The organism is Janthinobacterium sp. EB271-G4-3-2 (genome assembly GCF_020858035.1).
Lineage (GTDB): Bacteria > Pseudomonadota > Gammaproteobacteria > Burkholderiales > Burkholderiaceae_D > Janthinobacterium > Janthinobacterium aestuarii.
Window position 1 is genome coordinate 226,044 of record NZ_JACYMG010000004.1, and the last position, 114,770, is coordinate 340,813.

Here is a 114,770-nt window from a genome sequence, read left to right on the forward strand (position 1 = left end):
TATGCGGCCTTGCGCCACGCCGACGTCACCATGCTGGCCGTCTCGGACGACCAGATCGGCCCGGCCTGCGCGGCGCTGGTGGCCGAGGGACGCCAGGCGGGCGCCATCGTGTTTCACTGCAGCGGCGCGCTGGCCTCGAACGTGCTGCTGGCGGCCACGCAGGCCGGCGCGTTTGTCGCCAGCGCCCACCCGATCCGCAGCTTTGCCGACCCGGCACAGGTGGCCGCCACCTTCGATGGCACGTTTTGCGGCGTGGAAGGTGACCCGCTGGCGCTGGCCTTCCTCACGCCCGCCTTGAATGCCATCGGCGCGCGCCCCGTGCCCATCGATCCGGCCGCCAAGACCCTGTATCACGCCGCCGCCGTCTTCGCCAGCAATTACCTGGTGACGGTGCTCGACGCGGCCTTGCGCGCGTATCAGGCGGCCGGCATTCCCGAGCCGGTGGCGCGCGAACTGGCGCTGCCGCTGGTGACGGAAGCGGTGGCCAATGTATTCCGTCTGGGCGCCGCGCCGGCGCTGTCCGGCCCCATCGCACGCGGCGATTCGGCCACCGTGCAACGCCAGCAGCTGGCCGTGCAAAGCTGGGATGCCGCCACGGGCGAGCTGTACCGCGCGCTGGTGGCGCCCACGCAGGAGCTGGCCAGGCGCAAGCGCGGCGGATGACTCAGGCCGCGTGCACGCCGTTGCGGCCGTGATGCTTGGCCTGGTACAGCGCGCTGTCGGCACGTGAAAAGAAGGCCGATTCGCTTTCCTCTGGCCGGTACTCGGCCACGCCCAGGCTGATCGTCACGGGTAGCTGCGGCGCGGGCAGGCCGAAATCGTGGCCTTCGATGGCGGCGCGCAGGTTTTCCGCCACTTCCGCCGCTTGCGCCAGGCTGCAGTTATTCAGCAGTACCAGGTATTCCTCGCCGCCCCAGCGCGTGATGACGTCGCTTTCACGCACGGTGGCGCGCGCCACGTCGGCCACGCCACGGATGACCTTGTCGCCCCACAGGTGGCCGTGGGTATCGTTGACGCGCTTGAAGAAATCGATGTCGAAGAGGATGGCCGACATCGGCTGCTCGTTACGCTTGGACAATAATATCGCGCGCTGGAACAGCAATTCCAGCGATTGGCGGTTCAATAATCCGGTCAGCGCGTCCGTCGAGGCGATACGCTCGATGCGGCGCTGGTAGCGGTTCACCGTCAGCAAGGTCAGCAGCAGGACCAGCACGGTCACGCCAAAGCTGATGGCCAGGTTGAAGATGAACACGCGCTGCAGCGACTGGACTTCGTCGCTGACATTCTGCTCGACCACCAGGTACCAGCCCAGTTCGGGAATGAAGCGCGAATTGACGAGGATTTCCGCACGGCCCAGCTGGTACGACAGATGCGTCGGTTCGCTCCGGTGGTTGATGATCTGCTCGGCAATGGCGTTCACGCCGGGCAGGCTGCGGATGTTGCCGCGCCCGTTGCGCATGGTCTTGCCCGCCAATACCAGGGTGCCGGCGGCATCGACAAAATAAATGTTGCGGTGGAAGCGCGCCTGGTAGCGGTCGATGATGTGGCTCATGGTGTCCAGGGTCAGGCCGATGCCGGTGGCGCCGATGAACTGGCCGTCGTAGTCAACCACGCGGTGGTTGATGAAGATGGTCATGCTGTCGCGGTTGGCCATGTCGATGTCGACATTCGTTTCATACTCGGTCTTGTCCATGGCGCGCACGCGGTAGTACCAGATGTCGCGCGTCGCCTGCGGGCTGACGGATTTCAAGATGCCTTCCGCATAGTAATATTTGCTGCTCTTGTCCGTGACGAGAAAGCTGGTGATGGCGCCGTACTTCTTCTTGACCTCGGCCAGGTAGCGCACGATCTGCTCCGGCTTGTTTTCGCCCGCCAGTATCCAGTCGCGCACGAAGGTGTCGTGCGCCATCAGCGAGGAAATGAAGACAGGGCGCAGCATGTCCTTCTGGATTTCCGAGTAAATGTTGTCGCCCGTCAGCGGCAAGGTCTGGTCGGCGATGCCGTGTTCGATGGCCTGGCGCGAGGCCAGGTAGCTGGCCAGGCTGGTCGCCATGAAGCCCGCCCCCAGGATCAGGGTCAGGAGGATGAGCAGGCGGTACTTGATCGACAGAAGACGCATGGAGACGGGGAGTGGCCGGCGGGAAGGCTATCGTGACGCAAGCCAAAAGTATGCAGCAGGGCGGGTATTGGCGCAATGATAACTGGTTTTATTGATAATTTACCCTGGCGAACGCGACAAGATAACCACGACTTACCAAATAAAAGTGCCGATTTGTCGACAAAGATGCCAATTAGCAATAAGATTTGACGAGGGGAATCATTGCGCACCGCCCCTGTCTTGCCGCCCGTTTCAGGCGCAGGATATTACGCGCAGGGAGTGTTGCATGTTATTTTTAAAGAGTACGTCCGTCAGCAAGGCCCCTGGTATCTACGAGGTCGACATCGCCGCCAAGCCGCCTGGCAAGACCTTCGGTATTTTTCTCGCCACCGATCCCGACCATCCACCATCAGCCTTGCTGGGGCAATTGAAGGCGCTCGGTTTCGAGAACACCTATAGTTCGCCCTACCTGCACAAGGATGGCGGCAAAGTGCTGGACCTGCATTTCCAGAAGGATGGCACGGACATCTTCAAGGGCTGGAAGACCGAGGAGTGCACGCAGAACCTGGCGGCCATCACGGCCCTGTTCGAGGAGCATGGCATCGTTATTACGCCACGCGTGATGTCGATGGCCGAAGCCTACGCTTAATCTGCCGCAACCGCTTCAACCCGCCTCCACGCCGATGTGATACAGCGCCCACGGGCAGCTGGCAAAACGTTCGGCCAGGGGCAGGGCCGCCACGGCCGCGATGCGGTCCGCGTCATGGATCGCCCATAGCGGCCCCAGTCCGCCCAGCGCCATCGCTTGCCCGTCCAGGTGGGTGGCGACAATAAAACGCTGGGCGCGCGCCTGCGCCATGGTCAGCGCCGCCGCATAGCCATCGACGGCGCGCAGCAGCAAGCGGATCTCACCCTCCTCGGGCGCGCCCGCCGCCTTCAATAGATCGACCAGCAACGGCCCGCGCAAGGCATGCGCCTTGCCGTCGTATTCCAGGGTGGGGTGGATCGTGCGCGCCGGCAAGTTCGCCAGCGCCGCAAAGTCGAATGCCCGCGCCCGCTCAAAACTGATCTTTTGCTTGTGCATCATCTGGTCGCGCACGGCGTCGAACGGACCCCGGTTCGGCTTGTCGATGCTGCCCGTGACGGTCAGCAAGGCCGGACCGCGCAGGCCGGCGGGTGCCGCCCTGGCGACGGTGGGCAGGGCCGCGCCCGCCATGGCGGCGGCGAGAAACTGGCGTTTATGCATGCACCTCTCCTGTTGACTGAAAATCGATAATGTTCTTAAGTCTATCTTAAGTTCGCTCAACAGTGCGCATTTTACGGTTATTGTCAGTTTGGAATCTCGACTTACATCTTGTCACAGTTCTTACGGAATGGTGAAAGACGTAGCTTTTTTCGGCTGTTATTGTGTCCTCATCGCACTTCGCTGAACTGCGAATCCAAGCATGAATCTAGGAACATTCACCAATTGAGAGAGAGAACATGATGAAGAAGAAAATCCTGTTTGCAATGATCGCTTCCGTTACCGCACTGACCGGCATGAGCGCCGCACACGCCGAGGGCGCCTATGTGGGTGCCGGCGTCACGGGCAACCGCTATAACTTCGATATTCCTGGCGCCACCAGCGCCGATAATCACAGCGGCTACAAGGCCGGCGCCAAGATCTTCGCCGGTTACGATTTCGATAAAACCTGGGCGGTCGAGGGCGGTTATGCCGATTTCGGCAGCAAGGATTACAGCTATGTCACCGGCGCCGGCAACGGTTCCGTGAAAAGCGATTCGCACGGTTACTACCTGGCAGGCAAGGCCACCATGCCCGTGAGCGACAAGGTCGGCGTGTTCGGCAAGCTGGGCGTGGCCAAGGTCAAGAATAGCCTGAGCGGCACGGGCCTGTCGACCGGCATTAGCGGCAACGACAAGACGGGCGTGTACGCGTCCGTCGGCGCCCAGTACGCGATCAACGAGAAAGTCTCGCTGACGGCGGAAGTGGAACACTTCGGCAAGAGCGCCGACCAGGGCCGCAAGGCTACGGGGCTCGCTTTAGGCGCACGCTACAACTTCTAATCACCTGGAAGTTTGCTGAAAAAAAAGGCAGTTACCGAGGTAACTGCCTTTTTGCATGGCCAGACCGAAATTACGTGGTCAAAGGCTTGTAGCGGATACGTTTTGGTTTCGCGCCTTCTTCGCCCAGGCGTTTCTTCTTGTCGGCTTCGTACTCTTGATAGTTGCCGTCGAAGAAGGTGACTTGCGAGTTGCCTTCGAACGCCAGGATGTGCGTGGCGATACGGTCGAGGAACCAGCGGTCATGGGAAATGACCATGACGCTGCCGGCAAATTCCAGCAGGGCGTCTTCCAGCGCGCGCAAGGTTTCCACGTCCAGATCGTTCGACGGTTCATCGAGCAGCAGGACGTTGCCGCCCATTAAGAGGGTTTTCGCCAGGTGCAGACGGCCGCGTTCACCGCCGGACAGGTTGCCCACTTGCTTTTGCTGGTCCGAGCCCTTGAAGTTGAAGCGGCCCAGGTAGGCGCGCGACGGCATTTCGAAGCGGCCCACCGTCAGCATGTCGGCGCCGCCGGATACGTCCTCGAACACGGATTTGTTGTCAGCGAGACTATCGCGGTTCTGGTCGACGATGGATACGCGCGCCGTCTGGCCGATGGCCACTTCGCCGCTGTCCGGCGTTTCCTTGCCGGTGATCATCTTGAACAGGGTCGACTTGCCGGCGCCGTTGGGGCCGATGATGCCGACGATGGCGCCTGGCGGCACGGTAAAACTCAGGTTATCGATCAGCAGGCGGTCGCCAAACGCTTTCGATACGTTCTTGAACTCGATGACTTCATTGCCCAGGCGTTCTGCCACGGGAATGAAGATCTCCTGCGTTTCGTTGCGCTTCTGGTATTCGTGCTCGGACAGCTCGTTGAAGCGGGCCAGACGGGCTTTCGACTTGGCCTGGCGCGCTTTCGGGTTCTGGCGCGACCATTCCAATTCCTTCTGCAGCGCTTTCTGGCGCGCCGATTCCGTCGCCTCTTCCTGCTTCAGGCGGGCTTGCTTCTGGTCCAGCCAGGTCGAGTAGTTACCCTTCCATGGAATGCCGTGGCCGCGGTCCAGCTCCAGAATCCACTCTGCCGCGTTGTCGAGGAAGTAGCGGTCATGGGTGATGGCCACCACGGTGCCGGGGAAGCGCAGCAGGAATTGTTCCAGCCAGTCGACCGATTCCGCATCCAGATGGTTGGTCGGCTCGTCGAGCAGCAGCATGTCGGGCTTGGACAGCAGCAGCTTGCACAGCGCCACGCGGCGCTTTTCACCACCGGACAGCACGCCGATGGTGGCGTCCCATGGCGGCAGGCGCAGCGCGTCGGCGGCCATTTCCAGCTGCAGATTCAAATTGCCGCCGTCGGAAGTCGAGATGATCGCTTCCAGGCGTGCCTGTTCCGTGGCCAGGGCGTCGAAATCGGCGTCTTCCTCGGCATACGCGGCGTACACGGCTTCCAGCTTGGCTTGCGCTTCAAATACTTCGCCCAGGCCCGATTCCACTTCCTGGCGCACGGTTTTTGCCGGGTCCAGCTGCGGTTCCTGCGGCAGGTAGCCGATGTTCAGGCCCGGCATCGGCACGGCTTCGCCCTGGATGTCGGTGTCGATGCCTGCCATGATTTTCAGCAGGGTCGATTTGCCGGAGCCGTTCAGGCCCAGCACGCCGATCTTCGCGCCTGGGAAGAAGGAGAGGGAAATATCTTTCAGAATCTGGCGCTTGGGCGGGACGATTTTGCCCACGCGATTCATGGTGTAGACGTAATTTGCCATTAGAAATCTCGGGTGATATACAAAGACGGACAGGATACGGTAAACGCCCGCTTCCGGCCAGCGCTGTGCGCTGCCGGAACGGGCCGGTCAGGCAGCCACGCGCGCGCGGCGGCTGCTCCACAGGCCTTCGGCCGCATACAGGCCCAGCGCCGTCCAGATGACGAGGAAGCCCAGCATGCGCTCGGGCGTGAACGACTCATGGAAGACCCATACGCCGATCAGGAGCTGGCCCGTGGGCGCGATGTATTGCAATAGCCCCAGCACGGCCAGCGGCAGGCGGCGCGCGCCGGCGGCAAACAGCAGCAGGGGAATGGCCGTGATGGGGCCGGACGCCAGCAGCAGCGCGCGCGTGGCGGTGGAATCTGTATTGACGAAGCCGCTCTGGCCATGCCAGGCCAGCCACAGCATGTAGGCCAGCGCCAGGGGGAACAGAATCAATGTTTCGAACGACAGGCCTTCCAGCGCGCCCAGCGCGGCCGTTTTGCGCAGCAAGCCATAGCCGCCGAAGGTGGCCGCCAGCAGCAGGGCGATCCAGGGCACTTGCCCCGCCTGCCAGGTGAGCCAGGCCACGCCGCAGGCGGCCAGGCCGATGGCCAGCCACTGCAGGCGGCGCAGGCGTTCGTGCAGCAGCAAAAAGCCCAGCATGACATTGATCAGGGGCGTAATGAAATAGCCGAGGCTGGCGTCGACCACGTGGCCGTTGTTGACGGCCCAGATATAGATGAACCAGTTGGCCGAGAGCAAAAACGCACTGGCCACGAAGCTGGCCACGACCCTGGGCTGCGCTTTCAGGCTGCCCAGCCAGCTCCACTGCCGGCGCACGGTCAGCACGATACCGAGGAACAATAGCGACCAGACCATGCGGTGCGCGAGGATTTCCTGCGGCGCGATCTCGCCGATGGCATGAAAGTACAGGGGGAACAGGCCCCAGCACAGGAAGGCGAGGGAGGCGTACAACATGCCTGGATTCATGATGGGCTTCGCAGGAGAGTAGACAGTCTGTCATTATGGCTGAAAACATCGGGGGCTGCCCGGCGCCGCTGGCGAGGCGTAGAATGGCAACAAATCAATGGCCGCAAGCCCGCGCAGCAAGGCGGAGCGGCACAAAACCACGACTTTGGGGCAGCTGCGGAACCATGCAAAAATACTCTTGCTATTTGCTAATACCTATCATATTGTGCGATGCAACAAAACAAAAACGGGTGCAATCTTGACGTCGGAACATAAAAAAAGCGGCCTGGCTGGCCTGACCTTGGCGGCCGTCGGCATCGTTTACGGCGATATCGGCACCAGTCCGCTGTACACCTTGAAGACCGTCTTCGACCCGGCCCACGGCCTGATGCTGTCGCCCGAGAACTTGCTGGGCATCGTCTCGCTGATCTTCTGGGGCCTGACCCTGATCGTCTCGCTCAAGTACGTGACCCTGGTGTTGCGCGCCGATAACCGCGGCGAGGGCGGCATCATGGCCCTGATGGCACTGGTGCTGTCGTCCGTCAGCCGCCTGTCGCGCTGGCATTTCCCGCTGATGGTGATCGGCGTCTTCGGCGCCACCCTGTTCTATGGCGACAGCGTGATCACGCCGGCCATTTCCGTGCTGTCGGCCATCGAAGGCCTGGAAGTGGCCACGCCCGCCTTCAGTCCGTATGTCGTACCGCTGACGATCGTCGTGCTGGTGGCGCTGTATTCGGTGCAATCGCACGGCACGGCCGGCATCGGCCGCTATTTTGCCCCCGTCATGGTGCTGTGGTTTGCCGCGCTGGCCGGCATGGGCGTGGTCAACATCATCAAGTCGCCAGCCATCCTGGCCGCGCTCAATCCCCTGCACGCGGCGACCTTCCTGATGAATAACGGCTTCGTTGCCTTCGTTGCCCTGGGCGCCGTGGTGCTGGCGCTGACGGGCGCCGAGGCGCTGTACGCCGACATGGGCCACTTCGGCAAGAAGCCGATCCGCCTGGCCTGGTTCCTGATCGCCTTTCCCGCGCTGGCGCTGAACTACCTGGGGCAGGGCGGCTTGCTGCTCGCGCATCCGGAAGCCGTCACGAATCCGTTTTACCAGCAGCTGGGCGCGTGGAGCGTGTACCCGCTGGTGATCCTGTCGACCATGGCCACCGTGATCGCCTCGCAGGCGACCATTTCCGGCACCTTCTCGATGACCAAGCAGGCGATCGCGCTGGGCTTCTTGCCGCGCATGCGCGTGCGCCATACATCGGAAAGCGAAATCGGGCAGATCTACATCCCCGCCGTGAACTGGCTGCAGCTGGCCGTGGTGCTGCTGGCCGTCGTCGGCTTCGGCTCGTCGGAAAACCTGGCCGCCGCCTACGGTATCGCCGTGACGGCCACCATGCTGTCGACCACGATCCTGACGTTCTTCGTCATCCGCTACCGCTGGAAGATGAACCTGGCCCTGTGCTGGGCCGCCACGGGCTTTTTCCTGATTATCGACGTCAACCTGGTGTCGGCGACTGCCCTGAAACTGTTCCATGGCGGCTGGTTCCCGCTGCTGCTGGGCTCGATTTTGTTCATCGTCATGCTGACCTGGAAGCGGGGCCGCCAGCTGGTGTTCCAGAACCTGGAAAAGCATGCGATCCCGCTCGACGATTTCCTTTCGTCGCTGTTCATCGCGCCGCCGCTGCGCGTGCCGGGCACGGCCATCTTCCTGCGCGGCGAAACGGATGGCGTGCCGCATGCGCTGCTGCATAACTTGCTCCACAACAAGGTGTTGCATGAGCGCGTCATTTTCCTCACCGTCTTCATGCATGAAGAACCGTGGGTGGCGCCATCGGAGCGCGTGCGCGTGGTGGACCTGGGCCACCAGTGTTACCAGGTCAATGTGCATTACGGCTTCAAGGATGAACCGGACATTCCGTCCGCGCTGGCGCAGTGCGCGCAGCAGGGGCTGGATTTCGAGATGATGGAAACGTCGTTCTTCATTGCGCGCCAGACCATCATTTCGACGCCGGGCGCCGGCATGATGCCGTGGCGCGAGCATCTGTTCGTCACCATGTCGCGCAATGCGCGCACGGCGGCCGACTACTATCAGATCCCGAGCAACCGGGTGATCGAACTGGGCACGCAGGTGGAAATCTAGACGTGACAATGCGGCGGAGTGGTTATTTTGGCAATGTTGTATTGTTGCGTAATCTTCCGCCGCGCTTACGTCTGCTTACAAATTGGCTGCGCGACTCCTGTTAAACTGCTGCTCGCACCGGTCCGCACCGTACGGGCCTCAGCTCAGCCACACACCAATATTTAAAGGGAAACCATGAAATCGGTATTTCAAATGATCGCCACCCTCGCTTGTGCCGTGGCCCTGACCGCTTGCGGTGCTGCTGCCAACACCGAGAAGCCGGTCGTGCTCGACCCGAATACGCAAGTGAAAGAACTGACCATTACCGATCCGGTGGTCGGCACCGGTACGGCAGCGGCAGCGGGCGATACCCTGCTGGTGACTTACACGGGCTGGCTGTACGACGCAAGCAAGCCGGGCAACAAGGGCGTGCAATTCGATGCGAACCAGACTGGCGCCGGTTTGAGTTTCCCTCTCGGTATCGGCCAGGTCATCCTGGGTTGGGACCGCGGCCTGGTCGGCATGAAGGTTGGCGGCACGCGCGTGCTGGCCATTCCGTATGACCTCGGTTATGGCAAGGCGGGCAGCCCGCCGAAGATTCCTGGCTATGCCGGCTTGCTGTTCGAGATCAAGCTGGTGAGCGTGACGAAAAAGTAAGCACGCGCAGGGCAGCAAATACAAGGGCGATTCCACGGAATCGCCCTTTTTGCTTTGGCGGCCCTTTACGCCTCGGGCGGAGCCAGTTCTTGGAAGTAATACGTGGCGCCTCCCAGCTTGGCCGGCGCGTCATATTGCAGCACTTGCGTGCGGCGCAGCGCCACCGGTGCGCTGAAGGCGGGCCCGTCGTAGACGAAGGTGTGGAATTCGCCGTTTTCGCCGCAGGCATCGACGCCGGGCGGCAGGTCGGCCAGGAAGGAGGCATCGAACTCGCGCCCGCAAAATGCGCGCGGCAGGTGCTGGCCATTGATGCACACGACGATGGCCTTGAAGCCGGCGGCGAGAAATTCGTCGACCAGCGCGCGGCGATCCCCGCCCCACAGGGGCAGGTGCGCCGTCAGGCCGGCGACCGCGCAGACTTTTTCTTCCCAGTCGCGGTGCGGCTGCAGGTCGATGTCGCCAAACAGGGCGTGATCGATGCCCTCGGCCTTTGCCGCGCGCAGCATGGCGATGAATTGCTCTTCGTAGCTGGCCCAGCTGGCGTGATAGCGCTGCAGGCGCGCGCCCAGGCTGGCCGCCTGCGCGGCGAGCAGCTCGGGCGGCACGCCGTGCGAGCGCGACTTGCGGCCATCTTCATCCATGGCCGTGATCAGCAGCGGCACGTCCATGCCGGCGTTGCGCGCGCGCCACAGGGCCAGGCAGGAATCCTTGCCGCCGCTCCAGGAAATCAGGGCCGTCGTCATGCCGCTTGCTCCACCGCGCGCAGCATGTCGACGTGCTGTATGCCGTCTTCGTCGTACGGCGCGCTGACGGTGACAAAGCCGAAGGATTGATAGAAGCGCTCCAGGTACTGCTGTGCGCCGATGCGGATGGCGTGGCCGGGGTGTTGGCGTTCGGCGCGGGCGATGCCTTCCGTTAATAGCTGTTTGCCGGCGCCCGTGGTGCGCGCCTCGGGCGCCGTCAGCACGCGGCCCAGCGACATTTCCACGTACTTGGCGCCCGGTGCCAGCACGCGCAGGTAGGCGGCCAGCCGGCGCTGGCCATCGACCGTTTGCCAGCCCAGCAAATGCATGGCTTGCTGGTCATGGCCGTCCAGGTCCGGGTAAATGCACTGCTGTTCGATGACGAACACGCGCTGGCGCAAGGCCAGCACCTGGTACAAATCGTGGGGGCCGAGTTCGTCGAACGTGTTCCATTGCCAGCTGATCATGGGTCATCCTTGATTGAGAGTGGCGTGATTTTACCGGCTTCACGCCCCCGGCGTGGGATAGCGCTGCGCATACCACCGCTTCAGGTGCTCGATGCAGCGCGTCACGCGGGGCGCGACCAGCTGGCGCGACGGATAGATGGCGAACAGCGCCAGGCTGGGCCGCTCGATGTCCGGAAACAGCTCGACCAGGGCGCCGCTGGCCAGTTCCTCGCGGCAGACAAAGGTGGGCAGGATGCCGATGCCCAGGCCGCGCAGGATCAGGCTGCGCATGAACAGCGTGTTGTTCGTGCGGACCCAGTTCGGCACTTCGATGTCGCTGTGCGGTCCCGCATGGCGCAGCGGCCAGCGGCTGCCGAACAGGGCGTGGCTGTAGATGAAGCAGCGCTGGCGCGTCAGGTCCGTGGCTTCCCGCAAGGGGCCGTGGCGTGCCAGGTAGGCGGGCGCGCAGCAGATGTGCAGGCGGTAGTCGTGGATATGGCGCGCCACGTAGCTCGAATCGGTGAGCGCGGTGGTGACGCGAAAGCCCAGGTCGTAGTTGGCGGCCGCCAGGTCGACGTATTCATCCTTCAGGTCGACGTCCAGGCGCAGCGCGGGCCAGTCGGCCATGAAATCGGCCAGGCCCTCGGCCAGCTCGCCCACGCCCAAGGTCAGCGGCGCGTTGATGCGCAGGCGGCCCGTCACGTGCGCCGTCGAGTGTGCCACCATGTCTTCCGCCTGCGCCAGCTCGTCGAGCAGCTTGCGGCAGTGCTCGAGGTAGGCGGCGCCCGTTTCCGTCAGGGCCAGCTGGCGCGTGGTGCGCGTCATCAGGCGCCCGCCCAGTTCCTGCTCCAGCTGGCCGATGCGCCGGCTCACATATGACGCCGACAGGTCCAGTTCATCGGCGGCGCGGCGAAAGCTGCCCAGCTCGGCCACGCGGCGAAACAGCTGCATCGCCTGCAATTTATCCATGTGTTGCCTTATTCAGTCGTATTGCGCATCAGTGCCGTGCATTATTCATCATTTTTCCGTATTTTGATTCGGAATATGCTGGTGACCTCTCTACAGAAAGGCCACACCATGAAAAAATTACTGATCAGCAGCCTGTTGCTCGCCGCCTTTTCCACCGCCCAGGCGGCCGAGGTCCTCGTCGTGCTGTCGGACGCCAATCACCTCGAGCTGCGCGATGGCAAGGTCTTTTCGACGGGTTTTTATCTGAATGAATTGATGCAGCCCGTGAAAAAGCTGCTCGACGCGGGCCACACGGTGACGTTCGCCACGCCGCAGGGCCAGGCGCCCACCCTGGACGCCAGCTCGGATACGGTCGATTACTTTGGCGGCGACGCCGCCGCGCACGCGGCGCACAAGGCGCTGCTGGACCAGCTGGCGCTGACGGTACCGGGCCGCTCGCCCGTGATCAGCCTGAAGCGCGTGGAACAGATCGGTTATGGCCACTACGCGGCCGTGCTGGTGCCGGGCGGCCACGCGCCGATGCAGGATCTGTTGAAGGATGCCAGCCTGGGCGCCTTGCTGCGCCAGTTCCACGCGGATGGCAAGCCGACGGCGCTGCTGTGCCATGGCCCCATCGCCCTGCTGTCGGCCTTGCCGCAGGCGGCAGCGTTTGCGGCCGCGCTGGAAGCGGGACGCACGCCTGCCAAGCCGGCGGACTGGATCTACAGCGGCTACCGCATGACGGTGATCAGCAATCAGGAAGAACTGGCGGCGCAAGGCGCGCTGAAGGGCGGGACGATGAAGTTCTATCCGCAGTCGGGCTTGCAGGCGGCCGGCGCGCAATATGTGCAGAACCAGGCGCCGTGGACCAGCAACGTCGTGGTCGACCGCGAACTGATCACGGGACAGAATCCCGCCTCGGCGCCGGCCCTGGCGGACAAGCTGCTGCAGGCGCTGCGCTAAAGCAAAAATCCCCGGCGGCGCCAAGCGGCGTGTCCGGGGAGGTAGAGTGCATGCGGCGGGGATTACACGATCGTCAGGGTGACGTCGATGTTGCCGCGCGTGGCGTTCGAGTACGGGCAGACAATGTGGGCGGCGGCGACCAGTGCTTCGGCGGCGGCGCGTTCCATGCCTGGCAGCGAGATTTTCAGTTCCACTTCGATGCCGAAGCCCGTTTCGATGGCGCCGATGCCGACGTTGCCTTCGATGGACAGATCCGCTGGCACGGCGATCTTGTCGCGGCCGCCGACGAATTTCATGGCGCCGATGAAGCAGGCCGAGTAGCCGGCGGCGAACAGTTGCTCCGGGTTGGTGCCGACGGCGCCATTGCCGCCCAGTTCTTTTGGCGTGGTCAGCTTGACGTCCAACACGTTGTCGGACGACACGGCGCGGCCTTCGCGGCCTCCGGTGGCGGTGGCTTGAGCGCGGTACAGGACTTGTTTGATCGACATGATGGTTTCCTTTAGGTAGATAAATAGGTGACTACTAAATAGTGTGCTACTTGTTTCGTGGGCTCTCGCCCCAGGATCTCCGTCTGCAGAAGCACTTGCCGGCATCCATGTACACAATATATATCGTGTACTATTTAATTGCAAGCGATTTTATTTTGAAGTGACGCGGATTGATGCTTTATTTTGCAGCCTTTGTCGCCACTACCTGGCTTCCATCGCATAATGGCCACCGCCGCCGGGGCCGATGGTTATGCTTGGCCCACTTCACACCCCAAGGAAAAATCATGACTAGCCTCTTCTTTATCCTGCGCATCACCGTGGCCACGATGCTCACTTACATCATCGCCACGGCGATCTTGGTCGAGAACTTCCTGCGCTATATCTTCGGGAATACGGAAGGCTTCTTTGTCATCGTCGGCGCGCTGCTGGCCAGCGCCGTCATCACGAATGCGTTTTCGCACGTGCGGCGCGTGCGCCTGATCGCCGGCGCCGTCAATGCCGGCACCCTGTCGAGCCGCCAGCGGCGCCAGATCGAGATTCCGTTCGAAGCGGGCGAAACGTTCGACATGATCGACGCGGCCATCCGCGAATTGCCGGGCAGCGAAGTGGTCGAAAGCGCGCGCGACAGCCTGCAGGTGCAAGCTAGAGTGCGCCGTGCCGCGCCGTACACGCACACGGGCTTGCCCCGCATGCGCGTGCTCGGTTTCCTCGAGCCGCGGCCGAACCAGATCCTCGCCACCGTCACGCCGAATGGCGAGGCGGGCAGCGTGACCCTGATCTGCGAGCCGGCGCGCAACGCCTGGACCGACTGGTTCCTCGTCGACCATGGCAGCAACCTGGAAAACGCGGAAGCGGTGACGCGGGCGTTGACGCGCCGCGTGGCGCAGCGCCGGCGCGGCGAGCAGGCCGAGGCGCGTCAGACGGTGACGGAAAAGGAACTCACGGTGGCCAAGCTGAGCCTGCTGCATGCGCAGGTCGAGCCGCACTTCCTGTACAACACCCTGGCCAGCGCGCAGCTGCTCACGCGCAGCGACCCCGTGCGCGCCGACGAAATGCTGGGCAATCTGATCCTGTACCTGCGCCACTCGCTGCCGCGCACGGAGCAAGCCATGTCGACCCTGGGCACGGAGCTGGAACGGGCGCGCGCCTACCTCGATATTTTGAAAATCCGCATGGGCGGGCGTTTGAACCTGCAGATCGAAGTGCCGCAATACCTGCGCCAGGTGGAACTGCCGCCGATGATGCTGCAAACCCTGGTGGAAAACGCCATCAAGCATGGGCTGGAGCCGAAAAGCGGCGGCGGCACCATCTGGATCATGGCGCGCAGCGGCAATGGCACGGTGATCGTCACGGTGGCCGACGACGGCAAGGGTTTCAGCGACGACGGCGCCGGCACGGGCATCGGCCTGCGCAATGTGCGCGAACGCCTGCGCCTGACCTACGGCAATGCCGCCGCGTTTGCCATCGTCGCCAATTTCCCCGATGGCGTGACAGCCACCATCACGGTGCCGGACAGTACGGCGCAAGGAGTGTCGTATGCATCCGCCTGAGATGACCTGCGTCATTGCCGAGGACGAAACCCTGCTGCGCGACGCGCTCGTGGCGCTGCTGGCCGAAGAGTGGCCGGCACTGCGCATCGTCGCCGCCTGCGACGACGGCGGCACGGCGCTCGAGGCCATCGCCACGCGCAAGCCCGACGTCGCCTTCCTCGATATCCGCATGCCGGGCCTGACGGGGCTGGAAGTGGCGGCCGGCGCGCTCGAAGCGAGTCCCGCCACGCAGGTGGTGTTCGTCACGGCCTACGACCAGTACGCGATCGATGCCTTCGACAAGGGCGCCGTCGATTATGTATTGAAACCGATCGCCCGCGAGCGCCTGCAAGCGACCCTGCAGCGCGTGCGGGCGCGGGCCGGCAAGGCCCGGGCGGGCGACGGCGCGCTGGCCGGCCTGCTGCAGCAATTGAGCAGCGCCTTGCCGGCGGCGGCCAAGTCGCCGCCGCTGGTGTGGCTGACGGCCAGCAGCGGCAAGGATACGCGGCTGATCATGGTGGAAGACATCGCCTATTTTCAGTCCGACACCAAGTACACGGCCGTCATGACGGCGGACGGCGAGGCGCTGCTGCGCAAGCCGATCCGCGAACTGCTCGACGTGCTCGACCCAGCCATCTTCAAGCAGATCCACCGTTCCACCATCGTCAACATGAAGATGGTGGCCTCCGTCACGCGTGACGAGGTGGGCCGTGGCGCCTTGCGCCTGAAGACGCGGCCGGAAACGCTGGCCGTGAGCCAGCCGTTCATGGCCTTGTTCCGAAATATGTAGCTTAGTTAAAGCCGGGGTCAGACCCTCAACACCGCTAACGCCAAGTTCAGCGTCAACATGGACGGGGGTCTGACCCCAGCACTCACTCGGGTCTGACCCCACTAGCTCCGCTAGTTACTCCGCCGTCTCGAAACCTTCCAGCACGTTCACCACATTGATGCCGATTTCCTTGACCGCATAGCCGCCTTCGAGGATGAAGGCGGTGGGCAGGTTCAAATGCGCGAGGCGTTCGCCCACGCGCAGGTAGTCGCCGCTTTGCAGGGCGAACTGCGACAGCGGGTCGCCGGCGAAGGTGTCGACACCGAGCGACACCACCAGCGCGTCGGGCGCGTACATATTGATGCGCAGGCAGGCCGTTTCCAGCGCCGCGAACCAGCTGGCCGTGGTGCTGTCGGCCGGCAGCGGCAGGTTGACGTTGTAGCCGGTGCCTACGCCGCTGCCCGTTTCGTCGGCGTGGCCCAGGTAAAACGGGTATTCGCTGCGCGGGTCGGCGTGGATGGAGGCGAACAGTACGTCGTCGCGCGCATAAAAGATGCTCTGGGTGCCGTTGCCGTGGTGGTAGTCGATATCGAGGATGGCGACCTTGCGGGCGCCATCGTCGAGCAGATGTTGCGCGGCCAGGGCCGCGTTATTGAGAAAACAGTAGCCGCCAAAAAAGTCGCTGCCCGCGTGGTGTCCCGGCGGGCGCGTGAGGGCGAACGTGGCCCGTTCGCCCAGGCGCAGCGCGTGGGCCGCGTTGACGGCGCAGTCGGCACCCGTCTTGGCCGCCGTCCATGTGCCGGCCGTCAGCGGCGTGCCGTTGTCCATCGAGTACAGGCCCAGCTTGGCCGTGAAGTCGTCCGGTTCGATATCGCTGCGCAAGGTGCGCACGGGCCACACGGAAGGCAGCGCATCCTTGCCCGCGTTGTCGGGGTCGAGCGCCAGCCAGTCGTGCCAGGCGTGGCGCAAAAAATGCAGGTAACGGGGCGTGTGGATGCGCTCGAGCGACGTCAGCGGCACGCCATGCGGCGTGACGATGCGGCCCAGGTTGCGCCGCCCCAGCTCGGCCACCACCATGTCGGCCCGTTCGGGCGTCTCGAAGCAGGGCACCATGGCGCCGCGAAACATCTCGAAGCGGCCCCGGTGCTGGCCGTGCAATTCATTGTAGAAAGTCAGCATGGGGCGCCAGGCAGCAAGTCAGGCAGGATCAGGTGTGCGAGCACAGGGTGCTGGCGCGGTAGGCGGCGACGAAATCGTCGAAGCTGCCGGCGGGCGCCGCTTCCATGGCGCGCTGCTCGGCGAGCGAACTGGCGGCCATCGCGTCGAAATACGCACTTTGCTCGGGTGTGGGCGGATGCGCGCGGAAAAACGCCGCATGGCGTTCGCTTTGCCGCAGGCCGAAGGCGGCAAACGAGCCGCCGTTGGCGCGCAGCTCGGCCAAGACCTTCGCCGACGGCGTCGCATCGGGGTTGGCCAGTTTGACGGCTTGCGCCGCAAGGCTGTCCGCGTGCTGCGTGCCGCCATGGCGCGCGTCGAGCAAGGCTGCCACGGGTGCGATACGCGCCAGCAATTCCTCGCCCCACGCCTGCAAGCCGATGTCCTCGCCATCGCGGCGCAGGGTCAGGCCCGGCTTGCGGCCTTCCTTGACGGTGCGCGCGAAATTGTTCGTGTAGCAGGCGCTTTGCTCGGCCGAAATGGGACCGCTGTCGTCGAGCGCGCAGAACAGCAGGAAGGCGTCGAGGAAGCGGCCCGTTTCCAGGCTGATGCCGACCGGTTCGAACGGGTCGACGTCCATGCAGCGCACTTCGATGTATTGCACGCCGCGCAGGCACAGGGCCTGGATCGGGCGCTCGCCCGTGCGGATCACGCGTTTCGGACGGATGGTCGAATAGTATTCATTTTCGATCTGCAGCACGTTGGTGGACAACTGAATCCACTCGCCATCTTTTTTTGTTCCCAGCGCTTCGTACGGCGGATACGGGTCGTTGACGGCGTGCGTGAGCGCGTTGACGTAGTCTTCCAGGCTGTTTTCGTGCGGGCGCAGGCCCGACTGGGCGTCGTTCTGGTAGCCGAGGTCGCTCATGCGCAGGCTGGTGGCGTACGGCAGGAACAGGGTGTCGTCGGACAAGGTGTCGAGCTTGTGCGCGCGGCCGCGCAGGAAACCGGCGGACAGGGCCGGCGAGGCGCCGAACAGGTACATCAGCAGCCAGCTGTAGCGGCGGAAATTGCGGATCGTCGCCAGATAGCTTTCCGACTGCACGTCTTTCGGCGTGGCTGCCGCCTGCGTGGCGCTGGCGCTGGTGTCCGGATTGCTGGCCAGCACTTGCCACAGCTGCTCGTCGAGCGAATAGTTGTAATGGATGCCGGCGATGCATTGCATGGCTTTGCCGTAACGCAAGGCCAGGCCGCGCCGGTAGACGTGCTTGAGCATGCCCATGTTCGAGCTGCCATAGTTGGCGATCTCGATCTCCGCTTCGGGCGGCAGCTGGCACGGCATCGACTGGCTCCACAGCAACTCGTCGCCGAGGCGGCTGTAGGCGTGGCGGTGCACGGTGTCGAGCTTGTCGAGCGTGATGCCGATGTCGGCTTCGGCCGGGGTGATGAATTCGAGCAGCGCTTCGGCGTAGTCGGTGGTGATTTCAGGGTGCGTCAGCGCCGAGCCCAGAGCGGCGGGATGGGGCGTGGAAGCCAGATGGCCGGCGTGGTCGACGCGCAGGGTTTCACGCTCGATGCCGCGCAAGCCGCCCAGCAGCGCGCGGTTGGCATCTTCGGTCAGCAATGCCAGGCGGCGAGTCAACAGGTTGGGCAATTTGAGCTTCCTTTCTTGTGCAGCATATAAATAATTTGTGCTGAGATTAACCGAATTTTGGCAAATGCGTCGGCGCCGGCCCAAAAAACGCCGCGTCGCCAGCGTCCGTCCCGGAGAACGGGGACGGCGCTTCGGTCAGGAATTCGCTTGATAGTTTAACAAACTGCGGGGGGATCTGGCGCGCTGCCGGGTCAAGCTTTGCGCAGGTGGCAGCCGTCAGCCCAGGCGGGCGCCGCTGACCCGTTCGATGCCGGCCAGGTCGCGCCAGCTTTGCACTTTGTTGTAGCCGGCGTCGGCCAGCAAGCCGCGCACGGAAGCCGCCTGGTCGTAGCCGTGCTCCATCAGCAGCCAGGCGCCCGTCGCCAGGTGGCGCGCGGCGCCGGCGACGATGGTGCGCAGGGCCGACAGGCCATCGGCATGGTCGGTCAGCGCGCCCGCCGGCTCGAAGCGCAGATCGCCTTCGGCAAGGTGGCGGTCGCCGCTGGCGATGTAGGGGGGATTGGAGACGATCAGGTCAAACTTTTCCGTACCCAGCGCTTCGAACCAGTCGCTGGCCATGAAAGTGATGTTGACGCCGTTGGCGCTGGCGTTGCGGCGCGCCACGGCCAGCGCCGCGCTGCTCACGTCCAGGGCCGTGACGACGGCATCGGGCCGCGTGTGCGCGAGCGCGACGGCGATGGCGCCGCTGCCCGTGCCCATGTCGAGCACCCGTCCGCCCGGTGGCAGGCGCTCGAGCGCCAGTTCCACCAGCACTTCCGTGTCGGGTCGGGGAATCAGCACGGCGTCGCTGACGGCAAACGGCAAGCCGAAGAATTCGCGCTGGCCGACGATGTAGGCGATCGGCTCGCCCTGCAGGCGGCGCGCCAGCAAGCTGGACAGCCGTTCCGTTTCGTTGGGAGTGAGTACGCGCTCCGATTGCGTGATCAGGCTCACGCGCGACAGGCCCAGCGCGTGGCCGAGCAAAATGCGGTTGTCGAGCGGATCGAGCAGCGGACGGATTTGCAGGGCGCCGACAGTGCTGCCGGCGGGAATCAAGGTTTCTGACATGGTGCTTTCAATTATTTCTGACGGCGCAGCAAGGTCCACAGCATGGCGATGGCGAAGATGGCGAACCAGGCGAAGGCCCATTGCGGGATCGACAGGCCGAAAAACGGCTCGCCGGCGCTTTCGCAGGCGCCGTACGATTCAAACATGAAGGGCATGAGTTCGGCCGTGAAGACCTTGTTCAGCGCCGTTTCCACCGGATCGATGCCGCACGAGAAGCCGGGGTTGGCCAGCACGTACAAATGCTTGGCGCCCACGCCCAGGCCGCCCAGGGCCGCCAACAGGCCGACGCTGGCGCCGATTTTCGGCCGGTTGGCCACCGCGCCGGCCAGGCAGGCGATGCCGATGGCGAGGAACAGGTAGCGCTGGATCACGCACAGCGGACACGGCGCCATGTTCATGGCATGCTGCAAATACATGGCCACGCCCAGCATCAGGAAACACAGGGCGGCGGTCAACAGGAGGACGGTGCGTGAATTTTTCATGGGCGACACGGTGAGGTGGATGGAATCGAGCTGGTCATTTTCGCACAAGGGCCGATTTTTATTGCTTAGCCGCTACTTAAAGCTGTCGGCTTAGCGCAGCGTAAGCCGACACAACGGCGCCAGCGTTTAGTCGCCTAAAGCAGCCAGCAGCTCCGCCTGATGCTCTGCCGCCAGCGCATTCGTCAGCTCCGTCAAATCCCCGTCCATGATGAAGTCGAGCTTGTACAAGGTCAGATTGATGCGGTGGTCCGTCAGGCGGCCTTGCGGGAAATTATAGGTGCGGATGCGCTCGCTGCGGTCGCCCGAGCCGATCAGGCTCTTGCGCGTGGCCGCTTCCTTCGACTGCTGTTCGCGCAGCTGCACGTCCTTGATGCGCGCGGCCAGCACTTTCATCGCTTGCGCCTTGTTCTTGTGCTGGCTGCGGTCATCCTGGCATTCGACCACGATGCCGGTCGGCAAGTGAGTGATGCGCACGGCGGAATCCGTCTTGTTGATGTGCTGTCCGCCCGCGCCCGAGGCGCGGTAGGTGTCGATGCGCAAGTCGGCCGGGTTGATGTTGACGTCTTCGACTTCATCGGCTTCCGGCATCACGGCCACCGTGCAGGCCGAGGTGTGGATGCGGCCCTGCGTTTCCGTGGCCGGCACGCGCTGCACGCGGTGGCCGCCCGATTCGAATTTCAGCTTCGAATACGCGCCGTTGCCCACCACGCGCACGATCACTTCGCGGTAGCCGCCCAGGTCGGAATCGGACGAGGACACGAGTTCCACCTGCCAGCGGTTGCGCTCGGCAAAGCGCGTGTACATGCGCAGCAGGTCGCCCGCGAACAGGGCCGATTCGTCGCCGCCCGTGCCCGCGCGAATTTCCAGGAAGATGTTGCGCTCGTCATTGACGTCCTTCGGCAGCAGCATGGTCTGCAGTTCGCGCTCGAGCCGCGCCATGGTGGTTTTCGCCGCCTCGATTTCTTCCTGGGCGAATTCCTTCATGTCCGGATCGCCGAGCATTTCTTGCGCCGTCGTAATATCGTTGCCCGCTTCCTGGTAGGAACGGTACAGGGCCACCAGCGGGCCCAGTTCGGCGTGCTCGCGCGTCATCTTGCGGTAGCTGTCCATGTTCGACGTGGCGTCCGGATGCATCAGCAGTTCGTCGAGTTCGACCAGGCGGTTCGCCAGTTGATCGAGTTTGGCCAGCATGGATGGTTTCATAGCGATTCGCGGTAAAAGAGTGTAGGGATGGTGCGGGCCCGGCAGGCAGGCAGGGGGGCCGCGCGCGGGCGGCCAGCGGGGCTGCGCTAACGGCGGGGGCGGAACAGTTTCGGCAGCAGGGTGACCAGCTGCTTGCGCTCGTCGCCTTGCGCGTGGTGCAGCGCCTGCTGCGGGCCGTGCAGGAACTTGGCCGTCAAGCCTTTCGACAGCGCTTCGAGGACGGCATCGATGTCGGCGCCCTTGGCCAGCATCTTGCGCGCCCGTTCCACTTCCATCAGGCGCAACGATTCGCTGTTTTCATGCAAATGCTGGATGACGGGCACCATGGCGCGGTCGTCGACCCAGCTCATGAACGATTGCACGCGCGTCTCGATGATGGCTTCGGCTTGCGCCACGGCCGCTTGCCGGCTTTCCAGGCCCGTCTGCACGACCTTGCCCAGGTCGTCGACCGTGTACAGGAAAACGTCGTTCAAACGGCCCACTTCCGCTTCGATGTCGCGCGGCACGGCCAGGTCGACCATGAACATGGGCTTGTGGCGGCGTGCCTTGATGGCGCGCTCGACCAGGCCCAGGCCCAGCAGCGGCAACGATGACGCCGTGCACGAGATGACGATGTCGAACTGGTGCAGCTGCTCCGGCAAATCGGCCAGGCGGATGGCCTTGCCGTTGAAGCGGTGCGCCAGCTCCTCGCCCCGTTCCATGGTGCGGTTGGCAATGGTGATGCTTTTCGGGTTTTGCGCCGCAAAGTGCGTGGCGCACAGTTCGATCATTTCGCCGGCGCCGATGAACAGCACGTTCTGCTCGGCGATCTTGTCGAAGATGCGCTGCGACAGGCGCACGGCGGCGGCGGCCATGGACACGCTGTGGGCGCCGATTTCCGTGCTGCTGCGCACTTCCTTGGCCACGGAAAAGCTGCGCTGAAACAACTGGTGCAGATACGTGCCCAGGCCGCCCGCCTCGTCGGCCGTGCGGATCGCATCCTTGATCTGCCCGAGGATCTGGGTTTCGCCCAGCACCATCGAATCGAGCCCGGAGGCGACGCGGAAGGTGTGGCGCACGGCATCGTGCTGCGGCAGCATATACAAGTGGGGGCGCAGCTCGCTGTAGTTGAGCTGGTGGTAGTCGGCCAGGAAATGCGCGCCCGCGTCGAGCGGATTGGGCACGTGGCTGGCCGCATACAGCTCGGTGCGGTTGCACGTCGACAGGATGGCCGCTTCGTCGTTGTCGCGCAGGTCGATGCGCTGGAACCAGGTGCGCGCCGCCATCACCGCCGAACCCAAGTGCTCAGGCGCAAACGCCAGCTGTTCGCGAAGCGACACTGGGGCGGTGGTATGGTTGAGGCCGACGGCGAGCAGTTGCATTTCAGGGCTGTTGGGGTGACTTATGCCGACATTATAGCGCTTTGTGCCCGCGCTTTGAGCAGGTCAGCCGTTTGCCGCCGTTCAGCCACCCAGTTTTTCCAGGCGATAACCGTAGCTGTAGACGGGCACGAGCCTGTAGCCATGTTCGGGTTTCAGCTGCAGCTTGTTGCGCACGCGCGAGACGTGGGTATCCATGGTGCGCGAGGGCAGGGCCGTGTCGCGCTGCCACACGGCTTCGTGGATGTAGGCGCGCGACAGGGGACGGCCCAGGTTGCGGAAAAACAGCAGCGCCAGGGCGAATTCCTTGTGCGTCACGTCCAGCACTTCGCCATCGCGCAGCAGGCGGCCGGGGCGGGTTTCAAACGTGTAATGACCGAACTGCAAGTATTCGGCGCCATTCTGGGCCGGGTACGCCACGCGCAGCAGCGCCTGGGTGCGCAAGGTCAGTTCGCTGCGCCGCAGGGGCTTGATCATGTAGTCGTCGGCACCGGCCGTCATGCCCGCCACTACATCATCTTCGCCGGAACTGTTGGTCATAAACAACACGGGCGCCTTCGGCGCCAGTTTTTCGCGGGCACGGCGCAAGACTTCCGCACCGTCCAGATCGCTCACATGCCAGTCGAGGATGAGCATGTCGCAACTGTCCTTGCGCAGTTGCCCCAGCATTTCCTTACCACTCTGAAACTCGTGGCAAGCGTGGCCGGCGGCGGTGAGCACCTGGCAGATCAGCTCTGCCTGGCTATGGTCGCTATCGAGTACGGCAATTCGCATAATTGGCTGGAGTGTGTAGCAACAAACAGACGGTCTGCTCTGCTTATCGTAATGTTAAGGAATGCTCAAGTGAAATATAACAGAGATTGCAACTGTGTCCAGTGAAATCGGCGGGCAGAGCCTTTACGTTACACTTGTTCATCTACCCCCTACTGTGGAGAAGCGGCCATGTCAGACAAGAGCACTACCGATTGGACACTGATACCGGCCAGTCGTGCGGAAATCGAGCAAGTGCGCGAGCGTTGCCGGCGTCTGGTGCAGCGGCGCGCCATGATGTCGGCGGGCGCCTCGGCCATTCCCATTCCCGGCGTCGACCTGATGTCCGACGTGGGCCTGTTTTCCATGCTGATCAACGATATCAACCACGAATTCGGCCTCACGCCCGAGCAGATCGAGCGCCTGAACCCGCAATTCAAGATGATGGCCTACCGCGCGGCGGTGGGCATGGGGGGCATGCTGGTGGGAAAGTTGGTGTCGCGCGAACTGATCCTCCACCTGCTCAAGCGCAGTGGCGTCAAGATTGCCACCAAGCAGGTGGCGCGCTTCGTGCCGTTCGCCGGCCAGGCGGTGGCGGCAGCCATCGGCTACGCCGTGTTCCGCCAGATCGGCAACCAGCACGTGAACGCCTGCGCCGCGGTGGCGCAGGAATTGCTCACGGTCAGGCCGGAGTAAACCTTACGCGTCCGGCAGCACCACGTTGACGTCGAGCACCTCCAGGTTACCCTGGCGGTCCAGCGAAATCTTGATGTCGTCGGCGTTGACCTTGGTGTACTTGGAAATGACGGCGATCAATTCCTTGTGCAGGGCGGGCAGGAAGTCGGGACCATCGCGTCCGCTGCGTTCGCGGGCGATGATGATCTGCAGGCGTTCCTTGGCCGCGGTGGCCGTCTTCGGCTTGGGGGGGAAGAGGAAAGAAAGCAAGGCCATATCACTTCGCCCCAAAAATGCGCTGGAGTAATCCAGGCTTTTCATAGTTGGTAAAGCGCAACTCGACTTCTTCGCCGAGGAAACGCGAGACCACGTCTTCATAGGCTTGCGCCACGTCCGTGCCTGTGAAATGGATGGCCGGATTGCCCTGGTTCGAGGCGGCCAGCACTTGCTCCGATTCCGGAATGATGCCCACCAGCGGAATGCGCAGGATTTCCTGCACGTCCTGGTAGGACAGCATTTCATCCGATTCCACGCGTTTCGGCGAGTAGCGGGTGATCAGCAAATGTTCCTTGACCGGCTCGCCGCCCGTCTGCGCGCGGCGCGACTTGGCTTGCAGGATGCCGAGGATGCGGTCCGAATCGCGCACCGACGACACTTCCGGATTGGTGACGATGATGGCTTCGTCGGCGAACGTCAGCGCCATCAGCGCGCCATGCTCGATGCCGGCCGGCGAATCGCAGATGATGAACTCGAAACCCATGTTGATCAGGTCGTTCAACACGCGTTCCACGCCTTCTTCCGACAAGGCATCCTTGTCGCGCGTTTGCGACGCGGGCAGGATGAACAGGTTGTCGCAGTGCTTGTCCTTGATCAGGGCCTGGTTCAGGGTGGCCTCTTTATTGATCACATTGATCAGGTCGTAGACGACGCGGCGCTCGCAACCCATGATCAGGTCGAGGTTACGCAGGCCCACGTCGAAGTCGAGCACGGCTGTCTTGTGGCCGCGCATGGCCAGGCCAGTGGAAAAACTGGCGCTAGAGGTCGTCTTGCCGACACCGCCCTTGCCGGACGTCACAACAATAATTCTTGCCACAAATAATCCTTTTCAGATATCTCTTGAATTGTGCAGCTTAAGAGCGGTTCACGGGAGTGACCGGATTGACAGAGTGTATATCGATTCTGTCTCCAGCCAAACGAATTTGCGCGGGTCCGCGCGCCATTTCCGCAGGGAAACCATCCTCGAACGTGCGGTACACGCCGGCGATCGAGACCAGTTCCGGTTCCATCGCCAGCGCGAAGATGCGCGCCTGGGGATTGCCCGAGGCGCCGGCCAGCGCGCGGCCGTACAGCGAGGAATATACGTGGATGCTGCCGTCGGCGATGATTTCGGCGCCATTGTTGACGACGGCGGTGATGATCAGGTCGCAGCCGCGCGCATAAATGCGCTGGCCGGCCCGCACGGGCGTATCGATCACCATCACTTGGGCATCGGCGCCCGACTGGGCCGCCGCCGTGGGCGTATCCTTGGGGCCATCCTTGGGCGGCGCATCGTCGCGCGTCTTGCCGCTGTCGAGGCTCAAGCCTTGCGCCAGGATGGCGTCATGCATGTCGGCCGGCGCATTGCGCACGGCCACGGCATTCAAACGGTATTTTTTCAGCAGGGCCACCAGGGCGGCCCAGTCGATGGGCACGCTGCCGGGCGGCAATGCGGCCACGTCCAGCACGGCCAGGTCGTCCTCGAAAAAGTCGGCCACGCCTCCCGTCATGTCGCGCAAGGCGGCATCGAGGGCCTGCGTATCGGCGCTATGCATGATGGCGGAGACAGCAACGACGGTGGAAATCTTGATTTCGATAGGCTTCTGCGACGGGCTTTTGGACATAAACATTTATCAAAGTGAAACTGCGGCAGGCCAGATGTTTCGTACGGCAACAATGGGAGCAGTAAATTTCTTGCATTCTACTGCAAAAAAATCGGCGTCAGGGGCCTGGCGCATGCTATTCCGCAGGGCAACACCTACTTCATGTCAAAAAAAACGGACGGCGCCCCGGAAAACCGGTGCGCCGCCCTGAAAGCAGCCCTGCATGCGGCCTGGGTCGGCTTATGTCATGCCGCCGCGCGCATCTGCCGCGCCGCCGCGACCATATTCTTTAAAGCCGCCTCCGTTTCCCCCCAGCCCCGCGTTTTGAGGCCGCAGTCCGGGTTGACCCATAAATGGGCCGGTGGAATCACGGCGCTGGCTTTTTGCAGCAATGCCACCATGTCGGGTGTCGAGGGGATGCGCGGCGAGTGGATGTCGTACACGCCGGGGCCGATTTCGTTCGGATATTGAAATTGGCCAAAGCCCGTCAGCAACTCCATGTCCGAGCGGCTCGTCTCTATCGTGATGACGTCGGCATCCATGGCGGCGATCTGCGGCAGGATGTCGTTGAACTCGGCATAACACATGTGCGTGTGGATCTGCGTCGCGTCGCTGACGACGGAGGCGGCGATGCGGAAGGCGCGCGTGGCCCAGGCCAGGTAAGTATCCCACTGGCCGCGGCGCAGCGGCAAGCCTTCGCGGATGGCCGGCTCGTCGATCTGGATGATGCCGATGCCGGCCGTTTCCAGGTCGGCCACCTCGTCGCGGATGGCCAGGGCGAGTTGCAGCGCCGTGGTGGCGCGCGGCTGGTCGTCGCGCACGAACGACCATTGCAAGATCGTCACCGGACCCGTCAGCATACCCTTCACCGGTTTATGCGTCAGGCTTTGCGCGTGCACCGTCCAGGCCACCGTCATGGCGGCCGGGCGCTGCACGTCGCCGTAGATGACGGGTGGCTTGACGCAGCGCGAACCGTACGATTGCACCCAGCCGTGGCGCGTGAAGACAAAACCGTCCAGCTGCTCGCCGAAGTATTCGACCATGTCGTTGCGTTCCGCTTCGCCATGCACGAGCACGTCCAGGCCCAGCGCTTCCTGGCGGCCCACGGCGTGGGCGATTTCGGCGCGCATCTGCTGTTCGTAATCGGCGATGGCCAGTTCTCCCCGCTTGAAACTCGCGCGGGCGGCGCGGATGGCCGTCGTTTGCGGGAAGGAGCCGATGGTCGTCGTCGGGAAGTCGGGCAGCTGGAAACGCGCACGCTGCACTGCCTGGCGCAGCGGGAAGCTGGAATCGCGGCGGTCCACGGTGGGCGTCAGCGCTTGCAGGCGCTGCGTCACCGATGAACGGTGCACGCGGGCGCTGGCGCGGCGGCTGGCAATGGCCAGGCGCGACACGGCCAGTGCGGCCTCATCGGAATGGCCCGTCAGCGCGTCCTTCAGCAGCGCAATTTCCGCCAGTTTTTCCGTGGCAAACGCCAGCCAGGTCCGGATTTCACCGTCGAGCTCTGTTTCCGCTTCCAGACTGAACGGCACGTGCAGCAAGGAGCACGACGGCGCCAGCCACAGCTGGTCATTGCGCTTGGCCATCAGCGGCTGCAGCACGGCCAGGGCCGCGTCAAGGTCGGTGCGCCAGATGTTGCGCCCGTCGACGATGCCTATCGACAAGACTTTATGCGCGGGCAGCCAATCTGTCACGCTGATCAGTTCATGCGGCGCGCGGATGCCGTCCACGTGCAGGCCGGCCACGGGCAGGCGGCAGGCGAGGCTGAGGTTTTCTTCCAGCGGCGAGAAATACGTGGCCAGCAGGATATTGATACCTACCTGGTTCAGCTGCCAGTAGGCGCTCTCGAAGGCGCTGCGCCACGCGGTGGGCAAGTCCAGGCCCAGGATCGGTTCGTCGACCTGCACCCACGCCACGCCTTGCTGTTTCAGGCGGTCGAGCAGGGCGCCGTAGACGGGCAGCAATTGTTCCAGCAGGGAGAGGCGGTCGAAGCCGTGTGTCTTTTCCTTGCCCAACCACAGGAAGGTGAGGGGGCCGATCAGGGCCGCCTTGACCTGGTGGCCCAGCGCCTGCGCCTCGGCCACTTCCGCCAGCAGGCGCTCGCAAGCGAGAGAAAACCGGGTCTGCGGCGACAATTCGGGCACCAGATAATGGTAATTGGTGTCAAACCACTTGGTCATTTCCAGCGCGGCGGTGCCTGCGGCGTGTGCATGGCCGCAGTCCGCGTGCTCCGCATGCGTGCCGGTCTCTGCACCGCGCGCCATCGTGAAATAGCGCGACAGCGGCGACTGCTCTGGCGCAAAGCTGAAACGGGGCGGTTCGCAGCCCAGCAGCTCGATATGGTTCGCCACCTGGTCGTAAAAGGCGAAGTCGCCCACGGTGACGTAGTCGAGCCCTGCATCGCGTTGCAGCGCCCAGTGGCGCGCGCGCAATTGCCGGCCCGTCGCTTCCAGCGCTGTTTCGGACAGCTCGCCGCGCCAGTGGCTTTCCAGCGCCAGTTTCAGTTCGCGCGCGGCGCCGATACGGGGAAAGCCAAGGATGTGAGTATGAATGCGCATGATGTCATCGAGATTTAATGTGAATGCGCTAGAGTGTGCGGCAACTTGGTCTATAATCAAAACGAAACATTTTGACGAATAACATGAAAATAATTCACGTACAGCCACCAATTTCCCGATGCTAGAAATTCGCCACCTGCGCACCCTGAGTGCCCTGCGTTCGTCCGGCAGCCTGGTGCGCGCCGCGCAGCTGCTCAACCTGACCCAGTCGGCCCTGTCGCACCAGATCCGTTTGCTCGAAGAGCGCTACAAGGCGCCCCTGTTCGAGCGCAAGTCGATGCCGATCGCGTTTACGGCCACCGGCAGCCGGCTGCTGGAGCTGGCCGACAAGCTGCTGCCCGAGATCGAGCTGGCCGAGCGCGACGTGGCGCGCCTGTCGCAGGGCGACCAGGGACAGTTACGCGTGGCGCTCGAATGCCATACCTGTTTCGACTGGCTCATGCCCGTGATGGATGCGTTCCGCCAGCGCTGGCCGGAAGTGGAGATCGATCTTGTCTCCGGCTTTCACAGCGAACCGGCCGACTTGCTGCGCTCGGGCGAGGCGGACCTGGTGATTGGCTCGCCGTACGGCCCCGATTTCACCGTGTTTCCCCTGTTCCGCTTTGAAATGCTGGTGGTGATGGCGCAGAAGCACCGGCTGCAGGCGCAGCGCCGGCTGGCGGCGGCCGACTTTACGGGCGAGACCTTGATTACCTATCCCGTGCCGGAAGAACGCATCGATCTGATCCGCGAAGTGCTCAAGCCGGCCGGCATCCAGTTTGAGCGCCGCACGGCCGAATTGACGGTCGCCGTGCTGCAGCTGGTGGCGAGCCGGCGCGGCATTGCCGCCTTGCCGAACTGGGCCATCAAGAATTACGTCGATTACGATTATGTGGTGGCGCGCCCGGTGGGCGAGCATGGCCTGTGGAGCGATTTGTACGTGTCCGTGCCCGAGCAGTTGCAGGACAAGGCATACGTGCGCGATTTCGTCAGCGTGATACGCGAGCAGTGCGCGGCCTCGCTCGATGGTATCAAGTTGTTGTCCTGATCAACGTTGAGTTGGAAACAAACCAACAGGAATGTTTGATAAATATCAAGGTTTAGCAATGAACCACCGCTTACAGTTGAGCACTGTGCGGCGCAACATGGCGCTGCCTACTCTTTGGGGAGGAACGACATGTTTTCATTTTCCGAACAATGGGCACTGGCCGGCAAGGCCGTGGTGGAAGCACAATTGGTCAGCGCGCAAGCGTATGCCCAGGCCGCCGTCGACAGCGGCGCCAGCGTGCTGGACTTGCAGCTCGATGCGGCCCGCACGGCGTTGGCGGCCGCTACGGTGGCGGGCAATCAGCTGCTGTCCGTGAAGGACCCGCAAGCGCTGCTGCAACTGTCGCGCACGCAGTCGCAACTGGCCATCGAGCGCATCGGTGCATATGGCCGCCAGGCAAAGGATGTTGCTCAAGAAACCCAGGAGAAATTCGACACTGTGACAAAGGGTGAGTTTGCTGCATCGCGTCAAAAATTTGGCGAGCTGTTGCAAGTGGTAAAGCAAACCCCCGTGCCCCTGATTATTCCCTTCAATAATTTTCTAAAAACCGCTTTCGGCGGCGCCGATGAAGGGTATGATAAAAATAAAAACACGCGTCCTGCGCGCCAGGCGTAAGCGTTTTGCGGCCCGGCAGCGGCTATCCGCCGCGCCAGGCTGCCCGCCAGTACCGCAAGCAGGCTGTCATCGCCGCCGCCTGCGGTGCGGCGCTGGAACTGCGGCGCATGCCGCGCTAGAATGAAACGCAGCTTGCTGCGTCTTCCCGGATTCTCATTGGATTCTATTAACACCTTGACCTTGGCCTTCGTGGCCTGCATATCGGAGAAATAAATGGATGATGTCGTAATCGTGGCCGCCGGCCGTACCGCAGTCGGCAAATTCGGTGGCAGCCTGGCCAAGATTCCTGCGTCCGAACTGGGCGCGCATGTAATCAAGGGCTTGCTGGCACAAACCGGCATCGACCCGAACCTGATCGGCGAAGCGATCCTGGGCCAGGTGCTGACGGCCGCCGTCGGCCAGAACGCCGCGCGCCAGGCCGTCATCAAGGCTGGCCTGCCCAGCGCCATCCCGGCATTTACCATCAACAAGGTGTGCGGCAGCGGCCTGAAGGCCACGCACCTGGCGGCGCAAGCGATCAAGTGCGGCGACGCCAACATCATCATCGCCGGCGGCCAGGAAAACATGAGCGCGTCGCCGCATGCGATGAACGGCTCGCGCGACGGTTTCCGCATGGGCGACTTCAAGATGATCGACACCATGATCGTCGACGGCCTGTGGGACGTGTACAACCAGTACCACATGGGCATCACGGCGGAAAACGTCGCCAAGAAATACGAAGTGACGCGCGCCGAGCAGGATGAATTCGCGCTGCAGTCGCAACTGAAGGCGGAAGCGGCGCAAAAAGCGGGCAAGTTCAAGGATGAAATCCTGCCGCTGGAAATCGCCAACAAAAAAGGCACCGTCGTCTTCGACAGCGATGAATACATCAAGCCCGGTTCGACCCTGGAATCGCTGTCCGGCCTGCGCCCCGCGTTCGCCAAGGACGGTACTGTTACCGCCGGCAATGCGTCGGGCCTGAACGACGGCGCCGCCGCCGTGATCATGATGTCCGCTTCGCAAGCGAAAGAACTGGGCTTGAAGCCGCTGGCGCGCATCAAGGCTTACGCCTCCTCGGGCCTGGACCCGGCCGTCATGGGCATGGGCCCCGTCTCCGCCTCGCGCTTGTGCCTGAAAAAAGCCGGCTGGACGCATGAAGAGCTGGACCTGATGGAAATCAACGAAGCGTTTGCCGCGCAAGCGATTGCCGTCAACAAGGAAATGGGCTGGGATACCAGCAAGATCAACGTGAACGGCGGCGCGATCGCCATCGGCCACCCGATCGGCGCGTCCGGCGCGCGCATCCTGGTCACCCTGATCCACGAAATGATCCGCCGCGACGCCAAGAAAGGCTTGGCGGCACTGTGCATCGGCGGCGGCATGGGCGTGGCTCTCGCGATCGAACGGGATTAAGTAGCTGGCACCGCACCCAAGCTACTGCGCGGCGCGCTTTGCGGCCTGCGATGCTCACCGTGCTAGAGCACGGTTGCGCTTCTTCGCCACAAATCATCGCCGCTCGCTACGCTTGGATACGGTGCGGTACGCCGCAATCATGCGGTGTTTTTGGATCGCCTTATTTAAATAATTAACTTTTTAGCAACAGAACGACACTGAGGGGATGAAAATGGCAAGAGTTGCATTGGTAACTGGTGGCATGGGCGGTCTGGGCGAAGCGGTGTGTTTCAAGCTGGCGGCGCTCGGCTATCGCGTGGTGACCACATATTCCCCAGGCAATCCGAAGGTCGCGGAATGGCTGGCGACGACGAAGGACATGGGCTATGACTTCAAGGCGTATCCATGCGACGTGGCCGACTACGATTCGGCGGCTGCCTGCGTGGCGGCCGTGGAAGCGGAAATCGGTCCTGTCGACGTGCTGGTGAATAACGCCGGCATCACGCGCGACATGACGTTCAAGAAGATGGACAAGCCGAACTGGGATGCCGTGATGAGCACCAACCTCGATTCCGTCTTCAACATGACCAAGCCCGTCTGCGACGGCATGGTGGAACGCGGCTGGGGCCGTATCATCAATATCTCGTCCGTCAACGGCCAGAAGGGCGCCTTCGGCCAGACCAACTATTCGGCCGCGAAAGCCGGCATGCATGGTTTCACCAAGTCGCTGGCGCTGGAAGTGGCGCGCAAGAACGTCACCGTCAACACCATCTCGCCAGGCTACATCGGCACCAAGATGGTCATGGCGATTCCGCAGGAAGTGCTCGACAGCAAAATCATCCCGCAAATTCCGATGGCGCGCCTGGGCAAGCCGGAAGAAGTGGCCGGCCTGGTGGCCTACCTGGCTTCCGATGAAGCGGCGTTCGTCACGGGCGCCAACATCTCGATCAACGGCGGCCAGCACATGTCGTAATCGTTGTTGAGGTAAAACAGAGAGACAGCTTCGGCTGTCTTTTTTTATGCTTGCCAGCCAAACAAGGGGGCGGCCGGATTTGCCTTAAAATCAGCATTTCTTCACTGCATCATTCCATGACTCTTGTTCCCGCCTTGCGCCGCACCAGCGTGGCCGCCATCCTTTTCCTGGGCGCCGGTGCGGCCCAGGCCAGCGTTGCGTTCCACGTCACGGTAACTACCGAACGCGTCAACCAGCCCGGCGTGAAAACCAGCTTGCCCGCACGCACTACACAGGAAAGCGATGTCGTGCTGGGCCCGCATTACCTGAGCGTGCGCGATGGCAAGCGCTTGTCCGTGTTGGACTTTGCCACGCGCCGCCGCCACGTCATCGATATGGCGGCGTCTACCTACGACACGTATTCGCTGTTCGACGTGGCGGGCTTTCGCGTCTTCGAGCTGCGCCACCGGCAGGGGATCGTCGGCATATTGAAGGCGGGCGGCCTTGAGCAGCACGCAACGCCGCCCGTGTACGAGGAGCAATCGCTGTCCGTGCCGGCGGCAAGGCGGCGCGGCGCTCTGCAGCCGCAAGTGCTCGACGGCGCCGTGCTGTGGTCGCTCGACGGGCAGCCCCTGCTGCGCCTGGGCATCGCGGGCAGCCCCGTCAGCGGCGACGATGCGACGGCGTTTGCCCAGTACCTGCGCTACACCTGGGGCGGCCACCCGCTGGTGCTGAAGCTGCTGGCCGACGGCAAGCGCATTCCCGACGACTTCACTTTGTACTACCAGGAGGTGGGCGGCGCGGTGACGCGGCAGTTCCGCATCAGCGCCATGACGGCGGGCGCACCGGCCACCTATACCTTGTCCGCCTACCGGCCCCGTCCGCTGGCGGCCGATGCGCCCCCGCTCGAGCGCGTGCTGGCGCAGGCGACGCTGTTGCCGCCGCCGGGACCCCAGGCGCCTCAGGCACACCCTGCGCTGCGGGCCGAAGCGGAAAAACTGTTTGCCGCAGACCAGCCCTTCGAGGCTTTTTTGACCATGCTGGAAGACCATTTTTCCACAGGCGCGCTGGTGGAAAAGCTCACGCCCCGGCAGCAGCAGGCCATGCAGGAATGCCAGCCCATCCACGATTTGACGCGGGGATTGCTGGCCAAGGACCAGGAGGGTATCGCGGACGCGCTGGCCACCGTGCGGGAATTGAGGAAGCAGACGGGGCTGGAGCAGCCCGTGCTGGCCTTGTTCGAGGGGAATTTGCGCGCCAAGCTGGGGCAATGGCCGCAAGCGACGGCCTTGTATCTGCAAGTGCTGCAGGCAAAACCGCAGATGGCGGCCGTGTACCAGGACCTGGGCGACGCCTTGCTGGCGCAGTTCGATGCGCCGAATGCCTGGCGCAGCTGGGATGCGGGCCGGGCCATGGCGCCGTCGCTGCGGCAATTTCGCAAGGTCAACGACCTTGAGCGCAGCCTGCTGAACGATTATCCCGCCTTCTTTGCCGACGCTAAAGCAGTTCAGCCCAGCACCAGCCGTCCGGCCAGCAGCACGAAGACGGAGGGCAGCACGAACTTGCCGTAAGGCGAAGGCTTGCCGCGCAGGCGGCGCGCCAGGCGTGCTGCCAGCACGGCGTAGATGGCGTCGAACAGCAAGCCCATCAGCACCAGGACGGCGCCCAGGCGCAGGTATTGCATGCCGACCTGTTCGCTGCCGGCGACGAATTGCGGCAGGAACATGCTGCAAAACAGCAGTGCCTTCGGATTGAGCAGATTCGTCAGGAAGCCGCGCACCAGGCTGGCGCGGGCGCTGTGCGCCGTGGCGGGGGCCGCTTCTTCCGGCGCCGTTTTGCTCGACAGGGCCGACTGCAGCAAGCGCAGTGCCAGGTACAGCAGGTAGGCGGCGCCCGCCCATTTGACCCACTGCAAGGCTTGCGGATGCGTCACCATCAGCGCCGCCAGGCCCGCGCCCGACAGCGCCACGTGGACGGCGCGCGCGCCGGCGATGCCCACGGCCGTCACCAGCGCCGTGGCCACGCCGCGCGCGGCGCCCGTGGCCAGCACCAGCGCCATGTCGGGGCCCGGTAATAAAAAGGCGCCGGCCAGTGCCAGCAGGTACATCAGGAAGGTAGAATCGGACATGGGCCAGTCGAAAAGAAAAACGGGAGCATGCGCACGGTGCAGCCTGCTCGCCGGGCCCCATTATGTTCTTGCGGCGATGAAATGTGCTTGCTTTTCCTGCCCTGCATGCCCTAGTATTCGGGTAGATTCCACTCGTATAAAAACAAAAATTAGATGAAAATTTCAGAAGTTAGTCTCGACGCCACCGATTTGCAGATACTCAGGCTGTTGCAGGATGAAGGAAGGCTGTCGAATGCGCGCCTGGCCGAGCGCTTGAAACTGAGCGAAACCCCCGTCTGGCGCCGCTTGCGCCGTCTGGAAGAGGAAGGTTTTATTACCGGCTACCAGGCTTTGCTCAACCGCAAGAAGCTGGGCATCGGCCTGGTCGCGTTCGTCCGGGTCGTGTTTGCCAACCATGGCGGCGAGCAACCGTCGCAGTTCGAGCAAGCGATCGCGACGATTCCCGAAATTCTGTCCTGCCACAACGTGGCGGGCGAAGCCGACTATTTCCTGCAAGTGGTGGCGCGCGACCTGGAAGCGTATGGCGAATTCGTCTCGACGGTGCTGCGCCGCCTGCCTGGCGTGGCGGAAATCCAGTCCAGCCTGTCGATGCGCGAAATCAAGTCGTCGAACCGCCTGCCTTTGCTGCTGGCCTGAGGCGCCGGGCGCGCACTATAATTGGAACAGTTGCCAGGACTCGCGCCTGGCGCCCTGACCGCCACTCCAAGGACCGCCATGCCCGATTCCCTGTCTCCTTTGTTTCCCGCCCTGTCGCCGAACCGGCACGGCATGCTGGCGGTCGATGACATCCACACCATTTATTGGGAAGAGTGCGGCAATCCCGACGGCATTCCCGTGCTGTTCCTGCATGGCGGCCCCGGCGCGGGCCTGTCGCCGCAGCACCGCCGCTTTTTTGACCCGCAGCGCTACCGTGTGATCCTGTTCGACCAGCGCGGCGCAGGCAAGTCCACGCCGCTGGGCGAATGGCGCAACAACACGACGCAGTTGTTGATCGAGGACATCGAACGCTTGCGCGCCCAGTTCGGCATCGCCCAATGGCTGGTGTTTGGCGGCTCGTGGGGGTCGACTCTGGCGCTGGCGTATGGCCAGGCGCATCCTGAAGCCTGCCTCGGTTTCGTGCTGCGTGGCATTTTCCTGTGCACGCAGGCGGAAATCGACTGGTTCATCGAGGGCGTGCGCTGGTTCTATCCGGAACTGTACGCGGAATTCGCCGCACCGATTCCGCCAGAGGAACGGGGCGACCTGCTGGCGGCCTACGTGCAACGCATCCTCAGCAGCGATCCTGCCGTGTACTGGCCGGCCGCGCGCGCCTGGAGCCGCTTCGAAGGGCGCCGCGTCTACCTGATGCCGCAGCCGGAAGATGCGCCGAACGATGCGCTCGACCTGGGCGTGGGCCGGCTCGAATCGCATTACATGGCCAATCTCGGTTTCTTCGAGGAAGACCAGCTGATCCGCAACATGGGGCGCATCGCGCATTTGCCGGCCGTCATCGTGCAAGGACGCTACGACGCCATCTGTCCGCCGCTGTCGGCCTACCGCCTGCAGCAGGCATGGCCCGGCGCGCAGCTGGAAATGATCCCGGACGCGGGCCATGGCGCGCTCGAGAACGGCATCGCTTCGGCGCTGGTACGCGCCACCGAGCGCTTCGTACCGGGACGCGGCTTCGCATGACCTTGCAACATGCCGGTTGGCAAAGCGGCCAGCCGGCGTGTGCCACCTGCTACACTATGGCCTGTGCTGGCGCCAGGGTCGGGCGCCGGTGTGAACCCACGACTTTTTATCCATGAACATACAGATCGGCGACATCGGCCATATCATCCAGCTGGCGATTGCGCCGGTTTTCCTGTTGACCGGTATCGGCACCATGCTGGTGGTGCTGACCAACCGCCTGGGCCGCATCATCGACCGCACGCGCGTGCTGGAAGACCGGCTCGACATCGGCTACAACGATTTCTATATGGATGAGCTCGATACCTTGTATCGGCGTACCCATTTGATCAATTATTCGATTTCGCTGAGCACGGCGTGCGGTTTCTTCGTCTGCGTCATCATCGCCATGCTGTTTTTGGGCGATATTCTGAACCTGACCCTGGACAGATACATCGCGGCCTTCTTTGTGCTGGCCGTGATTTGCCTGATCGGCTGTTTTATTTATTTACTGCGCGAAATTTATCTGGCCGCGACGGCCCAGCGCATCCGGCGCCATATCCGCCCGCCACGTTAAGCGGCGCGCCGGTTTACCTTACTATTGAAGAACGAGTCCAGCATGCACGATTACAAACGTCCCCCCACCCTGCACCGCTACGGCCAGCGCAGTGAACTCGAGCTGGCCCTGAGCCTGGGCCAGTTCCGCCTGGCGCCCGCGGGCAATTGCCTGACCCTGAGCTTTTCGCAAGTGTGGGACAAGCAACTATTCGACCTGTTCGCCCCGGCCGACGCCTGTTTGATCATCCACAATACGGAAGAATTCGGCGAACGCCTGCACCGCGCCGTGCAGCGCACCTTGCCCAGCTGGGCAGGCATCGACGGCCTGGTCGAATATGGCCAGCGCGCCGCCCTGGGCGCCGCCTTCACCAAGACGCGCGCCGAAGCGCCCGAGCAGGAATGGCTGTTCGCCTGGCGCTCGATGCAGCCGCAGGCGAGCCTGAACCCCGTCACCGTGAAACTGGGCAGCCTGGAAAACTTCGCGGAAATCCGCGACCGCGACACGTACTTGGCGTAGTTCAGCTGGATTTGTCGGCGTACTGGCTGTCGATGCGGGCCAGCACGGCGGCCATCATGCGCTCGATATCGCCGCGTATCATGGTCGTGCCCAGCATGCCGGGCACATAGAAGCCCGGCATCAGGCGGCTGGAAAAGACGATGCGCGTGCCGCCCGTCTCGGGCACGGGATACAAATTCCAGCGCGATTCGTAATGCCGCATGTCGCCGGAGATCAGGGCGATGTTGATGGACGTGAACGGCGTCTCCGTGGCCCGCACCACCAGGTGGATGGGGTGGTTCATGAACAGGAAGCGCGCCATGCCCTGCTGCTCGATGATGACTTCATTGCCGTTGCGCGACAGCACGCGGCAGGAACTGAGGTCGGGCACGAATTCACTCATGCGCTCATAGGTGGTCAGGGTCTTCCACACGGACGCCGGCGGCGCCTGCACGCTGGCGCTGGCATCGACTTCATACATGCGCTGCCCGTCGACCTCGATGCGCTTGACCTCGACCTTCAGCTTGTCCAGGCGTATCGCCTGTGCCAGCGCGGTAGCGGGGACGGCGCACAGCATCAGCAGGCAGAGGAAGAGTCGCTTCATGCCAGCTAGCCTACGGGAAAGTACCGCCCGGCACAAGCTGTACCCGTCGCCGGCCCGCGCGCCCGGCGATTTAGAACTCCCGGTCTAGAGAAAGTCGCTGCGGCGATCGGCAATGCTTGCTACCGTACGGCCTGCATACCACTTCTACCGGACCGATCACCATGACTGCCTATCCTCACCTGCTGGCCCCGCTCGACCTGGGTTTTACCACCTTGCGCAACCGAGTCATCATGGGGTCCATGCACACGGGCCTGGAAGACCGCTTTTATCATTATGGCAAGCTGGCCGCCTTTTACCGCGAGCGGGCGCGCGGCGGCGTGGGGCTGATCGTCACGGGCGGCATCTCGCCGAACCGCCAGGGCTGGCTGCTGCCGTTTGGCGGCACCTTGAATTTCCTCGGCGACGTGCCCAACCACCGCAAGGTGACGCGCGCCGTGCACGAGGAGGGCGGCAAGATCGTCATGCAGATCCTGCATGCGGGCCGTTATGGCTATCAGCCGTTCGTCGTCTCGGCGTCGGCCAAGAAATCGCCGATCTCGCCGTTCCGTCCCCGTCCCTTGAGCGAGCGTGGCATCGAACGCACGATCTGCGATTACGTCCGCTGCGCGCGCCTGGCGCAAAAGGCGGGCTACGACGGCATCGAAGTGATGGGCAGCGAAGGATATTTATTGAACCAGTTCCTGTGCGCGCGCACGAATCTGCGCCAGGACCGCTGGGGCGGCAGCATCGAGAACCGCATGCGCCTGCCCGTCGAGATCGTGCGCCGCATCCGCGCCGCCGTCGGCCCCGGCTTCATCATCATGTACCGCCACTCGCTGCTCGACCTGGTCGAGGGCGGCAATACCTGGGAGGACGTGGTGGCGGTGGCCAAGGCCCTGGAGCAGGCGGGCGTGACGATTCTGAATACCGGCTTCGGCTGGCATGAAGCACGCGTTCCCACCATCGTCACCTCGGTGCCGCGCGCCGCGTTTGCTTCCGTGGCGGGCCGGCTGCGCCGCGAAGTGACGATTCCCGTGGTGGCCTCGAACCGCATCAACATGCCGCACGAAGCCAACGCCATCCTCGAGCGGGGCGACTGCGACCTCGTGTCGATGGCGCGCCCGTTCCTGGCCGACCCTGATTTTGTCGCCAAGGCGGCCTCGGGACGCGCCGACGAAATCAATACCTGCATCGGCTGCAACCAGGCCTGCCTCGACCACACGTTCGCCAACAAGCGCGCCAGCTGCCTCGTCAATCCGCGCGCCTGCCATGAAACGGAACTCGTGTACGCGAAAAAGGCCGTGCCGCGCAAGGTCGCCGTCGTCGGCGCAGGGCCAGCCGGCTTGTCCGCCGCCTGCGTGGCGGCCGAATGCGGGCACCACGTGACCCTGTTCGACAGCAGCGACAGCGTGGGCGGCCAGTTCAAGGTGGCCATGCAAATTCCCGGCAAGGAAGAGTTCACGGAAACCATCCGCTATTTTGCGCGCCGTCTGGCGCTGCTGGACGTCAAGCTGCGCCTGGGCGAGCGCGTGACGCGCGAGCAATTGCTGGCCGGCGGCTATGACGACGTCATCGTCGCCACCGGCATCAAGGTGCGCCTGCCGGCCATTCCCGGCATCGATCACCCGCAAGTGCTGTCGTACCTCGATGTGCTGCAAAGCAAGAAGCCCGTGGGCGCGCGCGTGGCCATCATCGGCGCGGGCGGCATCGGCTTCGACGTGGGAGAGTATCTGTTGCACGACCCGGCGCACCCGCTGCCCCAGCCTGTGGCGACCTGGGCGGGCGAGTGGGGCGTGGACTTGAATGCGGCGACCGGTGGCGGCCTGGTGCCGCCCGTGGCGCCCCATCCCGTACGGCAAATCTTCCTGTTGCAGCGCAAGACGTCGAAAGTGGGCGCGGGGCTGGGCAAGACGTCGGGTTGGGTGCACCGCGCTGCGCTGGCGCGAAACGGCGTGGCCATGCTGGCCGGCGTGACGTACGACAAGATCGACGAGCAGGGCTTGCACATCACCGTGGGCGGGGAGCAGCGCCTGCTGGCGGTGGACAACGTGGTCATCTGCGCGGGCCAGGACAGCTTGACGGAACTCATGCCGCCCCTCGACAAGGATGGCAAGCCGCTGGCGTCGGGCGGTCCGCGCTTCCATAAAATCGGCGGCGCCGCGCTGGCGGCGGAACTCGATGCCAAGCGGGCGATACGGGAAGGCGCGGAGCTGGCGGCCAGCCTGTAAAAAGAAGGCTCTGTCATCGGCAAATAGGGGAAATGCCGGAATCTTCCCTTGGTTGTGTTGTCTGACTCTGCATACTTACCTGCAGGAGCAGATCATGCGGCCAGCCGAATGGAAGAGCTTTATCGCGCAACTTTCGCAGTTGAGCCAACGCCAGCGACAGGCAGGCATTGTCCTGCTGCGTGGCAACGCGCCACACGACGCGACCGTCGCGCTGCTGGAAAATGTGGCGCAGCCGCGATTGGCCTGTCCCGCCTGCCACTCGGCGCACCTGCACCGGCATGGCCATGCGCACGGCCTGCAACGCTACCGTTGCGTGCCCTGCGGCCGCACCTTCAATGCGCTCACCGGCACGCCGCTGGTGCGCTTGCGCCATAAATCGCTGTGGCTCGATTACGCCGATTGTCTGCTGGCATCGGATTCCGTGCGCAAGGCGGCGTTACAGTTGGGCGTGCACCGCAATACCACGTTTCGCTGGCGCCACCGGTTTTTATCGCTGGCAAAGACGGACCGGCCCCATCGCCTGCACGGCATCGCCGAGGCCGACGAGTTATATCTGCTGGAATCGGACAAGGGAGCGCGGCAGATGACGCGTCCGCCCCGCCGCCGGGGCGGCCATGCCCATAAACGCGGCATATCGAACGAACAGGTCTGCATCCTGGTGGCGCGCGACCGCACGGGACAGACCCTCGATTTCGTCACGGGCAAAGGAGCGCTGACGAAGGCGCAGCTGCGCCATTGTTTGTTGCCCATGATCGACAAGGATGTCTTGCTGGTTACCGACGGCCATGCGGCCTACCGGGCCTTCGCCCGGGAAGCGGGCATCAGCCACCGGGCCGTCAACTTGCGCGCCGGCATCCGCGTGCGGGGCGCCGCCCACGTGCAAAACGTCAACGCCTATCACAGCCGTTTGCGACAATGGCTGGGGCCGTTTCACGGCGTGGCGACGCGCTACCTGCCGAACTACCTGGGATGGCGCTGGATACTCGACGCCGGGCGCATCCGTTCACCGGAAACGTTATTGAAAGCAACGCTGGGCGCATTCCCACATCTGATGGTGACATAGCCAAAAAGAAAGCCTGCCGGCTGGGTAGCGGGCAGGCTTGCTGGCCGGAAAGGGCGCTGGCTTAATGCCCGCCATGCCCCTTTTTCGCCGTCTCAAAACTCTGCAGCACGTGCTCGGCCATGCCATTGGCCAGCTCGTGCTCGCCAATAAACACCTTGCCCGCGTTTTCCGCGCGCAGCAATTCCGCCTCTTCCTCGCTGTGCGTGCGCACCACCGTCAGGATGTGCGGGTTCAGCGCGCGCGCCGTCTCGATCATGGCGCGCACGTGGAAGGTGTCGGGCGTGGCGATGACGAGCATGGTGGCGTGCGTGATGTGTGCCTGGATCAGCACGGCCGGCTCGCCCGCATTGCCAGCCACGGCGGGAATGCCCTGCTTGCGCAGCTGGTCGACGATTTCACGGTTTTCCTCGGCCACGACAAAGTGGATGCCCCGTTCCATCAGGGCGGCGGCGATGCGTCGGCCCACGCGGCCATAGCCGACGAGCACGATCTGGCCCGACAGTTTTTCCTGCGGCACGGTCATCGGCAGCTCGGCCAGCGGATCGGTCGTGCGTTCGAACTTGCGCGCGAAGTCGCTGTTGCCGATCACGCGCAGCAGCGGCTTGGCCATGCTGAAGACAAGCGGGTTGAGGGCGATCGACAGGATGGCGCCGGCCAGGATCAGGCTTTGCCCTTCCTGCGGCATCAGGCCCAGGGACAGGCCCAGCGCGGCCAGGATGAACGAGAACTCGCCGATCTGCGCCAGGCTGGCCGAGACGATGATGGCCGTTTTCGGCGGATAGCGCAGGGCCATCACGAGCAAGAAGGCGGCGATCGACTTGCCGAAGATAATGATGGCGCACACGGCCAGCACTTGCAGGGGCTTGTCGATGAGGATATTCGGCTCGAACAGCATGCCGACGGAAACGAAGAACAGCACGGCGAACGCGTCGCGCAGGGGCAGGGATTCTTCCGCGGCGCGGTGACTGAGTTCGGACTCGCGCAGCACCATGCCGGCGAAGAAGGCGCCCAGCGCGAACGACACGCCGAACAGCTTGGTCGAGGCGTAGGCGATGCCGACGGCGGCGGCGATCACGCACAGGGTGAACAGCTCACGCGAACCGGTGCGCGCCACTTGCCACAAAATCCACGGGAACAGCTTGCGGCCGACGACCAGCATGAAGACGATGAAACCGGCCACTTGCCCCAAGGTCACCGCCAGGGTCTGCCACAGGCTGACGGCTTCGGCGCCTGGCGCGACCTTGCCGCCCAGCGCGCCGGCAAATGCCGGCAGCAGCACGAGCACGAGCACGGTGACGAGGTCTTCCACCACCAGCCAGCCGACGGCGATGCGGCCATTCAGGGAATCGAGGATACCCCGCTCTTCCAGCGCGCGCAGCAGCACCACGGTACTGGCCACGGACAGGGCCAGGCCGAAGATCAGCCCGCCACCGAGGGTCCAGCCCCACCAGTGGGCCAGGCCCATGCCCATCGCCGTGGCGACGCCGATCTGCAGGATGGCGCCGGGCAGCGCAATCTTGCGCACGTCCCACAAATCGTCGATGGAAAAGTGCAGGCCGACACCGAACATCATCAGCATCACCCCGATTTCCGCCAATTGTCCCGCTATTTCCGCATCTGCCACAAAACCGGGCGTGGCCGGTCCGATGATGATGCCGGCGGCCAGATAGCCGACCAGTGCCGGCAGTTTCAGGCGCGCGGCGATGAAGCCGAAGATGAGGCCAAACCCGAGGGCGGCGGCGATGGTGGTGATCAGGCTGATGTCATGGGGCATGCGTGTGGGGTTCCTTATGGGGACGTGCGGGTAGAAAAAGATGTTGCTCAGCGACCAAGTATAAACGCTTCAAAGCCCCTGCCGGAAAATTTCCTGCGGCTTTATTGCAAAAAACCAGTGCTATATCTTCGTCCAGGTGGCCACGAACGCATGCCTATCCACCTTGAACATCGCCTAATTCAGAAGTCAGGCGATGTTACACCCAGGCGCTCAGAGCTTGCGCACGACCACGCAGCCGATGGAATAGCCGGCACCGAACGAGCAGATGACGCCGGTGCTGCCCGCCGCCATGTCATCCTGATATTTATGGAAGGCGATGATGGAGCCGGCCGACGAGGTGTTGGCGTAGGTGTCGAGGATCACGGGCGCCTCATTGGCTTCCGCGTCGCGGCCCAGGATCAGGCGCGCGATCAGCAAGTTCATGTTCAGGTTGGCCTGGTGCAGCCAGTAGCGGGAGACTTGCGCCACTTCCACGCCGGCCTTGGCCAGGGTCGCCTTGATCATCTCGGCGGCCATCGGGCACACTTCCTTGAAGACCTTGCGGCCTTGCTGGCGGAACAATTTATCGGCCTGGCCCACGCCGGATTCGTCAAAACGGTTGAGGAAGCCGAAATTGTTGCGGATGGCATTCGAGAAGCGCGTTTTCAGTTCCGTGCCGATGATCTCGAACTGGTGCTGCGACACGGCCGTGTCTTTCGCTTCCACGATGATGGCGGTGCAGGCGTCGCCGAAAATGAAATGGCTGTCGCGGTCGCGCCAGTTCAGGTGGCCGCTGGTGATTTCGGGATTCAACACCAGCACGGCGCGCGCCTGGCCGCTTTGCACGGCGGCCACGGCTTGCTGGATGCCGAAGGTGGCCGACGAGCATGCCACGTTCATGTCGAAACCATAACCGTCGATACCGAGCGCATCCTGTACTTCCACGGCCATGGCCGGGTAGGCGCGCTGCATGTTGCTGCAGGCCACCAACACCATGTCGATGTCGGCCGGCGTGCGGCCGGCGCGCGCCAGGGCGTCTTTGGCGGCGGCGACGGCCATTTCCGCCTGCAAGGACAGTTCGTCATCGCCCCGTTCCGCAATGCGCGAGACCATGCGGGCCGGGTCGAGGATGCCTTCCTTTTCCATCACGAAGCGCGACTTGATGCCGGACGCCTTTTCGATGAAGGCCACGCTCGACAGCTCCAGCGCCGTCACCTCGCCCGCGGCGATCGCGCCGGCGTTGTCGGCATTGAACTTTTCCGCGTAGGCATTGAAGCAGGTGACCAGCTCTTCGTTGGAGATCGAAAAGGGCGGCGTATACAGTCCGGTACCGCTGATGACGACTTGTTTCATGGTTAAACTTTCAAATTTGGCAATCGACGTGGCGCCGATAAGTGAAGCAAATTTTACACAAACGGGCTCGACTGTAGAGAGTTTCGTGTTGCGGGGCTGGGCGATGTGTGGCGGAAGATTGATTTTTGTCGCGTGGACGGGATACCGGGGGGCATGGCGCCCCCCGTTGTGATGCTGGTACTGCTTACTTCTTCTGTTCTTTCTTGACGTCGGCCTGCACCACCACCGGTTCGGCCTTGGCCAGTTGCACTGGCAAGCCCTTCAGGTGATTGAGCGCCTGGTGCAATTGAAAATCGTCCTTGCTGCCAAATTCCAGCGGCTTGCGGGTTTTTTCCAGGGCGATGATGCGTAATTGCTCTTCCATCTCGTCGTTGACGGGTGCCGCCTTGGCACTTTCTTGGTCGCGGTCGTTGCTCAGGTGCTTGGTCAGGTCCGCTTCGCGGATGCGCAAGCCGTTCAAGCCGTCGCCGTCCGCATTTTCATCGACCAGCAAGTCGGGCACGATGCCCTTGGCCTGGATCGAGCGGCCATTCGGCGTGTAGTAGCGGGCCGTCGTCAGCTTGACGGCCGTGTCGGCTGTCAGCTGGCGGATGGTTTGCACGGAACCCTTGCCGAAGGTTTGCGTGCCGATGATGGTGGCGCGCTTGTAATCCTGCAGGGCGCCGGCGACGATTTCCGAGGCCGAGGCCGACCCCGTGTTGACGAGCACCACCAGCGGCACTTTCTTGATGGCGGCCGGCAATTTCGCCAGCGCGTCGCCTTCCGAGCGGAACGTATAGTATTCGGCGCGGCCGTAGAACACCTGTTTCGAGTCCGGCAGCTGGCCGTTGGTCGAGACGATGGCCGCGTCCTTCGGCAGGAAGGCGGCCGAGACGCCGATGGCGCCCTGCAGTACGCCGCCCGGATCATTGCGCAGGTCGAGCACCATGCCCTTGATGTTCGGATCTTGTTGATATAGCGCCGTGATCTGCGCGGCCATGTCGTCGACGGTCGGTTCCTGGAATTGCGATACGCGCAGCCAGGCGTAGCCCGGCTCGACCATCTTCGCCTTCACGCTTTTTTGATGGATTTCCTCGCGCGTGATGGTAAAGGCCAGCGGCTGCGCTTCATCCTTGCGGGCAATGGTCAGCGACACCTTGGTGCCCGGTTCGCCGCGCATGCGCTTGACGTTGTCGTCGAGGCTGACGCCTTTCACGGGCTGGCCATCGAGGCGGGTAATCAGGTCGCCAGCCTTGATGCCGGCGCGGTAGGCGGGCGAATCCTCGATGGGCGAGACGATCTTGATGTAGCCGTCTTCGCTGAGGCCAATTTCAATGCCCAGGCCGACGAACTTGCCTTCGGAGCCTTCGCGCAGCTCGGCGTAGGCTTTCTTGTCCAGGTAGGCGGAATGGGGGTCGAGCGAGGCAACCATGCCGGAAATGGCGTCTTCCAGCAGTTTCTTGTCTTCGACGGGCTCGACGTAATCGGACTTGATCAGGCCAAACACATCGGCCAGCTGGCGCAACTCTTCCAGCGGCAGGGGCGGCTCGACGGTCTTTTGCGCCATGGCGGAAAATTGCAGCGACACGGCGACGCCGGCCACCACGCCCAGGCCGATCAAGCCGGTATTTTTGAGTTTGCCCATCATTGCACCTTTGCAGCTAGCGTGTCTTGCACAAGCGCCAGTCCCCGTGGAGCGGCGCTTTGTTGAAAGTATAGACCTGAATCTCTGCCGGCGTGGGCCGGCCGTGGAAAAAGCGTGCCTGGACCCAGTCTACGCGCGAAAACGGGGCTGCCAGCTTGCCATATGTTGCGGTTTTGTATGCGATGTATAGGGAGTCTTGAGGGGAGTAAGCATTTGTAAGAGTCGAAAAAAAGCGTGTGCGGCGGCCCTATAGTGGACGCGCATTCTCGACTCGAAGTGGTTTTGCCTGCGTCCGCGGACGCAGGCTTTTTTTGTCGGCGGGTTCAAGCTCATTTAGACTGGAGCTTCTTTCTTCCCAGCAGATAAAAAATGTTAACTGATTTGCAGGCACGAGTCTCGCTCGAAGCGCTGATTGAAAAGTATCTGAGGGGGCGGGATCCTGATGCCGGCCTGCTGATCGACATCGTTCAGGATCCGTCACGGCAAGTGCCGATTAGAGGCGTGCTCGAAGCTATCGGGCAGTTCAACGACACGCAGTTCACGCAACAGGAGCGGGCGCTGATCGACGACCTGCTGTATCTGTATGGATAAACGCTGCATGCGCTGTGCCAGCCCACGCCATGCTCGCCGGACTGGACAATGAAAGCCCCTTGAGCCTGGCCGAACTGAGCGGCGCGTGCTACATTCCTGCAGCGCCTGGCGCGGCGGGCTATCCGCCCGCAGCTATCTGCCCGGTCTTTTTGACATGCCCCATAAGGACAATTCGTGAATCGCTATCTCTTGAGCAGTCTGACCCTGACCCTGTTGGCTGCGTTTGCCCATGCCGCCGAACCCGTATCCGCCGCTGCCGCCCCGACCGTGGCCCCAAGCGCCACGCCTGCCGCCGCTGGCGTCGTTTCCGGCATCGATGTGCAGTACATCGACCCCGCCGTGCGCGTGCAGGACGACTTCTTCACCCATTTGAACGGCAAGTGGCTGGCGACGGCCGAGATTCCCGCCGACAAGTCGAGCTGGGGTTCGTTCGCCAAGCTGCGCGATGACACGACGCCGCAATTGCGCGGCATTATCGAAGCGACGCAACAGGACAAAAACAAGAAGGCCGGTTCCGAAGCACAGAAAATCAGCGACCTGTACGCCAGCTACATGGATGAAGCCAAGCTCGATGCGCTGGGCACGAAGCCGCTGGCCGGCGAACTGAACCGCATCCGCTCGCTGCGCGACAAGAAGGGCGTGCCGGCCCTGATCGCCCACCTGAGCCAGACGGGCGTGTCGACTCCCTATGCCGTCTACGTGGGCCAGGATGCGCGTGCCTCGACGAAATATGCGGCATATGTAAGCCAAAGCGGCCTGGGCATGCCAGACCGCGATTACTACCTGGAAGCCAAGCAGGCTGGCGTCAAGGAAAAATACCAGGCGCACGTGGAAAAAATGCTGGCCATGGCCGGCGACAAGAACGCCGCCGCGCGCGCCAAGGCGGTCGTTGCGCTGGAAACGGCCCTGGCCGAAGTGCAATGGACCAAGGTCGAGAACCGCGATCCCGTCAAACGCTACAACAAGACCGACATCAATAAACTGAACGACCTGACCCCGGGCTACGACCTGAAGTCGGGCCTGGCGGCCCTGGGCGTCGCCAACAAGGTCGATTACGTCATCGTCAACCAGCCAAGCTACCTGGCCGGCTACGACAAGGTGCTGGCCGCCACCGACCTAGATACCGTGAAAGCGTATTTCGAATGGCAGTTGCTGCGCAGCTATGCCAGCTACCTGTCGAAAAACTTCGTCGATGAAAGCTTTGCCTTCTACGGCACGGTACTCAGTGGCGTGACGGAAAACCAGCCGCGCTGGAAGCGTGGCGTGGGCGCCGTCGAAGGCGTGTTGGGCGAAGCCGTCGGCAAGCTGTATGTCGCGCAATATTTCCCGGCAGAGCGCAAGGCGCACATGCAGGAACTGGTGAAAAACGTGCTGGCCGCCTACAAGGACAGCATCGATACCCTGGACTGGATGAGCCCGGAGACCAAGAAGGAAGCGCAAGCCAAGCTGGCCAAGTTCACGCCGAAAATCGCGTATCCGAACAAATGGCGCGATTATTCGAAGCTGCAAATCGTCCCGGGCGACCTGGTGGGCAACATGATGCGCGCCGCCAACTTCGGCTCCGCGCGCCAGGTGGCCAAGCTGGGCAAACCGATCGACCGCGAAGAGTGGGGCATGACGCCGCAGACGGTGAACGCCTATTACAGCTCGACGATGAATGAAATCGTCTTCCCGGCCTCCATCCTGCAGCCGCCGTTCTTCGACGCCAACGCGGACGACGCCGTCAACTATGGCGCCATCGGCGCCGTCATCGGCCATGAAATCAGCCACGGCTTTGACGACAAGGGCAGCCAGTCCGATGGCGACGGCAACCTGCGCGACTGGTGGACCCCGGCCGACCGCAAGAACTTCGCGGCCAAGGCCGACGCGCTGACCAAGCAGTACGACGGCTACAGCCCATTGCCGGGCTACCACGTCAACGGCGCGCTGACCCTGGGCGAGAACATCGCCGACAATTCGGGCGTGGCGATCGCCTATAAAGCCTATAAAATCTCGCTGGGTGGCAAGCCGGCTCCCGTGCTGGACGGTCTGACGGGTGACCAGCGCTTCTACATGGGCTTTGGCCAGGTGTGGCGCAGCAAGATGCGCGAAGCGCAGCAGATCGTGCAGATCAAGACCGACCCGCATTCGCCGGGCCAGTACCGCGCCAATGGCACCATGGTCAACCAGCCTGGCTTCTACGAAGCGTTTGGCGTGAAGCCGGGCGACAAAATGTATGTCGCGCCGGAAAACCGCGTGATCATCTGGTAAGTGCCATTGTGATTTAGCTAAGCAGGTCGGATGAGCGGGGGCCGCCGAGGTTGCAAGCGCATAATCCGACAATACCGCCGGTGCTAACAATGTTGTCGGCTTACGCCCTCTGGGCAAAGCCGACCTACGCCATGTAAACGTTATCTTGTCACAACAAAAAAGACCACCTTGCGTGGTCTTTTTTGCATTTCTGCCAAAGTTTTTTCTGTCGTTTCGGCCGGTATGCTACAGTCAAAAACCGGGCCAGAAGCCTTGGGCCTTCTGACCCTTATATTTCACACAATACAATATAGAGGACAACCGTGAATCGTTATTTGTTAAGTGCATTGACCCTGAGCTTGCTGGCCGGCGTGTCCGGCATGGCTGGCGCCGCTGATAGCGCCAAGAAAGCCGCCGCCGCTCCCGCCACGGCCGTCGCTGCCGCGGCGCTGACGTCCGGCATCGCCGTCGAATACGTCGACCCTGCCGTGCGCGCGCAGGACGATCTGTTCCAGCACCTGAATGGCAAATGGCTGGCGGAAACCGTGATTCCTGCCGACAAGTCGAGCTGGGGCAGCTTTGCCAAGCTGGCCGACGATACGCAAACGCAGCTGCGCGGCATCGTCGAAGGCGCTGCCGCCGACAAGGCACGCGCGGCCGGTTCGAATGCCCAGAAAATCGGTGATTTCTATAACAGCTTCATGGATGAAGCCAAGCTGGAAAGCCTGGGACTGACGCCCTTGAACGCGGAGCTGGCGAAGATCGCGGCGCTGCAGGACAAGGCGGAATTGCCGGCCGTGATCGCGCACTTCAGCAAGCTGGGCGTGACCTCGCCTTACGACTTCGGCATCCACCAGGACGCCAAGGATTCCACCAAATACGTGGCCGACATCGTGCAAAGCGGCCTGGGCTTGCCTGACCGCGATTATTATCTGGAGGAAGGCAAGGCCGATACGCGCGCCAAGTACCTGGCCCACGTGGAAAAAATGCTGAGCCTGGCCGGCGACGCGAACGCGGCCGCCAATGCCAAGGCTATCCTGGCGCTGGAAACGGAACTGGCCAAGGCACAATGGAGCAATGTGCAGAACCGCGACCCCGTCAAAACCTACAACAAGGTGGAACTGGCGAAACTGGCCAGCGTGGCGCCAGGTTACGACTGGGCCCGCTACCTGAAGGACACGGGCATCGCCGGCAAGGTCAATTATGTGATCGTCAGCCAGCCCAGCTACCTGAAAGGCTTTGCCGAGATCGCCAACAGGACGCCGCTGGAAACGTGGAAAGCGTATTTCCAGTGGCACTTGCTGCACGCCAATGCCGGCTACCTGCCGAAAGCGTATGTCGATGAAAACTTCGCGTTTTATGGCACCACCCTGACGGGCGTGACGGAAATGCGTCCGCGCTGGAAACGCGGCGTGGGCGCCGTCGAAGGCGCGCTGGGCGAAGCCGTGGGCCAGCTGTACGTGGAGCAGTATTTCCCGGCCGAGCGCAAGGTGCGCATGGAAGCGCTGGTGAAAAACCTGATGACGGCCTACAAGCAAAGCATCGACAAGCTCGACTGGATGAGCCCGGTCACCAAGAAACAGGCGCAAATCAAGCTGGCCAAGTTCACCACCAAGATCGGCTATCCGAACAAATGGCGCGATTACTCGGGCCTGACGGTGGCGCCCGATGATTTGATCGGCAACATCCAGCGTTCGCACCTGCTCAACTACAACCGCGAGCTGAACAAGCTGGGCCAGCCGATCGACCGCGACGAGTGGGGCATGACGCCGCAGACCGTGAACGCCTATTACAACCCGGAACTGAACGAAATCGTCTTCCCGGCCGCCATCCTGCAAGCACCGTTCTTCGACGCGAACGCGGACGATGCCGTCAACTACGGCGCCATCGGCGGCGTGATCGGCCATGAAATCAGCCACGGCTTCGACGACCAGGGCGCCCAGTACGACGGCGACGGCAATCTGCGCGACTGGTGGACCAAGGCCGACCATAAAAACTTCGCCAAGAAAACCAAGCAGCTGGTGGCGCAGTACAACGGCTACAGCCCGGTGAAAGGCCACTTCGTCAACGGCGAGCTGACCCTGGGCGAGAACATCGCCGACAATTCCGGCGTGGCAATCGCGTACAAAGCATACAAATTGTCGCTGAACGGCAAGAAAGCCCCTGTCATCGACGGCTTCACGGGCGAGCAGCGCTTCTACGCGGGCTTTGCCCAGGTATGGCGCATGAAAATGCGCGAAGCGCAGCAACTGGTCTTGCTGAAAACGGACCCGCACTCGCCAGGCCAGTTCCGCGCCAACGGCACCATGCGCAACCAGCCCGGCTTCTATCAAGCCTTCGACGTGAAACCGGGCGACAAGATGTATCTGCCACCGAAAGACCGCGTCATCATGTGGTAAGACGCTAAGTAATCCTCGGGAAATTAGTGTGAATTTATGACGAATAGAACCGGATGCTATGCAAGGCGCTCACTGCGACGCAGTGCGAGCACTGCTAGCAGCGAGCAACGCCGCAGAGCGCCGGTTATAGAAGTCAGAAATCACAATAATTTATTGGGGGTTACTTAGTTCAAGGCATAAGTTGCCAGCCGCCCCGCGCAAGCCGGGCGGCTTTTTTGCGACCTGATGTAACGCAAACTGCGGGTAAAAAAAAACCGCCCCAACGGGCGGTTCCTTGATGTGGTATCAATGCTTACTTGGCAGGCTCTGCGGCTGGTGCGGCGGCGCCGTCAGCGGCTGCGGCCGGTGCCGGCACTTCCGGTTCCTTGAACTTGCCGCCCGACGCGTTGGCGATGTAGACGACGGCGCGCGCCACTTCCACATCGTCGAGGTCCGGATTGCCGCCCTTGGCCGGCATCGCGCGCAAGCCTTCGATGGCGTGCTTCAGGACCGTATCGTAGCCCTGGGCCAGACGGGCAGACCAGCCGGCCGCGTCGCCAAATTTCGGCGCACCGGCCACGCCGGCGCCATGGCAAGCCACGCAGGTCGCCGTGTAGACGGCTTCGCCGCTTTGCAGCACTTTCGGACCGCTGGCATCCTTGAAGGTAAAGCCGGCGTTGGCAACCGGACTCAAGCGCTCGGCAATGGCTTCCGGCGACTGGCTGTCCGTGCCGGCGCCCGTCAGTTTTTGCGCCGTGACGAACTGCACCAGCAAGATGATGCCGATGACGGTGACGAGGAAGAAGCCAGCTACGGCGGCAAGCAATTGTTTAGGCGTTTTGATCGCTGATTGTTGTTCGTTATGTGCGTCGCTCATGATGTCCTTAGTCCAGATTTGAAACTGATGGCCGTGTAAGGTAGCATTTTTACATGCTTGGATGTAAACCTTTATGAAACCCACAATTATAGGCACAAAAATTGAGCAGTGACATGCAATTGCCGACGATACGACAGTTTCCGTAGACGTAGGTAAAGAAAAACGGTATCCTTCGCATCACTTCAGAAATTCCCCCTACGCGGCTGTAGCTCAGTGGATAGAGTATTGGCCTCCGAAGCCAAGGGTCGTGGGTTCGATCCCCGCCAGCCGCACCAGATTTTCCCCCGCGTTATTTCTACTATTGCCAGAGCAGCGTCGCCGGTCTCAGCGTGGCGTGTATTTGCCTGCGCCTTGCGCGATGCCGCGCAGCCAATGGGGCTTCCAGCTGAGCGTGAAGGCCACGGCCATGATGCCGGCGCCCATCATCAGTACCCACAGCAGCAGGCCAAAGCCGGGGCCGTGACCCGCCACGCACAGCGCGCCGGCCAGCGCCAGGGCGGTGCCGGCCGCGTAGCGCCAGCGGCGGCGCAGCCGTGCCGATGGCGGGGCGGGCTGCGTGCCGACGCTCGCTGCCCAATGTTCTTCCTGTGACAGCGCAAGCAAGGCAAAGGCCAGGTAGATGATTGCCGCGGCAGCGCAGCTCTGTAACAGTTCAAGCATGCGGCCCTTTCCCCTCCTTGCGGCCCAGGCGGCGTGCGCTGGCTGCGGCCAGCACGGCCGTCGCCATGAGCAGCAAGTCCATGCCGGCCACCGCATGCTGGCCCGTGGCCAGCGCGCGGAGCGGATGGTCGCCCGTGGTCAGCCAGTTCAGCAGCACTGCCAGCAGCGCCATGGCCGCGATCAGCCAGGCCTGTTCGCGCCACGCATGGCCGGCGCGCAGCCAGGCGTGCAGGAAGGCAGCCACCCAGGCCACGTAGAAGGCCGCCATTTCCAGGCTGGCACGCGGCATGCCGGCCATGGCGGCGTCGAGCGGCAACAGGCGGTTGGCAACAAAGAAGGTCAGCGTGGCCAACATGATGCCTGTCACGCTGCCGATGGCCAGCCCCTCCACCACGCGCACGCCGTGCAGGCCCTGTCTGGCGTGCCGCGCGCGGCGTCCCTCCAGCCAGAACAGGTAGCCCGTGGCGATCAGCAGGCAGCCGGACAGGCCGCCCAGGAAGTACAGCCAGCGCAAGGTCCAGTGGTTGAAGCGGATGAAATGCAGGCCGGACATGACGCGCTGCGCCGTCATCACGGGCGCGGCCTGGAAGCGCTGCAGCAGCGCGCCCGTGCCGGCGTCAAAATACAGCTGGTCCAGGTTCATCGTGATATCGCCCGCATAGGAACGGCGCAACTCGACGTAGCTGTTGGCGTCGCCCGGGTGCCAGACGCGCATGAAATACGGCTGTCCGCCATGCCATTCGCGTTCGGCCAGCCTGGCCATGGCGTCGATCGACGCCAGCGTGCCAGGCTGCCCCGTCCTGGCCCGCTTGAAGCGGCCATACGCTTGCGCCATGAAGGCGCTCTTGGCCTGTTCGCCGCGGCCATACGTGGCTTCATGCGCCTGCGGAAAGTAAATCGTGATGAAAATGATCAATCCTGACAAGGTGATCAGGAAATGAAACGGCAGCGCCGCCAGGCCGCTCAGGTTATGCAGGTCCAGCGCGCTGCGCTGCAGGCGCTTGCGGGGGCGAAACGTGAAGAATTGCGCGACGATTTTCTTGTGGATGACGACGCCGGAAACGAGCAGCACCAGCATCGCCATCGCGGCCAGCCCCACCAGCCATTTGCCCAGGTCCAGCCATGTCAGGTGCAGGCTGTAGTGAAACGGAAAGATAAAGCCCGATCCCCCTGCCGTTCCCTGCTCAGGGAGAAAGGCATGGCTGGCGGGATCGAACTGGCGCGCCACGCTGTCCTTGCCGAGGCGATAGGAAAAACCCAAGGTCGGTTCGCGTGGCGTGGGCAGGTCGACGCGCCACTGGCTGGCGCCGGCCGGCACGGCAGGCAGCACGGCGCGTGCGATACGGTCAAGGGAGAGCGGCTGCGCGGCGGGTGCCAGCCGCGTTTGCGGCATCATCCAGCGGTCGATTTCGGCGTCGAAGACGCTCAGGGTGCCCATCCAGAAAATGGCGAACAGCACGCTGCCCAGGATGACGCCGGCCCAGCTGTGCAGCCAGACCATGGATTTTCCAAACGTGCGTTCCATGCGGGCGCTTCCTAGGTAATCAGATAAAGCAGGGCGGCCAGCACCGCGGCGCTGGCGCCCAGGCGCAGCCACAGGCGTGCCAGCGACGCCACGCTGAAGCCCCACAGCAACAGCAGCAGATACACGACAAAGCCCAGCATCGCCGCCAGCACCACGGCTTCCGAACGGGCCATGCCCAGGCGCGCCAGCACGGCGCCGGCCGCCGTCACGCCCAGCGCCGTGACGGCGTAGCCGCCCGCCACGGCGCCCGTCACGCGCAGCAGCATGCGTGCCGGGGCGGCGATGCCGGCGACTCTGGAGCGCGCGCGCGTCGTCATGCGTGCCGCTTAAAAGCGCAGCGAGTAGCCGAGCGACAAGGTGCGTCCCCGTCCGGCGAAGTAGCGTTTGGGCTCGACCAGCGCGCTTTGCGAGTAGTACGTGATGTAGTCGCGGTCGAACAGGTTGGCCACCGCCAGGCGCAGCTCGCCCTTGGGCAGGCGGTAGCTGGCCGTGGCATCGACCAGCGTATAGCCGCTGAAATCCTTGGCCGCGTCGTCGAACGATTGGCGGAAGGCATGCTGTGCTTGCACGAAGGTTTTCAGCTGGGCGTTCCAGTCGGCCGACCAGGTGGCGATCAGGCGGTTGGGCGCCACGTTCAAGCCATCGAGGCGGGCGTCCAGGCTGCCGTTTTCGTCGCTGTCATAGCGGCCCTTGGTATAGGAATAGGCGAGCTTGGCGCGCTGGGCCGCGTTCAGCTGCAGGCCCACGCTCGCTTCCACGCCTTCGATGCGGGTTTTTTCACGCGCCATCATGAAGGCGCCATTGATGGGCACGATGCGCGTGCCGAAATCCGAATCGGAGCGGAAATAGCTGGCGTCCGCGTCCCACGCACCCTTGCGCACGCGGGTACCGACCTCGATGCTCTTCGTGAGTATCGGTTCCAGGTTGTGCATGTTGGCAATGCTTTGTCCCGGCGTATTGATCGAGCGTAACACCCGGCCGATATCGGGCATGCCGAAGCCTTCAGAATAGCTGCCGAAGATGGTGATGTCTTGCAGCGGGGTGTAGACGAGACCGGCGTTGACCAGGGTTTCATTGAATTTCAGCTTGCCGCCCGTTACCTTGACGCGCTTGTACTGCGCCAGGGTCTGATAGCTGTCGATTTGCAGGTCGGCATTTTCCTTGCGCACGCCCGCGTGCAGCGTGAGCTGGCCCGTCAGCTTGTATTCGCCCTGCAGGAACAGCGACAGGTTGCGGTATTCGGATTCGGGCACATAGGTGCGTCCCGTTGCGTACAGGTCTTGCTTGCCCTTGTCGAAGAGCGTGTCGAAGCCCACCGTCAGTTTCAGGCGGCCATCGAGCAAGTCTGAACGGCTCAGGCCGACCTTGCTGCCGTACTTGGAGGCGACGGCGCGCGACTGGTCGTACAGCTTGCCGACGGGCGCGATGCTGGCGTCCTGGAAGGTGGCCGAATTGTCCGCGCCAAACAGGCCTTCGAATTCCTGGTTGAAGACCATGGCCGACAGCTCCATGCCGGCCAGGTTGGCGTGGCTGTAGCTGAGGCTGGAAGTCCACACATCGTTCCACGGCGCGATGCCTGGCGGCTCGCCTTTCACCGACACGCTGGGCAAGCCCGTGGCGCGGTTGCCGGCGACGACCAGGTAGCTGGCCTTCGACTTGATCTTGTAGCGGTTGAGCGACAGCTGCAAACGCTGCTCGTCATCGATGACATAGCCCAGCTTGGCGAGCACGTCATACGTGCGCGAATCCATCAGGTCGCCCTGCGTATTGTCGCTGCCGATAGGGTGGCCCTTGCCATCCAGATACAGCCCCTGGTCTTCGTACGAGGCGGCCAGCAGGTACTCCAGCTTGTCCGTGCGTCCGTCCAGGCGGTAGCTGGTCTTGTAATTCATCACGTCGGAACCCGTTTGCGCCGTGGGCGCTGTCGCCTGGACGTCGATGTGCTGGTTGAAGCTGCCCTTTTCAGGACGCCGCGTGATGATGTTGATGGTGCCGCCCGTGGCGCCCAGGCCATTGATGGCGTTCGCGCCCTGGATCACTTCGATGCGCTCGACCATGGAGAAATCGATGGTATGGGCTTCGCGTCCCGTGGGGCGCATGGGGTTCGACTGGGGCACGCCGTCGACGAGGATCAGCGGTGCGCGCCCGCGCAGGGTTTCGCCCGAGCCATTCATCTTGCCGCGGCTGGGCGTGTAGGACGGCAGCACGCTGCTCAGGACATCCGAGGAATTGCCGGAAATGGCCATCTGCCGCGCGATTTCCGCCTTGCCAATGATGACCACGGTTTGCGGCGCCTTGTCCGCCGCGATATTCGAACGCGAGGCGGACACCACCACGGCCTGCATCTGGCCGTCCGTTCCGCTGCCGTCCGCCGCCAGCTGCGCCATGGCGGAGGGCGCAGCCAGGGCAGCCATCAGGGCGGCGTACAGGGGGGGATAAGGCAACGGCATGCTTTTGAATAACTTCACAGGATGTCCTTCAGACTGGGGTGGGAATGCCATGGCCGCACTGGGGATTGCAACGCAGGCGCCATGGCCGCGAGGAGATGGCACTGTTGTGGGCATGCGGAACATTCCACAGCTGCCGCGTTGGCGGCAAGCTATCGTCTAAAAGAACCCGAGGTGCGCCAGTGACGGCTGCCAGGCAGGGCGCTGGCAGGACAAAGTTGCCCGCCTGGCTAGCTGCCTGAGAATGATTGTCATTATCAACAAGTGCGACAGGCATGTCAATGTGCGCCGATGGACGTTCACCCTTGCCGCAACGCCGGCGGCCCGATTCCACGGCGACGGCCATGCTGCCGTTTTTTGTGCGGCTGATCCTGAAAACGCCCCTGACGCCCGTGTCGTTGTCGGTTTGCAACCTCCAAAGTCACCCGGCCGCCGATATCGAAATTGATATCGAAACAGTGGAAAAATTGATTGGAGAGATTATCGCCCAGCCCCTAAGATAAACGCCGAGCATGCGAACGACATGCAAGCGGCATAAAAAATATCAATACAATATTTGGAGATTCATGATGCGCAACGCCACCGGCCCGCTCGCGGCCACTTCCCCTCGTCCATTCACCTTGAAGGCAGCCGTTGCGGCATTGGCCGGTATTGGCTTGCTGAGCACGGCTTCGGTCCGGGCGCAGGAGGTGGTGGCGGCCGATGCCGGTGCCGAGCCTGCCGCGGAAGTGGCTGTCGTGACCGTCAGCGGCGTGCGCCGCTCGGCGCAGAATTCGCAGCAGATCAAGATGCGCTCGGACCAGGTCATCGATTCCATCGTGGCTGACGACATCGGCAAATTTCCTGACAATAACGTGGCCGAGACCCTGGCGCGCATTTCCGGCATCCAGATCCGCCGCGATTCGGGCGAGGCGAGCGCCGTCATGATCCGCGGCTTGCGCGATGTCACGACCCTGCTCAATGGCCGCGAACTGTTCACCACCACGGGCCGCTACGTCAACCTGGCCGACATTCCCGCCACCATGCTGCAGCGTGTCGACGTCTATAAATCGCAGGGCGCGGACCAGGTCGAAGGCGGCGTGGCCGGCATCATCGACGTGCGCACCAACCGTCCGTTCGATTTCAAGGATTTTACGGCCAGCGTGAATACGCGCGCCGTCTACAGCGACAAATCCAAGGCCACGGACCCGAACATCAGCGGCATGCTGTCGAACCGCTGGAAGACGGGCATCGGCGAACTGGGCGCGCTGCTGGGCCTGTCGCAGCAGCAGCACCGTTATCACGAGGAACGCGCGTTCAATACGGCGCCCGTGGATAAAAGTTTCCTGTCGCCTGGCTTGACGGGGCCGGACCAGGTGGGCTTGCTGCCGATCAAGGGCGACCGCCGCCGCACAACCGCCAATGCCGTGCTGCAATGGCGCCCGAACGCCGACGTCGAGCTGTACGCGGAAGGCATGGCCACGCGCTTCCTGCTCGATGCCGAGTCCGATTACTTTGTCGGCTTGCCATGGTGGGGCACGCCCGTGTCGGCAACAAAAATTCCCGGCACTGACCAGCTGCAAACCCTCACGTCCACCAACGTCAACACCATCATGTCGACGCAGGCGAACAAGAATCAGACGAAGACGCATCAATTTGCCGTGGGCGGCTTGTGGGATATCAATCCTGAATGGCGTTTTACGTCGGAAGTGGCCAGCACCAAGAGCACCTATGTCTGGCGCAACCCGATTCTCGACGCCATCACTGTCGTGCCGAATGCCCGCATCAATACCAACCAGAACGGCACCCTGCACGTCGACTACACGGGCATCGATTTGCAAGACCCGTCGAATTATTATCTGAAGGGCTTCTTCGACCGCTACGGCAAAGACCAGGGCAGCTCGAACGACGTGCGCGCCGACCTGGCGTACACGCCCAGTGCCGGCGGCATCTTCAAGGAAATCAGCGTCGGCCTGCGCGGCGTGAAGCGCGAAGCCGAATCGATCAAGAGTTTCGAGGGCAATGCGGAAGCACCGGACGTGTCCGGCGCCGTATTTCCGTTCGGCCGCCAGAGCGTGACGTCGATTCCGGGCCTCAACTGTCTGTCGGAACCGATGTCCAGCGGCGGCCCCGACTATGGCTTGAAGCAGTGGTACACGCCGTGCGCCAGCTTCCTGCTTAATAATACGGGCACCATCCGCGAAGCCGTCACGGGCAGCGGCGCGGCGCGCGCCATGGACCCGGGCTCGTTCTTCAAGGATACGGAAAAAACGTATTCGATCTATACCAAGGCCAAGGTCGCCTTCAAGCTGGGCGCCTACCCCGTCGATGGCACCCTGGGCGTGCGCGTCGTGCGCACCGAACAAAGCTTGCAAGGCAACAGTTCGCAGGATGGCGTCTACACGCCTGTCATCAGCGACACGGCCAGCACCGACGTGCTGCCGAGCGTGGCCCTGAAAATCAAGCTGCGCTCGGACCTGGTCGGCCGCTTCGCTGCGGGCCGCACCATCAGCCGTCCCGGCTTTTCCCAGTTGAACCCGGGCGTGGCCCTCGTCAACTCGACGGAAACGGTGAAGGCGACGGGCGCGGGCGGCAATCCGAATTTGAAACCAGTCACGGGCGACAATGTTGACGCGGCACTGGAATGGTATTTCGCGCCCGCCGGTTCCGTCACGGCCACCGTGTTCCACCACAAGTTCGACGGTTATATCCAGCAACGCATTTCCAGCGAAACCATCGCCGGCAAGACCTATGATGTGGACCGCCCGTACAACACGGCCGCCGGCAAGCTGCAAGGCCTGGAAATTGGCTATCAGCAGTTTTATGACGGCTTGCCCGGTCTGCTGAGCGGCCTGGGTTTGCAAGCGAACGGCACCTACATGAGCGGCACCACGGACGACGAGACGGGCAGCCATGCCATCACGGGCGTGTCGCGCTACGCCTACAACCTGGTGCTGCTGTACGAAAAAGACGCGTGGTCGGGCCGCCTGGCCTACAACTGGCGCTCGAAATTTGTCGACAGCTACAACCAGGGCGGTCCCGGCCTGGACTTGAAAGTGGCGTCGACGGCCCAGCTCGACGGTTCGCTGTCGTACAAGATCAACGAGCAGTTCACCGTGACCCTCGATGGGAATAACTTGCTCGACACCAAGTTCAAGGATTACTGGAACACTGCGGGCGTGTATCCGCGCGACACGCGCCGCTATGACCGCACGGTAGGGTTATCACTGCGCTGGAAAATGTAAGTTGGTCGCACAGTAAAAAATCAAGGGCGTTGCCATGGTTTCGGCCGGCAACGCCCCTGTCAGTTGGGCAGTCACGCACGATTCATCATAAAAAGAATGGACGGAAAGCATGGAGACGCAAAAATTATCTACCGTTGAAAAGGTCGGCTTCGGCGCCGGCGACATGGCGCTCAATGTCGTCATCTCGTCGATGATGCTGATCATCACCTTTTTCTATACCGATATCTATGGCTTGAAAACCACGGACCTGGCCCTGCTGTTCGTGGCCGTGAAAGTCATCGGCGCCATCGCCGACCTGGTCATGGGCCAGATCACCGACCGCTACAGCTTTGCCTCGGGCCGCTACCGTCCATACCTGCTGTGGCTGGCCGTGCCGTATGGCGTCAGCGTCTTCTTTGTCTTCAGCACGCCCGAGTGGCAGTATGACGCCAAGCTGATCTGGGCATACTCGACGTATATCCTGATGACCATCATGACGGCCGGCGTGGGCATCCCCTACATTTCCCTGATCAGCGGCCTGACCAGCGACCCGCAGGACCGCCTGTCGGCCAACGGCTACCGCCTGTTCTTCGCCAAGATCGGCGCCTTCATGGTGACCATCGTCGTGCCGGTCCTGTCGCAGCGCTGGGGCGGCGGCAATCCGGCCGTCGGTTACCAGGCAGCCATGGCCGTGATGGCCGTCATGGGCGTGGCCCTGTTCCTGTTCTGCTATTTCTCCACCACCGAGCGCGTCGTGCACGTGGTGGAAAAGCAATCGCTGCTCGACCAATTGAAAGTGCTGCTGCAGAACGACCAGTGGCTGGTGCTGTGCGGCGTGTGCGTCACGGGCACCATCGGCTACGTGGTGCGCGGTTCCGTCGCCATTTATTACGCGAAATACTATCTGGGTGGCGGGACGGAAACCGTGGCCGCCTTCCTCACGACCGGCGTGGTGGCCGCCATCCTGGCCATGATCGCCTCGACCTGGATCACCAAGTTTTATTGCAAGGTAAAACTGTTCCGCTACACGCAGATCGGCGTCGCGCTGATCAGCCTGGCGATCTATTTCTTTGTGAAACCGAGCGACACCGTGCTGGCCTTCGCGCTGTATTTCCTGCTGTCCTTTGTCGTGGACTTGCATGCGCCCGTGTTCTGGTCGGCCATCGCGGAAACCATCGATTACGGTCAAGTCAAGACGGGCAAGCGCGTCTCGGGCTTCGCCTTTGGCGGCATCTCCGTCTGCCAGAAGGCGGGCATGGCGGTGGCGGGCGGCCTGGTGGGCGTGCTGCTCGCGTATTTCGACTACCAGCCCAACCATGAGCAAACCCAATTCGCCCTGAACGGCATCGCCCTGATGCTGTCGATCATCCCCGGTTTCTTCCACTTGCTGATGGGCTTGCTGATGTTCAAGTACCGCATCAGTGATACGTACTACAGCGGCGTGAAGTCGGAAATGCACAAGCGCGGTTTTGTCTCCGCGTAAGAATAATTGAATGGAGCAAGCAACATGGCAGACATCTTGAAACCGCTGATCGAACAGCGCGCCGACCCGCATATCTACCGTCACAGCGACGGCTATTATTACTTTACGGCGTCCGTGCCGCAGTACGACCGCATCGAACTGCGCCGCGCCGACAGTATCGCCGGCCTGGCCGACGCGCAAACGGTCGACGTGTGGCACAAGCCGGAAACGGGGCCGTACAGCGAGCTGGTGTGGGCGCCGGAATTGCACTTCAACCAGGGCGCCTGGTATGTGTATTTCGCCGCCGCGCCGAGCCGCGAGATCAAACATAAACTGTTCCAGCACCGCATGTATGCGATCCGCAACACGAACGCCAATCCTTTGATTGGCGAATGGGAATTCATGGGCCAGATCGACACGGGCATCGACACCTTCTGCCTGGACGCCACCACGTTCGAGCACGACGGCGTGCTGTATTACCTGTGGGCGCAGAAAGATGTCGCCATCGAGGGCAATTCGAACCTGTACATCGCGCCGATGGCCACGCCGTGGCAGCTGGCCGGTCCGCCCGTGATGCTGAGCAAGCCGGAATTCGACTGGGAAATCCGCGGCTTCTGGGTCAATGAGGGGCCGTCCGTGCTGAAGCGCAACGGCAAGATCTTCATCAGCTATTCGGCCAGCGCCACCGATGAAAACTACGCGATGGGCCTGCTGTGGGCCGACGACTCCGCCGACCTGCTCGATCCAGCGGCGTGGACCAAGTCGCCCGAGCCCGTGTTTGCCACCTGCTACGAGCACGGCATCTACGGCCCCGGCCACAACAGCTTCACGACGGCCGGCGATGGCGACGGCGTATTGCTGGTGTACCATGCCCGCACCTACACGGAAATCGTTGGCGACCCCTTGTGGAACCCGGATCGCCACACGTTTGTCAAACCGTTGCGCTGGGATGCGCAAGGCATGCCCGTGTTTGGCCGCTCATCGACCCTGTAAAACCTGGACCCGACGCCATGACCCCAGTTGATTCTGTTTCAGTGACGCAATTGCCGTTCGGCATCCTGCCCGATGGCCAGCACGTCAGCGTATTTACCCTGACGAACCGCCAGGGCATGCAAGTCAAGGTGCTCGACTTTGGCGCCATCATCAGCGAAATCCACGTGCCGGACCGCGACGGCAGCTTTGCCGACGTGGTGCTGGGTTTCGACCGCCTCGCGCCGTATCTGCACAACAGCGCTTTCCTGGGCGCCGTCATCGGGCGCTTCGGCAACCGCATCGCCGAGGGACGTTTCAGTTTGGACGGCAAGGATTACCAGCTGGCCGTGAATAACCCGCCCAATCATTTGCATGGCGGCGACCAAGGCTTTCACCAGGTCATATGGCAAGCCGCGCCGTTCACCAGGGACGACGCCGTCGGTATCACGTTCACGCGCAGCAGCCCGCACGGCGAAGACGGCTACCCGGGAAAGCTGGATGTCACCGTCGTGTACGAACTGGACAACGATAACGCGCTGAGCCTGCGCTATCACGCCGTGACGGACCAGGCCACACCGGTCAACTTGACCAACCACAGCTATTTCAACTTGGCGGGGCACGGCGATATCCTTGGCCACGAGTTGTCCATCAACGCGGACCGCTACCTGCCCGTGGACGCGGGGTCGATCCCCACGGGCGAATTGGCGGACGTGTCCGGCACGCCGTTCGACTTGCGCCAGAGCACCGTCATCGGCAACAGCATAGCCCTGCCGCATGAGCAGCTGTGCATCGGCCGCGGCTACGACCATAACTTTGTGCTGAATCAACAGCCGGGGCATAGACTGAACCTGGCCGCCACCGTGCGCGATCCCGTTTCCGGCAGGGTGATGCAGGTGTACACGCAGGAGCCGGGCATCCAGTTTTATTCCGGTAATTTCCTCGACGGCAGCCAGCAGGGCAAGCAGGGCGCCATCCGCTATCGCGGCGCGCTATGCCTGGAAACCCAGCATTTTCCGGATTCGCCGAACCAGCCGCATTTCCCGAATACCATTTTGCGCCCGGGCGAGGTGTATCAGACGGAAACGGTCTATCGGTTTTCCGCAGAATAATCGTCGCAGACCCCAAAAACCCTCCAGCCCTGCCGCCACGCGCCCGCAGGGCGTTTTCATTGGTGCTTATTGATATCGTTTTCGATATCGGAACGCATTAAAAATTGATTGGAAAGGCATGGCAGGATTCTTTAGTATTCCAACATCGCTGCCCGGGCCGACGACATTAGATCCGGCATGGCACAACCAGGAGAATGGCATGTCTGAGACAAAAAAGAAGGTAGCCCTGCGCTCTGCCGAGTGGTTCGGCTCGCAGGACAAGAACGGCTTCATGTACCGCAGCTGGATGAAAAACCAGGGCATACCTGACCACGAGTTTCACGGCAAGCCCATCATCGGCATCTGCAATACCTGGTCCGAACTGACCCCCTGCAACGCACATTTCCGCCAACTGGCCGAACACGTCAAGCGCGGCATCCTGGAGGCGGGTGGTTTCCCCGTGGAATTCCCTGTCTTCTCGAATGGCGAATCGAATTTGCGCCCGACAGCCATGCTGACGCGCAACTTGGCGTCGATGGACGTGGAAGAATCGATCCGCGGCAACCCGATGGACGCCGTCGTGCTGCTGGTCGGCTGCGACAAGACGACGCCGGCGCTGCTGATGGGTGCGGCCAGCGTCGACATTCCGACCATCGTCGTCAGCGGCGGCCCCATGCTGAACGGCAAACTCAATGGCAAGGACATCGGTTCCGGCACGGCCGTATGGCAGTTGCACGAGCAGATGAAGGCCGGATCGATCACCTTGCACCAGTTCATGTCGGCCGAATCGGGCATGTCGCGCTCGGCCGGTACCTGCAACACCATGGGCACGGCTTCGACGATGGCCAGCATGGCGGAAGCGCTGGGCACGTCCCTGCCGCACAACGCGGCCATCCCTGCCGTCGATTCGCGCCGCTACGTGCTGGCCCATATGTCGGGCATCCGCATCGTCGAAATGGTGCACGAAGACCTGCGCCTGTCGAAAGTGCTGACGCGCGAAGCGTTTGAAAACGCCATCAAGGTCAACGCCGCCATCGGCGGTTCGACCAACGCCGTGATTCACCTGAAGGCGATTGCCGGCCGCATCGGCGTGCCTTTGGAGCTGGAAGACTGGACCAAGGTAGGCCGCGGCACGCCGACCATCGTCGACTTGCTGCCGTCGGGCCGTTTCCTGATGGAAGAGTTTTATTATGCGGGCGGCTTGCCGGCCGTGATACGCCGCCTGGGAGAGGGCGATTTGCTGCCGCACAAGAATGCGCTGACCGTCAATGGCAAGTCGCTGTGGGACAACTGCGTCGAAGCGCCGATCTACAACGATGAAGTGGTACGCACGCTGGACAACCCATTGCTGGCCGATGGCGGCATTTGCGTGTTGCGCGGCAACCTGGCGCCACGCGGCGCCGTGCTGAAACCGTCGGCCGCCTCGCCGCACCTGATGCAACACCGCGGCAAGGCCGTCGTGTTCGAGGATTTTGAACATTACAAGGCCCGCATCGTTGATCCGGATCTGGATGTCGACGCGAACTCCGTGCTGGTCATGAAGAACTGCGGCCCGAAAGGCTATCCTGGCATGGCCGAAGTAGGCAACATGGGCTTGCCGCCGAAACTGCTGGCGCAAGGCATCACCGACATGGTGCGCATCTCGGATGCACGCATGAGCGGCACGGCCTACGGCACCGTCGTCTTGCACGTGGCGCCGGAAGCGATGGCCGGCGGCCCGCTGGGCATCGTGCGCGACGGCGACATGATCGCCCTCGACTGCCACAACGGCAGCCTGAACATCGACATCAGCGACGCGGAAATCGCCGAGCGCCTGGCGGCCCGCGAACTGGGCAGCGCGCCCGGGCCGAAGAGCGGCTACCAGCAGCTGTACATCGAACACGTGTTGCAGGCCGATGAAGGCTGCGATTTCGACTTCCTGGTCGGCAATCGCGGTTCCGCCGTGCCGCGCCACTCACACTAAGCGGAGAATCCCATGCTGTTGCTGCAATTTACGAATGAACACGGCGGCCGTCTCGTCGGCCTGCTGCAAGACGACGTCATCCGCGTCATCGAAGGCTACAACACGACGTATGCGCTGGCGCAAGACGCCATCCGCAAAAAGGTGAGCCTGGCGGACCTGGTCAACGCCACCGTCGGCAACACCACGCATGCCTATGCGGACGTGGCCGCTGCCGGACGTGTGCTGCCGCCGCTCGACCACGCCGACGAAGCGCACTGCTACGTGACGGGCACGGGCCTGACCCACCTGGGCAGCGCCGGCGCGCGCGACGCCATGCACAAGAAGATCGGCGGCGACGCGGAGTCCCTGAGCGACTCGATGAAAATGTTCCGCCTGGGCGTGGAAGGCGGCAAGCCGGCTGACGGCACGGCCGGCGCCCAGCCCGAATGGTTTTACAAGGGCGACGGCTCCATCGTGCGCCCAAGCGGCCAGCCGCTGCGCATGCCGGACTTTGCCCTCGATGGCGGCGAAGAGCCGGAAATCGCCGGCCTGTACGTGATCGGCGATGACGGCCAGCCCTACCGTGTCGGCTACGCCATCGGCAATGAATTCTCGGACCACATCACGGAACGACAGAACTATCTGTACCTGGCCCACTCGAAGCTGCGCGCCTGCAGCGTGGGCCCGGCCCTGCTGGTGGGCGAATTGCCCGCGCATATCGCCGGCGCCTCGCGCGTGCTCGATGCGGCTGGCAATGTGCGCTGGGAAAAAGCGTTCGTCAGCGGCGAAGAGAATATGTCGCACACGATTGCCAACCTGGAACACCATCACTTCAAGTATCCGCTGTTCAAGCGCCCTGGCGACGTGCACGTGCACTTCTTCGGCACGGCAACGTTAAGCTTTGCCGATGGCGTGAGCGTGGCGCCGGGTGAAACCTTTGAAATCGAAGCGCCGGCCTTTGGCCCTGCCTTGCGCAACCGCCTCGATGTCTTCCCAACCGAATTTGCGAAAGTGAGCACATTATGAGTTTCAATATCACCGGTGATGCATTGATCGGCGGCGTCGCCGTCAAGGGTAACGGCGGCTCTTTCGAAGCGTGGGACCCGGCCGCGCGCGCGCACATCGCGCCCGCTTTCCACATGGTCGACGCCGCGCAAATCGACGCGGCGTGCCGTCTGGCGCAAGCCGCGTTCGACCCGTTCCGCGCCACCACGGATGCGGAACGCGCCGATTTTCTCGACACCATCGCCGCGCAAATCCTCGAGCTGGGCGACGACCTGATCGTGCGCGCCATGACGGAAAGCGGCTTGCCGCGCGCGCGCCTGGAAGGCGAACGTGGCCGCACGGTGGGTCAGCTGAAACTGTTCGCCGGCTTGCTGCGCGAAGGATCGTGGACCGATGCGCGCATCGACAGCCCGCTGCCTGAGCGCACGCCGCCGCGTCCTGACTTGCGTTTGCGCATGATCGGCCTGGGCCCCGTCGCCGTGTTTGCGGCCAGTAACTTCCCGCTGGCCTTCTCGGTGGCTGGCGGCGATACGGCCTCGGCCCTGGCTGCCGGCTGCCCCGTCGTCCTGAAAGCCCACTCGGCCCATCCGGGCACGTCGGAACTGGTGGCGCGCGCCATCGTGAAAGCGATTGCCCTGTGCAAGCTGCCGGCCGGCGTGTTCGCCTTGCTGACGGGTACGGGCAATGGCATCGGCCAGACCCTGGTGGCGCATCCCGCCATCCAGGCTGTCGGCTTTACGGGTTCGCGTTCGGGCGGCATCGCCCTGATGAAAGTGGCGGCGGAACGTGCGCAACCGATCCCCGTGTATGCCGAAATGAGCAGCATCAATCCCGTCTTCGTGTTGCCGCAAGCGCTGGCTGCCCGTGGCGCGGCGATCGCCAGCGGTTTTGCCGCCTCGCTGACGATGGGCGTGGGCCAGTTCTGCACCAATCCCGGCCTCGTGCTGGGCCTGGAAGGCCCTGACTTTACGGCGTTTGCCGCCGCTGCCGCCGAAGCGCTGGCGCCGGCGCCGGCCGCCACCATGTTGACCGCTGGCATAGCCAGCAGCTATGCCAAGGGCGTCGCCGCCCTGGCGCAGCACGCCGACGTGACACCGCTGGTGCAAAACACGGGCGACGAAGGCAAGGGCGCCGCCGCCCTGTTCGTCACTTCGGGCGAAGCGTTTTTGGCCAAGCACGATCTGCGCGACGAAGTCTTCGGCCCGGCCTCGCTGCTGGTCGCCTGCCGCGACATCGAGCAATTGTTGGCGATCACGGAAAGCCTGGAAGGCCAGCTGACGGCCACCCTGCAAATCGATGCCGGCGACGTGGACGATGCGCGCCGTTTGCTGCCCGTGCTGGAACGCCGCGTGGGCCGCATCCTGGCCAACGGTTTCCCGACGGGCGTGGAAGTGTCGACGGCCATGGTGCACGGCGGCCCATTCCCGGCCACGTCGGACGGCCGCAGCACCTCGGTCGGTACGGCAGCCATCAACCGCTTCCTGCGTCCCGTGTCGTACCAGAACCTGCCGCAGGACTTGCTGCCGGAGTCGCTGCGCGACGATAATCCGCTGGGCATCTGGCGCCGTCACGATGGCGTGCTGGGCAAGGAATAACAACACGGCGAGCCGCATATTGAGTGCGGTTCGCTGTTGTTGCGCGTTGTACATAAAAAATAAACAGGCGGAGACAAGATGAAGCAATTGGCGAAATATGGCAGCTTGCAGGGCAAGCGCGTGTTCATCACGGGTGGCGGCAGCGGCATCGGCGAATCTTTGGTGGCGGAATTTGCCGCCCAGGGCGCGCTGGTGGCGTTTGTCGATATCGCCGTGGAAGCGAGCGAGGCCCTGTGCCGCCGCCTGGCCGAAGCGGGCCTGACGGCACCGTTGTTCCGCCATTGCGACATCACGGATATTCCATCGCTGCAAGCCGTCATGGCTGAACTGGCCGACAAGCTGGGCGACTTCGATATCCTCGTCAACAATGCCGCCAACGACCAGCGCCACCAGGCGCAGGACGTCACGCTGGAATACTGGAACGAGCGCATTGCGATCAATCAGCGTCCCATGTTCTTCACGTGCCAGGCCGTCTTCGAGGGCATGAAGCGCCAGGGCGGCGGTTCCATCATCAATGTCAGCTCGATTTCCTGGCACATGAAGTCGGGCGGCTACCCGGTGTATGCCACCACCAAGGCGGCCGTCGTGGGCCTCACGCGGGGCCTGGCGCGCGACTTTGGCGCCCACAATATCCGCGTCAATACCGTCACACCGGGCTGGGTCATGACGCAGCGCCAGATCGACCTGTGGGTCGACGACGCGGCGGAAGCGGAGATCAAGAAAAGCCAGTGCTTGCCAAGCAAGCTGATGCCACAGGACATCGCCGCCATGGTGCTGTTCCTTGCGTCGGACGATGGCGCTATGTGCTCCTCCCAGGAATTCATCGTCGATGCCGGCTGGGTCTGACAAAACGTCCAGGGCGTTGTTGCCTTGCCTAGCCGTACTGTCGTACTGTCTTCGGCAAGGCGCCTAGCCTGGACGTTTTGTCGGGCGCGGGTTTTTCCGCAGCCACCCCATTCTTGAATGCCACTAACCCCGAAGCAGGGGAGGCATCGCCACATCCAGATTGCGCCGGGGTTGACCCGGCCCTTGCTTTTCACTACAAAAACAGGAGACAGCATGAAATTCATCCATACCAGCATCGTGGCCCTCAGCCTGGCCATGGCCGCCGGCAGCACCTTTGCCGCGCCCGTCAAGGTCACCATCGACGTGGCCAAGCCCGGTGCCGTGATCAACAAGAACGTGTACGGCCAGTTCGCCGAGCACCTGGGCACGGGCATCTACGAAGGCATGTGGGTGGGGCCGGAGTCTTCCATTCCGAATACCAAGGGCTGGCGCAACGACGTGCTGGGCGCGCTGAAACAGTTGCACGTGCCCCTGGTCCGCTGGCCGGGCGGCTGTTTTGCCGATGAATACCACTGGAAGGACGGCATCGGTGCGCGCGACAAGCGCCCGACCAAGGTCAACACCAACTGGGGCGGCGTGGAAGAGTCGAATGCCGTCGGCACGCACGAATTCTTCGACCTGGCCGAGCTGCTGGGCGCACAGACCTATATCAACGGCAACCTCGGTTCCGGCACGCCGCAGGAAATGTCCGAATGGCTCGAATACATGACCTCGGACAGCAAATCGACCCTGGCCGAGCTGCGCCGCAAGAATGGCCGCGCCCAGCCGTACAAGGTCGATTACTTTGGCATCGGCAATGAAGCCTGGGGTTGCGGCGGCAATATGCGCCCGCAGTACTATGCCGACCTGTACAAGCACTATCACACTTTCATGAAGACGCCGGAAAGCGCGCGCCCGAAATTCATCGCCAGCGGCGGCAATGACGACGACATCAGCTGGTCCAGCACCCTGAGCCGCGAAATCAAGCCGAACATGATGGACGCCATCAGTTTCCACTACTACACGGTGCCGACCGGCATCTGGGAAAAGAAGGGTGCCGCCACCGGCTTTGGCGAAAATGAGTGGATTTCCACCCTGAACCGTACCCTGCGCATCGATAGCTTGATCAAGAACAATATCGCCGCCATCGACAAGAACGATCCCTCGAAAAAGACGGGTTTGTACGTCGATGAATGGGGCACCTGGTACGACGTGGAACCGGGCACCAACACGGGTTTCCTGTTCCAGCAAAACAGCTTGCGCGACGCCCTCGTCGCGGCCCTGAACTTCAATATTTTCCACGCCCACGCGGACCGTGTGCGCATGACGAATATCGCGCAAATGGTCAATGTGCTGCAAGCGATGATCATCACCGACAAGGACAAATATTTCCTCACGCCTACGTATCACGCGTTTGAAATGTATGTGCCCTTCCAGGACGCCACCTCGCTGCCGGTCGCTATTCAAGGCAACGGCAAGTACAGCCTGGGCAAGGTCAGCATTCCGGAAGTGAGCGCCTCGGCCGCGCGCGCCAGGGATGGCAAGGTGTATCTGTCGCTGGTCAATACCAACCCGCACAAGGCCGTCGACGTGAGCGTGGCGCTGGCAGGTCAAAAAGTGACAGCCGTTAATGGCCGCGTGCTGACCGCCGGCAAGATGGATGCCGTCAACAGCTTTGCGCAACCGCAAGCCGTGCAGCCGGTGGCGTTCAATGCCCAGGCGCAAGGCGGCAAGCTGACCGTGTCGGTGCCCGCCAAGGCGGTGGTGGTGGTGGCGGTCGAATAAACCTGCCGATTTTGAGGTATCCAGCCGGCCCGCATGACGGGCCGGCTGGCCATGTGGAGAACACGATGCAATTTTCGACAATGATGGCCTTGGCGGCCATGCTTGCCTTCAGCCCCGTCCAGGCGGCCCAGGTCAGCGTGCACGACCCCGTGATGGCCAAGGAAGGCGACACGTATTATTTGTACAGCACCGGTCCCGGCATTACCTTCTACAGTTCGAAAAACATGGTTGACTGGCAGCCGGAAGGGCGCGTCTTCTCTGGCCAGCCGACCTGGGCCAAGACGGCCGCGCCGTCGTTTGACGACCATATCTGGGCGCCCGATGTGCAATTTCACGACGGAAAATATTACCTGTACTACTCGGTGTCCGGCTTCGGCAAGAACACGTCCGGCATCGGCGTGACCGTCAACACGACCTTGAATCCCCGTTCGCCCGACTACCGCTGGGTCGATCAGGGCATGCTGCTGCAATCGGTGCCCGAGCGCGACGAGTGGAACGCCATCGATTCGAACGTCATCACCGATGCCAAGGGCACGCCGTGGATGTCGTTCGGCTCGTTCTGGAATGGTATCAAGCTGGTGAAACTGACGCCGGACTGGACCCGTATTGCGGAACCGCAAGAGTGGCACTCGCTGGCGCGCCGCGTACCCCTGCCGCCACGCGCAGGCGAATTCAAGCCCGCGCCCGAGGAAATCGAGGCGCCGTTCATTTTCCAGCGCGGCAACGATTACTTCCTCTTCGTTTCCTGGGGCTTGTGCTGCCAGAAGGAAAAAAGCACCTATCACCTGGCCGTGGGACGCTCAAAAAGCGTGACGGGCCCCTACCTGGACAAGGACGGCCGCGACATGGCGCAGGGCGGCGGCACGGTGCTGCTGAAAGGCGACAAGGATTGGCAAGGCCTCGGCCACAACAGCGCCTACACGTTCGACGGCAAGGATTACCTGGTGCTGCACGCCTACGAAACGGCGGACAATTATTTGCAGAAGCTCAAGATCCTGCCCATGACGTGGGACAAGGACGGCTGGCCGCAAGTCGACGCGCGCGGCTTGAACCGCTATCAAAGCCGGCAATTGCCGGCAGCCAAACGGTAAGCAGGGCAGAGGGTGGGCGGCAGGTGATACGCAAATCGGTATCACAAGCGAAAAAGAATTGATTGGATGGCTATGTTGCTTTCTCCTACCATGGGTTCATAAAAAACCGCCCATCCGGCATCCGGCTGTGATGGTATTCCAAAAAAAACTGGAGACAAGAATGAAATTGACACGCCGCACACTCCTCGCCAGCGCCATGTTGTTGGCACTGTCCGCTACTTCTTCCGCCTTTGCCGCCAAGCCCCTCGTCATGGGCTTTTCGCAGGTGGGCGCCGAAAGCGAATGGCGCACCGCCAATACCGTCTCCATCAAGGATGCGGCCAAGAAAGATGGCGTCACCCTGAAATTTGCCGATGCGCAGCAAAAACAGGAAAACCAGGTCAAGGCCCTGCGCTCGTTCATCGCGCAAAAGGTCGACGTGATCGCCTTCTCGCCCGTCGTTGAGTCCGGCTGGGATACGGTCTTGCGCGAAGCCAAGGCCGCCAAGATTCCCGTCATCCTGACCGACCGCGCCGTCAATGTCACCGACAAATCGCTGTACGTGACCTTCATCGGTTCCGATTTCGTGGAAGAGGGCCGCCGCGCCGGCCAATGGCTGCTCGAGCACGCCAAGAAAACCCCGGACGCGCAGCTGAACATCGTCGAGCTGCAAGGCACGGTCGGTTCCGCGCCGGCCATCGACCGCAAGGAAGGCTTCCAGGAAGTCATCGGCAAGAATCCGAAATTGAAGATCATCCGTTCGCAAACGGGTGACTTTACGCGCGCCAAGGGCAAGGAAGTGATGGAAGCGTTCCTGAAGGCCGAAGGCAAGAAGATCAACGTGCTGTACGCGCACAATGACGACATGGCCATCGGCGCCATCCAGGCCATCGAAGAAGCGGGCATGAAACCGGGCAAGGACATCATCATTATCTCGATCGATGGCGTCAAAGGCGCGTTCGAAGCCATGATCGCCGGCAAACTGAACGTCACCGTCGAATGCAGCCCGCTGCTGGGCCCGCAATTGATGTCGATCGCCCGCGACGTGGTGGCCGGCAAGCCCGTACCAGCGCGCATCACGACGGTGGAAGGCGTGTTCCCTGCCGAGGTGGCCGCCAAGGAATTCCCGAACCGTAAGTACTAAGCTTGCCGCATGATGAATACGCAAGCGCAACACAACGCCGCGCCAGCTCCCTTGCTGGAGTTGCGCGGCATCAGCAAGTCCTTTCCTGGCGTCAAAGCCCTCAGTGATGTTGCCCTGCGCCTGTATCCGGGCGAAGTGCACACCTTGATGGGGCAGAACGGCGCCGGGAAATCGACGCTGATCAAGGTGCTGACGGGCGTCTACACGCCCGACAGCGGCCAGATTCTGTTTGAAGGCAAGCCCATCGCCCCCGCATCCACGTCGGACGCGCAGTTGCTCGGCATCAGCACCGTGTACCAGGAAGTCAATCTGTGCCCGAACCTGTCGGTGGCGGAAAACATTTTTATCGGCCGCTACCCGCGCCGCTTCGGGGCCATCGACTGGCGTTCCATGCAGCAGCAGGCGCGTGCCTTGCTGCAGCAATTGCAGATCGATATCGATGTCACGGCGCAATTGTCCAGCTTTCCGCTGGCCATCCAGCAAATGGTGGCTATTTCGCGCGCGCTGAACATTTCGGCCCGCGTGCTGATCCTCGATGAACCCACGTCCAGCCTGGACGAGGCGGAAGTCAATCTGCTGTTTTCCGTGCTGCGCCGCCTGCGCGAGCAGGGCATGGCGATTCTGTTTGTGACCCACTTCCTCGACCAGACCTACGCCATTTCCGACCGCATCACCGTCATGCGCAATGGCGAGCGCGAGGGAGAGTACGCGTGCAGCGAACTGTCGCGCCTGGCGCTGGTCAATAAAATGATCGGCGTGGCTGCCGACACGCAGGAGCAAACGCTGGACCTGGCGCAGGAAGCGGGCGCCGCCAGCTTCGGCCCGACTGTGCTCGAAGCGCAGGGACTGGGCCGCAAGGGCGCCTTGCTGCCCATGGATTTTCACATCCGCCAGGGCGAATTGCTGGGCCTGGCCGGCTTGCTCGGTTCGGGCCGCACGGAACTGGCGCGTTTGCTGTTCGGCGCCGACAAGGCCGATTCCGGCAGCATCGTCATGCAGGGCAAGATACGCCAGTTCGCCGTGCCGCGCGACGCGATTGCCCAGGATATCGGCTTTTGCTCGGAAGACCGCAAGCACGAGGGCGCGATTTTGTCGCTGTCCGTGCGTGAAAACATCATCCTGGCCTTGCAGGCCCGCACGGGTCTGCTGCGCGCCATCCCGTTCAAACGCCAGCAGGCGCTGGCCGACGAGTATGTGAAGGCACTGGGCATCAAGACGGCCAGCATCGAAACGCCGATCGGCAGCCTGTCGGGCGGCAATCAGCAGAAAGCCTTGCTGGCGCGCTGGCTGGTGACGTCGCCGGCCATGCTGATCCTCGATGAACCGACGCGCGGCATCGACGTGCGCGCCAAGCAGGAAATCATGAGTTATGTGGCCAAACTGTGCCGCAAGGGCATGGCCATCCTGTTCATTTCCTCCGAATTGCCGGAAGTGCTGCGCTGCAGTGACCGCATCCTCGTCATGCGCGACCGCAAAGCCTGCGGCGACTATGCGCGCGGCGAGCTCGACGACAGCTCCGTGCTGCAAGTGATCGCCGGAGATGCCACATGAGTTTATCCACGCCATCGAACGCGCCCCTGGCGCGTCCGGCTTCCACTACGGGTACGTCCGCCTTGCATACCGTTCTGCACCACCCCTTGAGCCGGCCCCTGGCCGCGCTGTTGCTGCTGTTGCTGGTGGCTTTCTTTGCCATCCCCGGCTTTTTCCATCTGGAAATTCGTGATGGTCACCTGTACGGCAGCGTGATCGACATCGTCAACCGCGCCGCGCCGCTGATGCTGGCGGCCCTGGGCATGACCCTGGTCATCGCCACGCGCGGCATCGACATTTCCGTGGGCGCCGTCGTGGCCCTGTCCGGCACGGTGGCCGCCATGCTGATCGGCGGCACCATGGTGATGGACAACGGCGTGCCGACCTACGTGAGCAACATCCCCATGGGCTGGGCCCTGGCGGCCGCCCTGGGAGCTGCCCTGCTGTGCGGCGCCTGGAATGGCGTGCTGGTGGCGGGCCTCGGCTTGCAGCCCATCGTCGCGACATTGATACTGATGGTGGCGGGGCGTGGCCTGGCGCAATTGCTGACGGATGGGCAGATCGTCACCGTCTATTATCAACCGTTCTTTTTCATCGGCAGCGGCTACCTGTTCGGCTTGCCGTTCTCGCTGTTCCTCGTCGCTGCCGTGTTCCTCATCACGGCCGTGCTGATGCGCAAGACGGCCCTGGGCCTGTTCATCCAGGCCGTCGGCATCAACCCCGTCGCCGCGCGCCTGGCCGGCATCAAGACGGCGACGCTGATCTTTTTCGTCTACGTGTTTTGCGCCGCCTGCGCGGGCCTGTCGGGCCTGATGATCAGCTCGAACATCAAGAGCGCCGACGCGAATAACGCGGGCCTGATGCTGGAACTCGACGCCATCCTGGCCGTCACTTTGGGCGGCACCTCGCTGGCCGGCGGCAAGTTCAGCCTCGTGGGCAGCATGATCGGCGCGCTCATCATCCAGACCCTGACCTACACGATTTATTCGCTGGGCGTGCCGCCGGAAGTGAACATGGTCGTCAAGTCGGTCGTCGTCTTCCTCGTCTGCCTGTCGCAATCGTCGGAATTCAAGCAATTGCTGCATCGGAGAAAAGCATGAAGGGTTTGCTGCACACCCCGTATTTCACCTCGCTCGTCACGGTCCTGCTGCTGGTGGTGATGCTGGGCCTGGGCGGCGCCGCCTATCCGGGCCTGCTGTCGACGCAAGTGATCTTTAACCTGTTGATCGATAACGCCTTTTTGCTGGTCATCGCCGTCGGCATGACTTTTGTCATCGTCTCCGGCGGCATCGATCTGTCCGTCGGTTCCGTGCTGGCCCTGTCGACCATGATCGCCGCCTGGCTGCTGAACGTGGCGCACTGGCCGCCGCTCTTGGTGATCGTCACGGTGCTGGCGCTGGGCACCGTGTTTGGCGCCGGCATGGGCGCGCTGATCCATTACTTCAAATTGCAGCCGTTCATCGTCACCCTGGCCGGCATGTTTCTGGCGCGCGGCCTGTGCTATTTGATCAGCATCAACTCGATCACTATCGACGATCCGCTGTTCGTGGCCATGTCGCAGACGCAATTGCAGTTTCTCGGCGGCTTCGTTTCGCCCGGCGTCGTGATCGCCGTGATCACGTTGTTCTTGGCCATCTGGTTGGCGCACGCCACGCCGTTCGGCCGCGCCGTGTATGCGATCGGCGGCAATGAGCAGTCGGCCCTGATGATGGGGCTGCCCGTGGGCCGCACCAAGGTTTTCATTTACGCCTTCAGCGGCTTTTGCGCCGCGCTCGGCGGCGTGCTGTTTTCGTTCTACATGCTGTCCGGCTATGGCTTGCATGCGCAAGGCACGGAATTGGACGCGATTGCCGCCGTCGTCATCGGCGGCACCCTGCTCAGCGGCGGCTACGGCTATGTGGCGGGCGCGCTGTCCGGTGTGCTCGTGCTCGGCACCATCCAGACCCTGATCGCCTTCGACGGCACGCTCAGCTCGTGGTGGACCAAGATCGTCATCGGCGGCCTGCTGTTCGTCTTTTGCGTCGTGCAAAGACTGATGGCCATGGGCCAGAAAAATACCAATCGGAGTTAATACCATGTTTCACAAGAATAAACTTGCCGCAACCATCGGCATGGCGGCGGCGCTCGCCTGCGCCCCATTCGGCGCGGCCAACCCCATCGTCAAGGACATCTACACGGGCGACCCGGCCGCGCTGGTCGACAATGGCAGGGTCTACCTGTACGTGGGTCACGATGAAGCGAGCGCCACGGATACGGATTACCGCATGCACGAGTGGCGCGTATATTCCTCGTGCGACATGGCGAACTGGACGGATCACGGCTCGCCCGTGCGCTTTTCCACCTTCGCCTGGGCCGGCAAGGATGCGTGGGCAGGCGACATCGTCAAGCGCGGCAATCAATACTATTTCTATTCGACCGTCGACCATAAAACCATCCCCGGCAAAGCCATCGGCGTGGCCGTGTCAGACAGCCCGACGGGCCCCTTCGTCGATGCGCGCGGCAGCGCCCTGATCACGAACGACATGACGAAGCAGACGGCCATTCCCTGGGACGACATCGACCCGGCCGTCTTTATCGATACGGATGGCCAGGCCTACATTTACTGGGGTAACACGGTCTTGAAATACGCCAAGCTGAAAGCCAATATGACGGAGCTGGACGGTCCGATTCTGACCTTCGGCATGGATGCGTTCACGGAGGCGGCTTACATGCACAAGCATGCGGGCACCTATTATCTGTCGTACTCGCGCAACTTCCCTGAGGAAACGGCGTATTCAACGGGCCCGACGCCGACCGGTCCCTGGCATTTCCGCGGCACCATCATGGACAAGAACGCCGTCGTGAAAACCATTCACCAGGCCATCATCGAATTCAATGGCAAATCCTACATCTTCTATCACAACGACAAGTTGCCCGGCGGCGGAGAATACCGGCGTTCCGTGGCCGTGGAAGAGCTGAAATACAAGCCGGACGGCACCATCGAATTCATCGCGCAAACGGCTGGCCCGGCCGCCAACCCGAGCGCCGCCTGCAAGGCAAATTAGTACCGGGGTCAGACCCCAGCTTTTGCCCTTGGGTTTTTGAATTGTAAAAAAGGAGACACACCGATATCAACAATATCGATATCCATCAGTATCCGATATCGATCATGATATGATTTATTCATGGATACCCTCAACCCCAACTGGTTCTTGCGAGCCCGCCTGAAGACGCGGCAATTGCTGCTGTTGATCGCCCTTGACGAGCAGCGCAACATCCACCGCGCGGCGGAAGAATTGCACATGACGCAGCCGGCCGCGTCCAAGCAAATCAAGGACCTGGAAGAGATGCTGGACGTGCGCCTGTTCGACCGGTTGCCACGCGGCATGGAGCCGACCATCTACGGCGAGACGATGATACGCCACGCGCGCATGGCCCTGACGAGCCTGTCGCTGGCGCATGACGACATCGTCGCCCTGAAGTCGGGCCTCACGGGCCAGGTGGAAGTGGGCGTCATCATGACGCCGGCCATGGCCTTGCTGCCGCGCGCGATTGCCCGCATCAAGCAGCAGGCACCGTTGATGCGCATCGGCGTGCATCTGGAGCACAGCAACACCCTGATGGACATGCTGCAGCACGGCACCCTCGATTTCATGATCGGGCGCATCCTGGAAAAGGAAAGCAGCGCGGGACTTATCTATGAAGAATTGACGGAAGAGCCGGCCAGCGCGGTGGCGCGCAATGGCCATCCGCTGCTGTCGCGCAAGAATCTGCAATTGAAGGATTTGGCGGCCCAGCCGTGGATCTTGCCGCCGCAAGGCAGCATCCTGCGCCACCGCTTCGACATGATGTTCCGCCGCGCGGGCCAGGAACCGCCCGTCGACGTGGTCGACACGACCGCCTTGCTCCTGATCACATCCTTGCTGCAGCAAACGGACTCGCTGCACGTGATGCCGACGGAAGTGGCCCATTACTACGAATCGTTGAACGTGCTGAGCATCTTGCCCATCGAGCTGCCGTGCAAGATGGATGCGTTCGGCATCATCCGCCAGCAGGACCATTTGCTGTCGCCGGGGGCGGATATGCTGCTCAAGGCCGTGCGGGCGACGGCGGCGGATATGTATTGATTGATCCGACGGCTGAAGAGCTGGGGTCAGACCCGTCGGGTCTGACCCCGGATTTACGCTGCGTCATCTTGCACTTGCCCGGCATGCTCAATCCGGGACTTCAAAGAAAAACAGCTGCACCAATCGCCCATTCTCCGGCGTGTCGCCAAACACATTGCTGATCGAATGAAAGTAGTGTCCCTTGTACACGATCAGGCGGTTGTGGCGCATCGGCACTTCCAGCAGCGCTTGCCAACTGTCGCGCTGTTCCTGTAACTCGTTGAATTTCTGCACTTTACTGTTCGGCAGCCAGCGTTTCTGGAAATCCTTGAAGCTGGCGTAGCCGCCCGCTTTCACGTCCGCCTCGGGCAATCGCCGGTACCAGCCGCTGGGCTGGTGGCGCCAGAAGGTGGTGCCGCCCTGGCACTGCTCGGGCGGATTCAGGTACAGCACGCCCGCATAGAAATTGAAATTGTTGCCCGTCTCGTTGTCCACGTGGATATCGGTGCGCGCCATGGCGTCCGCATAGCTGAGGCGATACGAGCCGTTGTCGGGTGAAATGAAACGGATGGGGCGGCCCAGCGCCGTGGCGATGCGCTCCATGATGGCCTGGCTGGGCTGGCCCGCCGTCTGGCTGCCTGGATAGTTTTGTCCCGCATAGCGCTGCTGCTCGAACGGCAACGCCAGCGCTTGCGCGCGCCAGGCGGCGGGATCGGGCAGGAAATCGTCGAGGATGTGCAGGTCGGTTTCGCGCAGGAAATCGTGCAAGCTTGCCGGCACGTCGGGCGCCGTCAGCCGTTCTGTATTGTCCGTGCCGGGGCTGGCAAAACCGATGCGGCACGTTTGCGCCAGTGGCGCATGCAGCGCCAGGCCTTGCGCGTAGCGTTGCAAGGCCAGTTCCTGCTGTCCCGTGCGGTAGTACAGCTCGGCCAATCCCTGCAGGGTTTGCCAGCGCTGCGGACGCAGGGCGTGGGCCCGTTCCAGTTCGGCGATGGTATCCGTCAGCCGCTGTTTTCCCATCAGCAATTCCGCATGGCTGATGGCGAAATCATGCTCGTGCGGCGCCAGCCGCGCCGCCGTGGCGTAGCTGGCCAGCGCCGCCTCGCTGTCCGTGCCGCGCAGCACGTTACCGAGGTTGTAATGGAACAGGGCGTTGTCCGGCTGCTGCTTGAGCGACAGTTTTAACAGGCCCAGGCCGATGGCGCCCTGGCCCAGCTCCAGCATCGCCAGGCCCTGGAAATGCTGGGCTTCGGCCAGGGCCGGGTTCAGTTGATACGCGGCCTGGTAGGCGTTGATCGCCTCGATCAGCTTGCCCGCCTGCTGCAGCCGTTGTCCGTTTGCCAGATGTTGTTCCGCCAGTGTCTGTTCGCCCATATGTCCCGATCCCGATCCCGATGCAATGTGGCGAACAGTGTAACCGAGCCCGTTCTACCGCGCCTGGCTGACGGGAATTTCTTCTCCGTTCAGCTTGATCGCCACCTTGACGATTTGCGCCTTGACCTGGTTGCTGGCCATGTCCGCTTCCTGGGCATAGGCATACACGACGATGGCGAAATCCTTGTAGCCGCTGCGCGCCGCTTCGATCTTGCGCGCCGCATCCTGGTCCACTTTCAGCAGCGAATAACCGTCGCCATTCGTGAACGCCAGCTTGTAGTCGCCGTTGTCGTACATGTAGTAATAGGTGCCCGCGTCGGCAAATTTGGCGGGGAAGGCGGCCTTGTCCATCGCGTACGGCGACAGCGCGCCCTGGCCGTTGATCTGGTAGCGCAGGTAGCGTTTGGTTTTCGCTTCGCTGACCTTGGCGTCGATCTGCGGTTTCAGCGCGTCGAGCACTTCCTGCTTGCGGAAGGCGTCGTTGCTGCCCGCATATTCGCGCGAGATGCGCTGGGCCACGGCCGCGTAGTCGGGCGGCACGCCGGACAGGGCGAGGTAGCTGTACATCAGCTGGTGGCCGCTCGTGATGTCGACATAGCTGGCGCTTGGGGTGGCCGGGTCCGCTTGCGGCAGGCTGGCGGCTGCCGCCTTCACTTGCGCCTTGGCGGCCAGGTCGGCGATATTCGCGGCGACGGGAGCGGAGGCGGCCGGTGTGGCGGTCTCTGTTTTACCGCAGGCGGACAGCAGGACGGCGATGGCGAGCAGGGTAGGCAGGGTATGTTGCATGATATTTCCTTCAATGAATGTGTAAGAGGTGAATTAGCCGATGGTTTTACGTTTGTATTCGCCGGCGCCGTAAGCGGCCAGGACGATGGCAGACGCCAGCACCAGGTAAAAACCGATGCCAAACGAGAGGCCTTGCCACACTTGCCCCAGCATTTCGCTGGCCATCTGCTCGGCCATGCGGGCCGCACGGGTGCCCATGATGCCGCCCATGGCGCTGCCCGCGTCGCTGACGGCGCCCTTGATCTTGATGAACAGCAAGCTGCTGTGGATGACGATGAACAGCAGCGGGGCGCACTTGCCCAGCGCCGCTTTCGGGTGGCGGCTAACCATGGTGGCGCAGCATCCGGCAATGGCCAGCAGGAAGAAAAATTGTGCCGACGTAAAACCGCCGCCGCCATCGCGGGCAAAGCTTTCCAGGCTGTCCGCGGACAAGCCCAGCAACTGCCAGTAGGTGCGCGAGACGGAGGCGAACAAACGGATGCCGATGGTGTTGAAGATAAAGGCGCCGGCGATCAGGACGCCCAGGCTGGCCAGCACCTTGACGCCCAGGGCGGACACGGCCTGGCCCCACAGCTGCTGGCCCTTGTCGCGCGCCAGTTTCGCCGCGCCGGCCATTTCTTCCTGCGCCAGTTGCTGTGTCGCCACGGCGCTGACGCTGGCGAGGCTGCCGGCCTCATCGAAGCGCACGTCGACGACGGCGTTGATGGCGGGCGCCACATCCGAGCGCCAGTGCGTGGCAACGTCGAACGCATGTTGGATGCCGGCCACGCTGACGGAACCTTGTCCGCTCGGTTGGTAGGCGAGGATGCGGCCACGCTGGCCGGTGGTGGTGAATGGTTGCATGAGATTTCCCTGGTCACTGTCATGCTCTATTGCATGTACCCACGGATAACGGGGGCAGTTCAGGGAAATCTAAAATTATTTTGAATTATTTTTTCGGCGGCTGGATCATGTCCTTGGCGGCGCCCTGGTAATCCTTCATCAAGCCTATGAAAGCGTCCTGTAAATGCCGGGCCGCATCCTGCGGCGGCGCGCCCGTGCGCCGCGCCAGGTCGAATTTATACGCATGGGCGGGGCTGTAGCCAGCTTGCGATGCCGCGTCCAGCAGCACGCCCGCCCGCTTCAGCGAAGCGGGATCGCCCTTGACCATCAGCAATTCCGCCAGATAGGTCTGAGCGATGGGAAAGTCTTTCGCGGCCGCCTTTTCCAGCCACTGCATGCCCGCCTTCGGCTGCTTGATACCGGCGTCGCCGCCGCCGATGCCATAGCCGAGGGCCGTCAGCGCCACCAGATCTCCGCCCCGTGCGCGTTTTTCCAGTTGCTGGCGGGGAAACGGCCGGGCCGCGATCTGCATGCGGATTTCATGGTTAATGTCTTGCAGTACGTTGCCTGGCCACACTTTGGCGCCCGGTGCGGCCGGTTTCTCCACCGTTGGGGCAGGCGCCGGGACCGGTGCGCGCATGCCGCCGTGGCCTTGCGCGCCGGCCAGCACGCCCGGTGCCGGCGGGCTGAGACCCTTGCCGCTGCCCATGTTCAGCACCAGGCGCGCCGACGTTTCGCCAAACGACACGCGGGGCTTTTGCACGTCGTGCGTCATGGCGGCAACCCTGGCCGCCACTTGCGAAAACACGTCGCTCATCGGCAAGCCCGGAGCATCGAGCGCGTCGAGCAGGGCGCTCGTGTAGGGGCTGTTGCGCGAATCGGGTGACCAGAAGTCGCGCGCCAGGGCGCCGGGACCTGCCGAATAGGCGATCACCACGCCGCGTGGCGCGGCCGTATCGGCAAAGCCGTGGCTGGCCGCGTTGCCGCCGCCGGGAATCGCCACGGCGCCGCCGCGCGTATATTCCTGGCGGCAAGCGTCGAGGATCAGCACGGCGCCGCGCGCGCCCGTGCGCTGCAAGTCGCCCGCCAGGCTGGAAACGGACACGCCCTGCGCGGCGATGGCGGCCGCGCTCAATGCATTCATGTTGGCGCCCAGCGGCAACACATAGTTCGCTTCGCCCGCCTGCGCGCCGTGGCCCGCGTAAAACACGAGGGCGATATCGGCGCCGCGCGCCTGCGTGGAAAACTCGGCCGACGCCTTTTGCAGCTGTTGCGCATTGATGTCCGTGCGCAACAGCACTTCAAAGCCCAGGCGGCGCAGGCGCTCGGCCATGGCACGCGCATCGTTCACGGGATTCAATAGCGGCTGCGGATAGGCCGCATTGCCGATCACGAGGGCGATGCGCTTGCCGGGACCGCTGGCGGCGTTGCCCACGGCCGCCTGCGCGACGCTACCGCAGAGTAAAAAGAGGAGGCTGAAAAACAGCGGAATCAAACGATGCATCGGCGTCTCGGGAATTGTCGTGAAAGTAACAAAAGTTAGCGATTTTTACTGTGATATGAGAAAATTGCTTAAATGCATTTTACCTTACTGACAAGTTTCTCTTGTCTGGCCAGCGCACGGTACGTCGCCGCCGGCCAGTGGCGCGTGCCGCCCAACACACGATCGGACCGGCTTTGCAATCGGAACAATTTGAACGGATTCATGCTTTCTGGACCCGCCGCCAGCAGCTGACACAAGGCGAACTGGGCGAGTTTTACCAGCGCGTCATCGCCGCGCTGACGCCGTGCCGTCCGCGCGAGGCGGCGTCGCTGGGCGACTCGCTGGCCGACTTGCGCCACCAGTTTTTCATCGAAAAAGTCCTGCACGGCGACAGCGAGGCCGCGCCCCACCACATCGGTGCCCTGTTTTTGTACTTCAAGCGCTTCATCATCGACCAGCTGCGCAAGCAGCGCGATGACGAAGATGCCGATGCACAAGAGGGCTGCGAGCTGCGCGCGCCCGATGCGTATGCGGAACCGCTGCGCGACTACCAGCTCACGCCGCAGCAAGTGCGCGACGCGGCCGACGTGTTCATCACCACCTTGCCCGACGATTTGATCTTGCTGCTGCGCCATTGCGGCTGCGGCGGCATGCCCGTCAAGGAATTGGCCGAGCAGATCGCTTCCGCGCATTACCATGGCGGAAAATTAGGCCTCGTGCACCGGCAGAAGGGCGATCCCGCCAGCGCCGGGCGCCAGGTGGTCGAGCCGGCCCACCGCGCCACCTTGCTGGGCAGCTGGGTCTTGAACCTGCTCAAGCTGCGCGTGGGCGATGCCCTGGCCGCGCGCGATATGCAGGCGGCGCAAATAGTTTTGGATATTTTGTGCGTGGCCGCGTTATCCCTGCACATGGACCCCGCGTCCACCCACCCGAACCCTGATGAAAGGCCAACGGCATGAACGCATTGACGCCCTCGCTGGCCATCGTTGCCGCGCGCCTGCCGTCGCCCCCATCTTCCGCCGAACTGCTGGACGACGAGGTGGCGGGCACTACCCCCGACTGGCGCGGCATTGCCGTGCCGGAACACCTGCTGCAGCGTTTCGAGCGCCGCAGCGATGCCGCGCCGCTGGCCGCGCGGCCCATCGCCGGCGGGCAGATCCACCTGCTGGCGCGCCTTCCCGGTTTTGGCGCCGTGCTGCTCGACGCCTGGGACAGCACGCGGCAGCGCTGGCGCGGCTGGCTCGTCACGCCCGACACGGCGTATGCGGACGCCTGCGGCCTCGTGGTCGAGGAGCGCGACGCGCCCGCCGACCCGCGCGCGGGCCTGGTGCTGTGCGACATGCCCGTGACGTTGGCCGTGACGGACCTGGGCGCCTGCCTGGGCGTGTTCAGCCAGGAGCGCCTGCAGGCGGCGCGCTGGCTGGAGCTGCATGGCCGCGCGAATGGCGCCGCTGCGGCGCCCGGCGTAATCGCCCGCGTGGCCTTGCCCGGCGATGATTACGCCTTGACCGGCACACCGCTGTCGAGCGAGCTGGGCAAGGATGGCCGCGTGGCGTACCGGCAACTGCTGCGCCAGGGGCTGCAGCAATTGCAGATCACTTCGGCCGATGCGGTCGCGCCAGCGACGTCCCCCGTGAAGGCGGCCAATGCCAGCCGCTGGCTCAAGCTCGTCACGGCCGTGGCCGCCAGCGTGATGGTGGTGCAATCGGCGTGGCTGTTCCTGCCGAAAGAGGGCGCCGTCGTCGGCAATGCGGAATTCCGCAGCGGCGGCAGCGGCGTCGAGACGGGCGTGCGCACGCGCGTGCTGTTCCGCGCCGAGGCAACGGAGGCGGAAATCCGCACCTGGCTGCAGCGCGAGCAGCTGGAAATCGTCGCCGGACCGGACACCCTGGGCGCCTTCACCGTGCTGTCGCGCAACCGCCAGAAAGTCTTGCCGCCGCCAGGGCCGGGCAACCCGCTGGCCGTCATCAACCCCTGAATTCTGGAATAAGAGAAAGTTATAGAGCATGACAACGTATAAGAATCTTGCATCCGCGCACTGGCGCAAATTGATCGCCGGCATGGCCGCCGGCGTCCTGTTGACGGGCTGCGCCATGACGCCGAACGGCCGTGGCGGCGTGTTGATGGGCCTCGATACGGCCGAGCTGTTCGGCACGCCGATTTCCACCTTCCGCCTGCGCGACGGCACGGAAGGGACCTTGCGCAAGGACCCGCAGGGCAAGTATTCGATCAAGCTGTCGCAGGCGTTTCGCGTCGTGCCGCTGGCCAACGCCATCACGGCCCGCGTGGCGCGCGTGGAAAACGTGGGTGCGCGCACCGTGGTGATCGTGGAAACGCAGGAGCGCGGCTGCGCCTACCGCTATGAAGTGCTGGCTTTCCAGGGCACGGACGTGCTGCAGTGGACGGTCGGCAATTGCAAGGACCGCCCCCGCGTGGACGTGGCGGCCGATGGAAAATCGCTCAATATCGACTTCCCCAACTACAACCGCCTGTCGCGCATGATCTACACGGACAACCGCCTGCTCAACGCCAGCGTAGCCGTGCCGCCCGGCGTCGATACGCGCGCCCAGCCGTTTGCCGACGACGCCTTGCGCGGCACGGGTCCCGCCATCGCCACCACGCCCGGCAGCGACAGCGGCCGCGTGATACCGGCGCCACCGGCACCGGCATCGGCCCCGGCGCCTGCCGCCGCGCCGAAAGCGGCCAGCCGCGCCAGCGCCAAGGCGCGCCGCCAGGAGAGCCAGGCCAGGGCGGCGGCACCCGCCGCCATCAGCCTGCCCGCGCAACGTAGCGCTGCGCCTGCTCCGGCGGCGCCGATGATCTTCCAGGCCGAAGAGATCAAGCCCGTCGTCATCGATTTGAGGAAATAAGATGGCTGCGAGTTTGCGCAGTCTGCAGATCCGGCAGACTTTGATCCTGATCGCCCTGACGATCATTTATTTGTGCTTCGAACTGGGCTTCAATGCCCGTTTGCTCGACGTGGTGGGCGGCGACGTCAAGCCGCACGACGTGGAGGGCGTGGAATTCTATGGCCGCAGCCTGTCGGGCATCGCCGCCGCGCTGGTGGTGCTGCAACTGATGTGGCGCCGCCGCCTGAAGAACAATGGCAGCGGCCCCAGCTGGAAAAAGATCCTCTTTTGCTGCGTCGCCACGGCGGCGGTCGTGTTCGGCATTTTGAAAACGACGGTCACCGTGCTGGTCGAAACGCGCGACGCGCAATTTCGCCGGCTGGCCTTCAACACGACTCTGATGCAGCGCTCGCTGGTCGGCGGCAGCCTGCAATTGCAGGGCCTGGTCGATGACGCCACCCTGTTTGCCAAGCCCGAAGGCAAGGCTTTTCTCGCGCTGTTCCCCTTTCTCGCCGTCTCGGTAGGCCACCTCGATGAGCGCATGGAGCCGGCCAAGGAGCAGTTGATCAATTTCAACGTGCGCAAGATCGCTGGCGGCGCGGCCGGTTACTATGAAAAATACCAGCAGGCGATCGGCGAGGTGCGCGACAAGTGGAAGCTGTATGCGGGCATCATTCCCGATGACGATGCGGGCTTGCGCCAGCAGCAGGAAATGGCATGGAACGATTACCGGCAAAGCCTGTCGCGCCATGGCTGGCAACCGCATTCCGTGCCGGCGCGGCGCAAGGCGGCCGTCGTCAACAATGTGCGTAAAAAGGTGCCCGTATCGGCCAACTGGCATCCCGCCGACCAATTGAGCTTCCGCGCCGCCGTCAAGCGCCGCTATGCGTCGGAAGCGGCAAGCAAGGGCTTGCATATCAAGGGCGACCGCATTCCGCCTGGCTTGTCCTTCGCCGCCTTCGTGGCGCGCCCCGGCATTCAGGCCGTCCTGCGCGACGGGCCGGACGGCGGCGATGGCAGCGAAGCGGGCAAGGGCTTGCGCTTGCCGAAAGGTGCCGTGGTGCAGGACGCGTATGCGAGCCCGGCCGAGTTCAGCCGCCTGTTCGACCAGTTCGCCGCGCGCCAGACGGCGGAAAAACTCGTGGAATACCGCGCCAGCCGCAGCGACTTCGAAGTGGGCGGCAAGTACTTTGAAGAGGGCAAGGAAGCGGCGCGCGCGGCCATCGTGCCGCCCGTCGCCCTGTTCTTCTCCTTGCTGGGCGCCATCGGCCACTTCTCGAAATTGCTGTACCTGATCGCCACGGTGGGCTTGCTGGTGCTGGCGGCGCGCCGCGGCGAGCAGGCGGGCGCCGATGGCCAGCTGAGCCGCCGTTCCGCCTGGATCGCCACGGGCGTGCTGGCTGGCGCTTTCCTGGGAACCTGGGGTATCTTTACCCTCTCGGACAATAATGTCACGAAGAGCGAGCTGTTCCGCCAGATGCTGGACTGGAACCGCCAGGCCGCCGACGACAGCACGCGCTGGCAAATCGCCGGCAAGGGCTTGCTGGCCAATATCACGCACGTCGTGGCGGTGGGGCAGGGCTACAGCTACCCCGTCAACGAAGCGATCCGCATCCACGTTTTGCAGGGAATTCACTATGGCTATCATCCGGGACAAAAATAAGGCGGCCGCACTGGCCTTGCTGCTTTCCATGGCAAGCACGGCTGTCCAGGCCGACTGCCTGGGCATGAAGGTGCATGCCCACCGCGGCGCCGGCAATGCGCCGGAAAACTCGCTGAGCGCGCTGCGCAACACGTATTTCGGCACCTGGGACGGCGTCGAGACGGATTTGCAGCTGCTCGGTGACGGCAGCTGGGTGGTGCACCACGATTTGCTGACGGGCAGAGTCGTCGACACGGGTTCACCCCGCACCGTGAAACAACTGACGGCCGACGACTGGCGCGCCGCCAGCATGAAGAATCGTGGCGTGGCCACGCCGGAAACGCCGCCTTTTGTGACCGACATCGCCGACCTGGCCACGGCTTTTCCAAGTAAAACCCTGAACGCGGAAATCAAGGATGTCGTGGGATCGTGCGCACCGATCGCCTCCCTGGTGGGGCAGTTGCGCGCGAACATCAAGCACGGCAACTGGTTCTTGACGTCGGGCGTGCCGAACAACCTCGCTTGCGCGCGCCGCGCCGATCCGCAGGGCTACCTGGGCTTGCTCGTGTTTGACGCGCGCAATGCGCAGGCGGCCGGCACGAACCGCGTCAGCCGCTACATCGCGAAAAATGCCCGCCCGCCGAAGCTGGACAAGCCTTGGCTGCAGCGCGTGCAGCAGCAGATCGGCATGCCCACGGGCGTGCACGTCGATGCGCGCAGCCTGGACGCCAATCCGAATTTGCTCAGCGACGCGGCCAGCCTGAACATGCCCGTCTTCGTGTATGCCGTCGATGGCGATTCGGCTCTGGCCGCCTCCTTGCTGCGCGCCCAGCAGCGCAGCCACCGCTGGCCCAGCGGCGTCATCCTTGACGGCAATCCCGAGACGTTTTGCGCGATGATGCAGTAAGTTCTCCCCGATCTGCGATACGGCGGTTTTGCCGTGCAGCAGAACGTCTTGCCGCCCCAGAAATAGCTTTTCCAACGGCCCGTACAGGGCCGTTTTTTGCCCATTTTTTGCGCATCGCAGCATCGATAATGTTTGCATCGCGTGCGCGCCTGGCTTATAAATGTAATCGATTACATTTACTTGCAAAGCGCCATGCCAGCAGCCCTTCCTTCTCCTTTGCCGACAGAAACCGTCTCCATCAGCGCCGTCGCCGCGCATGCGGGCGTGTCGGTGGCCACCGTCTCGCGCGTGATGAACGAGCAGGCGGGAGTGCGGGCGCCCACGCGCGACAAAGTGCTGGCGTCCGTCGCGGCGCTCGGCTACCGCATGAACCACCTGGCGCGCAGCCTGCGCACGGCCGAGAGCCGCATGCTGCTCACCATGGTGCCCGACGTGGGCAACCCGTTCTATGCGCAGATCGTGCGCGGCATCGATACGGTGGCGCGCGAACACGGCTACTTTGTGCTGCTGTGCGACACGGGCGCCGACGCGGGCCGCGAGCGTTCGTATTTCGACCTGCTGCGCATGCACCGCGCCGACGGCGCCATCTGCCTGGACCCGGATACGGTGCAGCATGCGCTGTCGCATGAGTCCGTCACCCTGCCGTGGGTGGCGTGCTGCGAATTCGACCCGGCCGTGGCCGTGCCCTATGTCGGCATCGACAACCACCGGGCCGCCTCCGACGCCGTCGCGCATCTGTTGTCGCGCGGCCATACACGCATCGGCCTGATCAATTCGGATGAGCGCTATCTGTACGCGCGGCAACGCCAGCAAGGCTACCTGGACACCCTGGCGGCGGCCGGCCTGCCCGTGCGGCCGCAGTGGGTGCACACGGTGCAAAGCCTCGATTACGAAGCGGGCACGGCCGCCACTTTGCGCATGATGGCGCAGCCCGACGCGCCGACGGCCATCTTTGCCGTCTCCGACACTCTGGCCATTGGCGTGCTGAGCGCGCTGCGCCAGCTGAACAAACGCGTGCCCGAAGACGTGGCCGTCATCGGCTTCGACGATATCGCCATCGCCGCGCAGATCGACCCCGGCTTGACCACGATTGCCCAGCCGATGCGCGAGCTGGGCGAGACGGCGGCCCGCTTGCTGCTGCAACGCTTGGCGGACCCGGCCGCGCAAGTGCCGGGTGTGCTGCTGCAACACCAATTAATTCTGCGAGGGAGTGCATAGTGAGCGTTGCCGTCGGTTTTGAGGGGGTCTGCAAGGATTTCGGCCCCGTGCGCGTCTTGCATGGCGTCAGTTTCAGCCTGTCGCCGGGGCGCGTGTATGGCTTGCTCGGTGAAAACGGCGCCGGCAAGTCGACCCTGATGAAAATCCTTGCCGGCTACGAGGCTGTGAGCGAAGGCCAGCTGCTGATCGATGGCCAGCCCCGGCGCTTCGCCAGTTCGCGCGCGGCGGAGAGCGCCGGCATCGTGCTGATCCACCAGGAATTCAACCTGGCCGAGCACCTGACGGTGGCGCAAAACATGTTCCTCGGCCACGAAAAGACGCGCGGCTGGCTGCTCGACGAGGCCGCCATGCGCGAAGAAGCGTCGCGCTATCTGAAGCAGGTGGGCCTGGACGTGTCGCCCGACACGAAAATCCGCGACCTGATCGTCGCTGAAAAACAGCTGGTGGAAATCGCCAAGGCCCTGTCGCGCCGCGCCCGCTTCCTGATCATGGACGAGCCGACCGCCACCCTGACGTCGTCGGAAACCCAGCGTTTGTTCGCCGTGATGGCGCAGCTGAAAGCGGACGGTGTCACCATCCTCTACATTTCCCACAAGCTCGATGAAGTCGAACGCAACACGGACGAGGTCATCGTCATGCGCGACGGGCGTTTCGTCACGCGCGAGCCGACGGCCAGCCTCACGCGCCAGCAGATGGCGAACCTGATGGTGGGACGCGAATTGTCGGACATGTTCCCGGTCAAGGTGGCGCTGGCGCCGGATGCGCCCGTGCTGTTGAAAGTCGACGGTTTGTGCGTGCCCGGCTGGGCCAAGGACCTGTCGTTCGAGGTGCGCGCCGGTGAAGTGCTGGGCTTTGCGGGCCTGGTGGGCGCGGGGCGCACGGAATCGTTCGAGGCCTTGCTGGGCTTGCGTCCGCGCAGCGCGGGCACGATCGAACTCAATGGCCAGCCGGTGGACATCCGTACCCCCAAGCAAGCCATGCAGCGCGGCATGACCTATCTGAGCGAAGACCGCAAGGGCAAGGGCTTGCACGTGAACCTGGGCTTGCGCGAAAACCTCACGATGATGACGCTGGAGCGCTATGCGCGGCCGTGGCTCGATGTGGCCGGGGAAAAGGCGGCATTGGCCAAGGCCGTCGAGGATTTCAACATCCGCACGGGCGACCTGGACAGCCGCGCGCGCATGCTGTCCGGCGGCAACCAGCAAAAGCTGGCGCTGGCGAAATACCTGCATTCCGACCCCCGCGTCGTCGTGCTCGATGAACCGAGCCGTGGCGTGGACGTGGGCGCCAAGCGCGACATTTACTTTTTGATCCACCGCCTGGCCGCCGAAGGGCGCGCCGTGATCGTGATTTCATCCGAACTGATCGAATTGATTGGCCTGTGCCACCGGGTCGCCGTGATGCGCGCCGGCACCTTGCAAGCCACCCTGTCCGCTGACCACCTGACTGAAGAGGAGTTGATTGCCCATGCAACCGGCACGCACTGACACCACCGTATCCCCGCTTGCCAGCTTCGGCGCGCGCATCAAGGGCTTTGGCCCCGTGCTGGGCCTGTTATCTCTGTGCATCGCGGGCACCTTGCTCAACGGCGACTTCGCCACCGTGGACAACCTGATGAACGTGCTCACGCGCACGGCCTTCATCGGCATCATCGCCGTCGGCATGACCTTCGTCATTATTTCCGGCGGCATCGACCTGTCCGTTGGCTCCATGGCGGCCCTGATCGCCGGCTGCATGATCTATTTCATGAATGCGCTGGCGCAAGGCGCGGGCGGCGACCTGGCGCCGATCACCATGCTGGTGCTGGGCATTGCCATGGCCCTGGTCCTGGGCGCCGGCTTCGGCCTGATGCATGGCTTGTTGATCAGCAAGGGCAATATCGAACCGTTCATCGTCACCCTGGGCACCTTGGGCATCTTCCGCGCCGTGCTCACGTACCTGGCCGATGGCGGCGCGCTGACCCTGGACGCGACCCTGTCCGAGCTGTACAGCCCCGTCTACTACACGAGCGTGCTGGGCGCGCCGATACCGATCTGGATCTTTTTATTCGTTGCCGCGGCCGGCGCCATCATCCTCAACCGCACGACCTTTGGCCGCCATGTGCAGGCGATTGGTTCCAACGAGCAAGTGGCGCGCTATGCGGCCATCCATGTCGACAGAGTCAAGATTGCCACCTACATGCTGCTGGGCGTCTGCGTGGGCATCGCCACGGTGCTGTACGTGCCGCGGCTGGGTTCGGCCACGCCGACGACGGGCTTGCTGTGGGAACTCGAAGCGATCGCCGCCGTCGTCGTCGGCGGCACCGCGCTGAAAGGGGGAGAAGGGCGCATCGTCGGCACCGTGATCGGCGCCATCCTCTTGTCCGTGATCAGCAACATCCTGAATTTGACCAGCATCATCAGTGTCTACCTGAATGCCGCAGTGCAAGGCGTGGTGATCATCGCCGTCGCCTTCCTGCAGCGAGGCCGCAAATAAAAACATGGCGGTGTTCTGAAAGGGCAGCCAACGGGCGCCCACAACCTTGGAGGAGAGCAGCATGAAGAGCTTTATACGGGTAGCAGGGATGGCAGTGCTGGTGATGCAGGCGTTGGCGCTGCCGAGTGCGCAGGCCGCTGAAAAGCTGGTGGTCGGCGTCGCCATCCCCACGGCCACGCACAGCTTTACGTCGGGCATCGTCTGGTGGGCGAACCAGGCCAAGGCGGAACTGGAAAAGGCCCATCCGGGGCTGAAAATCATCGTCAAGACGGCCGCCACGGCGCCCGAGCAGGCGAACCAGTTGCAGGATATGTTGACGGTGAACAAGATCAACACCCTGGTAATCTTCCCCATCGAATCGGCCTCGCTGACGCAGCCCGTCGCGCAAGTGAAAAACAAGGGCGTCTACGTCACCGTGGTCGACCGTGGCTTGACGAACACGCAGTCGCAGGATGCCTACATCGCCGGCGACAACACGGCGTTCGGCAAGCTGCCGGCCGAATACCTGGCGAAAAGCTTGAATGGCAAGGGCAATATCGTCGTGCTGCGCGGCATGCCGACCACCCTCGACAACGAGCGCTATGACGCGTTTTCCGCCGTGATGAAGGGCCATCCCGACATCAAGGTGCTCGACGCCAAGTACGGCAACTGGAACCGCGACGATGCCTTCAAGGTCATGCAGGATTATCTGACGCGCTTCAAGCAGATCGACGCCGTCTGGGCCGCGGACGACGACATGGCCATCGGCGTGCAAAAAGCCATCGCGCAAGCCAAGCGCACGGACATCAAGCAAGTGTTCGGCGGCGCGGGCGCGAAGGGCGCGGTGAAAAAAATCATGGACGGCTCCGACCCGCTGATCGTGGCCGACGTGTCGTATTCGCCGAAGTTCATGTACGACGCCATCAAGCTGACGACGGAAGCGCGTCTGAAAGGTGATAAATTGCCGGCCAATACGATCATCCCCTCGGTGCTGATCACGCGCGAGAACGCCAAGCAGTTTTACTTTCCGAACTCGCCTTTTTAAATTCTGGGGTCAGACCCCCTCGCCCGCCAGCAATGACCTTTGCGTTAGCGGCATTGAGGGTCTGACCCCGGCTTTCTCCAACAGGACATTGACATGAAAACCATCCAGGGCCCGGCCATTTTCCTGGCCCAGTTTCTCGGCGACGAGCCGCCGTTCGACTCGCTCGAGCACCTGGCGCAATGGGCGGCCGGCCTCGGTTACAAGGGCTTGCAGCTGCCCACGGCACCGCGCCTGTTCGACCTGGAGCAGGCGGCGGCCAGCCAGCAGTACTGCGACGACGTGGTCGCCTTGCTGGCGCGCCACGGCTTGCAGGTGACGGAACTGTCGACGCATTTGCAGGGCCAGCTGATCGCCGTGCATCCGGCCTACGACGCCCTGTTCGACGGCTTTGCGCCAGAACAAGTACGCGGTAATCCTGCCGCGCGCACGGCCTGGGCCACGCAGCAACTGCTGTGGGCTGCCACCGCCTCGCAGCGCCTGGGGCTGACGGCGCACGTGACGTTTTCCGGCGCGCTGGCCTGGCCGTATCTGTATCCGTGGCCGCAGCGCCCGGCCGGCCTGGTGGAAACGGCGTTCGCGGAACTGGCCAAGCGTTGGCTGCCCATCCTCGATGCGTTTGACGCGGCCGGCGTGGACGTCTGCTATGAACTGCATCCGGGCGAGGATTTACATGACGGCGTGACCTTCGAGCGTTTCCTGGCCGCCGTCCACGACCACCGGCGCGCGGCTATCTTGTACGACCCCAGTCACTTCGTGCTGCAGCAGCTCGATTACCTGGCATTCATCGACATTTATCATGCGCGCATCAAGGCCTTCCATGTAAAAGATGCGGAATTCCGGCCGAACGGACGCCAGGGCGTGTATGGCGGCTATGGCGACTGGCAAGACCGGGCCGGGCGCTTCCGCTCGCTGGGCGACGGGCAGATCGATTTCAAGGCGATTTTCTCGAAGATGGCGCAGTACGATTTCCCGGGCTGGGCCGTGCTGGAATGGGAATGCTGCCTGAAACATCCCGAGGATGGCGCGGCCGAAGGGGCGCGTTTCATCCGCGAGCACATCATCCACGTGGCCGAGCACGCATTCGACGATTTCGCCGGCAGCGCCGTGGATCAACATCAGATCAACCATTTGCTTGGCCTAGGCCCGGCCAGGGACTAGGAGACTGACATGCAGCGACGCTTACGGCTGGGCATGGTAGGGGGCGGGCAGGGCGCATTCATCGGCGCCGTGCACCGCATCGCGGCGCGCATCGACGACCAGTACGAACTGGTGGCCGGCGCCCTGTCGTCCGATCCGGACCGCGCGCGCGACAGCGGCGCGGCGCTGCATCTTTCTCCGGATCGCTGCTACAGCGATTACCGCGCCATGGCGCAGGCGGAGGCCGCCAGGGCGGACGGTATCGAAGCCGTGGCGATCGTCACGCCCAACCATTTGCATGCACCGGTCGCCACGGCGTTCATGGAAGCGGGCATTCACGTGATTTGCGACAAGCCGCTGGGCATCTCTCTGGCGGAGGGCCAGGCGCTGGCCGCGCTGGCAGAGCGGAAAAATCTGCTGTTTGCGCTCACGCATACCTACAGCGGCTACCCGATGCTGCGCCATGCGAAAGCGATGGTCGAGGCGGGCGATATCGGCGAACTGCGCCTCGTGCAAGTCGAGTATTCGCAGGATTGGCTGGCCGATGCGATTGCGGCGGGCGGCATGAACGAGGGCAACTGGCATAACGACCCGCAGAAAGCCGGACCCGGCGGCACCCTGCTCGATGTGGGGCTGCACGCCTACCACCTGGCGCAATTCGTCAGCGGATTGACGCCGCAGGCCGTGCTGGCGGAACTGTCGACGTTTGTACCGAACCGCACGCTGGACGACCACGTGCAGGTGATGCTGCGCTATGCCAACGGGGCCAAGGGTACGTTGTGGGCCAGCCAGGTGGCGACCGGTTGCGAAAACACGGTGCGTCTGCGCCTGTTCGGCAGCAAGGCGCAGCTGGACTTCGACCAGGAACAGCCGAACGCGTTATGGTTCACGCCGCAGGGCGGCAACCGCCAGCTGCTGCGTCCGGGGCGGGTCGACAGCGCCGCCGCGCGCCACGCCACGCGCGTGCCGGCCGGCCATCCGGAGGGGTATCTGGAAGCGTTCGCCCAACTGTATCTGGATGCGGCCCTGGCCATCCGCGCCCTGCAAGCGGGCTTGTCCGTGCCCAGGGAAGCCAGCTGGCTGCCGACGGTGGCCGATGGCGTGGCGGGTCTGGCCTTTGCCGAGGCCGTGCTGCGCAGCCATGCGGCGGGCGCCAGCTGGACCGCGCTGGCGGACTGTTAAACTGGGCGCATGAGCGCGCCCTTTACCATCACCACCTTTACCATCACCATCGTCCCGCAAGGCTGGCAATTCCCGGCAGAGGCCGGCACCACCGTGCTGGCTGCCGCCGAGCTGGCCGGCATCCGCCTGCTCAGTTCCTGCCGCAACGGTACGTGCCGCACGTGCCTCTGCCATATGCCCGAAGGCAAGGTACGCTATACGGTGGACTGGCCCGGCATCAGCCCCGATGAACGGCTCGACGGTTATATCCTGCCCTGCGTGGCCGTGGCGGAAAGCGATCTCACGGTGCAGGCGCGGGCCGTGCGCACGGGCAATTAATTCACGACGGCTTGTCGCCCTTGAGGCGCTGCAGCAGCGCATCCACGCTGTCGCTCACGGGCAAGCCGTGGCGGCGCAGCAGCTGCACGTGCAAGACGAGGTTTTCCAGCACCAGCTTGGCCGCCACGGCCAGCAGGGCCAGGTTGCGGTCTTCCGGGCTGAAACTTTCCATGGCGTCGGCCATCTCGCACAGGTGGTTGGCGATCAGTCCGCGCAATTCCTGCTCGTTGAAGGGCAGGTCGGCAAAATCGATGGGATCGGCCACCTCCACTTCCTGCATCAGCACCGCTAGTTCTTCCGGGGTAATCGTCATGCCTGGCCTCCTTGTGTGCTTGCCGCTATTTTAATTGTATTGGCCGCAAAGCGGACTAGAATGAGTCGAGGCCGACGACGTCGAAGGGCAGCATGGCGCATCTGCATTTTACGCAACAACTGGCACGCTTTCTGGACGTCCCCACGGTGGACGTCGATGCACCACGCCTGCGCGCCGCCCTCGATGCCGCGTTTGTGCAGCAGCCGCGCCTGCGCGGTTATGTGCTCGACGAGCAGGGCGCGTTGCGCCCGAACGTGGCGATCTTCATCGACGGCGTGCGCTGCCGCGAGCGGTGCGTGCTCGACGACGTCTTGCTGCCCGACAGCCAGGTCTATATCTTGCAAGCACTTTCCGGAGGTTAAGTATGGCTCAACGCGCGTATCTCGGCACCCGCAAGGGGCTGTTCCAGTTCGATGTCGATGCGGCCGGCGCCTGGCAGCTGGCGCTGGTGCAGTTTGCCGGCGATCCTGTCTCCATGCTGCTGCACGATGGCCGCGACGGTGCTGTGTACGCTGCCCTGAACCTGGGCCACTTCGGCGCCAAGCTGCACCGCCTCGACGCGGGCGCCAGCGCGTGGCAGGAAGTCGCCGTGCCCGCCTATCCCGCCAAGCCGGAGGACAGCACCGATACCGTGGACTGGACCTTGCGGCAAATCTGGTCGCTGGCGGCCGGCGGCCCGGACCAGCCCGGCGTGCTGTGGGCGGGCACCCTGCCTGGCGGCCTGTTCCGCTCAAGCGACCGCGGCGAGAGCTGGCAGCTGGTGGAGTCGTTGTGGAACGTGCCGCAGCGGGCGCAGTGGTTTGGCGGCGGCTATGACGTGCCCGGCATCCACAGCATCTGCGTCGACCCGCGCGACAGCAACAAAGTACTGGTTGGCGTGTCCTGCGGCGGCGTGTGGCAAACGCTCGATGGCGGCGCCAGCTGGGCCCTGAGCGCGACGGGCATGCGCGCCGACTACATGCCGCCCGAGCTCGATGAAAACGAAGCCGTGCAGGACCCGCACCGCATCGTGCGCAGCGCCGGTACGCCGGACGCGCTGTGGTGCCAGCACCATAACGGCATCTGGCGTTCGGACGATGCTGGCTGGCACTGGCAGGAAGTGACGACGGCGCCGCTGTCGCATTTCGGCTTTGCCGTGGCCGTGCATCCGCGCGATGGCGGCACGGCCTGGTTCGTGCCGGCGCAGGCGGACGTGCTGCGCATTCCCATCGATGGCGCGCTGGCCGTCACGCGCACGCGCGATGGCGGAAAAACTTTCGAAGTGTTGCGCGCGGGCTTGCCGCAGCGGCATTGCTACGACCTCATCTATCGCCACGGGCTGGCGCTGGCCGACGACGGGCGCAGTTTATTGATGGCGTCGACGACGGGCGGCGCCTGGTATTCCGGCGATGAGGGCGAACACTGGCAGACGCTGTCTGCCCACTTGCCGCCCGTTTATGCCGTCTGTTTCGCCACGCCGTAATAGCACAGGAAGATATCGACGGCCAGTTCCGTCACTTCGCGCCGGCGTGCCGGGCCCAGCAGGGGCTCACCCATGGTGATCTGCGGCCAGAAGGCAAAGGTTTTTAACGGCGACATCAGCAGGTGCGCCACTTCCAGGGTCTCGCCCGCCTTGATGCGCCCGTCTTGCTGCGCCGCGCGGATCCAGATATTCAGGCCCGTTTCCTTCTCATTCAGGCGCGCCACCATGGCTTGCGCGCGCTCGGGCGAGTGGACGGTTTCGCCAAAGATCACGCGCGCCAGGTCAATGAAGGCCGGATCGCACAGCAATTCCATTTTCTGCTCGACCAGGGCCAGCACCTGCGGGCGCAGCGGCTGGTCGGCAACATAGGGCACGGCGGGCTGGGCCACGCTGCTTTCCCACATGCGCCGCAGGATTTCCGCGAACAACTCGTCTTTGCTGGGGAAATGGTTGTACACGGTGCGCTTGGAAACGGCGGCCGTGGCAGCGATCCTGTCCATGCTGGTCGCATCAAAACCGTGGTCGCGGAACTCGGCGATGGCGGCATCGACGATGGCGACGCGCTTGCGGTCGGTGAGGCGTTGCGGTGCGGCCATGGCTGAAAATCTCCTTTGAAAACAATATTTTACACCTCCTGGTTTACTTTGCCATAAATAGGAACTACACTGTGTAGTGTAATTTAATCCTTGTTAATTCCTTGCCGGGCCACATATGCACTTGCACCGAGCCGCACGTCGTCTCTTCTTTCTGGGAGTCCTGATCATCATGAGTTCTTGCACCTTGCGCGCCGCGCCTGCCGCGCCCGCTGAATCCCCACAACGCCACGAAGGCAAGTTCCGCAATCCCGTGGAAATGTACAAGCTGGGCACGGCAGCGACGCTCAAGCTGCTGTGGACGTTTGTCTTTGATAAACCGGATAGCACGGTGCCGGCCGCGGCCGTTCCCGTGCAAACCTTGACCCGGGCGCAGCTGCTGGCCGCGCCCGACAACAGCCTGTTTCGCCTCGGCCATTCGACCCTGCTGCTGAAACTGAATAATGAATTCTTCCTCACCGACCCCGTGTTTTCCGAGCGCGCTTCGCCGGTGCAGTGGGCAGGACCGAAACGTTTCCACCAGCCTCCCATCAGCATCGCCGACTTGCCGCCGATCAAGGCCATCATCCTGTCGCATAACCATTACGACCACCTCGACTATGCCGCCGTGCTGCAACTGGCGGCCAAGACCGAACATTTTGTTGCGCCGCTGGGCGTGGGCGATACCCTCGTCGAATGGGGCGTACCGAAGGACAAGGTGCAGCAGTTCGACTGGTGGCAAGGCACGACGATTGCCGGGGTGAAACTCGTCGCCACGCCATCACAGCATTTCTCGGGGCGCGGCCTGTTTGACAGCAATCAAACCCTGTGGGCCTCGTGGGTCATCGACGCTCCGGACGTGCGCGTGTTTTTCAGCGGCGACTCCGGCTATTTCGGTGGTTTCAAGCAGATCGGCGACAAGTACGGCCCGTTCGACGTGACCATGATCGAGACGGGCGCCTACGACAAGCTGTGGCCGGACGTGCACATGCAGCCGGAACAGACCTTGCAAGCGCACCAGGACTTGCGCGGCAAGTGGCTCATGCCCGTGCACAACGGCACGTTTGACCTGGGGCTGCACGCCTGGCATGAACCGTTCGACCGCATCACGGGGTTGGCGGCCAAGCTGGGCGTGAACCTGGCCACGCCGCAGATGGGCGAAGCGGTCGAGCTGGCGCAGCCGAAAAAAGGCGAAAAGTGGTGGCTGGCGATGCTGGAGGAGGAGATGGGCCAGTAATTTACGCCGTCACGTCGATCAGGCGGCCGAGGGGCTGGCCATAGCCGTTCAGCTGGGGCGTGCTTTTCGGTGCGGCCGGGGCCGCTTGTTGCGGCACGGCCACCTTGATCGCCTGGTCCAGCTGCGGCGTCTTGATGGCGGCCGGGGCATCGGCCTGCGCTTGCTGGCTGCTGCGTTGGGTCTGGCTCAGCGATTCCTGTTCCCGCGCCAGCAACTGGCGGCTTTGCGCCAGCTGTTCGCTGTCGCGCTGCACCTGGTTCTGGCCTTGTTCGACCCTGCGCTGCGCCGTGACCAGCGAGGCTTGCAAGTTGTTGACGGACGTTAGCGATACCACATTGTTCACCTTTGAAAGTATGCCCAAGCGTGTACAGAAAAGAGGGGAGTCCAGGAAGATGTGCTGCACCAAGCGCAACATGCCTGGCAGTAACCTTTACCTGAATCAAGAGTAGGACAAATTCTCGCACAGTTCCAGTAAATATGTTTTCTTGATAATGCTATCGCGCGGGCCCTGTGTTGCCGAAGCGGCATGCCAAAGGTGAGCAAGTGATTGTTGAAGTGAGTACATGCTGTCGCCTCCGAGCATTGTTTCTCTGCCATCGGCGATGCCGTGCCGTAGAGGGGCACAAGTGATCACATTTAAAACGTTGCTTTTTAGATAGTCAATGTATTGTTGTTTTTATACCATGTCTGCGCCCGCTAATGCGCGGCCTGTTTGGCGCTCTGGGCTATAATGGACGGTCAGAGTTGGTTTCTTTTGCCATACAGACAGGTAGTTAACATGAATCTCAAGAGCCTCGCAATTGCCCTCGGCATGTCAAAAACGACAGTCAGCAGGGCGTTGAACGGCTATCCGGAAGTCAATTCCCGCACCCGTGAAATCGTCCTGGCCGCCGCCAAGAAAGTCGGCTACCGGCCCAACCCGCTTGCGCGCAGCCTGGCCGTCGGCCGCACGAATGTGCTCGGCATGATCTACCCGCTGCTGCCCAGCGACCTGGGCGACAGCGTCTTTCTTTCCGTGGTCAATGGCATGTCCGACGCCGTCGAAGCGTCGAAGATGAGTTTGATCATCGCCCCCGTGTCGCCGCAGAACGAACAGCCCTCGTATGAAAACATGGTGCGCGGGCGCCAGGTTGATGGCCTGGTGGTGGGCCGCACCAAGGTGGTCGACGAACGCATCGCCTACCTGACGAAAGTCGGCTTTCCCTTTGTCGCGAATGGCCGCACGCGCATCGACGCGCCGTACGCCTATTTTGACTACGACAACGACACGGGCATCGACCTGGCCGTGTCTTTCCTGGCGGCGCACGGTCATCAGCGCATCGCCTTGCTGAGCGCGCCGCTGGATCTGCATTTTGCGTATGAGCGCAAGGAAAGCTTTATCCGCTGCATGGCGCAAGCGGGCTTGCCGGTCGATCCCGCCTGTCTGCTCGACAATACTTTTGATCGCCGCAGCGGCTACCAGGCCATGCAGCAATTGCTGGCCTGCTCGCCGCGTCCCACGGCCGTCATCGTCGACAACCACTTGTCCGGCGTGGGCGTGGTGCGCGCGCTGATGGATGCGGGCATCGAGATCGGCAGGGAAATCTCCGTCATCGTCTGGGGCAATGTGGAAGACACCTTGATCGGCATCAACGTCACCACCATCGACCAGCCCGACCTGCGCCGCGCCGGCGCGAAGATGGTCGAAATGCTGGAATCGCTGCTGGCCGGCACGCCGCCGGAGCGGCTGCAGGAAATCTGGCAACCGGTGCTGTTGCCGGGGGCGACTGTGGGGCGCTGCACGGAATAAAAATTGGATAATTCGTCTGAAGGAGAGCTGGCATAGATAAGAATCCCACCGTTCTGAGCATAGCATCAGAGAAAGAAAAGCTTCTTACGCTCTACGACAATGGCGAAATGACGGGCCGTGAACTTGCGCAAGAGTTAGACAAATTGTTCCAACAAGAGAGAGGTGCTTGTAAAGAAATTTATAGGCAGCAAATTGAGTCGAACCGCAAGCAAGGTCTAGGTAAGCGCAAGGTTGCAGTTGTTTTACTCGTGACGTTTATATTCGGGTTTTTCGTTAGCCCGTTTCTGTATCCAAAATTCTTTGGCTATAAAAGTGCAGAGGAATGTTTGCTTGACCACACTAACAATTATGGTATGAGCGCATGCTACGACTTGTACCCTAGTATAAAACCGTAGTTTTGATATTTTTGGTGCCAGCACAAACCTTCGGGACTAATGAATTTTTGTTGGACAGCTTATGCTAGGCCACGATCAACACGACCCAATGTTTTGCCATGTGATTGTAAATGGCTGATTTATATGGTTATTTTGCGTATGTCGTTTTTCTGGTGTGATAAAGCGAGTGAAATAAATGGCAGAATCAGGATAGTGAATTAAACGCTGCCAGGCAAGCTGCCTGACAGCGTTGTATTACTGAATTACCTTGAAATATTATGCCGCGTGCTTGCTTCCATCAGCCAGCACGGCCAGCAACCTCGCCTTGTCCTGGCGATACGTGGCGACTGCCGCTTCCTTGACGTGGCCGAAGCCGCGGATTTTCTCGGGCAGGGAGGCCAGTTCCACGCAGGTACCAAGGTTCTCCGCCGTCAGGTTGACCAGCAGGCCGGCCAGCAGTTCGCGGTATTCGACGATCAGCGCGCGTTCCATCTTGCGCTCGGCCGTGTAACCGAAGAGGTCGAAAGTGCCGCCGCGCAAGCCCTTGGCTTTGGCCAGCAGCTTGAAAGCGCGCCACATCCAGGAACCGAACTCCGCTTTCACCAGATGCCCTTTCGCATCTTTTTTCGCGAACAGCGGCGGCGCCAGGTTGAATTTGACGGAAAAATTTCCTTCGAACTGCTGTTGCAATTGCTCCACGAAACGGCCATCCGTGTACAGGCGCGCCACTTCGTATTCATCCTTGTAGGCCAGCAATTTGAAATAGCTTTTCGCCACGGCGGTCGACAATTTCTGTCCCAGTCCCAGGGTATTTTCGCGGTCGCGCACCTGCTTCACCAAGGTCGCATAACCATTCGCATACGCGGCGTTCTGGTAGGCCGTGAGGAATTCCACGCGCTTCTTGATGACGCTGTCGAGGCTTTGCGGCATCTGCACGATGATCGCTTGCGACGGCGTGGCGATTTGCGTTACACGGCGCACGTCGACGGCGGCACGGCGGCCCCACAGGAAACTTTTCTTGTTCGATTCGATGCCCACGCCATTGAGTTCAATGGCGCGCAGCAAGGCCGCTTCCGTCAGCGGGATGCGGCCCTTTTGCCAGGCGTAGCCGAGCATGAACAGGTTGGCGGCGATCGAGTCGCCCATCAGCGCGGTGGCCAGTTTTGTCGCGTCGATGAAGTCGGCCGCGTCGGCGCCACCGACGGATTCTTCGATCAGCTGGCGCACTTCCGCCGTCGGATATTGCCAGTCCGCATTTTGCGCAAACGTGCCCGGCGGCTGCTCATGCAGGTTGACGACGGCCAGGCTGCGGCCCGGACGCATTTTCGATACGGCATCCTGCGCGCCGGCCGTCAGCATGTCGCAGCCCAGGATCAGGTCCGCTTCGCCCGTGGCGATGCGCTGGGCGCGGATGTGCGCGGGGGATTTTGCAATTTTCACGTGCGAGGTGACGGAACCGTTCTTTTGCGACATGCCCGTCATGTCCAGCACGGACGCGCCCTTGCCTTCCAGGTGCGCCGCCATACCCATCAGGGCGCCGACGGTGATGACACCCGTGCCGCCGATGCCATTGATCAGGATGTTGTACGGCGCGTCGCAACCGGGCAGGACGGGTTCCGGCAGGGGGCCGAAGTTGTCCGTCTCGCCCGCTTTGCCCGCGCCCGTCTTGGTCTTCTTCAGGCTGCCGCCCTCGACAGTGACGAAGCTGGGGCAGAAACCCTTGGCGCACGAGTAATCCTTGTTGCACGAGGATTGGTCGATGGTGCGCTTGCGGCCAAATTCCGTCTCTTTCGGCAAGATCGACACGCAGTTCGACTGCACGCCGCAGTCGCCGCAGCCTTCGCAGACGGCGTCGTTGATGACCATGCGCTTGGGCAAATCGGGATACTCGCCTTTCTTGCGGCGCCGGCGTTTCTCGGCCGCGCAGGTCTGGTCGTAGATCAGCACGGATACGCCTTGGACTTCACGCAATTCGCGCTGCACGGCATCCATGTCCTTGCGGTCGTGCAAGGTCAGGTGGGCGGGCAGGTTGCTGCGGTCGCTGTAGCGGCTCAGGTCTTCCGTGACCAGCGCGATGCGGGCGATGCCTTCGGCCGCCACCTGCTGCGCCATCATCGGTACGGTAATCAAGCCGTCCACGGGCTGGCCGCCCGTCATGGCGACGGCGTCGTTGTAGAGAATCTTGTAGGTGATGTTGACCTTGGCCGCCTGCGCGGCGCGGATGGCCAGGTAGCCGGAGTGAAAGTAGGTGCCGTCGCCGAGGTTCTGGAACACGTGCGGCAATTCCGAGAACGCGGCCTGGCCGATCCACGGCGCGCCTTCGCCGCCCATGTGCGTGGTCAGCTTGTTCATTTCCGGGTAGATCGAGGTGGCCATCACGTGGCAGCCGATGCCGGCCAGGGCCAGGCTGCCGTCCGGCACCTTGGTCGAGGTATTGTGCGGGCAACCGGAGCAGTAGAACGCGGGGCGGAACGGCGTGTTTACGGCTTTCTTTAATACCGCATCCTTGGCGTCGAGGAAGCTCAACCGCGCCTTGATCAGGTCGCAGGTGACGGGGTCGGAAATCAGGCGCGCGATGCGGCTGGCGATGACACGCGCCACTTGCGAGACGGAAAAATCCGCCTTCGAGGTCAGCAGCCATTCGCCGCGCGGCGCCACCCATTCGCCTTTTTCGTCGAACTTGCCGATCACGCGAGGGCGCACGTCGTCGCGCCAGTTGTACAGCTGCTCTTTTAATTGGTATTCGACGATCTGCCGTTTTTCTTCGACGACGAGAATTTCATCGAGGCCTTGCGCGAATTCGCGCACGCTGTCCGGTTCCAGCGGCCACGGCATGGCGACTTTGAACAGCCGCATGCCCACGTCGGCCGCCATCTGTTCGTCAATGCCCAGCTCTTCCAGCGCTTCCAGTACGTCCAGGTAGGATTTGCCGGAAGCGATGATGCCCAGCTTGGCGTTCGGGCTGTCGATGGTGGTGTGGTTGAGCTTGTTTTCGCGCGCGTAAGCGAGGGCCGCATAGATCTTGTAATCCTGCATCAGCGCTTCCTGGTTGCGCGCCTGCTGGCCCAGCGGGATGCTCGACAAGCGTGCGTTCAGGCCGCCCTCGGGCATGTGGAAATCCTGTGGAATTTTCACTTCCACGCGGAAAGGATCGGCGTCGATGGAAGCCGACGATTCGACCGTGTCGGCCAGCGCCTTGAAAGCCACCGTGCAGCCGGAAAAGCGCGACATGGCCCAGCCGTGGATGCCGAGGTCCAGGTATTCCTGCACATTGCATGGATACAGGACGGGGATCATCGAGGCGGAAAACAGGTGGTCGGACTGGTGCGGCAGGGTCGACGAATAGGCGCCATGGTCGTCGCCGGCCACCAGCAGCACGCCGCCCAGTTTCGCCGTTCCCGCATGGTTCATGTGCTTGAAGACATCGCCGCAGCGGTCCACGCCCGGGCCCTTGCCGTACCACATGGCGAACACGCCGTCGTACTTGGCCGGCCCGATCAGGTCGACCTGCTGCGAGCCCCAGACGGCTGTCGCGGCCAGGTCTTCGTTGACGCCGGGCACGAACTGCACGTGGTGCGCTTCCAGCTGTTTCTTGGCTTTCCACAGGTTCTCGTCGAGGCCGCCCAGGGGCGAACCGCGGTAGCCGGAGATGAAACCGGCCGTGTTCAGGCCGGCAGCCTGGTCGCGCAGGCGCTGCATCATGGGCAGGCGCACGAGGGCCTGGATGCCGGACAGGAAGATGGCGCCGGAAGTGGCCGTGTATTTGTCGTCGAGGCTGACGGTGGTCAAACGGGAAGGTTCAAGAGGTGTAGATGGCGCGGCACCGGCGTTTCTAGCGAACGCTGCGGAGCCGTTTTCCGTGGTCACGGACATGGCTGTCTCCAAAAGGGTGTTTCAGATATCGGCTGTACCAGGGACGCGCCCGGTAAGGCGCGCGCTGTGCAGACGGGATGGCCGCGTGTGGGCGGCACATAACTAGTTTAAATTTAAAATAGTTAATGTGGTCAGTGTAGAACGAGCGTGAGGAAGGGGCAAATACGCTTTGACGATGGGGGTATAAGAAAAAATGATGGCCAGCCTTGCGCCGCAAGACGGCCGTGTCTGCCGTGCACGCTTAGGGCTGCGTCCATTGCAGCTTGCGCGCGCGCAAGGGATAGGCGACGGGCGTCAACTCGGGCAGCAGGGCATTGAGCGAGTCTTGCGTCAGTTCCAGGGCTTTTGGGGGCTAAGCTCATTGACGCTGAGACTACTCATGAAACCTGTATCAAAGCTCAGGTATACGGGAGGACCATTTTCCTTGATATTGACGGTCGTGCGCTTTTTGTAGAAGGCGAGCTCGTATGTGCCCGGTGCCAGCTCCAGCGCCACATGTGTCCTGGAATTATGATAGTAGAGGTTTTTTTTCGCGCTGCCCTGCAGATGGCTGGTCTCGATAGTGTAGAAGGTGCTGCCATCTTCGAATTTCTCGCTATCTACCGTTTCTTGCGGCATGCGGTTAAAGAGGATCAGATTGGCTTTTCTGTTGAGTACCGTGCCCGCTTGCCCAGGCACATTTGACGGCTCCAGGGCGGTCGTGCGGCGCATGCCTTGTTCCTCTGCTTCGTGCTGGGCTTTGTGCCCCATGATCCCATTCAGCGCAATAGAGACGTTAAGTGGCCCCATGGATCTGGCCTCTTTTGCATCGTAATGAAGGTCCTTCATGGTGGCACGCGTCGTCTCTCTGGAATGCCAGATGGTTTTACCCGCCACTCGGTCATATACCACCGCTTCAATGAGCATGATGAGGGAGGAATGGCAGCCATAGCTATTACATTTTCCTGGCGTGGTATCGGCATATTTCCAGTCGATCAACGCCACGTAGCGCCGCCCCGTCGTGCTGGCAGGCAGTCCCTGGCAAGGGAAATTCGGATTGAGGGCGGGCGGCTTGGGCGCCCTGCATTAGCAGCAGCAGGGCGGCGCTTGCCGCCAGACGGCGCAAGGAAGTGGTAAGCAAGAACATGATGACGATGGTGAAATGAATAAGACCATCATTTTATTTCTTTTGAGAAATTATTATTGGGAAAATAATTCACGCTACAGCACGTGCGCCCCCACCCAGCGCCCGCTGCCGCACAGCTCGGCGGCCACTTGCAGCACGAGGTTTTTCACGGCGTTGCCGGCATTCGTCAGGGGAATGTTTTTTGAGGCGCACAGGGCCACCGTGCGCGACAGGACGGGGCTGTGGATGGCGTAGCTGCGCATGGCGCCGCTGTCGAGCTCGGCCAGCAGGGGCGCGGCGGGCAGGATGGTGGCGCCCATGCCGGCCAGGATGGCCGATTTCAGGATGGCGATCGAGTTGATCTCGATCACGTTCGCCGTCTCGAGGCCCAGTTCGCGGGCGCGGCTGTCGATGCGCGGGCGCACGCCATGCTGCAGGCCCGGCAGGATCAGAGTGGCGCTCAATGCCTGCGGGAACGACAGCGCCGAGCCCGGGGGCGCGAACGGCGAATCGCTGCGGCAGATGAAACGCATCTCTTCCTCCACCAGGGGGCAGCAGGCAAACGGGGTCAGCTGGCCATCGTCGAACAGCACGGCCAGGTTGATGCGGCCCGATTTGAGCTGTTCATTGAGGTTGCCCGTGATTTCTTCCGTCAGCTGCAGGGTGATTTCGGGATAGCGTTCGCGCGCGGCCAGCAGCAGGGGCAGGGCCAGCGCGCCCGATATGCTGTGCGGCAAGCCCAGGGTGACGTTGCCGGATGGCCGCGTGGCGCTTTGCGTGACGGCCGAGCGGGCGTCGGCCACCTGTTTCAGGATCGCTTGTGCATGTTCGTAAAACACCTTGCCCGCGTCCGTGCTGAGCACGCCCTGGGCCGAGCGGTGCAGCAGCTGCACGCCCAATTCCTCTTCCAGCTGGCGCAGCTGCTGCGTCAGGGCCGGCTGCGCCACGTGCAGGATCAGGGCCGCGCGCGACAGCGAGCCGTGGTCGACGATGGCAACAAAGTAGCGTAATTGGCGCAGTTCCATGGGTCCCAAAAGCGGTGCGGTGGTCGGAAAAGCAGCATATTGCGCCGCGGCGCCGAACGCGGCCAGCAGAATAACAATTTTGTTATACTCATTCTAGCGCCTTCGGTGCTCCAGCCGCGTATTTGTGGGATGACAGCATGCTCAAGAAAGTTGATTCGTCTCAATTAAAAGTGGGCATGTACATTCATGACCTCAGCTGTGACTGGATGACGCATCCATTCGTGCGCAACCGTTTCCTGTTGCGCAGCGACGATGAAATCCGCAAGATCATGCAGGCCGGCATCCACGACGTGGTGATCGACAGCGGCAAGGGCCTCGATGTGCAGGATGCGCCCACGGTAGCGCAGGCGCAGGCAGCCACCGAGCGCGAACTGGTGCAGATCGCTGCGGCGCCGCAGGTGGTCACGCGCGTATCGCTGGGCATGGAGCTGGCGCGCGCCACCCAGGTACGGCGGCAGGCGACAAGCCTGGTGCGCACGGTGATGGCCGACGTGCGCCTGGGCAAGGCTGTCGAGATCGACCGCGTGCAGCACACGGTGCAGGATATTACCGAATCGATCCTGCGCAATCCCGGCGCCCTCGTCGGCTTGTTGCGCATCAAGACCAAGGATGACTACACCTTTTTGCATTCCGTCAGCGTGTGCGCGCTGCTGGTGGCGTTTTGCCGTTCGCGCGGCATCGATGCGGCCACCACGCACCAGGCCGGTCTCGGCGGCTTGCTGCACGACACGGGCAAGGCGCTGGTGCCCGATAGCGTGTTGAACAAGCCGGGTCCTCTGAGCCCGGAAGAGTTTATCCAGATCAAGCGCCACGCGCGCGACGGCTACGACATCCTGCGCCAGTCGCCCGAGGTGGGGGCCATTCCTCTCGACATCACCCTGCACCACCACGAACGGCGCGACGGCAGCGGCTACCCGGACCAACTGGCCGGCGACGCCATCAGCGAGCTGGCGCAGATGGCCGCCATCGTCGATGTGTATGACGCGCTGACGTCGGACCGCAGCTACCACAAGGGTATTCCCGCCGCCGAAGCCTTGCGCAAGATTTATGAGTGGAGCAAATTCCACTTCAATCCCGTGTTCGCGCAGGATTTCATGCGCTGCGTGGGTATCTATCCGGTAGGCACCATGGTGATGCTGGAGTCGGGCCGCCTGGCCGTCGTTATCGAGGCGCACGAAAGCAATCTGCTGGCGCCGAAGGTCAATGTGTTTTTCAGTACGAAGAGCAAGACCTACATCAAGCCGGAAACGGTCGATTTATCGCGCGGCTTCGGCTTTGGCGGCGCCGACAAGATCGTCGGCCATGAGTCGGCCGCCAAGTGGCAGGTCGATCCCATGCGTTTTTTATCGCTGGCGGATGCATGAACGGTATGTGCTCTTTGAAAAAGAGCGCCTGAAAAACGTTCAGGGCAAGGCGCCGGCGCGAAGACAGTACGATTAGTACGGCGGGCGCCGGCAACGCTGTCATGGACGTTTTCTCAGGTGATCAGAAGAATTCCGCCGTATCGTTCGAGGCAATGGTCGTTAACAAACCTTTCGCTACCAGTTCATCGTAGTGGCACGCCAGGTTGCGGCCATGGCTCTTGGCGTAATACAAGGCCTGGTCGGCGCGGCCGAGGATGATGACGGGCGCCTCGTAGGCGTTGATGCTGACGAAGCCCACGCTGACGGTCACTCTGCCCACTTGCGGGAAGTCGTGCGCTTCGACATTGGTGCGGAAGCGGTCGATGATTTTCTGTGCATTTTCCAGGGTGATCGAGCGCAGCAGCACGACGAATTCCTCGCCGCCGAAGCGGAAGATGCGGTCTTGCGAGCGGAACGACGATTGCAGCTGGTTGGCGATCAGGATCAGCACTTCATCGCCATACAGGTGGCCAAATTTATCGTTGACCAGTTTGAAATGATCGACGTCGATCACGGCCAGCCATTGCCGTTCCGTGTCCGTATGGTGGCGCCGTTCTTCATCGGCGGGACGCGGCTTTTCCGTTTCCGGTTCGCCGCGGCTGTGCAGGATTTTCGCCAGCTGGTCGTCAAAGGTCTTGCGGTTCAGCAAGCCGGTGAGCGAATCGCGTTCGCTGTAGTCGAGCAGGTTCTGGAAATTGCGATACACGCTGACGATGCCGCCGATCACCTGGATGGTGGCGCCCGTGTACGGCGTGGGATTGGTGATTTCCAGGCAGGTGGTGACCTGGTCGCCGATCCAGATGGGCAGCCACAGCAGATGGCGGCCATCGGCGCACAGGGTGTCGGCACTCGCTTCATGGCGCTTGATGCAGGCGGCCAGGGCCGGGTAGTCGGACAGCGGTTCGCCTGGCAGGGTCGGGTCGTTATGCTCTTCCATGCGGGCCACGCTGCCCGCCACGATGATGGCCCGCGACCGCACGAACACCTGGCCACGCACGGTGGTCAGCGCCAACACACGGGTCTGCGACGCGGCAGCGAGTTCCTGGACCGCCGAGATCACGGAGATGTCGAGCATCGTGTGGTCGCGGTGCCCGGTCATGTCCACCATGTGTTTCAGTAGGGAATCCATTGTCGATCTCTGGAAAGTGGTCACACAAGTGTCGTCATAACAGCATTGCATCAAGCAAGAGCATGTTCGCGTCCGTCTACAAGAAGCCAAGATTTATTTGGTGGCATGACGCTCTGTACCGCCGGGCGAGAGGCCTTTCCAAAGAAGAGCTAAGCAGGATAATGTCTTTTTGCCTAATAGGCAATTAACGTATGCAATATTTCATGTAAATACATGAGATTGATGCACTACATTGCAAAAAACTTGCCCTGACGAAGGCTTTCAATCCGGATCGCAACATTTGTTTGCGCCAGCCGCCATTTCACCAGAGTTTGATAATTTCCATGTGGAAACTTGTGGCGCGTCAATTTGCCAAAACATGGACGCTTTATAGTCAATGCAATGGCGCAGAAATTTACGGCAGGAAACATATTAGCAGGAAAGGGCAATGTTTCACACCCGATTGCGCCAGGGACTTGTGATTCACTTTTGGGAGCTTGTCATGCATACCTTCCTGTCGGCAGTACAGCAGTTTGTCAAGGATGAGGATGGCATTACGGCAATCGAATACGGCCTGATCGCGGCGTTGATGGCTACCGCCATCACGGCCGGTTTCTTGCTGATCAAGACCAACTTGCTGGCCGTCCTCACCGACATTTCGTCGAACCTGGTGTTGACACCCTAAGCGGGTGCCCGCCGCTGGCCGGCCAGTGGCGGGTTTTTTTCGGGAGGTGTGCCATGCCTGCAACTGCCTTGTGCGACCTGCTGTTGCTGAGCTTCGTGACGGGGGCCGCCGTCAGTGATTTGATCCAACGCAAGATTCCGAATTGGCTGGTGCTGGCCGGCATGCTCGCCGCGCTGGCGCTGCATTTGTGGCTGTGGCCGCACCGCGTGCCGCAACTGGTGCTGGGCGGCATGGCGACGGGCTTCTTCCTGTTCCTGCCTTTATATGTGCTGCGCGGCATGGCCGCCGGCGACGTCAAGCTGATCGCCATGGTGGGCGCCTTTGTCGGTCCCTGGCCCGTGCTGCAGATCTGTTTTGCCACATTTGTCCTGGGCGGCGTGATGGCCGTGCTGATGATCACCTGGCAGGGCAAGTGGCGCGTTTGCCTCGGCAATTTGCGCCAGCTGATGTGGCCGATGATCGCGCGCATGGCCGGTATTCCGCTGGCGCCAAGCGCGCTGGGCAGCGGCGCCAGCGTGGGCAACATGCCATACGGACTGGCCGTCGCCCTGGGCTGCCTGGTGGTGCAGGGGCGGAATTATTTCTGATTGGTATTCATTGCTCTGAATCAATGGACGCCAGTTCTCGCTCGCTAGAATGAATTCTGTTCAATGCAGTCCTAACCGGCTTGGAGACGCAGCATGACCGAGGTCGATTATTCCATGAGCACCGACAGCGTTCCGCGCCCTGCCGACGCGAACCTGATGCCGCCCTTGCCGCCGCAGCCGAAGAGCTTGCGTGAAACGGGACTCGAGCGACCGCTCGTCGTCGAACTGATCGCCAAGCTGATGTTTGTGGGCGGCAAGACGCACCTGTCGGCGCTGACGACGCGCTTGCGCCTGTCGATCAATGTCTTGCGCGAAGTGCTCGATTTCATGGTGACGGAGCAGATGGCCGAAGTGGCCTGGCGCGGCGAATCCGATATCGACGTGCAGTACCAGCTGACGAGCGCCGGCAAGCAGCGCGCCAGCGCCTTCCTCGAACGCTGCGCGTATATCGGCGCCGCGCCCGTCACGCTGGAAGCATACCGCGCCATGGTGGCGCGCCAGTCGTGGCTGGCACAGGAACAGCGCGTCGGCAGCGATGACCTGGCCGCCGTGCTCGGTGGCGCCCATGCGGGGCCGGGCATGCTCGACGTGGTCGGCGCGGCCCTGCATTCGGGACGCTCGCTGCTGCTGTACGGTCCGCCCGGCAGCGGCAAGTCGACCCTGGCGCTGCAGCTGGGTCAATTGCTGCACGGTCTCGTCGCCGTGCCCTACGCCATCGTCGTCGGCCAGGACATCATCCAGTTGTACGATCCGGCCCAGCACCTGCCGCCCGCGCCGCAGTACGTCAGCCATGCGCGCCAGGCGCTGGAGCGGCGCAGCACGGATATCCGCTGGGTGCTGTGCCAGCGTCCCGTGATCCACGTGGGCGCCGAGCTCGACGCCGGCATGCTGGAGCTGCGCCATGACCCCAGCGGCGGCTGCTACCAGGCGCCGCCCCATGTGCGGGCGAATAACGGCATGCTGATCATCGACGACCTGGGCCGCCAGCGCCTGGGTGCGCAAGAACTGCTGACGCGGCTGATGCAGCCGCTGGCGCGCGGCAGCGATCAGCTGGCTTTGCCCGGCGGCGTGCAGATCAGCGTGCCGTTCGACAATGCCCTCGTGCTGGCCACGAATGTGCCGCCGGGCGAGCTGTTTGACGCCGCCTTGCTGCGCCGCATCGGCTACAAGGTGCAGGTGGGGCCGCTGGCCGAGAACGCCTATCGCGCCCTGTTCCGCCAGCAATGCCGGCTGGCCGGCATGACAATCGACGAACTGGTCCTGAACCATCTGCTGCAGCTGCATGGCGCGCAGGGACGGCCCTTGCTGGCCAGCTATCCGCAGGAATTGCTGGCGCGCATAGGCGACTTCGCCGGCTTTGCCGGCTGCGACGCGCGCCTGACGGTGACCGCGCTGGAGCAGGCCTGGAGCAGCCTGTTTGCCAGCTGCGACGTGCCGGCCGCCAGCCTGTGCGAGCGTATCGCATGAAAAACCGGCGCGCCCTCTTGATGATGGCCCTGGCTGTGGTGCTGGGTCTGCTGGCCGTGCTGCTGGCCTCGCACTGGCTGCTGCGCCAGACGCCGGCCGGCAAGGGCAAGATCGTCGTCGCCTCCAGCGATGTCAATCTGGGCCAGCGCCTGACACCCGAGATGCTGCGCCTGGCCGAATGGCCGGCGGAAAGCTTGCCGCAAGGCGCGCTGCAAGACCCGGCAAAACTGGCCGGACGGGTGCTGAAAACGAGCGTGCTGCGCGGCGAGCCGCTGAGCGAGGCCAAGCTGGCCCCCGTCGGCACCCTGGGCGGCCTGTCGGCCCTGATCACGGAAGGGCGGCGCGCCATCACTGTGCGCGTCAACGACGTGATCGGCGTGGCCGGCTTCGCCTTGCCGGGCAACTATGTCGACATCATCGTCAGTACCCAGCAGGATGCCGGCGACCGCGCGTTTCCGCAAAGCCGCAACATTTCCAAGATCGTGCTCGAACGCATTCTCGTGCTGGCCGTGGCGCAGGAAGTGGGACGCGACGAGACCAAGCCGCGCGTGGTCAATGCCGTGACTCTGGAAGTGACGCCGGAACAGGCGGAAAACCTGGACCTGGCGCGCAGCGTGGGCAGCCTGTCGCTGGTGCTGCGCAACCAGGTCGATCCGCAGCCGGGCGTGACGGCGGGTGCCACCAAGCTGACCTTGCTGGGCGGACCGCACGAAGCCGAGCCTGCTTCTGCGCCTGCCACCGTCGTGCCCGTCGTCGCCGCGGCGCCGCGTCCGGTGCGCGTGGCGAAGGCGCCGCCGGAACCACAGCGCCAGTGCAGCACCGTCATCGATGGGACGCGCCAGTCGCGCGAATGTTTTTAGCCTTTTTAGCCTTTGCCTTGCTCAACCATGGACACGCTCATGAACCGCGCCCTGCTGACACTGTGCTGCCTGCTGTTGCCGCTTGCCGGCGCGGCAGCCGATCCTGGCCCCCGCTGCGGTGGCGAAGCGGCGACACCGGGCAACTTGCAGCTGCAGGTGGGCAAGTCGAGCATGCTGCGCCTGCCCGAGGCCGTGCTGGCCCGCAGCGTCGGCAATCCTGCCATGCTGCAAGCCATGCTGGTCGCGCCCGACACTTTATATGTCGTCGGCGTTGACGTGGGCAGCACGAATATGATCATCCAGGGCAGGAGCGGCGTGTGCAGCGTGGTGAACGTCAGCGTCAGCATGGACCCGTCCGGCTTGCAAACGACTCTGGCGGCCCTGATGCCGGAAGAAAAAGCCATCCGCGTCACGGCCGTGGCCGACACCCTGGTGCTGTCGGGCACGGTGCAGGACGCGGGCGCCGTGCTGCGCGTCACCGAGCTGGCGCACGCGTATGTGCGCCGCGCTACCGTGCCGCTGGCCTTGCCCAAGCCTGCCGACGGCGCCGCCATGCCGGCGGCCGCCACGGCGTCCGCCGGCAGCGCGAACAGCCGCATCATCAATATGCTCGACGTCAGCGCGCCGCAGCAGGTGATGCTGGCCGTGCAGATCGCCGAAGTGTCGAAGTCGCTGCTGGAACGCCTGGAAGTGGGTGCCACCTTGCGCTTCGCGTCCGGCAGCTGGGCCACCACCTTGCTGTCGAATTTCTTGAGCGGCACGGCCAATGGCTTGCTCGACGTGCGCAAGTCGAATGGCCAGCAGCTGACCATCGAGGCGCAGAAACAGGATGGCCTGGTGCGCATCCTGGCCGAGCCGACCGTGATGGCGATCAGCGGGCAGGAGGGCAGTTTTCTGGCCGGCGGCAAGATCTTCATTCCCGTTGGCCAGGACAACAACAAGATCACCTTGGAAGAGCGCGAATATGGCGTCGGCCTGCGTTTCACGCCCACCGTGCTGTCGGGCGGGCGCATCAATTTGAAGGTGGCGCCGGAAGTGTCGGAACTGTCGCGCGAAGGCGTGGGTATTTCCGCCGCCGGCGTCAGCGGACGCTCTATTTTGCCCGTGATCACCACGCGGCGCGCCTCGACCACCGTGCAGCTGTACGACGGCCAGAGCTACGCCATCGGCGGCCTGATCAAAAACAACCAGGTGAGCAACATCACGGGCGTGCCGTGGCTCAGCGAGCTGCCCATCCTCGGCGCGCTGTTTCGCAGCACGGACTTCCAGCATGACCGCACGGAATTGCTGTTCGTTATTACCGCGCACCTGGTCAAACCCTTGCCGGTCGATGCCGTGCTGCCGACGGCGCAGCTGGCGCCGCCTTCGCGCACGGACTTGATGTTGCGCGGCAAGATGGAAGGTACCTTGCCGCTGGCGCCGCCGTCCGTGCCGCCACCGCGCGCGGCCAACGGCTTCGAGTTGAAATGAGACGGGGAGATACGCCATGCCGAACTCGTTCCTGACACCGCTGCGGCGCCTGGCCGCCTTGACCCTGGTCATGCAGCTGGCCGCCTGCGCGCACAGCAGCACGCCGCAGCTGGACCCGCGTTTCGGCAATGCCGTGCGCTTTTCCATGGCGCAGCAGGTTC

Annotated in this window: 103 protein-coding genes and 1 tRNA gene (2 of these 104 cut by a window edge); 64 read left to right on the plus strand and 40 right to left on the minus strand. The window is 62.9% G+C overall.

Annotated features, from left to right (window positions below; all coding sequences use genetic code 11):
- On the plus strand, positions 1-663 hold the 3' portion of the coding sequence (locus tag IGS55_RS11275) for a Rossmann-like and DUF2520 domain-containing protein (RefSeq protein ID WP_230516945.1). It extends 165 nt beyond the left edge of the window; 663 of the gene's 828 nt are visible here — the last part of the coding sequence; its start codon lies beyond the left edge, outside the window; the stop codon is at positions 661-663.
- 1 nt (position 664) lies between these two features.
- On the opposite strand, the gene IGS55_RS11280 is transcribed toward IGS55_RS11275, so the two are convergent.
- Positions 665-2,119 carry a sensor domain-containing diguanylate cyclase gene (locus tag IGS55_RS11280; protein WP_230516946.1) on the minus strand — a complete coding sequence of 485 codons (1,455 nt, stop codon included), beginning with the start codon at positions 2,117-2,119 and terminating at the stop codon, positions 665-667.
- A 265-nt stretch (positions 2,120-2,384) separates the two neighbouring features.
- Between IGS55_RS11280 and IGS55_RS11285 the strand changes: the two genes are divergently transcribed.
- Positions 2,385-2,747: a hypothetical protein gene (locus IGS55_RS11285; RefSeq protein ID WP_230516947.1), complete on the plus strand. Its 363-nt coding sequence runs from the start codon at positions 2,385-2,387 to the stop codon at positions 2,745-2,747.
- A 15-nt stretch (positions 2,748-2,762) separates the two neighbouring features.
- Here the strand turns inward: IGS55_RS11285 and IGS55_RS11290 are convergent, their stop codons facing one another.
- Entirely contained in the window at positions 2,763-3,344 is a 582-nt protein-coding gene (locus tag IGS55_RS11290; RefSeq protein ID WP_230516948.1) for a molybdopterin-dependent oxidoreductase, read from the minus strand.
- 236 nt (positions 3,345-3,580) lie between these two features.
- Here IGS55_RS11290 and IGS55_RS11295 point away from each other — a divergent pair, with 236 nt between their 5' ends.
- Complete coding sequence (locus IGS55_RS11295) at positions 3,581-4,162, plus strand: porin family protein (protein ID WP_070218982.1); 582 nt, start codon at positions 3,581-3,583, stop codon at positions 4,160-4,162.
- Positions 4,163-4,232: 70 nt separating this feature from the next.
- On the opposite strand, the gene ettA is transcribed toward IGS55_RS11295, so the two are convergent.
- On the minus strand, positions 4,233-5,900 hold the full coding sequence (ettA, locus tag IGS55_RS11300; protein WP_034752850.1) for an energy-dependent translational throttle protein EttA: 1,668 nt from the start codon (positions 5,898-5,900) through the stop codon (positions 4,233-4,235).
- Between the two features lie 87 nt (positions 5,901-5,987).
- Positions 5,988-6,872 (minus strand): EamA family transporter RarD, encoded by an 885-nt coding sequence (gene rarD, locus IGS55_RS11305; RefSeq protein ID WP_230516949.1) that lies wholly within the window; start codon positions 6,870-6,872, stop codon positions 5,988-5,990.
- A 238-nt stretch (positions 6,873-7,110) separates the two neighbouring features.
- Here rarD and IGS55_RS11310 point away from each other — a divergent pair, with 238 nt between their 5' ends.
- Both IGS55_RS11310 and IGS55_RS11315 read left to right on the plus strand, forming a co-directional pair.
- Positions 7,111-8,988: a potassium transporter Kup gene (locus IGS55_RS11310; RefSeq protein WP_230516950.1), complete on the plus strand. Its 1,878-nt coding sequence runs from the start codon at positions 7,111-7,113 to the stop codon at positions 8,986-8,988.
- A gap of 174 nt (positions 8,989-9,162) precedes the next feature.
- A complete protein-coding gene (locus tag IGS55_RS11315; protein ID WP_230516951.1) occupies positions 9,163-9,624 on the plus strand; it encodes an FKBP-type peptidyl-prolyl cis-trans isomerase in 462 nt (153 codons plus the stop codon).
- A 65-nt stretch (positions 9,625-9,689) separates the two neighbouring features.
- Here IGS55_RS11315 and IGS55_RS11320 read toward each other — a convergent pair whose 3' ends face one another.
- The 3 genes from IGS55_RS11320 to IGS55_RS11330 are packed head-to-tail and all read right to left on the minus strand — an operon-like array spanning position 9,690 to position 11,782.
- The gene (locus IGS55_RS11320; RefSeq protein ID WP_128140774.1) at positions 9,690-10,367 is read right to left on the minus strand and encodes a diphthine--ammonia ligase; all 678 of its coding nucleotides are present in this window, start codon (positions 10,365-10,367) and stop codon (positions 9,690-9,692) included.
- The gene (locus IGS55_RS11325; RefSeq protein ID WP_230516952.1) at positions 10,364-10,834 is read right to left on the minus strand and encodes a GNAT family N-acetyltransferase; all 471 of its coding nucleotides are present in this window, start codon (positions 10,832-10,834) and stop codon (positions 10,364-10,366) included. Before IGS55_RS11325 ends, IGS55_RS11320 begins: the two co-directional genes overlap by 4 nt.
- Before the next feature lie 39 nt (positions 10,835-10,873).
- Positions 10,874-11,782: a LysR family transcriptional regulator gene (locus IGS55_RS11330; RefSeq protein ID WP_230516953.1), complete on the minus strand. Its 909-nt coding sequence runs from the start codon at positions 11,780-11,782 to the stop codon at positions 10,874-10,876.
- Positions 11,783-11,890: 108 nt separating this feature from the next.
- Between IGS55_RS11330 and IGS55_RS11335 the strand changes: the two genes are divergently transcribed.
- Positions 11,891-12,724 (plus strand): type 1 glutamine amidotransferase domain-containing protein, encoded by an 834-nt coding sequence (locus IGS55_RS11335; protein ID WP_230516954.1) that lies wholly within the window; start codon positions 11,891-11,893, stop codon positions 12,722-12,724.
- Between the two features lie 62 nt (positions 12,725-12,786).
- Here the strand turns inward: IGS55_RS11335 and IGS55_RS11340 are convergent, their stop codons facing one another.
- Positions 12,787-13,212 (minus strand): organic hydroperoxide resistance protein, encoded by a 426-nt coding sequence (locus IGS55_RS11340; protein WP_034752862.1) that lies wholly within the window; start codon positions 13,210-13,212, stop codon positions 12,787-12,789.
- 284 nt (positions 13,213-13,496) lie between these two features.
- Between IGS55_RS11340 and IGS55_RS11345 the strand changes: the two genes are divergently transcribed.
- The gene (locus IGS55_RS11345) at positions 13,497-14,762 is read left to right on the plus strand and encodes a histidine kinase (protein ID WP_230516955.1); all 1,266 of its coding nucleotides are present in this window, start codon (positions 13,497-13,499) and stop codon (positions 14,760-14,762) included.
- The gene (locus IGS55_RS11350; RefSeq protein WP_230516956.1) at positions 14,749-15,531 is read left to right on the plus strand and encodes a LytR/AlgR family response regulator transcription factor; all 783 of its coding nucleotides are present in this window, start codon (positions 14,749-14,751) and stop codon (positions 15,529-15,531) included. The genes IGS55_RS11345 and IGS55_RS11350 overlap by 14 nt, the downstream gene beginning before the upstream one ends.
- A gap of 114 nt (positions 15,532-15,645) precedes the next feature.
- On the opposite strand, the gene IGS55_RS11355 is transcribed toward IGS55_RS11350, so the two are convergent.
- The 7 genes from IGS55_RS11355 to IGS55_RS11385 form a co-directional block, all read right to left on the minus strand.
- Positions 15,646-16,689 (minus strand): histone deacetylase family protein, encoded by a 1,044-nt coding sequence (locus IGS55_RS11355; protein WP_230516957.1) that lies wholly within the window; start codon positions 16,687-16,689, stop codon positions 15,646-15,648.
- A 28-nt stretch (positions 16,690-16,717) separates the two neighbouring features.
- Positions 16,718-18,319, minus strand: a complete 1,602-nt coding sequence (gene gshA / locus IGS55_RS11360; protein WP_230516958.1) for a glutamate--cysteine ligase — start codon at positions 18,317-18,319, stop codon at positions 16,718-16,720.
- 216 nt (positions 18,320-18,535) lie between these two features.
- The gene (gene prmC / locus IGS55_RS11365; RefSeq protein WP_230516959.1) at positions 18,536-19,366 is read right to left on the minus strand and encodes a peptide chain release factor N(5)-glutamine methyltransferase; all 831 of its coding nucleotides are present in this window, start codon (positions 19,364-19,366) and stop codon (positions 18,536-18,538) included.
- A gap of 11 nt (positions 19,367-19,377) precedes the next feature.
- The gene (locus IGS55_RS11370; RefSeq protein WP_034753580.1) at positions 19,378-19,848 is read right to left on the minus strand and encodes a disulfide bond formation protein B; all 471 of its coding nucleotides are present in this window, start codon (positions 19,846-19,848) and stop codon (positions 19,378-19,380) included.
- A 126-nt stretch (positions 19,849-19,974) separates the two neighbouring features.
- A complete protein-coding gene (gene prfA, locus IGS55_RS11375; protein ID WP_034752877.1) occupies positions 19,975-21,051 on the minus strand; it encodes a peptide chain release factor 1 in 1,077 nt (358 codons plus the stop codon).
- Between the two features lie 86 nt (positions 21,052-21,137).
- A complete protein-coding gene (gene hemA, locus IGS55_RS11380; RefSeq protein WP_034752880.1) occupies positions 21,138-22,412 on the minus strand; it encodes a glutamyl-tRNA reductase in 1,275 nt (424 codons plus the stop codon).
- 81 nt (positions 22,413-22,493) lie between these two features.
- The gene (locus IGS55_RS11385; protein ID WP_046681910.1) at positions 22,494-23,183 is read right to left on the minus strand and encodes a response regulator transcription factor; all 690 of its coding nucleotides are present in this window, start codon (positions 23,181-23,183) and stop codon (positions 22,494-22,496) included.
- 168 nt (positions 23,184-23,351) lie between these two features.
- On the opposite strand from IGS55_RS11385, the gene IGS55_RS11390 reads away from it, so the two are divergent.
- Positions 23,352-23,855, plus strand: a complete 504-nt coding sequence (locus IGS55_RS11390) for a YcjF family protein (protein WP_230516960.1) — start codon at positions 23,352-23,354, stop codon at positions 23,853-23,855.
- Positions 23,856-23,858: 3 nt separating this feature from the next.
- Here the strand turns inward: IGS55_RS11390 and minE are convergent, their stop codons facing one another.
- From minE to metE, 4 genes are all read right to left on the minus strand, one after another.
- On the minus strand, positions 23,859-24,110 hold the full coding sequence (gene minE, locus IGS55_RS11395; RefSeq protein ID WP_034752886.1) for a cell division topological specificity factor MinE: 252 nt from the start codon (positions 24,108-24,110) through the stop codon (positions 23,859-23,861).
- Between the two features lies 1 nt (position 24,111).
- Entirely contained in the window at positions 24,112-24,927 is an 816-nt protein-coding gene (gene minD / locus IGS55_RS11400; RefSeq protein ID WP_034752889.1) for a septum site-determining protein MinD, read from the minus strand.
- Positions 24,928-24,964: 37 nt separating this feature from the next.
- Positions 24,965-25,714: a septum site-determining protein MinC gene (gene minC / locus IGS55_RS11405; RefSeq protein WP_086137425.1), complete on the minus strand. Its 750-nt coding sequence runs from the start codon at positions 25,712-25,714 to the stop codon at positions 24,965-24,967.
- Positions 25,715-25,938: 224 nt separating this feature from the next.
- On the minus strand, positions 25,939-28,251 hold the full coding sequence (gene metE, locus IGS55_RS11410; protein ID WP_230516961.1) for a 5-methyltetrahydropteroyltriglutamate--homocysteine S-methyltransferase: 2,313 nt from the start codon (positions 28,249-28,251) through the stop codon (positions 25,939-25,941).
- Between the two features lie 118 nt (positions 28,252-28,369).
- Here metE and IGS55_RS11415 point away from each other — a divergent pair, with 118 nt between their 5' ends.
- The 5 genes from IGS55_RS11415 to IGS55_RS11435 all read left to right on the plus strand — a co-directional run bounded on the left by IGS55_RS11415 (position 28,370) and on the right by IGS55_RS11435 (position 33,787).
- Positions 28,370-29,278, plus strand: a complete 909-nt coding sequence (locus IGS55_RS11415; RefSeq protein ID WP_139091345.1) for a LysR family transcriptional regulator — start codon at positions 28,370-28,372, stop codon at positions 29,276-29,278.
- 129 nt (positions 29,279-29,407) lie between these two features.
- Positions 29,408-29,893 (plus strand): phasin family protein, encoded by a 486-nt coding sequence (locus IGS55_RS11420; protein ID WP_230516962.1) that lies wholly within the window; start codon positions 29,408-29,410, stop codon positions 29,891-29,893.
- Positions 29,894-30,106: 213 nt separating this feature from the next.
- Positions 30,107-31,285, plus strand: coding sequence for an acetyl-CoA C-acetyltransferase (locus tag IGS55_RS11425; protein WP_099401162.1), 1,179 nt, complete (start codon positions 30,107-30,109; stop codon positions 31,283-31,285).
- Positions 31,286-31,496: 211 nt separating this feature from the next.
- Positions 31,497-32,237: an acetoacetyl-CoA reductase gene (gene phbB / locus IGS55_RS11430; protein ID WP_034752894.1), complete on the plus strand. Its 741-nt coding sequence runs from the start codon at positions 31,497-31,499 to the stop codon at positions 32,235-32,237.
- 116 nt (positions 32,238-32,353) lie between these two features.
- The gene (locus tag IGS55_RS11435) at positions 32,354-33,787 is read left to right on the plus strand and encodes a hypothetical protein (RefSeq protein ID WP_230516963.1); all 1,434 of its coding nucleotides are present in this window, start codon (positions 32,354-32,356) and stop codon (positions 33,785-33,787) included.
- On the opposite strand, the gene IGS55_RS11440 is transcribed toward IGS55_RS11435, so the two are convergent.
- On the minus strand, positions 33,724-34,344 hold the full coding sequence (locus IGS55_RS11440; protein WP_230516964.1) for a LysE family translocator: 621 nt from the start codon (positions 34,342-34,344) through the stop codon (positions 33,724-33,726). The genes IGS55_RS11435 and IGS55_RS11440 overlap by 64 nt on opposite strands.
- Positions 34,345-34,497: 153 nt before the next feature.
- Here IGS55_RS11440 and IGS55_RS11445 point away from each other — a divergent pair, with 153 nt between their 5' ends.
- The 4 genes from IGS55_RS11445 to IGS55_RS11460 all read left to right on the plus strand — a co-directional run bounded on the left by IGS55_RS11445 (position 34,498) and on the right by IGS55_RS11460 (position 37,066).
- Positions 34,498-34,980 carry an Lrp/AsnC family transcriptional regulator gene (locus IGS55_RS11445; protein WP_034752896.1) on the plus strand — a complete coding sequence of 161 codons (483 nt, stop codon included), beginning with the start codon at positions 34,498-34,500 and terminating at the stop codon, positions 34,978-34,980.
- Positions 34,981-35,058: 78 nt separating this feature from the next.
- The gene (gene pip / locus IGS55_RS11450) at positions 35,059-36,015 is read left to right on the plus strand and encodes a prolyl aminopeptidase (protein ID WP_230516965.1); all 957 of its coding nucleotides are present in this window, start codon (positions 35,059-35,061) and stop codon (positions 36,013-36,015) included.
- Positions 36,016-36,127: 112 nt separating this feature from the next.
- Positions 36,128-36,568, plus strand: coding sequence for a DUF2721 domain-containing protein (locus tag IGS55_RS11455; protein WP_034752898.1), 441 nt, complete (start codon positions 36,128-36,130; stop codon positions 36,566-36,568).
- Between the two features lie 42 nt (positions 36,569-36,610).
- Positions 36,611-37,066 carry a hypothetical protein gene (locus IGS55_RS11460; RefSeq protein ID WP_034752899.1) on the plus strand — a complete coding sequence of 152 codons (456 nt, stop codon included), beginning with the start codon at positions 36,611-36,613 and terminating at the stop codon, positions 37,064-37,066.
- A 1-nt stretch (position 37,067) separates the two neighbouring features.
- On the opposite strand, the gene IGS55_RS11465 is transcribed toward IGS55_RS11460, so the two are convergent.
- Positions 37,068-37,649 carry an SRPBCC family protein gene (locus tag IGS55_RS11465; protein WP_230516966.1) on the minus strand — a complete coding sequence of 194 codons (582 nt, stop codon included), beginning with the start codon at positions 37,647-37,649 and terminating at the stop codon, positions 37,068-37,070.
- 161 nt (positions 37,650-37,810) lie between these two features.
- Here IGS55_RS11465 and IGS55_RS11470 point away from each other — a divergent pair, with 161 nt between their 5' ends.
- On the plus strand, positions 37,811-39,856 hold the full coding sequence (locus IGS55_RS11470) for an NADPH-dependent 2,4-dienoyl-CoA reductase (protein WP_230516967.1): 2,046 nt from the start codon (positions 37,811-37,813) through the stop codon (positions 39,854-39,856).
- A gap of 94 nt (positions 39,857-39,950) precedes the next feature.
- Positions 39,951-40,919 (plus strand): IS1595 family transposase, encoded by a 969-nt coding sequence (locus tag IGS55_RS11475; protein ID WP_230537201.1) that lies wholly within the window; start codon positions 39,951-39,953, stop codon positions 40,917-40,919.
- A 61-nt stretch (positions 40,920-40,980) separates the two neighbouring features.
- Here IGS55_RS11475 and ybaL read toward each other — a convergent pair whose 3' ends face one another.
- The 3 genes from ybaL to IGS55_RS11490 all read right to left on the minus strand — a co-directional run bounded on the left by ybaL (position 40,981) and on the right by IGS55_RS11490 (position 45,652).
- Positions 40,981-42,693 carry a YbaL family putative K(+) efflux transporter gene (gene ybaL / locus IGS55_RS11480; RefSeq protein WP_230518061.1) on the minus strand — a complete coding sequence of 571 codons (1,713 nt, stop codon included), beginning with the start codon at positions 42,691-42,693 and terminating at the stop codon, positions 40,981-40,983.
- A 210-nt stretch (positions 42,694-42,903) separates the two neighbouring features.
- Entirely contained in the window at positions 42,904-44,025 is a 1,122-nt protein-coding gene (locus IGS55_RS11485; protein WP_230518062.1) for a beta-ketoacyl-ACP synthase III, read from the minus strand.
- Positions 44,026-44,209: 184 nt separating this feature from the next.
- On the minus strand, positions 44,210-45,652 hold the full coding sequence (locus IGS55_RS11490; RefSeq protein WP_230518063.1) for a S41 family peptidase: 1,443 nt from the start codon (positions 45,650-45,652) through the stop codon (positions 44,210-44,212).
- 366 nt (positions 45,653-46,018) lie between these two features.
- Here IGS55_RS11490 and IGS55_RS11495 point away from each other — a divergent pair, with 366 nt between their 5' ends.
- From IGS55_RS11495 to IGS55_RS11505, 3 genes are all read left to right on the plus strand, one after another.
- Positions 46,019-46,240 carry a hypothetical protein gene (locus IGS55_RS11495; RefSeq protein ID WP_230518064.1) on the plus strand — a complete coding sequence of 74 codons (222 nt, stop codon included), beginning with the start codon at positions 46,019-46,021 and terminating at the stop codon, positions 46,238-46,240.
- Between the two features lie 174 nt (positions 46,241-46,414).
- Entirely contained in the window at positions 46,415-48,490 is a 2,076-nt protein-coding gene (locus tag IGS55_RS11500; protein WP_230518065.1) for a M13 family metallopeptidase, read from the plus strand.
- Positions 48,491-48,792: 302 nt separating this feature from the next.
- A complete protein-coding gene (locus IGS55_RS11505) occupies positions 48,793-50,868 on the plus strand; it encodes a M13 family metallopeptidase (RefSeq protein WP_230518066.1) in 2,076 nt (691 codons plus the stop codon).
- 292 nt (positions 50,869-51,160) lie between these two features.
- On the opposite strand, the gene IGS55_RS11510 is transcribed toward IGS55_RS11505, so the two are convergent.
- Entirely contained in the window at positions 51,161-51,724 is a 564-nt protein-coding gene (locus tag IGS55_RS11510; RefSeq protein ID WP_230518067.1) for a c-type cytochrome, read from the minus strand.
- Positions 51,725-51,923: 199 nt separating this feature from the next.
- On the opposite strand from IGS55_RS11510, the gene IGS55_RS11515 reads away from it, so the two are divergent.
- A tRNA-Arg gene (locus IGS55_RS11515) sits at positions 51,924-51,999 on the plus strand.
- 49 nt (positions 52,000-52,048) lie between these two features.
- On the opposite strand, the gene IGS55_RS11520 is transcribed toward IGS55_RS11515, so the two are convergent.
- Genes IGS55_RS11520 through IGS55_RS11535 form a run of 4 tightly spaced genes read right to left on the minus strand, consistent with a single transcriptional unit; the run spans position 52,049 to position 56,377 of the window.
- A complete protein-coding gene (locus IGS55_RS11520) occupies positions 52,049-52,384 on the minus strand; it encodes a DUF3325 domain-containing protein (RefSeq protein ID WP_230518068.1) in 336 nt (111 codons plus the stop codon).
- Positions 52,377-53,909: a PepSY-associated TM helix domain-containing protein gene (locus IGS55_RS11525; protein WP_230518069.1), complete on the minus strand. Its 1,533-nt coding sequence runs from the start codon at positions 53,907-53,909 to the stop codon at positions 52,377-52,379. The genes IGS55_RS11520 and IGS55_RS11525 overlap by 8 nt, the downstream gene beginning before the upstream one ends.
- A gap of 11 nt (positions 53,910-53,920) precedes the next feature.
- Positions 53,921-54,226, minus strand: coding sequence for a hypothetical protein (locus IGS55_RS11530; RefSeq protein ID WP_230518070.1), 306 nt, complete (start codon positions 54,224-54,226; stop codon positions 53,921-53,923).
- Positions 54,227-54,235: 9 nt separating this feature from the next.
- Complete coding sequence (locus tag IGS55_RS11535) at positions 54,236-56,377, minus strand: TonB-dependent receptor (protein ID WP_230518071.1); 2,142 nt, start codon at positions 56,375-56,377, stop codon at positions 54,236-54,238.
- 260 nt (positions 56,378-56,637) lie between these two features.
- Between IGS55_RS11535 and IGS55_RS11540 the strand changes: the two genes are divergently transcribed.
- The 17 genes from IGS55_RS11540 (at position 56,638) to IGS55_RS11620 (ending at position 78,083) form a co-directional block, all read left to right on the plus strand.
- Positions 56,638-56,859 (plus strand): hypothetical protein, encoded by a 222-nt coding sequence (locus IGS55_RS11540; RefSeq protein WP_230518072.1) that lies wholly within the window; start codon positions 56,638-56,640, stop codon positions 56,857-56,859.
- A 63-nt stretch (positions 56,860-56,922) separates the two neighbouring features.
- Positions 56,923-59,580: a TonB-dependent receptor gene (locus IGS55_RS11545; protein WP_230518073.1), complete on the plus strand. Its 2,658-nt coding sequence runs from the start codon at positions 56,923-56,925 to the stop codon at positions 59,578-59,580.
- A gap of 109 nt (positions 59,581-59,689) precedes the next feature.
- Positions 59,690-61,042, plus strand: a complete 1,353-nt coding sequence (locus IGS55_RS11550; RefSeq protein WP_230518074.1) for an MFS transporter — start codon at positions 59,690-59,692, stop codon at positions 61,040-61,042.
- 24 nt (positions 61,043-61,066) lie between these two features.
- The gene (locus tag IGS55_RS11555) at positions 61,067-62,014 is read left to right on the plus strand and encodes a glycoside hydrolase family 43 protein (RefSeq protein WP_230518075.1); all 948 of its coding nucleotides are present in this window, start codon (positions 61,067-61,069) and stop codon (positions 62,012-62,014) included.
- A 17-nt stretch (positions 62,015-62,031) separates the two neighbouring features.
- Positions 62,032-63,102 (plus strand): aldose epimerase family protein, encoded by a 1,071-nt coding sequence (locus tag IGS55_RS11560; RefSeq protein ID WP_230518076.1) that lies wholly within the window; start codon positions 62,032-62,034, stop codon positions 63,100-63,102.
- Positions 63,103-63,301: 199 nt separating this feature from the next.
- Positions 63,302-65,044 (plus strand): IlvD/Edd family dehydratase, encoded by a 1,743-nt coding sequence (locus IGS55_RS11565; protein ID WP_034752921.1) that lies wholly within the window; start codon positions 63,302-63,304, stop codon positions 65,042-65,044.
- Positions 65,045-65,056: 12 nt separating this feature from the next.
- Entirely contained in the window at positions 65,057-66,049 is a 993-nt protein-coding gene (gene araD1, locus IGS55_RS11570; protein WP_230518077.1) for an AraD1 family protein, read from the plus strand.
- Positions 66,046-67,623, plus strand: coding sequence for an aldehyde dehydrogenase (NADP(+)) (locus IGS55_RS11575; RefSeq protein ID WP_230518078.1), 1,578 nt, complete (start codon positions 66,046-66,048; stop codon positions 67,621-67,623). Before araD1 ends, IGS55_RS11575 begins: the two co-directional genes overlap by 4 nt.
- Positions 67,624-67,701: 78 nt before the next feature.
- A complete protein-coding gene (locus IGS55_RS11580; protein ID WP_230518079.1) occupies positions 67,702-68,469 on the plus strand; it encodes an SDR family NAD(P)-dependent oxidoreductase in 768 nt (255 codons plus the stop codon).
- 213 nt (positions 68,470-68,682) lie between these two features.
- The gene (locus IGS55_RS11585; protein WP_230518080.1) at positions 68,683-70,233 is read left to right on the plus strand and encodes an alpha-N-arabinofuranosidase; all 1,551 of its coding nucleotides are present in this window, start codon (positions 68,683-68,685) and stop codon (positions 70,231-70,233) included.
- Between the two features lie 65 nt (positions 70,234-70,298).
- Positions 70,299-71,324, plus strand: coding sequence for an arabinan endo-1,5-alpha-L-arabinosidase (locus IGS55_RS11590; protein ID WP_230518081.1), 1,026 nt, complete (start codon positions 70,299-70,301; stop codon positions 71,322-71,324).
- Positions 71,325-71,484: 160 nt separating this feature from the next.
- The gene (locus IGS55_RS11595; RefSeq protein WP_034752929.1) at positions 71,485-72,447 is read left to right on the plus strand and encodes an ABC transporter substrate-binding protein; all 963 of its coding nucleotides are present in this window, start codon (positions 71,485-71,487) and stop codon (positions 72,445-72,447) included.
- A 9-nt stretch (positions 72,448-72,456) separates the two neighbouring features.
- Positions 72,457-73,998: a sugar ABC transporter ATP-binding protein gene (locus IGS55_RS11600; RefSeq protein ID WP_230518082.1), complete on the plus strand. Its 1,542-nt coding sequence runs from the start codon at positions 72,457-72,459 to the stop codon at positions 73,996-73,998.
- Positions 73,995-75,077 (plus strand): ABC transporter permease, encoded by a 1,083-nt coding sequence (locus tag IGS55_RS11605; protein ID WP_230518083.1) that lies wholly within the window; start codon positions 73,995-73,997, stop codon positions 75,075-75,077. The genes IGS55_RS11600 and IGS55_RS11605 overlap by 4 nt, the downstream gene beginning before the upstream one ends.
- On the plus strand, positions 75,074-76,048 hold the full coding sequence (gene yjfF / locus IGS55_RS11610; protein ID WP_230518084.1) for a galactofuranose ABC transporter, permease protein YjfF: 975 nt from the start codon (positions 75,074-75,076) through the stop codon (positions 76,046-76,048). The genes IGS55_RS11605 and yjfF overlap by 4 nt, the downstream gene beginning before the upstream one ends.
- A gap of 4 nt (positions 76,049-76,052) precedes the next feature.
- The gene (locus IGS55_RS11615; RefSeq protein ID WP_230518085.1) at positions 76,053-77,021 is read left to right on the plus strand and encodes a glycoside hydrolase family 43 protein; all 969 of its coding nucleotides are present in this window, start codon (positions 76,053-76,055) and stop codon (positions 77,019-77,021) included.
- Between the two features lie 120 nt (positions 77,022-77,141).
- Complete coding sequence (locus IGS55_RS11620) at positions 77,142-78,083, plus strand: LysR family transcriptional regulator (protein ID WP_128140959.1); 942 nt, start codon at positions 77,142-77,144, stop codon at positions 78,081-78,083.
- A gap of 87 nt (positions 78,084-78,170) precedes the next feature.
- Here the strand turns inward: IGS55_RS11620 and IGS55_RS11625 are convergent, their stop codons facing one another.
- From IGS55_RS11625 to IGS55_RS11640, 4 genes are all read right to left on the minus strand, one after another.
- Entirely contained in the window at positions 78,171-79,436 is a 1,266-nt protein-coding gene (locus IGS55_RS11625; RefSeq protein ID WP_230518086.1) for a DUF6445 family protein, read from the minus strand.
- A gap of 54 nt (positions 79,437-79,490) precedes the next feature.
- Positions 79,491-80,222, minus strand: a complete 732-nt coding sequence (locus IGS55_RS11630; protein ID WP_230518087.1) for a hypothetical protein — start codon at positions 80,220-80,222, stop codon at positions 79,491-79,493.
- 33 nt (positions 80,223-80,255) lie between these two features.
- Positions 80,256-81,065: a hypothetical protein gene (locus IGS55_RS11635; protein WP_230518088.1), complete on the minus strand. Its 810-nt coding sequence runs from the start codon at positions 81,063-81,065 to the stop codon at positions 80,256-80,258.
- 85 nt (positions 81,066-81,150) lie between these two features.
- A complete protein-coding gene (locus IGS55_RS11640; RefSeq protein ID WP_230518089.1) occupies positions 81,151-82,548 on the minus strand; it encodes a caspase family protein in 1,398 nt (465 codons plus the stop codon).
- A gap of 173 nt (positions 82,549-82,721) precedes the next feature.
- On the opposite strand from IGS55_RS11640, the gene IGS55_RS11645 reads away from it, so the two are divergent.
- The 12 genes from IGS55_RS11645 (at position 82,722) to IGS55_RS11700 (ending at position 95,279) form a co-directional block, all read left to right on the plus strand.
- The gene (locus IGS55_RS11645) at positions 82,722-83,486 is read left to right on the plus strand and encodes a hypothetical protein (protein ID WP_230518090.1); all 765 of its coding nucleotides are present in this window, start codon (positions 82,722-82,724) and stop codon (positions 83,484-83,486) included.
- A complete protein-coding gene (locus tag IGS55_RS11650; protein WP_230518091.1) occupies positions 83,483-84,505 on the plus strand; it encodes a hypothetical protein in 1,023 nt (340 codons plus the stop codon). Before IGS55_RS11645 ends, IGS55_RS11650 begins: the two co-directional genes overlap by 4 nt.
- A gap of 28 nt (positions 84,506-84,533) precedes the next feature.
- Entirely contained in the window at positions 84,534-85,397 is an 864-nt protein-coding gene (locus tag IGS55_RS11655) for a hypothetical protein (RefSeq protein WP_230518092.1), read from the plus strand.
- A gap of 1 nt (position 85,398) precedes the next feature.
- A complete protein-coding gene (locus IGS55_RS11660; RefSeq protein WP_230518093.1) occupies positions 85,399-87,039 on the plus strand; it encodes a hypothetical protein in 1,641 nt (546 codons plus the stop codon).
- Positions 87,014-87,925: a glycerophosphodiester phosphodiesterase gene (locus IGS55_RS11665; RefSeq protein ID WP_230518094.1), complete on the plus strand. Its 912-nt coding sequence runs from the start codon at positions 87,014-87,016 to the stop codon at positions 87,923-87,925. The genes IGS55_RS11660 and IGS55_RS11665 overlap by 26 nt, the downstream gene beginning before the upstream one ends.
- A 192-nt stretch (positions 87,926-88,117) precedes the next feature.
- On the plus strand, positions 88,118-89,143 hold the full coding sequence (locus IGS55_RS11670; protein ID WP_230518095.1) for a LacI family DNA-binding transcriptional regulator: 1,026 nt from the start codon (positions 88,118-88,120) through the stop codon (positions 89,141-89,143).
- Entirely contained in the window at positions 89,143-90,630 is a 1,488-nt protein-coding gene (locus tag IGS55_RS11675) for a sugar ABC transporter ATP-binding protein (RefSeq protein ID WP_230518096.1), read from the plus strand. The genes IGS55_RS11670 and IGS55_RS11675 overlap by 1 nt, the downstream gene beginning before the upstream one ends.
- A complete protein-coding gene (locus IGS55_RS11680; RefSeq protein WP_230518097.1) occupies positions 90,611-91,618 on the plus strand; it encodes an ABC transporter permease in 1,008 nt (335 codons plus the stop codon). Before IGS55_RS11675 ends, IGS55_RS11680 begins: the two co-directional genes overlap by 20 nt.
- 88 nt (positions 91,619-91,706) lie before the next feature.
- Positions 91,707-92,642: a substrate-binding domain-containing protein gene (locus tag IGS55_RS11685; RefSeq protein WP_442908160.1), complete on the plus strand. Its 936-nt coding sequence runs from the start codon at positions 91,707-91,709 to the stop codon at positions 92,640-92,642.
- Positions 92,643-92,735: 93 nt separating this feature from the next.
- Positions 92,736-93,800, plus strand: a complete 1,065-nt coding sequence (locus IGS55_RS11690; RefSeq protein WP_230518099.1) for a sugar phosphate isomerase/epimerase family protein — start codon at positions 92,736-92,738, stop codon at positions 93,798-93,800.
- Between the two features lie 9 nt (positions 93,801-93,809).
- Entirely contained in the window at positions 93,810-94,961 is a 1,152-nt protein-coding gene (locus IGS55_RS11695) for a Gfo/Idh/MocA family protein (protein ID WP_230518100.1), read from the plus strand.
- A 9-nt stretch (positions 94,962-94,970) separates the two neighbouring features.
- On the plus strand, positions 94,971-95,279 hold the full coding sequence (locus IGS55_RS11700) for a 2Fe-2S iron-sulfur cluster-binding protein (protein ID WP_230518101.1): 309 nt from the start codon (positions 94,971-94,973) through the stop codon (positions 95,277-95,279).
- A gap of 1 nt (position 95,280) precedes the next feature.
- On the opposite strand, the gene IGS55_RS11705 is transcribed toward IGS55_RS11700, so the two are convergent.
- Positions 95,281-95,592 (minus strand): hypothetical protein, encoded by a 312-nt coding sequence (locus IGS55_RS11705; protein ID WP_230518102.1) that lies wholly within the window; start codon positions 95,590-95,592, stop codon positions 95,281-95,283.
- A gap of 92 nt (positions 95,593-95,684) precedes the next feature.
- On the opposite strand from IGS55_RS11705, the gene IGS55_RS11710 reads away from it, so the two are divergent.
- The gene (locus IGS55_RS11710; protein WP_230518103.1) at positions 95,685-95,954 is read left to right on the plus strand and encodes a MoaD/ThiS family protein; all 270 of its coding nucleotides are present in this window, start codon (positions 95,685-95,687) and stop codon (positions 95,952-95,954) included.
- A 2-nt stretch (positions 95,955-95,956) separates the two neighbouring features.
- Entirely contained in the window at positions 95,957-97,054 is a 1,098-nt protein-coding gene (locus tag IGS55_RS11715) for a WD40/YVTN/BNR-like repeat-containing protein (RefSeq protein ID WP_230518104.1), read from the plus strand.
- Here the strand turns inward: IGS55_RS11715 and IGS55_RS11720 are convergent.
- A complete protein-coding gene (locus IGS55_RS11720) occupies positions 97,027-97,650 on the minus strand; it encodes a TetR/AcrR family transcriptional regulator (protein WP_230518105.1) in 624 nt (207 codons plus the stop codon). The two genes, IGS55_RS11715 and IGS55_RS11720, sit on opposite strands and share 28 nt — an antisense overlap.
- A 169-nt stretch (positions 97,651-97,819) precedes the next feature.
- On the opposite strand from IGS55_RS11720, the gene IGS55_RS11725 reads away from it, so the two are divergent.
- A complete protein-coding gene (locus IGS55_RS11725; protein WP_230518106.1) occupies positions 97,820-98,863 on the plus strand; it encodes an MBL fold metallo-hydrolase in 1,044 nt (347 codons plus the stop codon).
- Between the two features lies 1 nt (position 98,864).
- Here IGS55_RS11725 and IGS55_RS11730 read toward each other — a convergent pair whose 3' ends face one another.
- Entirely contained in the window at positions 98,865-99,197 is a 333-nt protein-coding gene (locus IGS55_RS11730; protein WP_230518107.1) for a hypothetical protein, read from the minus strand.
- Between the two features lie 444 nt (positions 99,198-99,641).
- Here IGS55_RS11730 and IGS55_RS11735 point away from each other — a divergent pair, with 444 nt between their 5' ends.
- Positions 99,642-100,652 (plus strand): substrate-binding domain-containing protein, encoded by a 1,011-nt coding sequence (locus IGS55_RS11735; protein WP_230518108.1) that lies wholly within the window; start codon positions 99,642-99,644, stop codon positions 100,650-100,652.
- A 650-nt stretch (positions 100,653-101,302) separates the two neighbouring features.
- Here IGS55_RS11735 and IGS55_RS11740 read toward each other — a convergent pair.
- From IGS55_RS11740 to IGS55_RS11750, 3 genes are all read right to left on the minus strand, one after another.
- Positions 101,303-104,899 carry an indolepyruvate ferredoxin oxidoreductase family protein gene (locus tag IGS55_RS11740; RefSeq protein ID WP_230518109.1) on the minus strand — a complete coding sequence of 1,199 codons (3,597 nt, stop codon included), beginning with the start codon at positions 104,897-104,899 and terminating at the stop codon, positions 101,303-101,305.
- A gap of 330 nt (positions 104,900-105,229) precedes the next feature.
- The gene (locus IGS55_RS11745; RefSeq protein WP_230518110.1) at positions 105,230-105,883 is read right to left on the minus strand and encodes a hypothetical protein; all 654 of its coding nucleotides are present in this window, start codon (positions 105,881-105,883) and stop codon (positions 105,230-105,232) included.
- A 216-nt stretch (positions 105,884-106,099) separates the two neighbouring features.
- Positions 106,100-107,029, minus strand: coding sequence for a LysR substrate-binding domain-containing protein (locus IGS55_RS11750; RefSeq protein WP_230518111.1), 930 nt, complete (start codon positions 107,027-107,029; stop codon positions 106,100-106,102).
- Between the two features lie 137 nt (positions 107,030-107,166).
- Here IGS55_RS11750 and IGS55_RS11755 point away from each other — a divergent pair, with 137 nt between their 5' ends.
- Positions 107,167-108,393 (plus strand): HD-GYP domain-containing protein, encoded by a 1,227-nt coding sequence (locus IGS55_RS11755; protein ID WP_230518112.1) that lies wholly within the window; start codon positions 107,167-107,169, stop codon positions 108,391-108,393.
- A 121-nt stretch (positions 108,394-108,514) separates the two neighbouring features.
- Here the strand turns inward: IGS55_RS11755 and IGS55_RS11760 are convergent, their stop codons facing one another.
- Positions 108,515-109,561, minus strand: coding sequence for a GGDEF domain-containing protein (locus tag IGS55_RS11760; RefSeq protein ID WP_230518113.1), 1,047 nt, complete (start codon positions 109,559-109,561; stop codon positions 108,515-108,517).
- Positions 109,562-110,042: 481 nt separating this feature from the next.
- Between IGS55_RS11760 and IGS55_RS11765 the strand changes: the two genes are divergently transcribed.
- The 6 genes from IGS55_RS11765 to IGS55_RS11790 all read left to right on the plus strand — a co-directional run.
- Entirely contained in the window at positions 110,043-110,225 is a 183-nt protein-coding gene (locus IGS55_RS11765; protein ID WP_034752975.1) for a Flp family type IVb pilin, read from the plus strand.
- Positions 110,226-110,278: 53 nt separating this feature from the next.
- A complete protein-coding gene (locus IGS55_RS11770; RefSeq protein ID WP_128140983.1) occupies positions 110,279-110,812 on the plus strand; it encodes an A24 family peptidase in 534 nt (177 codons plus the stop codon).
- A 93-nt stretch (positions 110,813-110,905) separates the two neighbouring features.
- Complete coding sequence (locus tag IGS55_RS11775; protein WP_230518114.1) at positions 110,906-112,279, plus strand: ATP-binding protein; 1,374 nt, start codon at positions 110,906-110,908, stop codon at positions 112,277-112,279.
- On the plus strand, positions 112,276-113,139 hold the full coding sequence (gene cpaB, locus IGS55_RS11780) for a Flp pilus assembly protein CpaB (protein ID WP_230518115.1): 864 nt from the start codon (positions 112,276-112,278) through the stop codon (positions 113,137-113,139). Before IGS55_RS11775 ends, cpaB begins: the two co-directional genes overlap by 4 nt.
- A gap of 39 nt (positions 113,140-113,178) precedes the next feature.
- Positions 113,179-114,609, plus strand: coding sequence for a type II and III secretion system protein family protein (locus IGS55_RS11785; protein ID WP_230518116.1), 1,431 nt, complete (start codon positions 113,179-113,181; stop codon positions 114,607-114,609).
- A 16-nt stretch (positions 114,610-114,625) separates the two neighbouring features.
- A protein-coding gene (locus IGS55_RS11790; protein ID WP_230518117.1) for a hypothetical protein crosses the window boundary here: on the plus strand, positions 114,626-114,770 show its start. Its footprint extends 158 nt past the window's final position; the window shows 145 of its 303 coding nt (coding positions 1-145); its start codon is at positions 114,626-114,628; its stop codon lies off the right edge, out of view.

Bases quoted from the DNA above. Each gene is read 5' to 3' on its own strand.
- IGS55_RS11485 (WP_230518062.1), bottom strand. From the start codon at position 44,025: ATGAAACAAGTCGTCATCAGCGGTACCGGACTGTATACGCCGCCCTTT.
- IGS55_RS11655 (WP_230518092.1), top strand. From the start codon at position 84,534: ATGACAACGTATAAGAATCTTGCATCCGCGCACTGGCGCAAATTGATC.
- IGS55_RS11625 (WP_230518086.1), bottom strand. From the start codon at position 79,436: ATGGGCGAACAGACACTGGCGGAACAACATCTGGCAAACGGACAACGG.
- IGS55_RS11715 (WP_230518104.1), top strand. From the start codon at position 95,957: ATGGCTCAACGCGCGTATCTCGGCACCCGCAAGGGGCTGTTCCAGTTC.
- prmC (WP_230516959.1), bottom strand. From the start codon at position 19,366: ATGTCAGAAACCTTGATTCCCGCCGGCAGCACTGTCGGCGCCCTGCAA.
- IGS55_RS11465 (WP_230516966.1), bottom strand. From the start codon at position 37,649: ATGAAGCGACTCTTCCTCTGCCTGCTGATGCTGTGCGCCGTCCCCGCT.
- IGS55_RS11615 (WP_230518085.1), top strand. From the start codon at position 76,053: ATGTTTCACAAGAATAAACTTGCCGCAACCATCGGCATGGCGGCGGCG.
- phbB (WP_034752894.1), top strand. From the start codon at position 31,497: ATGGCAAGAGTTGCATTGGTAACTGGTGGCATGGGCGGTCTGGGCGAA.
- IGS55_RS11525 (WP_230518069.1), bottom strand. From the start codon at position 53,909: ATGGAACGCACGTTTGGAAAATCCATGGTCTGGCTGCACAGCTGGGCC.
- IGS55_RS11760 (WP_230518113.1), bottom strand. From the start codon at position 109,561: ATGGATTCCCTACTGAAACACATGGTGGACATGACCGGGCACCGCGAC.
- IGS55_RS11340 (WP_034752862.1), bottom strand. From the start codon at position 13,212: ATGTCGATCAAACAAGTCCTGTACCGCGCTCAAGCCACCGCCACCGGA.
- IGS55_RS11750 (WP_230518111.1), bottom strand. From the start codon at position 107,029: ATGGAACTGCGCCAATTACGCTACTTTGTTGCCATCGTCGACCACGGC.
- IGS55_RS11325 (WP_230516952.1), bottom strand. From the start codon at position 10,834: ATGATCAGCTGGCAATGGAACACGTTCGACGAACTCGGCCCCCACGAT.
- IGS55_RS11560 (WP_230518076.1), top strand. From the start codon at position 62,032: ATGACCCCAGTTGATTCTGTTTCAGTGACGCAATTGCCGTTCGGCATC.
- IGS55_RS11550 (WP_230518074.1), top strand. From the start codon at position 59,690: ATGGAGACGCAAAAATTATCTACCGTTGAAAAGGTCGGCTTCGGCGCC.
- IGS55_RS11345 (WP_230516955.1), top strand. From the start codon at position 13,497: ATGACTAGCCTCTTCTTTATCCTGCGCATCACCGTGGCCACGATGCTC.
- IGS55_RS11455 (WP_034752898.1), top strand. From the start codon at position 36,128: ATGAACATACAGATCGGCGACATCGGCCATATCATCCAGCTGGCGATT.
- ybaL (WP_230518061.1), bottom strand. From the start codon at position 42,693: ATGCCCCATGACATCAGCCTGATCACCACCATCGCCGCCGCCCTCGGG.
- IGS55_RS11605 (WP_230518083.1), top strand. From the start codon at position 73,995: ATGAGTTTATCCACGCCATCGAACGCGCCCCTGGCGCGTCCGGCTTCC.
- IGS55_RS11695 (WP_230518100.1), top strand. From the start codon at position 93,810: ATGCAGCGACGCTTACGGCTGGGCATGGTAGGGGGCGGGCAGGGCGCA.
- IGS55_RS11520 (WP_230518068.1), bottom strand. From the start codon at position 52,384: ATGCTTGAACTGTTACAGAGCTGCGCTGCCGCGGCAATCATCTACCTG.
- IGS55_RS11565 (WP_034752921.1), top strand. From the start codon at position 63,302: ATGTCTGAGACAAAAAAGAAGGTAGCCCTGCGCTCTGCCGAGTGGTTC.
- yjfF (WP_230518084.1), top strand. From the start codon at position 75,074: ATGAAGGGTTTGCTGCACACCCCGTATTTCACCTCGCTCGTCACGGTC.
- minE (WP_034752886.1), bottom strand. From the start codon at position 24,110: ATGGCCTTGCTTTCTTTCCTCTTCCCCCCCAAGCCGAAGACGGCCACC.
- IGS55_RS11440 (WP_230516964.1), bottom strand. From the start codon at position 34,344: ATGTCCGATTCTACCTTCCTGATGTACCTGCTGGCACTGGCCGGCGCC.
- IGS55_RS11530 (WP_230518070.1), bottom strand. From the start codon at position 54,226: ATGACGACGCGCGCGCGCTCCAGAGTCGCCGGCATCGCCGCCCCGGCA.
- IGS55_RS11475 (WP_230537201.1), top strand. From the start codon at position 39,951: ATGCGGCCAGCCGAATGGAAGAGCTTTATCGCGCAACTTTCGCAGTTG.
- IGS55_RS11725 (WP_230518106.1), top strand. From the start codon at position 97,820: ATGAGTTCTTGCACCTTGCGCGCCGCGCCTGCCGCGCCCGCTGAATCC.
- IGS55_RS11445 (WP_034752896.1), top strand. From the start codon at position 34,498: ATGAAAATTTCAGAAGTTAGTCTCGACGCCACCGATTTGCAGATACTC.
- rarD (WP_230516949.1), bottom strand. From the start codon at position 6,872: ATGAATCCAGGCATGTTGTACGCCTCCCTCGCCTTCCTGTGCTGGGGC.
- IGS55_RS11620 (WP_128140959.1), top strand. From the start codon at position 77,142: ATGGATACCCTCAACCCCAACTGGTTCTTGCGAGCCCGCCTGAAGACG.
- IGS55_RS11540 (WP_230518072.1), top strand. From the start codon at position 56,638: ATGTGCGCCGATGGACGTTCACCCTTGCCGCAACGCCGGCGGCCCGAT.
- IGS55_RS11685 (WP_442908160.1), top strand. From the start codon at position 91,707: ATGGCAGTGCTGGTGATGCAGGCGTTGGCGCTGCCGAGTGCGCAGGCC.
- IGS55_RS11385 (WP_046681910.1), bottom strand. From the start codon at position 23,183: ATGCGAATTGCCGTACTCGATAGCGACCATAGCCAGGCAGAGCTGATC.
- IGS55_RS11355 (WP_230516957.1), bottom strand. From the start codon at position 16,689: ATGCTGACTTTCTACAATGAATTGCACGGCCAGCACCGGGGCCGCTTC.
- ettA (WP_034752850.1), bottom strand. From the start codon at position 5,900: ATGGCAAATTACGTCTACACCATGAATCGCGTGGGCAAAATCGTCCCG.
- hemA (WP_034752880.1), bottom strand. From the start codon at position 22,412: ATGCAACTGCTCGCCGTCGGCCTCAACCATACCACCGCCCCAGTGTCG.
- IGS55_RS11320 (WP_128140774.1), bottom strand. From the start codon at position 10,367: ATGACGACGGCCCTGATTTCCTGGAGCGGCGGCAAGGATTCCTGCCTG.
- IGS55_RS11785 (WP_230518116.1), top strand. From the start codon at position 113,179: ATGAACCGCGCCCTGCTGACACTGTGCTGCCTGCTGTTGCCGCTTGCC.
- IGS55_RS11545 (WP_230518073.1), top strand. From the start codon at position 56,923: ATGATGCGCAACGCCACCGGCCCGCTCGCGGCCACTTCCCCTCGTCCA.
- IGS55_RS11670 (WP_230518095.1), top strand. From the start codon at position 88,118: ATGCCAGCAGCCCTTCCTTCTCCTTTGCCGACAGAAACCGTCTCCATC.
- IGS55_RS11770 (WP_128140983.1), top strand. From the start codon at position 110,279: ATGCCTGCAACTGCCTTGTGCGACCTGCTGTTGCTGAGCTTCGTGACG.
- IGS55_RS11575 (WP_230518078.1), top strand. From the start codon at position 66,046: ATGAGTTTCAATATCACCGGTGATGCATTGATCGGCGGCGTCGCCGTC.
- IGS55_RS11755 (WP_230518112.1), top strand. From the start codon at position 107,167: ATGCTCAAGAAAGTTGATTCGTCTCAATTAAAAGTGGGCATGTACATT.
- IGS55_RS11330 (WP_230516953.1), bottom strand. From the start codon at position 11,782: ATGGATAAATTGCAGGCGATGCAGCTGTTTCGCCGCGTGGCCGAGCTG.
- IGS55_RS11435 (WP_230516963.1), top strand. From the start codon at position 32,354: ATGACTCTTGTTCCCGCCTTGCGCCGCACCAGCGTGGCCGCCATCCTT.
- IGS55_RS11585 (WP_230518080.1), top strand. From the start codon at position 68,683: ATGAAATTCATCCATACCAGCATCGTGGCCCTCAGCCTGGCCATGGCC.
- IGS55_RS11555 (WP_230518075.1), top strand. From the start codon at position 61,067: ATGGCAGACATCTTGAAACCGCTGATCGAACAGCGCGCCGACCCGCAT.
- IGS55_RS11495 (WP_230518064.1), top strand. From the start codon at position 46,019: ATGTTAACTGATTTGCAGGCACGAGTCTCGCTCGAAGCGCTGATTGAA.
- IGS55_RS11640 (WP_230518089.1), bottom strand. From the start codon at position 82,548: ATGCATCGTTTGATTCCGCTGTTTTTCAGCCTCCTCTTTTTACTCTGC.
- IGS55_RS11390 (WP_230516960.1), top strand. From the start codon at position 23,352: ATGTCAGACAAGAGCACTACCGATTGGACACTGATACCGGCCAGTCGT.
- IGS55_RS11600 (WP_230518082.1), top strand. From the start codon at position 72,457: ATGATGAATACGCAAGCGCAACACAACGCCGCGCCAGCTCCCTTGCTG.
- IGS55_RS11740 (WP_230518109.1), bottom strand. From the start codon at position 104,899: ATGTCCGTGACCACGGAAAACGGCTCCGCAGCGTTCGCTAGAAACGCC.
- IGS55_RS11590 (WP_230518081.1), top strand. From the start codon at position 70,299: ATGCAATTTTCGACAATGATGGCCTTGGCGGCCATGCTTGCCTTCAGC.
- IGS55_RS11765 (WP_034752975.1), top strand. From the start codon at position 110,043: ATGCATACCTTCCTGTCGGCAGTACAGCAGTTTGTCAAGGATGAGGAT.
- IGS55_RS11415 (WP_139091345.1), top strand. From the start codon at position 28,370: ATGCTAGAAATTCGCCACCTGCGCACCCTGAGTGCCCTGCGTTCGTCC.
- pip (WP_230516965.1), top strand. From the start codon at position 35,059: ATGCCCGATTCCCTGTCTCCTTTGTTTCCCGCCCTGTCGCCGAACCGG.
- IGS55_RS11420 (WP_230516962.1), top strand. From the start codon at position 29,408: ATGTTTTCATTTTCCGAACAATGGGCACTGGCCGGCAAGGCCGTGGTG.
- IGS55_RS11720 (WP_230518105.1), bottom strand. From the start codon at position 97,650: ATGGCCGCACCGCAACGCCTCACCGACCGCAAGCGCGTCGCCATCGTC.
- prfA (WP_034752877.1), bottom strand. From the start codon at position 21,051: ATGAAACCATCCATGCTGGCCAAACTCGATCAACTGGCGAACCGCCTG.
- IGS55_RS11290 (WP_230516948.1), bottom strand. From the start codon at position 3,344: ATGCATAAACGCCAGTTTCTCGCCGCCGCCATGGCGGGCGCGGCCCTG.
- IGS55_RS11510 (WP_230518067.1), bottom strand. From the start codon at position 51,724: ATGAGCGACGCACATAACGAACAACAATCAGCGATCAAAACGCCTAAA.
- IGS55_RS11665 (WP_230518094.1), top strand. From the start codon at position 87,014: ATGGCTATCATCCGGGACAAAAATAAGGCGGCCGCACTGGCCTTGCTG.
- IGS55_RS11335 (WP_230516954.1), top strand. From the start codon at position 11,891: ATGAAAAAATTACTGATCAGCAGCCTGTTGCTCGCCGCCTTTTCCACC.
- IGS55_RS11460 (WP_034752899.1), top strand. From the start codon at position 36,611: ATGCACGATTACAAACGTCCCCCCACCCTGCACCGCTACGGCCAGCGC.
- IGS55_RS11680 (WP_230518097.1), top strand. From the start codon at position 90,611: ATGCAACCGGCACGCACTGACACCACCGTATCCCCGCTTGCCAGCTTC.
- IGS55_RS11285 (WP_230516947.1), top strand. From the start codon at position 2,385: ATGTTATTTTTAAAGAGTACGTCCGTCAGCAAGGCCCCTGGTATCTAC.
- IGS55_RS11700 (WP_230518101.1), top strand. From the start codon at position 94,971: ATGAGCGCGCCCTTTACCATCACCACCTTTACCATCACCATCGTCCCG.
- IGS55_RS11635 (WP_230518088.1), bottom strand. From the start codon at position 81,065: ATGCAACCATTCACCACCACCGGCCAGCGTGGCCGCATCCTCGCCTAC.
- IGS55_RS11710 (WP_230518103.1), top strand. From the start codon at position 95,685: ATGGCGCATCTGCATTTTACGCAACAACTGGCACGCTTTCTGGACGTC.
- IGS55_RS11370 (WP_034753580.1), bottom strand. From the start codon at position 19,848: ATGAAAAATTCACGCACCGTCCTCCTGTTGACCGCCGCCCTGTGTTTC.
- IGS55_RS11315 (WP_230516951.1), top strand. From the start codon at position 9,163: ATGAAATCGGTATTTCAAATGATCGCCACCCTCGCTTGTGCCGTGGCC.
- IGS55_RS11690 (WP_230518099.1), top strand. From the start codon at position 92,736: ATGAAAACCATCCAGGGCCCGGCCATTTTCCTGGCCCAGTTTCTCGGC.
- IGS55_RS11350 (WP_230516956.1), top strand. From the start codon at position 14,749: ATGCATCCGCCTGAGATGACCTGCGTCATTGCCGAGGACGAAACCCTG.
- IGS55_RS11425 (WP_099401162.1), top strand. From the start codon at position 30,107: ATGGATGATGTCGTAATCGTGGCCGCCGGCCGTACCGCAGTCGGCAAA.
- IGS55_RS11705 (WP_230518102.1), bottom strand. From the start codon at position 95,592: ATGACGATTACCCCGGAAGAACTAGCGGTGCTGATGCAGGAAGTGGAG.
- IGS55_RS11580 (WP_230518079.1), top strand. From the start codon at position 67,702: ATGAAGCAATTGGCGAAATATGGCAGCTTGCAGGGCAAGCGCGTGTTC.
- cpaB (WP_230518115.1), top strand. From the start codon at position 112,276: ATGAAAAACCGGCGCGCCCTCTTGATGATGGCCCTGGCTGTGGTGCTG.
- minC (WP_086137425.1), bottom strand. From the start codon at position 25,714: ATGTCCAAAAGCCCGTCGCAGAAGCCTATCGAAATCAAGATTTCCACC.
- IGS55_RS11735 (WP_230518108.1), top strand. From the start codon at position 99,642: ATGAATCTCAAGAGCCTCGCAATTGCCCTCGGCATGTCAAAAACGACA.
- metE (WP_230516961.1), bottom strand. From the start codon at position 28,251: ATGCGCATTCATACTCACATCCTTGGCTTTCCCCGTATCGGCGCCGCG.
- IGS55_RS11595 (WP_034752929.1), top strand. From the start codon at position 71,485: ATGAAATTGACACGCCGCACACTCCTCGCCAGCGCCATGTTGTTGGCA.
- araD1 (WP_230518077.1), top strand. From the start codon at position 65,057: ATGCTGTTGCTGCAATTTACGAATGAACACGGCGGCCGTCTCGTCGGC.
- IGS55_RS11280 (WP_230516946.1), bottom strand. From the start codon at position 2,119: ATGCGTCTTCTGTCGATCAAGTACCGCCTGCTCATCCTCCTGACCCTG.
- IGS55_RS11630 (WP_230518087.1), bottom strand. From the start codon at position 80,222: ATGCAACATACCCTGCCTACCCTGCTCGCCATCGCCGTCCTGCTGTCC.
- IGS55_RS11660 (WP_230518093.1), top strand. From the start codon at position 85,399: ATGGCTGCGAGTTTGCGCAGTCTGCAGATCCGGCAGACTTTGATCCTG.
- IGS55_RS11490 (WP_230518063.1), bottom strand. From the start codon at position 45,652: ATGATGGGCAAACTCAAAAATACCGGCTTGATCGGCCTGGGCGTGGTG.
- IGS55_RS11650 (WP_230518091.1), top strand. From the start codon at position 83,483: ATGAACGCATTGACGCCCTCGCTGGCCATCGTTGCCGCGCGCCTGCCG.
- IGS55_RS11775 (WP_230518114.1), top strand. From the start codon at position 110,906: ATGACCGAGGTCGATTATTCCATGAGCACCGACAGCGTTCCGCGCCCT.
- IGS55_RS11470 (WP_230516967.1), top strand. From the start codon at position 37,811: ATGACTGCCTATCCTCACCTGCTGGCCCCGCTCGACCTGGGTTTTACC.
- IGS55_RS11295 (WP_070218982.1), top strand. From the start codon at position 3,581: ATGATGAAGAAGAAAATCCTGTTTGCAATGATCGCTTCCGTTACCGCA.